Origin of the sequence: Bacillus cereus (assembly GCF_015071065.1) — a bacterium.
GTDB classification, from domain to species: Bacteria; Bacillota; Bacilli; order Bacillales; family Bacillaceae_G; genus Bacillus_A; species Bacillus_A cereus_BA.
The window spans coordinates 57,672-155,325 of the sequence record NZ_VOVA01000009.1 but is presented as its reverse complement, the minus strand read 5'-3'; the positions used below and the strand labels follow the sequence as shown (position 1 = coordinate 155,325).

The window sequence follows — 97,654 nt, the reverse complement described above, 5'->3', positions numbered from 1 at the left end:
CATCGCGTTTCAGCGACTCATATAATATATCATAGTATATTATTTTCGTCAACAAGTTTTTTTCGATAACTTGTATCTCTCATTTGCTGACTCTGCCTATTATATACACTTCCCTATTGCTATGCAAGTATTATTATAAAAAAATAAGAGGGGGAGAAATCCCCACTCTTATTCTTCAGAAGAAACCTCTTCGCTAATTTCTTCTTCTTCATCCTTTTGTGCTTTTGCTACTGTCGCTACCTCTTGCTCATCCCCTAATCGAATTAGACGAACACCTTGTGTATTACGCCCCATTTGAGAGATTTGATCAACTGGCATACGAATAATAACACCCGCTACTGTAATTAACATAATGTCTTCTTCACCTGTTACAGACTTAACCGCTACTAATTTACCGTTCTTGTCTGTAATGTTACAAGTCTTCAGACCTTTACCACCACGACTCTGTAGTCGATACTCTTCAACCGGCGTACGCTTACCATACCCGTTCTTCGTTACGATTAAGACATTCGTATCCTCTTCAACAATTTCCATACCTACTACTTGGTCCTCTTCGCCTAGTGTAATAGCTTTTACACCAGCTGCATTACGACCCATAGAACGTACATCCTGTTCATTGAAGCGAATTAACATACCATTGCTTGTCCCTACGATAATATCTTTATCACCAGATGTTAAACGTACAGAAATTAATTCATCTTCTTCACGAAGCGAAATTGCAATTAAACCGTTCGTACGTATATTTGCAAATGATGAGAGCGGCGTTCTCTTAGAGATACCTTGTTTCGTTGTAAAGAATAAGAACTGGTCGTCACCAAATTCACGAATTGGAATAATGGCGTTGATCCACTCACCCTTGTCTACCCCTAATAGATTAATAATTGGTATGCCTTTTGCTGTACGACTATACTCTGGAATTTCATATCCTTTTGTACGGTATACTTTACCCTTGTTTGTGAAGAATAAAATATGATCATGAGTAGACGTTGTTAATAAATGTTCAACAAAGTCATCATCATTCGTACCCATTCCTTGTACGCCACGTCCCCCACGGTTCTGTGTTTTGTACGTAGAAGCCGGTAACCTCTTAATATAACCATTATGAGTAAGTGTAATTGCGATATTTTGTTCTGGGATTAAATCTTCATCCTCTATAGCTTCCATACCGCCAATTGTAATTTCTGTTCTTCTCTTATCATTAAAACGTTCTTTTACTTCAGCTAATTCCTCGCGAATAATTTCAAGAACTTTTTCTTCGTCTGCCAAAATTGCTTTTAACTCTGCAATTAGCTTCATTAAGTCTTGATATTCTTGTTCAATTTTTTCACGTTCTAATCCGGTTAAGCGTTGCAAACGCATATCTAAAATCGCTTGCGCTTGTTTCTCACTTAAGCCGAAACGTTCCATTAAACCTTGTTTTGCAATATCAGCCGTTTTGGAACTACGGATTAAAGTAATAACTTCATCAAGATGATCTAAAGCAATTCGTAATCCCTCTAAAATATGAGCACGCGCTTCTGCTTTCTCTAATTCATAAGCAGTACGTCTACGAATTACTACCTTTTGATGCTCTAAATAATAATATAGATTTTGTTTTAAATTTAGGACTTGTGGCTCTCCATTTACTAGAGACAACATATTAATACCGAAACTTGTTTGAAGTGCTGTATGTTTATATAGATTATTTAATAGTACATTGGCATTGGCATCACGACGTACTTCCATAACAATACGCATACCATTTCGATCCGATTCATCGCGTAAATCTGTAATGCCTTCAATTTTCTTATCACGAACTAATTCTGCAATCTTTTCAATTAATCGCGCCTTATTAACTTGATAAGGTAGTTCTGTTACGATAATAGATTGTTTACCATTTGCTCTCTCTTCAATTTCAACTTTAGCACGAAGTATAATAGAACCGCGACCTGTTTCGTAAGCTCTTCGAATTCCACTTCGCCCTAAGATTAAACCTGATGTTGGGAAGTCCGGCCCAGGAATGTATTCCATTAATTCCGCGATAGTGATATCTGGGTTATGACTTAATGCCAACACACCATCAATTACTTCCCCAAGTTGATGCGGTGGAATGTTTGTTGCCATACCAACCGCAATACCCGTTGTACCATTTACTAATAAGTTAGGGAAACGCGCTGGTAATACAACTGGTTCTCTTTCAGAACCATCGTAGTTATCTTGATAATCAATTGTATTCTTTGTAATATCACGTATTAATTCCATAGAAATCTTAGACATTCTTGCTTCTGTATAACGCATTGCTGCAGCTGAATCTCCATCAACAGAACCGAAATTACCATGTCCATCAACAAGCATGTAACGTTGACTAAAATCTTGCGCCATACGTACCATTGTTTCATAAACAGCTGAATCACCGTGCGGGTGATACTTACCAATTACTTCGCCGACAATACGTGCCGACTTCTTATATGCTTTATCAGCTGTAATTCCTAAATCATTCATCGCATATAAAACCCTACGATGAACTGGTTTTAATCCATCACGAACATCTGGTAATGCACGAGATACGATAACACTCATTGCGTAATCTAAAAATGAGGTACGCATTTCATGACTAATATTAATTTCTCGAATTCGTGCTTGTTGTTGATTGTCTGACATCAACGAACACCTCCTCTTACATTTCCGTTACACATACATTGATTTATATGTAGAAGACAGGAATACTTAGATTCCTGTCATTACTCACTTAAATATCAAGGTTTTTCACGTATTTTGCATTTTCTTGGATAAAGTTACGACGCGGCTCTACTTTATCACCCATTAAAATTTCAAATGTTTCATCCGCTTCAATTGCATCTTGAAGGGAAACTTGAAGTAACGAACGTACTTCGGGGTCCATTGTCGTCTCCCACAGCTGGGTTGGATTCATTTCCCCTAAACCTTTATAACGCTGAATCCCAGGCTTAGGTTGAGTTGGTAATTCAGCTAGTATTTTTTCAAGTTCTTTATTATTGTAAGCATATTGAATTTTTTTACCTTGTTGTACTTTAAACAATGGTGGTTGCGCAATATATATATAACCACACTCAATTATTTGACGCATATAACGATAGAAGAACGTTAATAATAGGGTACGAATATGTGCACCATCTACGTCCGCATCTGTCATAATAATAATTTTATGATAACGGGCCTTCTCAATATCGAAATCCCCGCCAATATTTGTACCGATCGCTGTAATAATTGTACGCACTTCTTCATTAGATAAAATTTTATCTAATCGCGCCTTTTCAACGTTAATAATTTTACCTTTAAGTGGTAAAATCGCTTGAAAATGACGGTCACGCCCTTGTTTCGCAGATCCGCCGGCAGAGTCACCCTCTACGATGTAAATTTCACTGATCGCTGGATCTTTCGAAGAACAATCCGCTAATTTACCTGGTAAACTCGAAACTTCTAACGCACTCTTTCTACGTGTCAATTCACGAGCCTTTTTAGCGGCTACGCGCGCGCGCGCTGCCATAGTCCCTTTATCTATAATTTTACGTGCAACATTGGGGTTTTCCAGTAAGAACTTTTCAAAGGCCTCTGAGAATACAGACTCTGTAATCGTTCTCGCTTCACTATTTCCAAGTTTCGTCTTCGTTTGCCCTTCAAATTGTGGATTTGGATGTTTAATTGATACGATTGCTATTAAGCCTTCACGAACATCTTCACCAGTTAAATTACTATCGGCATCTTTTAAAATGTTATTTTTACGACCATAATCGTTGATTACACGTGTTAGGGCAGTTTTAAATCCTACCTCATGTGTACCACCTTCATACGTATGAATATTATTTGTAAATGAGTAAATATGATTTGTATATCCTTCGTTATATTGAAGCGCAACTTCAACCTGAATTCCATCTTTTGAACCTTCAACATATACAGGCTCTTCATGGATTGGTTGTTTTGAACGATTTAAATGTTCCACATAAGATTTAATTCCACCTTCGTAATGGAATTCTTTCTTTTGCTTATGTTCACGCTTATCTTCAATTGTTAATTTAATATTACGATTTAAAAACGCCAACTCACGCATACGAGTAGCTAATGTATCAAATTCATATTCTGTCGTCTCTGTAAAAATTTCTGTATCTGGCTTAAAGCGTGTGATTGTTCCTGTATGATCAGTTTCACCTATTACTTTTAAATCCGCAGCCGGGATCCCACGTTCATATTTTTGATAGTGTATTTTTCCATCTCGATGTACAAATACCTCTAATTCTGTTGATAAAGCATTTACAACAGATGCACCAACACCATGTAAACCACCAGAAACTTTATAACCACCACCGCCAAATTTACCACCAGCATGGAGTACCGTCATAATAACTTCTACAGCAGGACGTCCCATTTTTTCTTGTATACCTACAGGAATACCACGGCCGTCATCTGTTACAACAATACTATTATCTTCTTCAATACTGACATTAATTTCATCACAATATCCTGCTAAAGCTTCGTCAATACTGTTATCAACAATTTCCCATACAAGATGATGAAGACCTTTTCCACTTGTAGAACCAATATACATACCTGGACGCTTTCGAACTGCCTCCAGTCCTTCTAACACCTGAATCTGACTTTCATCATATGCGTTTTCCTGCATTTGTTTTTGTTCCATTGACACAAAGATCACCTACTTTTCCATTTAAACAGAAATTATTTCCTGTCTATTTCACAATCTACCGTGCCGTTCGTTACATGAATTGTTTTCGCTTCTTTCAATGTTTCGTGTTCAATTCCGTCGACACTCGTCGTGGTCACAAATGTTTGTACTTTTCCTTGAATCGTATTTAAAAGATGTGATTGACGATAATCATCTAGTTCTGATAACACATCATCTAATAAAAGGATTGGATATTCCTTAACCTCTGAATAAATTAATTCAATTTCAGCTAATTTTAGGGACAGTGCGGTTGTTCGTTGTTGCCCTTGTGAACCAAAGACCTGAACATTTTTACCATTAACGAAGAATTGTAAATCATCACGATGAGGACCAATTAAAGTTGTACCACGGAAAATTTCACGTTGTTTCACAGATTGAAAATTTTCATAGTATACTTCTTTTATTTTCGACAAATCCATTGATTCTGATACATCTACACTTGGTTTATAGATGATTTCTAACTCCTCTAATCCCCTGCTAATTCCTCGGTGAATTGGAGCAGCCCATTCTTGTAGTAAATGCAAAAACTCAAAACGTTTTCGCACAATTTTCGCACCATGCTCAATAAGTTGAAGTGTAAATACATCCAACATCGTTTCCTCATTTTTACTATTCCCTTGCATCTTCTTAAGTAAATGATTTCGTTGCGTGAGTACCTTTTGATATTGACTTAATTCATACAAATAGACAGGAGCTATTTGTCCAAGTTCCATATCTAAAAAGCGTCTTCGTACTTGAGGGCTTCCTTTTACAAGGTTTAAATCTTCTGGAGCAAACATAACAACATTCATTTCACCAATATACTGGCTCAATTTTTGCTGTTCTAACTGATTTAACTTTGCCTTTTTACCTTTTTTTGAAATATTTAATTCTAAGGATAAAGAACTATTTCGCCTTTGTAATCTACCTTTTATATTACCATAATCCTCATCCCAACGAATGAGTTCACGATCGTTCGAAGTTCTATGGGATTTCGCCATCGCCAATACGTAAATAGCTTCCATTAGATTCGTTTTCCCTTGCGCATTTTCACCAATAATTACATTGACTTTATCCTCAAAGGAAAGCTCTAAATGCTCATAATTGCGATAGTTTTTTAATTGTATTTCTGTAATAAACAAAGGGATCCCCCTTTATGCCTGAACTTGGAAAGTTCCGCTTCCCGGAATTTCAACAATATCATTTGCATATAACTTTCGGCCTCTTCTATTTTCAAGTTCTTGATTCACGTATACTTCATATTCTTGTAAGAACCATTTCACAGCGCCACCTGTATCAATTACATCAGCTAACTTTAAAAATTGTCCTAGTGTAATGTATTCTGTTGAAATCTTAATAAGTTTCATAAAATCGCTCACTTTCTGAAAGTGTTCATTCTTTCATTGTACTAAATAAACTAGCATTAGGAAAGTAATACCCTACAAATCAAATAAGGGTCACTAGTACCTTTACACTAGCAACCCTCAACCCTTACTTAGTAAGTACGTACCGGTAAAATTAATTGAATGATGGAATCATCATTCACTGTGCGAATTAAAAACGGTCTCATCGCTCCAGTAAAACTAACTTTAATTTCTGTACTATCTAAAGCTTTTAATGCGTCCATCATATATTTTGCACTAAAAGATATTTTTAATTCTTCTCCATCTACATTTTCACATTGAACCTCTTCTACTACTTTTCCGATTTCCGGTGCATTCGAAGAAATCTCTAACATCTGTTGTTCTAATGTTGATAATTTAACAACGTTGTTACGACCGTCTCTTGCTAATAGCGACGCACGATCAATTGCTTGTAAAAATTCTTTTGTATTTACAAAGATATCAGTCTTACTCTCGGCTGGAATTAAACGCGTTGTATCTGGATAATTCCCTTCTAACAATCTTGAGAAGAATAATAAATGTTTTGTACGGAATAATACTTGATACTCCGTAATAACGATATCTACCATTTCTTCAGATTCATCTAGAATTTTACTTAATTCACTTAAGCTCTTACCAGGAATAACGACATTCGCTTGAAATTCATCGGCAATATTATACCCTTCGATTTTTGCTTTACGAAGTGCTAACCTGTGACTATCTGTTGCAATGCAAGTTAGTTCACTGTTATATACCTTCCAGTTTACACCTGTCAAGATCGGTCTTGTTTCAGAACTTGAAACTGCAAATACAGTTTGACGAATCATGTGCTTTAGTAAATCTGTTGGAATTTTAAATACATGATGTTCTTCGATTTGTGGTAATAACGGATATTCAGCAGAATCTAAACCATTTAAGTTGAACTCTGATTTTCCAGATTTTATTTTTGTCATAAAATGATTTTCCAGAGAAATTTCGACAGTGTCTTTAGGTAATTTTTTTACGATCTCACTAAAATACTTTGCTTGTAAAATAATACTTCCTGATTGTTCAATTTCCACAATTTCTTTTCCAGCATCTTCAACTGGAATAAATGATTCGATAGAGATGTCTGCATCACTACCTGTTAAAGTGACTCCTTCTTCAGTTGCTACAATTTTAATTCCAGTAAGAATTGGAATTGTTGTACGAGAAGAAACTGCCTTCATTACATCTTGTACGCTTCTTACAAGATAATCTTTTTGTATTGTAAAACGCATAACGAAAACCCTCCGGTAAGTATCAGATTTTATTTATTTAATAAAGATAAAAAGTAGTAGTAATAGTAGTAGGGCTTGTGGATATGTGGATAACCCTGTTTAAAGATGTAAAAACAGTCTATCTACATGTGGATAGACTGTGCGTAAAATAAGCTAAGTTATTCACACTATTCAGCTACTACTATTTTAAAATATCCTTAATCTCTTCAACGTGCTTTTGCAATTGAGTATCCGTTTTTAGTAGCTTCGAAATTTTATCGTGAGCATGGATTACTGTCGTATGATCGCGACCACCAAATTCTTCACCTATTTTAGGTAAAGATGAGTCTGTAAGTTCACGTGATAAATACATCGCAATTTGGCGAGGGAATGCAACGGATTTTGTGCGTTTTTTTGCTTTAAAATCTTCTAATTTTACTTGATAGACGCCCCCGACAGCCTTTTGAATATCAGAAATAGAAATAATTCTAGGTATAGAATTTGGAATAATATTTTTAAGTGCTTCGGCCGCTAAATCAGCATTCATATCTTTGTTAATTAAAGATGAGTAAGCTACGACTCGAATAAGTGCACCCTCTAATTCACGAATGTTTGAATCAATTTGATTTGCAATATAAAGCATAACTTCATTTGGTATATCAAGACCTTCTGCTTTTGCTTTTTTACGTAAAATTGCGATTCTAGTTTCTAAATCCGGTGGCGTAATATCTGTAATTAAGCCCCATTCAAAGCGAGAACGAAGGCGATCTTCTAAAGTTGGGATTTCTTTTGGTGGTCTATCACTTGAAATCACAATTTGTTTACTTTCTTCGTGTAACGCATTAAATGTATGGAAAAACTCTTCCTGTGTTTGTTCTTTTCCAGCAAGAAATTGAATATCATCTATCAATAAGACATCTACATTACGATATTTATTACGAAAATCGATAGCTTTATTATCACGAATTGAGTTAATGAATTCATTTGTAAATTTTTCAGTTGATAAATATACAACTTTTGCATTCGGGTTGTGTTCAATTACATAATGCCCAATTGCGTGCATTAAATGTGTTTTTCCAAGTCCAACGCCCCCGTAAATAAAGAGCGGATTATAGGCTTTAGCTGGTGCCTCCGCTACAGCTAAAGAAGCAGCATGTGCAAAACGATTACCAGAGCCAATAACAAATGTATCAAATGTATATTTTGGGTTTAACATACTCTGTGGTAAGTGATTAGACTCATCATGTGCGTGTTTTTGCTTAACAGAAGGGAGATCTATATCCTCTTCTGCCTGACTTTGGGGAATGATAAAACGAATAGCTAGTTTTGCACCCGTTAAATCATAAAGTGTTTCGGAGATTAGTTCCGAATAATGAGATTCTAGCCAGTCACGAGCAAATTCATTTGGAGCTGTAATAGTTAATACATCTTTTTTCAAGTTATGAGCAGTTGTTGATTTTAACCATGTTTCATAACTTGGCTTGCTTACCTTTTTTTCTAATTCTTTTAAGGCACTATTCCATAAATCAGAGATATTTTCCAAAGGTGTCCCTCCTTTACAAAGATGGTAAAAGAATAAGGTTGCGCAACAATTGTACAACCTGTAAATATTTTCAATGCATATTTATACGAAACGTATTTTAAAATATAAAAACGTCGTTAGTATCCGAGATAGAGTTTTCGACAAAAAAACAAATGTGGACAACTATTTACCCACATGTGATTTAAACTATCCACATGTTATACACAAATTGTGGATAAAATAAAGGTGTGGAAAACTTATTCAAAGTGAAAACACAACTATAATATCAAAAAAAGGCAGCTATAGCAATGAATTTAAGAAAGTTATCCACAAAATCAATACCTTGTGGAATAAACTTGTCCACAATACGATATACTGTGTAAAAGTAAAAAAAGAGTTTGTGGATACAAAAAAGAGAAAATATATTTATCCACAAGGAAATATAGGGACTGTGAAAAAGTATGTGAATAGGTTAAAAATGAATATTTGATGAAAATTTCGAGAACCATTGACATTTTCCTATTTGATTTACTATAATTTATTAGACTGTCTTTAACAGATATTCCTCAGGGAGGTGTCATATAATGAAAAGAACTTACCAACCAAATAAACGTAAGCGCAGCAAAGTACATGGTTTCCGCAGCCGTATGAGCACAGCAAACGGACGTAAAGTGCTAGCAGCTCGTCGTCGTAAAGGAAGAAAAGTATTATCTGCGTAGACCACTGATCGTTCAGTGGTCTTTTTTTCTAATAATAATGAGTTTCCGCTGATGAAATACAGGAGTGTCAATTGATATGAAAAAAAAAAATCGTATAAAAAAGAATGATGAATTCCAGGCCGTTTTCCAAAAAGGACAATCGAATGCCAATCGCCAGTTTGTTGTATACAAATTAGATAAAGAAAAACAGCCGCATTTTCGCATTGGTCTTTCTGTTAGTAAGAAAATAGGAAATGCAGTAGTTCGTAATCGAATTAAGCGTATGATTCGCCAATCGATTATAGAATTAAAAGATGAGATAGATTCTGGAAAAGATTTTGTTATAATAGCAAGGAAGCCTTGTGCAGAGATGACATATGAAGAGTTAAAGAAAAGCTTAATTCATGTCTTTAAACGCTCTGGTATGAAAAGAATAAAAAAGTAGCGTAAGGAAATGAATTACACTATATACATACCGAAACAAGGAGGAGCAGGCTTTGAAAAAGAAAATAGGTTTATTAGCCATGGTTATTATGTTAATGGCAATTGCTACCGGCTGTAGTGAAACAAATCAGCCAATTACACCGAAAAGCACTGGGATTTGGAATGAATATTTCGTATACCCGCTTTCTCAGTTAATCACGTATTTTGCAAATTTATTTGGTAGTAATTACGGTTTAGCAATCGTTGTTACAACTCTTATCATTCGTTTTGCATTATTACCATTAATGATTAAACAAACGAAGAGTACGAAAGCAATGCAGGCGTTACAACCAGAAATGGTGAAATTAAAAGAAAAGTACAGCTCAAAAGATCAAGCAACACAACAAAAATTACAACAAGAAATGATGCAGTTGTATCAAAAAAATGGTGTAAATCCATTAGCAGGATGTTTACCAATATTTGTTCAGATGCCTATCTTATTCGCTTTTTATCATGCGATTATGAGAACGGCAGAAATTAGTAAACATACATTTTTATGGTTTGATTTAGGACAGGCAGATCCTTACTATATCCTTCCAGTTGTTGCGGCTATTACGACTTTTATTCAGCAAAAGCTTGCAATGGCAGGAACGGCTGGACAAAATCCTCAAATGGCAATGATGATTTGGCTTATGCCAATTATGATTTTAGTCTTTGCAATTAACTTCCCAGCAGCACTATCATTGTACTGGGTAGTTGGTAATATCTTTGGTATCGCTCAAATGTATATGATCAAAGGGCCTGAAATTAAGGCTAGTAAGGCAGGAGGATCAAGCAAGTGAGTATGATTACTGCTAAAGGACAAACAGTCGAGCTGGCAGTACAAGATGCTTTAAGACAATTAAATGCTTCGAAAGATCGAGTAGATATAAATATTATCGATGAGGGTAAGAGGGGGTTCCTGGGTTTATTTGGGAATCGCCCCGCTGTTGTAGAAGTTGTATTGAAAAAAGATCCAATCCAAGAATGTGAAGAATATTTAAAAAATGTTATTCAAAATATGGGTGTGGAAGTTGAGATTAGAAAAATTGTAAAAGGACGCGAAGTTGAATTTACAATTTCTGGTGAAAATATTGGTGTTTTAATTGGAAAAAGAGGTAATACGTTGAATTCTTTACAGTATTTAACAAAGCTTGTTGCGAATCGTAATACAAAGCAATATATTGGTATTACACTGGATGCTGAAAACTATCGTAGTAAAAGAAAAAATACGTTAGAATCTCTTTCCTATCGATTAGCAAAACAAGTAGTGAGTACGAAAAAAAGAGTTGTTCTAGAACCAATGCCTTCTTTCGAACGAAAAATTATTCATCAAGCATTATCTAATCATCAAAATATCATTACAACTTCTGAAGGAAAAGAACCACATCGGTATGTTGTAATATCTTCCAAGTGACCGGTTACTCAATTGAGTGCCGGTTTTTTTGAGGAGAAAATAAATGTGGATAACTAAAAAACACTAAACTTATCCACTGTGAATAAGTTTAGTGTTTTTTACATAAGGACATAATAAAATGAGTTATTATTCTTTTGTAGATAGGTTCGTTATGGTATCCTAATAATTTAGTGACGGAAAAAATTCATGTTGAAATAGAGATAAATAAGCAAGTGAGGTGAAAGGACATGGAATTTGATACAATTGCCGCAATTTCCACAGCACTTGGGGAAGGTGCAATTGCCATTGTTCGAGTAAGTGGGGATGATGCGATTGAGAAAGTCGATCGTATTTTTAAAGGGAAGGATTTAACACAGGTTTCTTCTCATACAATTCATTATGGTCATATTGTCGATTTAGATACAAATCAAGTTATTGAAGAAGTTATGGTGTCCATTATGCGTGCACCAAGGACTTTTACGCGTGAAAATATAGTAGAAATTAACTGTCATGGTGGACTTGTTTCGGTAAATAAAGTATTACAGCTTATTTTAGCGCAAGGAGTACGACTGGCAGAGCCTGGTGAATTTACAAAACGTGCTTTTTTAAATGGACGTATTGATTTGTCACAAGCAGAAGCTGTTATGGACTTAATCCGTGCGAAAACAGATCGTGCTATGAATGTAGCGATTAACCAAATGGAAGGACGATTATCTAAATTAATCGGCCATTTGCGTCAAGAAATATTAGAAACATTAGCTCATATTGAGGTGAATATAGATTACCCAGAATATGATGATGTAGAAGAGATGACGCATAATATTTTAATTGAGAAAGCTACACATGTCCGTGCTGAAATTGCAAAGATATTAGAAACATCGAAGCAAGGAAAGATTTTACGTGAAGGCATTTCTACCGCGATTATCGGTAGACCTAACGTTGGGAAATCATCGCTATTAAATAGTCTTGTTCAGGAGAAAAAGGCAATTGTAACTGATATTGCAGGAACAACTCGTGATGTTATTGAAGAGTACGTTAATGTGCGTGGTGTACCACTTAAACTTATAGATACAGCCGGAATTCGTGAAACGGAAGATATTGTTGAACGAATTGGTGTAGAGCGTTCGAAGGAAATGATGAGCCAAGCAGACTTAGTGTTAATTGTAGTGAATTATAGCGAGGCTTTAACAAATGAAGATGAGGATCTATTCCGTGCCGTACAAGGAAAAGATTTCATTGTTATTGTAAATAAGACAGATTTACCGCGAGAAATTGATATGGAACGTGTTACAGATTTAGCGGTAGGCAATCGTATTATTACAACATCTTTAATTGAGGAGCAAGGAATAGATGAGCTTGAAAAGGCAATAGCTGATTTATTCTTTGAAGGAACAATTGATTCTGCGGATATGACATACGTGTCTAATGCGAGACATATCGGATTATTAACACAAGCAGGAAGAACAATTAACGATGCAATTGAAGCGATAGAAAATGGTGTTCCGATTGATATGGTTCAAATTGATTTAACAAGAGCGTGGGAAATACTTGGTGAAATTACTGGTGATACTGTCCATGAAAGCTTAATTGACCAATTGTTCTCTCAATTTTGTTTAGGAAAATAAAGTAAAACTTTAATCAGAGATGATTTAGTAAGATAGAGGTTATTAGGAGGAATAAACAATGGGATACAATGCCGGTTTATATGATGTCATAGTAATCGGTGCAGGTCATGCAGGATGTGAAGCTGGTCTTGCGGCAGCACGAATGGGCTCAAAAACATTAATGTTAACAATTAACTTAGATATGGTAGCGTTCATGCCATGTAACCCTTCTGTTGGTGGACCAGCAAAAGGGATTGTTGTTCGTGAAATTGATGCATTAGGCGGAGAAATGGGACGCAATATTGATAAAACACATATTCAAATGCGTATGTTAAATACGGGTAAAGGACCAGCTGTACGCGCGCTTCGTGCACAAGCTGATAAATTCTCTTACCAGCATGAATTAAAGAAAACAATTGAAGAAACACCAAACTTAACGTTGTTTCAAGGTCTGGTAGAGCGTTTAATTGTTGAAGATGGTGTATGTAAAGGGGTAATTACACAAGCAGGTGCTGAATACACAGCGAAAACAGTTGTAATTACAACGGGAACATTTTTACGTGGTGAGATTATTATGGGAGATTTAAAATATTCAAGTGGTCCAAATAATCAGCAACCATCTATTACGTTATCTGAACACCTAGAGGAACTTGGTTTTGATCTTGTTAGATTTAAAACAGGTACACCTCCGCGTGTAAACAGTAATACGATTGATTATAGTAAAACAGAAATTCAACCAGGTGATGATAAGCCACGTGCTTTCTCTTTTGAAACGACAAAATTTATTATGGATCAAATTCCATGTTGGTTAACGTATACAAGTACAGAAACACATCGTTTAATAGATGAAAACTTACATCGCTCAGCTATGTATTCTGGTATGATTAAAGGAACTGGGCCTAGATATTGCCCTTCAATTGAAGACAAGGTAGTAAGATTTAATGATAAACCACGTCATCAAATTTTCTTAGAGCCAGAAGGACGCAATACGCAAGAAGTATATGTACAAGGCTTATCGACGAGCTTACCAGAAGATGTACAGCGTGCAATGCTTAGAACAATTCCTGGCCTGGAAAATGTTGAAATGATGCGTACGGGTTATGCAATTGAATATGATGCAATTGTACCAACTCAACTATGGCCAACACTTGAAACGAAAAAAATTAAAAATTTATATACAGCAGGACAAATTAATGGAACTTCTGGTTACGAAGAAGCGGCAGGACAAGGGCTTATGGCTGGAATTAATGCAGCATGTCGTTCTTTAGGTAAAAAAGAAGTTATTTTAGGTCGCGCTGATGCATATATTGGTGTTTTAATTGATGACCTTGTAACGAAAGGTACAAATGAACCATACCGTTTATTAACGTCTCGTGCAGAATATCGTTTATTATTACGCCATGATAATGCAGATCTTCGTCTAACTGAGGTTGGGCGTGAAATTGGTTTAATTAAAGAAGATCGTTATGAGAGATTTACAAATAAAAAACTACAAATTGAACAGGAAAAGGAACGATTAGAGAGTATTTTTATTAAACCGCGTCCTGAAGTTCAAGAATTAATTCGTAGTATTGGCGGAAGTGAATTGAAAGATGGAATACGTGCAAGTGACTTATTACGTCGTCCAGAGGTGACATATGAGCATATTCATCTTTTAGTACCGAGTGAATTAGAATTAAATGATGAAATTACAGAACAAGTTGAAATTCAGATTAAGTACGAAGGATATATCGAGAAATCTTTACAGCAAGTAGAGCGTATGAAGAAAATGGAAAACAAAAAAATCCCTGTGGATATTGATTATGATGCGATTTCTAGCCTTGCCTCAGAAGCGAGACAGAAATTGAAAGATGTTCGTCCACTTTCGATGGGGCAAGCTTCACGTATTTCTGGCGTAAATCCAGCTGATGTTTCCATTTTGCTTATTTACATTGAACAAGGAAAAATTGCACGAGTATCGAACCAATAACATAGTAAGGAGATATTGCTAGATGAACATAGAACAATTTCAATCTATGCTAGAAGAGAAGGGTATTTCCCTCTCTTCTAGACAGTTAGAGCAGTTCGAAATCTACTTTGAAACGTTAGTAGAGTGGAATGAAAAAATGAACTTAACGGCTATTACGGAGAAAGAAGAAGTATACTTAAAACACTTTTTTGATTCTGTTACAGCGGCTTTTTATTATGACTTTTCGAAACCATTTTCTATTTGTGATGTTGGAGCAGGGGCAGGATTCCCAAGTATCCCTTTAAAAATCTGCTTCCCGCACTTAAAAGTAACAATTGTAGATTCATTGCAAAAACGTATTAATTTCTTAAATCACTTAGCACAAGAGCTAGAATTAAGTGATGTTGCATTTTGCCATGATCGCGCTGAAACATTTGGGAAAAAAGAAGATGTACGTGAGTCATACGATATTGTAATGGCACGTGCAGTTGCGCGTCTTTCTGTACTGAGTGAGCTATGTTTACCACTTGTAAAAGTAGGAGGAACATTCATTGCAATGAAAGGTGCAGCAGCGAACGAAGAAATTGAAAATGGCAAGTATGCTTTAGAGGTACTTGGCGGAGAATTAAAAGAAATGTCTACGTTCCAATTGCCGTTTGAAGAAAGTGAGCGTAATATTTTATTAATCGAGAAAAAGCGCAAGACACCAAAGAAATATCCACGCAAACCGGGAACACCCAATAAATTACCTATTGAAAAATAAATCTTATTAGACGTAAGATTAAATTATATAAATGAAAACGTAAATGTTTCATAGGAAACATTTTATGTAGAACAGTCAATAGGCCTAAAAGGTGGTGGAATATGTATGAAAAATACGTTTTCTCGTTTATTTGGCTTTGGAGATAAAGAGAGCGAATTCGAATTACAAGACGAAAGCCATGAAGAAATAGATAAAAAGGTAGTTGAAGAAATACAAGAAATACCGATAGTAAATATTACCCCTAACCGTTATCAACCGCGAACAGTTTTTGATGATGCACGCATTGATGAGCTAGCGTTAACGATCCGTACACATGGGCTTATCCAGCCGATTGTTGTGAGACAGTATGAGGATGATAAGTACGAGATTATTGCCGGGGAAAGGCGTTTCCGCGCAGCAACAAAGTTAGGGTGGGAAAAAGTTCCTGCAATAATAAAGAATTTAAATGATACTGAGACAGCTTCTGTAGCGTTAATTGAAAATTTGCAGCGTGAGGAATTGACAGCAATTGAGGAAGCTGTGGCATATCAAAAGCTGATTGAGTTACATAATTTAACACAAGAAGCATTGGCACAACGACTTGGAAAAGGACAATCGACAGTCGCAAATAAATTGCGATTATTAAAGTTGCCTGAAGAAATCAAAAGTAAATTATTAGAAAAAAGTATTACAGAACGGCATGCTCGCGCCCTTATTCCTTTGAAAAATGAGGAATTACAACTGAAGGTTTTGCAAGAGATTGTGGAGAAGCAATTGAATGTAAAGCAAACAGAAGAACGAATTGCAAAGTTACTAGAAGAAGTAAAACCAAAGCGCAAAGCGAAGCAAAAAGCAGTAAGTCGAGATGCGAGAATTGCTATGAACACAATTAGACAATCATTACAAATGGTTGCTAACAGTGGTTTGAATGTTAATTCTGCGGAAGAAGAGTTTGATGAATACTATCAAATTACGATTAAAATTCCGAAGAAAAAATAATTACGTGCTAGAGACCTTATCCTATTGGAGAGGTCTTTTTTACTATATTTTCTTGTTAAAGCAAGAAGGAGTTTAGAAATAAATTTTGAAGTTTAATAAGGACGTAAAAGAAAAACTTTTATTTCATGTTACAATAAACGTAATTGTTTCTAGAATAAGAAAGGTTGAAAGTAGGTGACATCATGGGAAAAATCATTGCTATTGCTAATCAAAAAGGCGGTGTTGGAAAAACAACAACATCCGTTAATTTAGGGGCTGGATTGGCACAAGTAGGAAAAAAAGTCCTTCTCGTAGATATTGATGCTCAAGGAAATGCAACGACTGGTGTAGGAATTGAAAAGTCTGAATTAGATCAATGTATTTATAATGTTCTTGTAGAAGATGCAGATGTTCAAGGTGTTATACGGAAAACCGCAACTGAAAACTTAGATGTTCTACCCGCTACAATTCAATTGGCTGGTGCTGAAATTGAATTGGTACCAACCATTTCCCGGGAAGTACGCTTGCAAAGAGCATTACAGCCAATTCGTGATGAATATGAGTATATTATTATTGACTGTCCCCCATCCTTAGGATTATTAACGATTAATGCATTAACAGCAGCAGATTCTGTTATTATTCCTGTACAGTGTGAATATTACGCGCTGGAAGGGTTAAGTCAGCTATTAAATACAGTTCGACTTGTGCAAAAGCATTTAAATAAAAATTTAGCAATTCAAGGTGTATTGTTAACGATGTTGGATGCTCGTACAAATTTAGGAATTCAAGTTATAGATGAAGTGAAAAAATACTTTAGGGATAAAGTATATCGTTCGATTATTCCTCGTAATGTTCGCTTAAGTGAGGCACCAAGTCATGGAAAACCAATTATGCAGTATGACGCTAAATCAAGAGGAGCAGAAGTATATTTAGATTTAGCAGAGGAAGTGATTGCAGGTGGCTAAGGGATTAGGAAGAGGAATCAATGTGTTTTTTCCAGATTTAGACGTGAAAGAAGAAGAAACGATTCAGGAGATTATAGTAACTGAATTAAGGCCGAATCCATATCAACCACGTAAATATTTCAATAAAGAAGCGATTCAGGAATTAGCGGCTTCTATTAAAGAGCACGGTATATTGCAACCGTTAATTGCTCGAAAGAGTATTAAAGGATATGAAATAGTTGCAGGTGAAAGAAGATATCGTGCTGCTAAAGAGGCCGGACTTGAGAAAGTGCCTGCTGTCGTAAGGCAATTAAATGAGCAGCAAATGATGGAATTTGCTTTGCTTGAAAACTTACAACGAGAAGATTTAAATCCTATGGAAGAGGCAATGGCATATCAGATGTTAATGAACGAGCTAAATGTAACACAAGAACAATTAGCAAAACGTCTTGGTAAAAGCAGACCTTATATCGCAAATTATACTCGATTGTTAAGCCTCCCTTCATTCGTTCAAGATATGATTGCAACCGGTCAGCTTTCAATGGCTCATGGAAGAACTTTACTTACAATAAAAGATGAAGAACAGTTGAAATCTTTATTGAAGCGAATTGAAAAAGAAGGACTGAATGTTCGCCAATTGGAACAAATTGTCCAGGAAATTAATCAACGTGTTTCACGTGAAACACAACAAGTGAAAAAAGAAAGAAATATATTTTTTGTAGAGCGTGAAACGTTTTTAAGAGAAAAGTTTGGTACGGATGTAAAGATCAAAGAAACGAAAAAAGAAAAAGGTAAAATCGAAATCGAATTTTTTAATAAAGAAGATTTAAATCGAATTTTAGAATTATTATCAAAGGGAAATTAAAAAGCAAACCATCTTATTGTTTATAGATGGTTTGCTTTTTTTAATGCAGATAATTTTTGGTCTGTTTCTTTTATACTTTGTGCAATTACATCAGCCATCTTCATGACTAAACTCAGTCTTGTATTTTGAAGTACGAAAAACTCCATGAAACCATTTAAATTTACGATGCCATGAATATGCAAATCACCAATTTCAGGTAATTTCTTATTCATCGCAGCTCCAGGTTTACTGGGGCCCCTTCCGGTAGTTATAGAACCGATACTTTGAGATTTTCCTAAACATGCATCAACAGCAATAATAAATGAAGTAGGGTTTTCTTTCTGTATATTCTGAATTTTCTCTTCTAAATTTAGTGCATGTATGGGTTCGTCTAGTGTGCCGAATACTTGAAGGTTTTTGATTTCAATTTGTTCTAGTTTAGTGCCAACTAATGGACCAAGTGCATCACCGGTAGAACGGTCTGTTCCGATACAAACGAGAATGAGTGGCATATTAGTCTTAATAGGAATATGAGAAAGTAAGAAATTACTGATCGTCTCAGAGGCTTCTAAGTCATGATGCATAACATTTTGAGTTTCTTTTTCAAAAAAAGGTAAGCGAAAACTTCTAATATTCATGAAGCACCCATCCTTTTAATAAATTTTCACAATAGGTTATATGGTGTGTGAAATGGAAAATTATAAGTGCATACTTTTTGCAAACTGTGAATGAAAACGGAAATAATAGTACTAGTATATATATATTCGTTTCATTTTATACCTGAATGGAAGTTAACAAATGGAATTAAAGTCATAAATTTTTTTCAGAAATCAGAGAGAGTTCTGATACAATAATAAGGATAACTAAAAAGAAATTTTAGCTGGAGAGGTAGAGGGACATGGATTTAGCGTTGAAATGGTTTGAGTCCGTTGATTGGACGAATATAGGTGTGAAATCACTAAAAATAGTCATTATTTTAATACTTGGTGCAATCGTTGTGCGAGTTGCAAGGGCAATTGTACGAAATGCGTTTCGTATGGGAAGTCGTTCGCCGATTCAAATTTCAGAACGTCGTACAGTTACGGTAGCGAAGTTACTTGAAAATATTGTGGCATACGTTGTTATGTTCATTATGTTAATTGCGATTTTAGGTGTGTTTGATATTAATGCGTCAGGTCTATTAGCCGGTGCTGGGGTAATTGGTTTAGCAGTCGGTTTTGGTGCACAAAGTTTAGTTAAAGATGTTATTACAGGATTATTTATTTTGTTAGAGGATCAATTTTCAGTAGGTGATTATGTAAGAATAGGTCAATTTGAAGGAACCGTTTTGGAAATAGGACTACGTACAACGAAGATGAAAAGCTGGACAGGTGAAATTCATATAATACCAAATGGTAGTATTGTACAAGTAACGAACTTTTCCGTTAGTAATAGTGTAGCATTTGTTGATGTATCTATTTCTTATGAAAGTGATATAGTACGAGCGGAGCAAGTTATTGAAGATTTATTAGTGGAATTACCAGAAAAATATGAGAAAATGGTAACAACACCTCAATTGCTAGGTGTTCAAACATTGGCAGCGTCTGAAGTTGTATTACGTGTTATTGCTGAAGTTGAGCCGATGCAGCATGCAGTTATTGCGAGAGCTCTTCGCAAAGAGATTAAAAATCGTCTTGATTTACATGGGATTGAAATTCCATACCCACGTATGGTTTTATATAGTCGCGAAGAATTAGTTAGTGAAAAAGCAATTTAATAGTGGGAGGGATTTGGAGAATGGAGCAAAAGCAATATAACTTGTACGATGTTGTGGAAATGAAAAAAGCCCATCCATGTGGTGAAAATCGCTGGAAGATTATTCGTATGGGAATGGATATCCGCGTTAAGTGCGAGGGATGTGACCATTCGGTAATGATTCCTCGAAGAGAGTTCGACCGTAAGGTAAAAAAAATACTTGTGAAGCATGAAGAATAGTGAAAAAGTAACAGCTGCAGTAGACAGCTGTTGCTTTTTTTCATTTGGTGGAAACTTGTCATTTTTTTCGTTACTATCTATAATGATGAAAGATTGAGACATAGGAGTGAAAAATATGGGATTAACGGCTGGGATTGTTGGATTACCTAACGTAGGGAAGTCCACTTTATTTAATGCAATTACACAAGCAGGAGCAGAATCTGCGAACTATCCATTCTGTACAATCGATCCAAACGTAGGGATTGTAGAGGTACCAGATGAGCGTTTAAATAAATTAACGGAATTAGTAGAACCGAAAAAAACTGTTCCGACTGTATTCGAATTTACTGATATCGCAGGTATCGTAAAAGGTGCGAGTAAAGGTGAAGGGTTAGGAAATAAATTCTTATCTCACATTCGTCAAGTAGATGCAATTTGCCAAGTTGTTCGTTGTTTTGAAGATGAAAACATTACACACGTTTCAGGGAAAGTAGATCCAATTGATGATATTGAAACAATCAACTTAGAACTAATCTTAGCGGATTTAGAATCAGTTGATAAACGTATCGAGCGTGTTGCGAAATTAGCAAGACAAAAAGATAAAGAAGCTGTATATGAGCATGAAATTTTAGTTCGTTTAAAAGAAGCTTTTGAAGAGGGAAAACCAGCTCGTACTGTTGAATTTACAGAAGAGCAAATGAAGATTGTTAAAGGCCTTCATTTACTTACAACGAAAGAAATGCTATATGTAGCAAACGTAAGTGAAGATGATATTATGGATTCTTCTGAAAATAAATATGTACAAATGGTAAAAGAATTTGCTGCAAATGAAAATTCTCAAGTTATCGTTGTATGTGCAAAAATCGAATCAGAAATCGCTGAGTTAGACGAAGAAGAGAAAAAAGTATTCCTGGAAGAATTAGGTATTGAAGAATCTGGTTTAGATCAGTTAATTCGTGCTGCATATGATTTATTAGGACTTGCTACTTACTTCACAGCTGGTGTGCAAGAAGTGCGTGCATGGACGTTTAAACAAGGTATGAAAGCACCACAATGTGCTGGCGTAATTCATACAGACTTTGAGCGTGGATTTATTCGCGCAGAAACAGTTTCTTATGATGATTTAATGACAAACGGTTCTATGACAGCTGCAAAAGAAGCTGGAAAAGTACGTTTAGAAGGAAAAGAGTATATCGTAAAAGACGGAGATGTTATGCACTTCCGCTTTAACGTTTAATTTAATATTTCCTAGGAAAATAAAGATATGAACTTGGCAAATATATTATGTGTTTGCCAAGTTTTTTACGTATTGGTGAGTTGATTCATATAACTTACTATGATATAATCTAAACTCGTGAGTAATTACTATAAATTAATTGCTCCTTGCCCATTATGGGCCGTTTAGACCAAAAGGAGGTGAAAGTGTAATGAGAAAGTACGAAATTATGTACATCATTCGTCCTGGCGTTGAAGAAGAAGCTCAAAAAGCTTTAGTTGAACGTTTTGCAGGTGTTTTAACAAACAATGGTGCAGAAATCATTAACACGAAAGAGTGGGGTAAGCGTCGTTTAGCTTACGAAATCAACGACTTACGTGAAGGTTTCTACATGATCTTAAACGTGAACTCTAACTCAGAGGCGATTAACGAATTCGACCGTTTAGCTAAGATCAACGAAGATATCCTTCGTCATATCGTTGTTAAAGAAGAAGAAAAATAATTGATATATAAGGGAGAGTGGTTCGATTGATGAATCGTGTTATCCTCGTTGGTCGTTTAACTAAGGACCCTGACTTACGTTACACGCCCAATGGTGTTGCAGTAGCTACTTTTACGTTAGCTGTGAATCGCGCATTTGCGAATCAACAAGGTGAGCGTGAAGCTGACTTTATTAATTGTGTAATATGGCGTAAACAAGCAGAAAACGTGGCAAATTATTTGAAAAAAGGTAGCTTAGCAGGCGTAGACGGACGTCTTCAAACTCGTAATTACGATGGACAAGATGGTAAACGTGTATATGTAACAGAAGTTCTTGCGGAGAGCGTACAATTTTTAGAGCCGCGTAATGGCGGTGGGGAGCAACGTGGTTCATTCAATCAGCAACCATCAGGAGCTGGTTTCGGTAACCAAAGCTCTAACCCATTTGGTCAATCTAGTAATCCAGGTAACTCAGGTAACACTGGTAACTCTGGATTTACGAAGAATGACGATCCATTTTCGAATGTTGGTCAACCGATTGACATTTCGGACGACGATTTACCATTTTAATGGCATGAATCGGCTATTTTTAACAAAGAATGGAGGGAATAGACATGGCAGGACGCAAAGGTGGACGTGCGAAACGTCGTAAGGTGTGTTTCTTCACATCTAACGGCATCACTCGCATTGACTATAAAGATGTTGATTTATTAAAACGTTTCGTTTCTGAGCGTGGTAAAATTTTACCTCGTCGTGTAACAGGGACAAGCGCAAAATACCAACGCAAACTTACAGTTGCAATTAAACGTGCTCGTCAAATGGCACTTTTACCATATGTTGGTGAATAATAGCGTATGAAATGCACAGTAGAGTCCGACTCTACTGTGCATTTTGCTATGCTTTTCTTTTTGAAAGAGAGGTTAGATGATGAAAAGTACGAAATTTATTACTGAGGGTGCAGCATTATTGGCGATATATGCAATTTTATTGCTGATATCTATGTATGTTCCGATTTTAGGTACAGTTGCAATATTTGCGTTGCCGTTACCATTTATATTATTAACAGTAAGACATAAACTATCTAATGTATTCATGATTTTTGTAGCGGCGCTTTTTGTTACAGTTATCGTGAGTCAACCAATTAGTCTCATAAAGACAGTGATGTTTGGATTAATAGGTGTTGTATTAGGATATATGTATAAAAAAGGGAAAAAACCAGTGGAGATATTGATAGCTGGAACACTTGCATATTTAATTGGTATGATGCTCATTTATGTGGGGAGTATAAAGTTTTTTAACATAGATTTAATGAAGCAAATGCAAAATATGTTTAGTGAAAGTATGGCGCAAAGTGAAAAGATAGCAAATGCTGCTGGTATGCCAGTTAGTAAGGAACAAAAAGAGTTATTTGCACAAATGAATGATATATTACAAACGTTATTTCCAAGTATACTTGTGCTAGTTTCTGTATGTTTTTCTTGGATCACAGTGCTAATATCAGTTAGTGTTTTGAGAAAATTAAAGTACGACGTGACACCTTGGCCTAAATTTAAAGATATACAATTGCCAAAGAGTATTGTCTGGTATTACGTCATATTTATTTTGCTATCAACTTTCATAAAAGTTGAACCAACATCATATTTACATATGGTATTTTCTAATCTATATGTAATCTTTGCGTTGCTACTTGTATTGCAAGGATTAACGTTTATCACCTTTTTAGCACACAAAAAAGGTTTTACGAAAGGCATTCCTATTATTAGTTTTATCGTATGTATGTTTATTCCAATGCTGTTTCCTCTTGTGACAATCTTAGGTATAATTGATTTAGGGATTTCATTGCGTTCTAAAATGCAATGAAAAACAAAGGGATAAAACAGCATTTTTATGCTGTTTTAAGGTGTTTAATCTGTTTAACTAACTAGAAATTGAGTTGGTTTTACGTTATAGGAGTTGTATACATGCCTGAATTTTATAAGAAACAGTGGTTTTTATATCCTGTTTACGTATTGGCATTTTTTGTGTTGGTGCTAATCTCGATTCTTTGTTATTTTCACTTAATTATGGGGATAGCCGCCTTTTTTATTTTTAGCATCGTTTTCTTTTTAGTTATACGATTTGAACTTAACTTTCAAAGGAATTTTGAAAAGTATACGACAGATATGATTACTAGGGTAAAAAAAGTGAGTAACGAAGCATTCAACCAGATGCCAATCGGTATATTGTTATACAATAAGGAGTATGGGATTGATTGGGCAAATCCTTACTTGTCTTCATGTTTGGGGCAACACGCATTAGCTGGGTGGCATCTGTACGATGTATCAGAAACATTACTCCTTTTTATTAAAGGAGAGACTTCTGACGATATAGTATCTTTAAATAGTCGAAAGTTCCGTGTGTTTGTAAGGAAAGAAGAAAAACTAATTTATTTTTTTGATGTAACTGAGCAAACAGAGATTGAAAAAATGTATGAGGATCAGCGCACCGTTTTAGCTGTTATTTATTTAGATAATTACGATGAAGTTACACAAGGGTTAGATGATCAATTACGCACGAATATAACAAGTCTTGTGACGTCACGTCTAAATGAATGGGCCGTTAAGTATGGTGCATATTTGAAACGTGCATCTTCAGAAAGATTCTTCGTTGTACTAAATGAAAGTATTTTAGCGCAAATGGAGAAAGGGAAATTTAGTATTTTGGATCAAGTGCGTGAAGAAACATCAAAAAGGAATATACCACTTACGTTAAGTGTTGGTGTTGGCTCGGGTGATTTACCTTTATCGGAGCTTGGAGCGATGGCTCAATCTGGTTTAGACCTTGCATTAGGACGAGGAGGAGACCAAGTAGCTATAAAACAAGCGACGGGTAAAGTTAAGTTTTACGGTGGCAAGACGAATCCGGTCGAAAAGCGTACTCGTGTACGTGCTAGAGTTATTTCACATGCATTAAAGGATTTAGTATTAGAAAGCAGTAATGTCATTATAATGGGGCATAGAGCCCCTGATATGGATGCGATTGGTGCAGCGATTGGTATTTTAAAGGTAGCTCAATTAAATGAGCGCAAAGGATATATTGTATTAGATGAAAATGATTCTGATAAAGGAATCAAACGTTTGATGGATAAAGTGAAACAAAATGAAGAGTTATGGTCACATTTTATTTCACCAGGGCAAGCGATGGAATTTGCAAATGATGATTCATTACTTGTTGTTGTTGACACGCATAAACCGTCAATGGTGATGGAGGAAAAACTGTTACATAAGATTGAAAATGTAGTGGTTATTGACCATCATCGCCGCGGGGAAGATTTCATTGAAGATCCATTGCTTGTTTATATGGAGCCATACGCTTCTTCAACGGCAGAGCTTGTTACAGAATTACTTGAGTATCAACCGAAAAATTTAAAGATGACAATGTTAGAAGCAACGGCATTGTTAGCAGGTATTATTGTTGATACGAAAAGTTTTACATTCCGTACAGGCGCTCGCACATTTGATGCCGCTTCTTATTTACGCTCGCATGGCGCAGACACTGTACTTGTACAAGAACTTTTAAAAGAAGATATGGGTCAGTATTTACGAGTTGCAAAAGCCATTAAAAATGCGTACATTTATAAAAATGGAATTGCGATTGCTAAAGTTGATGGTGATGAATATTATGACCAAGTACTTATTGCACAATCAGCAGACACATTATTGACAATGACAGGTATCATTGCATCGTTTGTTATTGCAAAACGTGGAGAAAATTTCATTGGAATTAGTGGTAGATCTTTAGGTGAATTGAATGTACAGCTAATTATGGAGAATTTAGGAGGTGGCGGGCACTTAACAAATGCAGCCACACAAATGAAAAATGTTACAGTAGATGAAGCGGAGGAGAAGCTTCGATTTGTTATTGATGACTATTTACAGGGAGGCACACAATCATGAAAGTAATTTTTCTAAAAGACGTAAAAGGTAAAGGTAAAAAAGGAGAAATAAAAAACGTACCAGACGGTTATGCAAATAATTTCTTATTAAAACAGGGGTTAGCTGCCGAAGCGACAAACAGCAGTATGAAAATTTTAGATGCTCAAAAGCGCAAAGAAGAAAAAGACGCAGCGGCAGAAGTTGAGAATGCAAAAGAACTGAAAGAAACATTAGAGAAATTAACTGTAGAAGTAAAGGCGAAATCTGGAGAAGGTGGCCGCTTATTTGGTTCTATCACGAGTAAACAAATTGTAGATGTAATGCAAAAGTCACACAAGATTAAACTTGATAAACGTAAATTTGAAATGGATGATGCAATCCGTGCATTAGGTTATACAAACATCACTGTGAAATTGCATCCGCAAGTAACAGCAACAGTAAAAGTTCATGTTAGTGAACAATAAAAATAAATTAAGCAAGGAGGATTGCGCATGAGTGATGTAATGGCTGATCGTACCCCTCCGCATAATATAGAAGCTGAGCAGGCAGTCTTAGGTGCCATATTAATTGATCAGGATGCGTTAACGTCAGCATCGGAACTATTGGTACCTGACTCATTTTATCGAACGAAACATCAAAAGATTTTTGAAGTCATGCTTGGGTTGTCTGATAAGGGAGAACCAATTGACCTAGTAATAATGACATCAGCGATGGCTGATCAAGGATTACTAGAAGAAGTTGGTGGGGTTTCTTATCTAGCAGAATTAGCAGAAGTTGTTCCAACAGCTGCAAACGTAGAATATTATGCACGCATCATCGCTGAAAAGGCACTTTTACGTCGCTTAATTCGAACGGCGACTCATATTGTATCGGATGGATACGAGCGAGAAGATGATGTGGATGGTCTTTTAAATGAGGCTGAGAAAAAAATATTAGAAGTATCACATCAAACAAATGCAAAAGCATTCCAAAACATTAAAGATGTTCTTGTAGATGCTTATGATAAAATTGAACTTTTGCATAATCAAAAAGGTGAAGTTACCGGGATACCAACTGGATTTACTGAATTAGATAAGATGACAGCGGGTTTTCAGCGAAATGATTTAATCATCGTAGCAGCGCGTCCGTCGGTGGGGAAAACTGCATTTTCATTAAATATCGCACAAAACGTAGCGACGAAAACTGATGAAAATGTAGCGATTTTTAGTTTGGAGATGGGCTCTGATCAGCTTGTTATGCGTATGCTTTGTGCAGAAGGAAATATTGATGCGCAAAGACTTCGTACCGGTTCATTAACTTCTGATGATTGGGCGAAATTAACAATGGCGATGGGTAGCCTTTCTAATGCTGGTATATATATTGATGATACACCAGGGATTAAAGTAAATGAGATTCGAGCAAAATGTCGTAGATTAAAGCAAGAACAAGGTCTTGGGATGGTTTTGATTGACTATTTACAGCTTATTCAAGGAAGTGGGAAATCAGGAGAAAACCGTCAGCAGGAAGTATCTGAGATTTCTCGTACATTAAAAGGGATTGCACGTGAATTGCAAGTACCTGTTATCGCCTTGTCGCAGTTATCTCGTGGTGTAGAATCTCGTCAAGATAAACGTCCGATGATGTCTGATATTCGTGAATCAGGAAGTATCGAGCAGGACGCTGATATTGTAGCCTTCCTATATCGTGAAGATTACTATGATCGTGAAACAGAAAATAAAAATACAATTGAAATTATCATTGCAAAACAACGTAATGGTCCGGTAGGTTCAGTAGAGCTCGCGTTTGTTAAGGAATTTAATAAATTCGTCAACTTAGAACGCCGCTTTGAAGATGGACGTGCACCGCACGCATAAAGGCAGTATAAAAAAGAAACACATTTCTTATAATAAGATGTGTTTCTTTTTTTTTTTATGAAAGATAGGGCTTTCATAAGGTGAATATGTAATTCTTACGAACGAAAACGTTTTTCGGTAAAAAAATGTTCGCTTTTTGGTTGACTTCTCTTTCTGTTTTGGTACAATTATATTGTTTGAATAGATCGTTTGAAAATCGCGGAGGTGCTTTAATAATGTCTTCAGTAGTAGTTGTAGGAACACAATGGGGCGACGAAGGAAAAGGTAAAATCACTGATTTTCTTTCTGAGCATGCGGAAGTAGTTGCAAGATATCAAGGTGGAAATAACGCGGGACATACAATTGTTTTCGGCGGAGTTAAATATAAATTACACTTAATTCCATCTGGTATTTTCTATAAAGAGAAAATTTGTGTAATCGGAAACGGCTTAGTAGTAGATCCGAAAGCATTACTTGAAGAGTTAAAATACTTACACGATCGTGGTGTAAGTACTGATAATTTACGTGTAAGTAACCGTGCGCACGTTATCTTACCTTATCACTTAAAACAAGATGAGTTAGAAGAAGCGAGTAAAGGTGATAACAAAATCGGTACAACGAAAAAAGGTATCGGTCCTGCATATATGGATAAAGCTGCTCGTATTGGTATCCGTATGGCTGATCTTTTAGACCGTGAAGCATTTAAAGAGAAGCTTGAGCGCAATTTAGTGGAAAAAAATCGTTTATTTGAAAAAATGTACGATACAGAAGGTTTCAGCGTAGAAGAAATCTTTGAAGAGTACTTCGAATACGGACAACAAATCGCACAGTATGTATGCGATACATCTGTCGTATTAAATGATGCACTAGATAACAATCATCGTGTATTATTTGAAGGTGCACAAGGTGTTATGCTTGATATCGACCACGGTACGTATCCATTCGTTACATCTTCTAACCCAATTGCTGGTGGTGTAACAGTTGGAACTGGAGTTGGTCCTGCGAAAGTTACTCGCGTTGTAGGTGTATGTAAAGCATATACAAGCCGTGTAGGTGATGGTCCATTCCCTACGGAACTTAATGATGAAATCGGTCATCAAATTCGTGAAGTTGGTCGTGAATACGGAACAACAACTGGTCGTCCGCGTCGCGTAGGTTGGTTCGATAGCGTTGTTGTAAGACATGCACGTCGTGTTAGTGGTTTAACAGACTTATCATTAAACTCTATCGATGTATTAACAGGTATCCCAACTCTTAAAATTTGTGTTGCTTACAAATACAATGGCGAAGTTATCGATGAAGTTCCAGCTAACTTAAACATTTTAGCGAAATGTGAGCCTGTATATGAAGAGCTTCCAGGTTGGACAGAAGATGTTACTTCTATGAAATCATTGGATGAACTTCCTGAAAATGCAAGAAAATACGTAGAGCGTGTTTCTGAATTAACAGGAATCCAATTATCTATGTTCTCAGTTGGACCAGATCGTAATCAAACAAATATCGTTCGTAATGTATACGAAGCTTAATTGATTTTTTTAAGAAAAAACTCATGTTTTCATGAGTTTTTTCTTATCTTTTATAAAAAAATAAAAAAGGTATTGCAAAAACAAAAGATAATATGTTATGATATGTCTTGTCGTCACGAAAATATGACGTTGGTGAGTATGAGCCATTAGCTCAGTTGGTAGAGCATCTGACTTTTAATCAGAGGGTCGAAGGTTCGAATCCTTCATGGCTCACCATTTTATTTTTCGTGGCCCGTTGGTCAAGTGGTTAAGACACCGCCCTTTCACGGCGGTAACACGGGTTCGAATCCCGTACGGGTCATGTTTTTTTTATTTTCATTTTTGGTCCCGTGGTGTAGTGGTTAACATGCCTGCCTGTCACGCAGGAGATCGCCGGTTCGACCCCGGTCGGGACCGCCACTTTTGTTTATACCACCATTAGTGGTTTTATATATAGTTTTGGCTCGGTAGCTCAGTCGGTAGAGCAGAGGACTGAAAATCCTCGTGTCGGCGGTTCGATTCCGTCCCGAGCCACTCTCAGGATATTAAGTGGGCCCACTTAATATCCTTTTTATTTTGTCCAGTTTTACAAAAGTGGGTAGTTATTTTACAATAGAATGAGGAGCCTCTAGCAGTTGAAGCTAGAGGTTTTTCTATAGATCGTATAGGATTCCGTGTAAAAGTGGATGATACATGAGTCTATGAGAATAGAGGAGAAATACTTAGACTAAGATTGTTGTCATATAGGAACATACTATAGAAACACCAATATGTTTGAGGATTATTGATCATATTTTTATAAGGAGGAAATAGACGATGATGGGAAAGAAAATTTTAGTAGTTGATGATGAAAAGCCGATTGCGGATATTTTGAAGTTCAACCTAGAAAAAGAAGGTTTTGAAATTGTAATGGCGCATGATGGTGATGAGGCGATTGAAAAAGCAAATGAAGAACAGCCAGATATGGTTTTATTAGATATTATGTTACCGGGAAAAGACGGTTTAGAGGTATGTCGTGAAATACGTAAAAGCTCAGAAATGCCAATTATTATGCTTACAGCAAAAGACTCTGAAATTGATAAAGTATTAGGGCTTGAGCTTGGGGCGGATGATTATGTAACGAAGCCATTTAGTACGAGGGAGTTACTTGCTCGTGTGAAAGCGAATTTACGTCGCCATCAGCAGGGTGGTGCTGCAGAGAAAGAAGAAAATACTGAAATGGTTATTGGACCAATCGTTATCAATTCGAACGCTTATAGTGTAACGAAGCGTGAAGAAAGCATTGAGCTTACACATCGTGAATTTGAATTACTACATTATTTAGCGAAGCATTTAGGTCAAGTTATGACTCGTGAACATTTATTACAAACAGTTTGGGGTTATGATTATTTTGGAGATGTGCGTACAGTAGACGTAACAGTACGTCGTTTACGCGAAAAAGTTGAAGATAATCCAAGTCATCCTACTTTAATTGTAACTAGACGTGGGGTAGGGTATTACTTGCGTGACCCAGAACAGGAATAGTATATGAAGAAAGTTGGCTTTTTTCAATCTATTCATTTGAAATTTGTGCTCATATATATGCTGTTAATATTAATAGCAATGCAAGTAATTGGTGTATATTTCGTCAGGGAATTAGAAAAAAGCCTTGTAAAAGGCTTTCAAGATTCCTTAACGCAGCAAACAAATCTACTTTCTTATAACCTGAAGCAAGAGTTTGTAAAAGAACGTCCTAAAGGAGAATCAGTAGATAAAGCTATTAATGATTCAATTCAAAAATTCGCATCAGATCGTAAGAAAGATATTCAAGAAGTAAGTGTAATTGATTCTACTAAAAAATTAATGGCAATTTCAGACGCGTCTAAGCAAAATAAGGTAGGAAGAACGTCAGCAGATACAGCTGTACAACGGGTAATGGTACAAAAGAAACCAGAGTCAAAGATTGAGAAAGATGGAAATACAGGTCATCGAGTTCAAGTTATGATTACCCCTATTCTAAAAGAGCCAGGCGGAGAGGTACTTGGTGTCATTCATATCGTTGCATCTATGGAAGATGTGTATAAACAAATGAAGGACATCAACCAAATTTTCGCAACGGGGACAGTAATTGCTTTATTAGTAACAGCTGTACTTGGAATTTTATTGGCTCAAACAATTACGAGACCAATTTCAGATATGCGAAGACAAGCAATTGAAATGGCGAAAGGAAATTATTCGCGAAAAGTAAAGGTGCATAGTCACGATGAGATTGGACAATTAGCATTATCTTTTAACAATTTATCTAAAAAATTACAACAAGCTCGTTCCTCCACAGAAAGTGAAAGACGAAAATTATCATCCGTTTTATCACATATGACAGATGGAGTAATTGCTACTGATCGAAAAGGGGATATCATTTTATTAAATGATCCTGCGGAAAAGATGTTAAATGTTTCGCGTGAAACGGCGCTAGATCAATCTGTGTTAGAAGTGCTAGGAATACAAGAAGAATTTACACTGGATCATTTATATGAAGAGCCTGATTCAGTTTTATTAGATTTTAGTACGAGAAATGAACCATATATTTTACGTGCTAGTTTCTCTGTTATTCAAAAAGAAACAGGGAAGGCAAATGGTTTAATTGCTGTATTATATGATGTAACAGAGCAGGAGCGGATAGAACAAGAGCGCCGTGAGTTTGTTGCGAACGTATCTCATGAGTTAAGAACGCCGTTAACAACGATGCGCAGTTACTTAGAAGCACTTACTGATGGAGCATGGCAAGATCCCAATATTGCACCGCAATTTTTAACGGTTACACAAGAGGAAACGGAAAGAATGATCAGGCTTGTAAATGCATTGTTACAACTATCTAAACTAGATAGTACAGAACATCGCTTAATGAAGGAATGGGTCGACTTTACTGATTTCTTTAATAACGTTATCGATCGTTTTGAAATGTCTAAAGAGCAAAATGTAAGCTTCAAACGATCTTTCTCTAAAAAATCTCGATTTATTGATATGGATACAGACAAAATTACACAAGTTTTATATAACATTATTTCCAATGCACTAAAATATTCGCCAGAAGGTGGTACAGTAACATATCGCCTACGTGACCGCGGAGAGTTATTAGAGATTAGTGTGAGTGATCAAGGAATGGGAATTCCGAAAGAAAATGTAGATAAAATATTTGAACGTTTTTATCGTGTAGATAAAGCGCGTTCGAGACAAATGGGTGGTACAGGTCTTGGGTTAGCTATTGCGAAAGAAATGATTGAGGCACATGGCGGCTCGGTTTGGGCGAAAAGTGAGGAAGGAAAAGGGACAACTATTTATTTCACATTGCCAATGGCGACAGATGAAGAGGACGATTGGGAATGAGTATGGAAAACTTTAAAACGATAGTTCTAATTAATTTGGTTGTCATTAGTCTATTTCTTACTTTTAACTTGTGGACATATGTTCCTGATTCTACTTCTATGCAAAATACAAAGTTCGTTCAAGGTAACGAAGAGATAAATCCGATAAAGATTTCGGAGGTTGTTCGCCCATCCTCTGTCGTTATTCATAAAGAGAAAAATCATTATGTAAGCGAAAAGAAGGAAAATGTGGATTCGATCTATAAAATTCTTGAAAACGGAGAATTACATAATTTCGAGGAAATAACGGGGACAGTCCCTAAAGGTGATTTTCTGTCTTATGTACACGGAGAAGAAAAAATTGAATTTGTTTTTCCTACAAATATCCCGTTAGATACGATTAAAAATATGTTTAATATTAAAGATAAAAACATAGAAAGTAACAGAAGTTTTAATCGTATTATAATTGATCCTTCTAGAAGTAAGGACCAAGAAATTAAAGTTAGCTTTGTTTCCTATGATACTCCTCATAAAATATATCAAGCAACATTGAGTGGTGCTTATATAAAGGATATTATAAATGCTCAAAATCAACTTATAACAGTAGCAAGACCATATTTTGAGTATCAAATAAATGATACAAAAAAACTTTTTTTACCAGAGGGGATTACGGAATTAAGTAAGGCAGAGTATATTACAGCTAAACTAGAAGTGGATCCATTTAAAAATGCTTTATTTAGTGATCCGCGTTATTTAAGTCCTATTTCTGAGAAAACAAAGGAAACATTTACGGATGGCATCCGTTCTATGGAAATTGATAAGTCGGATGCAATGTTGAAATATAAAAATTCCGCTGTACATGGTGATAAAACCACGGATAATGCGGTAGTTTTACAAAAAAGTTTTGACTTTGTAAGCGGGCATAGTGGATCCTTGAAGTCCTATCGTTTTGATTATATTAATGAGAGGAAAACTTCATTCCGTTTATATGAGGATGGTTTGCCTGTATTTAATGCAAATGGAATAGCGGAATTAAAACAAGTATGGGGTTCAGGTGAAATTATGCAGTATGAAAGACCCTTTTTTGAGTTCAGTATTACTTTGCCTAGTAAACAACAAACAACTTCTCTTGCATCAGGACGTACAGTGATGGCATCACTAGAGGATAATCCGGAAATTGATAAAAAGTCAATTCAGGATGTTGGTATTGGTTATAAAATGTCATTGGAACCTTCCATCAGTGAGGTGAGAATCGCTGTCTTACAGCCGATATGGTATGTAAAATGTGAAGAAGATGGTAAGCAACAAATATATGAGTGGAGTGAGGGGGGACTAAATGGATTGGGATCGAATTAAAACCATATTTATTGTGACCTTTTTTGTTTTAGACCTCTTTCTTATCTTTCAGTTCATTCAAAAGCAAGATAGTAATCAATTAGAACTTGTGACGGAAACGAAAATCGATCAACAATTAAAAGCTGAAAAAATTACTATGGGCAATTTTCCAAAAGAACCGAAAAAAGAGTCATTTATAATGGCGAAAAATAAGGGTTTCAAAGAAGAAGATGTGCAATCTTTAAAAAATCAGACGGCGCATGTGCAAGACGAATATCAAATAGAGAGTAAATTAAAAGAGCCTTTTTTAAATACAAAATCATCGTCAAAAGATAAGTATAATGATTTTTTGAAAAATTATGTGCTGGATGGACAAAAATATGAGTTTGGAGCAATAAAGGACTCAAAAATTTACTTCTTTCAAAAGTATAAAGATAAACCAATCTTCTACAATAATCGTGCGATGATTGTTGTAGATTTAAATGAAAAAAATGAGCTCATTTCCTATACACAAACAATGTTAACGGATTTGAAGGAAATGGGCGAAAGCGAAAAGACGAAAGAACAAGAAATTATTACTGCTCAAACAGCTTTAGAAAATATATATTTGAAAAATAAAATTGCAGAAAATACGCACGTGAAAGAGGCGCAGATTGGATATGCGACTCTTGCGGAGTCTTCTTCTAATATACAAGTGCTTGCTCCAACATGGAACTTAAAGACAGAACAGAAAAAGGATTTTTTTGTGAATGCAATTGAAGGACAAGTTATGGAATTAGGGGAAACTCAAGTGCCGGAAGAACATAATGGAGTGAGAAAGAATGAGTATGCACTTTAGTGTACTTGCAAGCGGAAGTACAGGGAATATGCTATATGTAGGAACAGATGAAAAAAAACTGCTCGTCGATGCAGGTTTAAGTGGTAAAGCGACAGAGGCTTTATTTAAACAAGCTGAACTGAATATAAATGACATATCAGGTATTCTTGTAACACATGAGCATAGTGACCACATTAAAGGATTAGGTGTATTGGCACGTAAATATGATTTACCTGTTTATGCGAACGAGAAAACATGGAATGCAATGGAACATTTAATAGGTAATATCCCAACTGATCAAAAATTCATTTTCTCAGTAGGAGACGTGAAAACATTTGGGGATATTGAAGTTGAATCATTTGGTGTTTCTCATGATGCGGCGGAACCGATGTTTTATGCTTTTCATAACAATGATAGGAAGTTAGCTCTTATTACAGATACGGGATACGTAAGTGACCGTATGAAAGGCGTTATTAAAGGGGCAAATGCTTTCGTGTTTGAAAGTAATCATGATGTGGAAATGCTTCGTATGGGACGTTACCCATGGAGCATTAAGCGACGTATTTTAAGCGACGTTGGCCACGTTTGTAATGAGGATGCTGCATTAGCGATGGCTGATGTTATTACAGACGAGACAAAACACATTTATTTAGCGCATTTAAGCTTAGATAATAACATGAAAGAATTAGCGCGTATGTCTGTATCACAAGTATTAGAGGAAAAAGGTTTTGGGGTTGGAGAATCTTTTGAAATACATGATACAGATCCAAAAATGCCTACGAAAATTCAATACGTATAATTCTTCATTTTAGTAAACAATAAAGGTGAATATAGTTGTTTTCAGGAAGATAGGTGAACAAATATGTCCTTTATTGATGAAGAAAAATATCGTATTAAACGTGCAGGGAAAAAGAAACATAAAGGTATTGTCATTTCTAGCATAGCGGGGACAATTGTAGGGGCTTCATTATTTGCATTTGGGGCTCCTTTATTTTCAAATTATGAAGGTAAGCTTCCGCAAGCTGAAGCAAGTGAAAAAAATATGGCTGAAGCTCAAAGTGGAAATGTTCCTGTTAAACAGATTAGCTTTGTAGACGCTGTTGATCGTGCTTCAGAGGCTGTTGTTGGTGTTATTAACATTCAACGAGATGATTTTTCAGAGGCTGATTCGGAAGCTGGTACAGGCTCTGGTGTGATTTATAAGAAAACAGATGGACATGCGTATATTGTAACGAATAACCACGTTGTTGCTGGGGCGAATCGTATTGAAGTGAGCTTAAGTGACGGTAAGAAAATTCCAGGTAAAGTATTAGGAACCGATGTAGTCACGGACTTAGCGGTACTAGAAATAGATGCGAAGCATGTGAAGAAAGTGATTGAAATTGGCGACTCTAATACCGTTCGTAGAGGAGAACCAGTTATTGCGATTGGAAATCCACTTGGGTTACAATTTTCCGGAACTGTCACACAAGGTATTATTTCGGCTAATGAGCGTATTGTTCCTGTAGATTTAAATCAAGATGGACATTACGATTGGCAAGTAGAAGTATTGCAAACAGATGCGGCAATTAATCCAGGCAATAGTGGTGGAGCGCTTGTAAATGTAGCGGGACAATTAATAGGTATTAACTCAATGAAAATTGCAGCAAAAGAAGTAGAAGGAATTGGACTAGCTATTCCAGTTACGAGAGCTGTTCCTATTATGAATGAACTAGAAAAGTACGGTAAAGTAAAAAGACCTTATGTTGGGATTGAACTAAGATCATTAAATGAGATTCCAAGTTACTATTGGTCAAAAACGTTACACTTACCAGATAACGTAACAGAAGGAGTCTGCATTTTAGATGTGAAAAGTCCTTCGCCAGGTACGGATGCGGGTCTTAGAGAACATGATGTTATTGTGGCGGTAGATGGAAAAGCGGTGCACGATATTATTGGGTTCCGCACGGCCTTATATAATAAAAAAATTAATGATAAAATGACTCTTACGTTTTATCGTGGTACAAAACGAGCGACAACAACGGTGAAATTAGGCATTCAAAAGTATTAAAAACAGGAGGGCATACCTCCTGTTTTCTATTGTAGAAAAGTGAGGTGAAGAATATGAATTTACCTTGTTGTTTAGAACATGTTGAATTAGCATTAGATATCATTGTGGATGAGTGTGAAGTCGCACCGGTTATTAACAATGTGGATAACTCTGAAGAAGAGAAAAAAACATGTGAATTTTGTCAAAATGAGGCGACATATGTTGTATCGAACACAGATTCTCACACAATATGTGGGTAACGTTTGTGGATATGTGGATAAGTCCTGTGGATAACGTGTTTGTAAGGTGGGGAATAGATGTGAATATCTCGATTATTTCAATCGGAAAATTAAAAGAAAAATACTTAAAACAAGGTATAGCAGAATACTTAAAACGATTATCTTCTTACGCAAAAGTAGAAGTAATTGAATTACCAGATGAAAAGGCACCAGAAAATTTAAGTGCAGCAGAAATGTTAATTGTAAAAGAAAAAGAAGGCATACGTATACTGGATAAAATTTCTGATGATACGCACGTCATTGCGTTAGCAATAGAAGGAAAACAAAAATCATCAGAAGAATTTGCAGCAAGTATAGATCGCCTTGCTACATATGGAAAGAGCAAAATCACATTTGTAATTGGTGGATCACTGGGGCTTAGTTCTGAAGTAATGAAGCGTTCAAACGAATCTCTTTCTTTCTCAAAGATGACATTACCACATCAATTAATGCGTCTAGTATTGCTTGAGCAAGTGTATAGAGCGTTTCGTATTAATCGCGGTGAACCATATCATAAATAAATTTTTCATTTGTAAGAGTAAAAAAGACCATTGGACAAAAATCACCGATGGTCTTTTAAACATTAATAGATGGTGTGTAGATGTCCTAAAATAAGTATGTTTCTATTTCTAAAAAAATATGCTGTAATATGAAGAGGAAAAAGTATAAGTAGTCAGAGAAGTGAGGAATTAAAGGTGAAGAAGTTTAAGAAGTTTTACTTGGAGATTACGAGTGTATGTAATCTTGCGTGCAGCTTTTGTCCGCCGACGGAAAGGCAGAAGCAATTCATTTCTGTGGAGGATTTTGCTAAAAGATTAGACCAAATTAAACCTCACACAGACTACATTTATTTGCACGTGAAGGGTGAGCCGTTGCTCCATCCGAAAATAGATCAACTATTAGATTTAAGCCATGAAAAAGGGTTTAAAGTTAATATTACAACGAACGGAACGTTAATTAATAAGAGAAGGCATAGACTATTAAATAAGCCTGCGCTAAGACAAATGAATTTTTCACTGCACAGTTTTGATGGACACCCAGGCTCGCAAGATAAAGAGGGCTATGTAAGGAGTATACTTTCCTTCATTAGAGAGGCGACAAGTCAATCGGATTTAATCGTTTCGCTAAGGTTATGGAATTTAACTCAGGATAATAAAACAAATGCTGAAATTCAGAAAAATAGAGATTTATTATCTATAATTGAAAATGAATTTGACTTGTCTTATCAAATTGAAGAGAAGCTTACACCAGGAAAAGGCATAAAAATTGCGGAACGTGTCTTTATTAATCAAGATTATGAATTCCAGTGGCCGGCATTACATGAAGAAGAGGATGATGGAAAAGGTTTCTGTCATGGACTTCGTAATCAGGCAGGTATTTTAGCGAACGGAACTGTTATTCCTTGTTGTTTAGATGGTGAAGGGATTATCAACCTTGGAAATATTAATAATGATTCATTCTCTAATATTATTGAAGGCGAAAGAGCGAACAATATTGTAGATGGATTTTCAAAAAGGGTTGCAGTAGAAGAACTATGTAGAAAGTGCGGATATCGCAAAAGATTTGGAAAGTAAATATAGAGTAAGCCCTCATAAAGCGAGGGCTTATTTTTATTCTTGATAAGAACGCTCTAATTCATCAATTAAGGAACCGACGTAAGAAACAGCTTTACGGATTGCATCTGGTTTGGACATATCTACTCCAGCGTGTTTCATTAATTCGAGTGGTTTCATCGTACCGCCTGCGCGGAGTACGTTAAGCCAGCGATCAACAGCAGGCTGTCCCTCTTCCTTAATCATTTGGGCTACAGCGGTAGATGCAGTTAGGCCTGCTGAATATGTGTAAGAATATAAGCCCATATAATAGTGAGGTTGACGCATCCATGTTAAACCGGCGCCTTCATCAATTTCTACGGAATCTCCCCAGAATGTCGAAAGGACCTTTGTTTTTATTTCAGTTAAAGTTGTAGCTGTGAGTGCTTGCCCTTCTTCTGCTAGGGTATATACTCTTCTTTGATATTCTCCCTCAAGTAGATGGGTAACGAAGTTGTGGTAATATGTGCCGAGTAGTTGCAGAATAACCCATCTGCGCATTCTCTTATCTTCAGTAGTCGCTAGTAAATGCTGGGCTAATAGTAATTCATTCATCGTTGATGGTGCTTCAACAAAGTACATAGATGGACGTACGTTCATAATACGCTGGTTTTTATTTGCTAAATAAAAATGACCAGCATGTCCAAATTCGTGAGCTAATGTGAAACATCCACGCATCGTATTTTGCCATGTAATTAAAATGTAAGGATGGGAACCATATGGGCTAGAGCAGAAAGCACCTGTTGATTTTCCGATATTATCTGCAAGGTCTACCCATCTTTCCTTAAAGCCTGTTTCGATAATCGTATTATATTCAGGTCCTAATACTTTTAAAGATTCTTGAATTAATTTACCAGCTTCCTCGTATGTGATGGTTGGATTAAATTCAGGATCTAAAGGTGCGTGTAAGTCACAGAAAAGCATTTGATCAAGCTCTAATACTTTCTTTTTTAAATCTGCAAAACGGCGCATATGAGGTGCTAATTCGTTATAAATAATATCTAGTTGATTGTTATACATTTCAAGTGGAACTTTTTGAGGTTCTAAAAGCATATGGGTAACGGACTCGTACTTGCGTAAACGAGAAATCGTCACTTGTTTTTTTACTTCAGTAGCATATGTAGTTGCAACTGTATTTTTATATCGTTTCAATGTGGAAACGAATGATGAATATGCTTTTCTACGTATGTATGCGCTTGGAGAAAATTCATATTTACTTTCAAATAATGCAAATGACACAGGCAAATCATTTCCCTGTTCATCTTGTATAGGAGGGAAATCCATATCGGCTAATTTAGTCATGCCGTAAATTTTGTAGGGGGAACTATGAACTTCGCCGAGTGCAGCAAGAGCTTCTTCTGTTTCAGGTGAGAGAGTGTGCTGCCTCTTTTTAAGTACTTCTAGTAACGATTTACGGAACGGCTCAAGTTTTGTTTCCTCAGTTAAATATTTTTCAATCGTTCCTTTTTCAAATGAGAGAATTTCGTTATGAATAAAGGATAGTGCAGTATGTAATTTCGTTCCTAGAGCAGAAATTTTGGAGGAGTTCGCTTGAATAACTGGATCTGTACGATCAGCGGATTCCTTTAAATTTGCATAGGAGCTCAGTTTTGTTAACCTCATTAAAAGTCCTTCTTCTAAAAGTAGGCAATTTAATAAAGTAGTGGGATTAGTATGTAAGTATCCTTTAAATGCATCGAGTTTTTGTATATCATTTTCCAATACGTTTAATGCAGTGTGCCATTCGGCATCTGACTTGTACAAATCAGAAAGGTCCCACGTTAGCTCCGTAGGAATTTCTGTGCGAGTAAGGCGTTTCTCAATTACATTTTCCATTGATTATATCCCCCTTATTTTAAGTATCTAAAAATATGATACTAGAAAATTCAGTAAAATGAAAATATTTTACATTTTTATACATGAAAAAGAAGGCCAAGCATAAAAAATGCTTGGCCTTCGAGTTAAATTTAAGAATTAATATACTTTATCGCCGTTGAAAATAGAGTTTTTCACGACTACATAATCTACAGTACGAATTGAGTCTAATTTTGTTCCACCAGCGTAAGAGATAGAAGATTGAAGATCTTGTTCCATTTCGATTAAAGTGTCTTCTAAAGAACCTTTATGCTCAACGAACATTTTCTTACCCTCAACGTTTTTCTTCTCACCTTTTTGGAATTCAGAAGCTGAGCCGAAGTACTCTTTATAAAGTTTGCCATCTTTTTCGATTGTTTCTCCTGGCGACTCTTCATGACCAGCGAATAGAGAACCGACCATAACCATAGTTGCTCCAAATCGAATTGATTTAGCTACGTCGCCATGTGTACGAATACCACCATCAGCGATAATTGGCTTACTTGCAGCTTTTGCACACCAGCGAAGTGCAGCTAACTGCCAACCACCAGTTCCAAAGCCTGTTTTGATTTTAGTAATACAAACTTTACCAGGTCCAATACCAACTTTTGTTGCGTCAGCACCAGCGTGTTCTAATTCTCTTACCGCTTCTGGAGTTCCAACGTTTCCAGCGATAACGAAGCTTTCTGGTAAATGCTTTTTAATATGTTGAATCATGTTGATCACAGCATTAGAGTGACCGTGTGCGATATCGATTGTAATGTATTCAGGTGAAAGTTGCTCAGCAGCTAATTGTTGTACGAATTCGTACTCGTCTTCTTTAACACCAACGCTGATTGAAGCAATTAATCCACGTGATTGCATATCTCTAATGAATGAAATTCGTTTCTCTGGTTGGAAACGATGCATGATGTAGAAGTAATTATTTTCAGCTAAATAAGTTGCGATTCTTTCATCAATAATCGTTTGCATATTTGCAGGTACGACAGGTAATTTAAATTTATGTTTTCCTAAAGTGACAGTTGTATCACACTCAGATCGGCTATTTACAATACATTTTGCAGGAATTAATTGAATATCTTCATAGTCAAATACATTTTCCATCATTTACACCCCTAAAATACGAATATTTTACGTAGTTTACTTAAAAACGTTCGTCCAAATGATAATTTACAGTATTTTTAGTAATAAGTCAAAGGTTTTAATGTTTAATTTTAAAAAATAAAGTTTATTTAACGTTTTTGGATTTATATGGATATAATATATTTTAATGTGTAATTGATTAATGTAGAATTATGTAGGGAGAATAATAGATAAATATATTAATTTAGGAGAGATTGTATGGGACGATTAGTGTATATGGATTGGCTACGTGTATTAGCGACAATTGCGGTCGTTACAATTCACGTTGCTGCTGGTTATGTTTCTACGTTAGATTCAAATAACGTGTCGCGTTGGCTGGCTGGTAATTTTTACGACTCACTTTCGCGTGCTAGTGTACCAATTTTTGTAATGATTAGTGGAGCCCTATTATTAAAGGGAACAAAGGATACTTCTATTGGGGAATTTTTAAAGAAACGTGCAAGTAAAGTGATTATACCTTTTATAGGTTGGAGTGCTATATTTTACATCTATGGGGCTTGCGTAGGATATTTTCCGGCGTCTTTAAAGCAAGGGATAAAGTACTTTTTAACAAATAGTATCGGGTTACATCTATGGTTCTTATATATGATTGTAGGAATATATTTAATCGCACCTTTACTGAAAGTATTTGTGAAAAATGCTAAGAAGAGAGAGATAGAATATTTTTTAATTTTATGGCTATATGCATCTGTAATAGTTAAACTAGTAAACTATTATTATCCTATCAACTTTAATATTGAATTATTTTATGTTACAAATTATGTAGGATATTTTCTACTTGGTTATTACTTATCAAATTATGATATTGCGAAAAAATGGCGTAATATTTCCTATATTGGGGGAGTTGTAGGATGTATTGGTACATTCTTTATTACATACCATTATACATTGAAAGCAAATGGACAGCTGGATCAATATTGGTATGAATATTTTGCGCCAGGTGTTGTACTTATGGCAATTGGGTTATTTGTCTTTTTCAGATATGCTTTCCAAAATTCAGAAAGACAATTGCCATTTTTATTACGTGGTATAAATCAAGCGAGCCTTGGAATTTATATTATTCACTTTTTCTTATTAAATAACTTTTTGTACAAAGTTTTCCCTAAGGTGAATGCACATGTACATGCAATATTAGCAATACCTATTAATGTAATTATTACAATCGTTCTTAGCATGGTAATAACTTTAGTACTGCAAAGAATACCAGTTGTAAAAAGGTTAGTTCCGTAAAGATATTTTGTTATACTTTATAGGTGAGGCAGACTTAATAAATAAGTCTGCTTTTTATTGTTTTATTTCAAAAAAAAGAATATAAAGGGTTATACTTAGGGTAAGATGGTACTTTAGCGAACTACAAATATTGGTTTAATATGTTATCTCAGTATAATTGAACGCAGGGTATAACAAATATAATTATTAAATACAGAATAAAATGAGGTTATTACATGAGTAAAAGAAGTTTTACCGATTATGCATTAAGTAAGGAAATTGTAAGAGCACTTACTGGTTTAGGATATGAACATCCAACGGAAGTGCAAGGAGAGGTTATTCCAGTTGCCTTGCAAAAGAAAGACCTTGTCGTGAAATCACAGACTGGAAGTGGAAAAACCGCTTCATTTGGCATACCACTTTGTGAAATGGTGGAGTGGGAAGAGAATAAGCCACAAGCTTTAGTTTTAACACCGACGAGAGAGCTTGCGGTGCAAGTAAAAGAAGATATTACGAATATAGGCCGCTTCAAAAGAATTAAGGCCGCTGCAGTTTATGGTAAATCTCCATTTGCACGTCAAAAATTAGAGTTAAAGCAAAAGACACATATTGTAGTTGGGACTCCTGGCCGTGTGTTAGATCATATTGAAAAAGGTACTCTTTCTTTAGAGTGTTTGAAGTATTTAGTTATTGATGAAGCAGATGAAATGCTGAATATGGGCTTTATTGATCAAGTAGAGGCAATTATTGACGAATTACCTACAAAACGAATGACAATGCTATTTTCGGCAACACTTCCAAAAGATGTCGAAAAGTTATCTCGTACGTATATGGATTCGCCAACACATATTGAAATTAAGGCTGCCGGGATTACAACAGATAAAATTGAACATACACTTTTTGAGACGAGAGAAGAGGAGAAGCTTTCACTTCTTAAAGATGTAACAACGATTGAGAATCCAGATAGTTGTATTATTTTTTGCCGTACACAAGAAAATGTAGATCACGTATTTAAACAGTTAAACCGCGTTAACTACCCTTGTGACAAAATACATGGTGGTATGGTACAAGAAGATCGTTTTGAAGTTATGGACGATTTTAGAAAAGGAAAGTTCCGTTATTTAGTAGCGACAGACGTAGCTGCTAGAGGAATTGATATTGATAATATTACACATGTTATTAATTATGATATTCCACTAGAAAAAGAAAGTTATGTACATCGTACGGGAAGAACGGGGCGAGCTGGTAATAACGGAAAAGCTATTACATTCATAACGCCGTATGAAAATAGATTTTTAGAAGAGATTGAGGAGTACATCGGCTTTGAAATTCCAAAGGAACTTGCACCTTCAAAAGAAGAAGTTATGAAAGGGAAAGCAGTATTTGAGGAAAAGATACATGCTAAACCAATTATAAAGAAAGATAAAAGTGCAGACTTAAACAAAGGAATTATGAAATTGTACTTTAATGGCGGGAAGAAAAAGAAAATTAGGGCGGTAGATTTCGTCGGTACAATTGCTAAAATTAAAGGTGTTACAGCGGAAGATATAGGTATTATTACAATACAAGACAATGTTTCTTACGTTGAAATATTAAATGGAAAAGGGCCGCTTGTTTTAAAAATCATGAAAAATACAACGATTAAAGGGAAACAATTAAAGGTTCATGAAGCAATTAAGTAAACAAAAAAACTATCCACTCTAACAGGTGGATAGTTTTTTGTTTAAGATTCTTTGAGGTCATCAACTAGTTTCTCTGCTAAACGTCTATACATATTACTCATAGTCACGAAAGATGTTAGTAATAAAAACTTTTCTAGCTTTGGATCTTCTAAGGAAGAAACCTCGTTTACTTCCTTAACACGGTTATTTACGTCTTGTTTAAAACTTTCCACATTGGTTTCAGTAAGAAAAAGATAATCTTTATATAGAGTATTTAATTCGAATGTATCATCGTTTATTAATGGTGCATTTATATTTTCTAAGGAGCTTTTTATATCATTAATGGAAAGGGCTCCTTTTAATTGATAAATTAAGCTGATTAAAATCATATGCTCTTTTGAATACTTTTTATTTTTGATAGGGATGAATAATTTCCCTTTTGCGTAATTGTTAATCATTGTTTTTGTTAATACTTTTTCGTTATCAGTTCTCGTTGTATCCGCATAAGTATTCTCAAATAGTTGAACAACTTGGTCTACATATAAGTCGACATTTGGGATATCCTCAAGTTTAATACTTTTTTCTAAATGTAATGATTCAAGTAATTTATTTATATTTTCCACGTAGAACCCCTCACTTTTATAACTTAGTGGAACTTAATGTTTAGTATATCTTTAAATATGGTATTACGAAACAAATGAATTGTAAATGTTGACCCGTACGAATAATATGTATATAATTACATGTAGTTATCAAAACTACATGTAATTATATGAGGGGTGTTTATATGAATGCTTATGTAAGAGAACCGGTTAATGCATTTACTCACTTAGGAGGAGCTGTATTATCATTTATTGCATTATTAGCTATGCTTGTGAAAGTTTCTGTTAAGATACCATCTTTTGCTGCAATTACAGCTGTTATTTTATTTGGTATCGGGATGATGGTCCTTTATATGGCGTCAGCTGTGTATCATAGTGTTGTAGCCAGTGAACGTGTTATTTATTTCTTTAGGAAGCTAGATCATTCTATGATTTTTATATTAATTGCAGGTACATATGCACCCTTTTGCTTAATTACATTAAATTCGGCAAATGGTTTACTATTATTTTGTTTAGTTTATGCAACTGCGATTTGTGGTATTGTTTTTAAAATGTTTTGGTTTAATTGTCCAAGATGGTTATCGACAGCAATTTATCTTCTGATGGGTTGGTTAATTGTTCTATTCTTTGCACCGCTAGCTGAGAATTTAAGTACAGGAGGTATCATTTTCTTAGTACTTGGAGGTATTTTTTATACAATTGGTGGGTTTATTTACGGTGCGAAGCCAAAATGGTTGGAGTTTAAATATATGGGACACCATGAAATTTTTCATGTTTTTGTATTGTTAGGTAGTCTTGCGCATTTTCTAAGTGTATATTGTTACGTAATTTGATCAAAAAACGCCACGCGATGTCTGTTATGTGGCGTTTTTTTATTACCTGATTGGAATCGTGTATTATACAAAATAAGTGTGGGATAAAATGTAAGTTTCTGTGTTCGCATAATAAACATATGATAAGAAATATGTGATATACTTTGAGAAGTTTATAATGAATGAAATATGGAGGACTATAATTATGGCAATACTTGTAACAGGTGGAGCAGGATATATTGGTAGTCATACATGCGTAGAATTACTAAAAAACGGTTACGAAATTATAGTAGTAGATAATCTTTCGAATAGCTCAGTAGAGTCTATAAATCGAGTAAAAGAGATAACAGGAAAACAGTTTAAGTTTTATAAAGAAGATATTTTAAATCGCGAAGCACTTGATACGATTTTTGAAGAAAATACAATTGAAGCTGTTATTCACTTTGCAGGCTTTAAGGCTGTAGGGGAATCAGTAGTAATTCCGTTAACGTACTATCATAACAACATTACAAGCACACTAGTGCTATGTGAAGTGATGCAGAAGCATAATGTGAAGAAGATGATCTTCAGTTCATCTGCAACAGTGTATGGTATCCCAGAAACATCACCAATTACGGAGGAGTTTCCATTAAGTGCAACAAATCCATATGGTCAAACAAAATTAATGATTGAACAAATTATGCGTGATGTAGCATTTGCGGATGCAGAATGGAGTATCGTATTACTTCGTTATTTCAACCCATTTGGTGCGCATGAAAGTGGACGTATTGGAGAAGATCCAAACGGAATTCCAAATAACTTAATGCCATATGTAACACAAGTAGCAGTAGGTAAGCTAAAGGAATTAAGTGTATTTGGAAATGACTATCCAACAAAAGATGGCACAGGTGTCCGTGATTATATTCATGTTGTAGACTTAGCAAATGGTCATGTAAAGGCGCTTGAAAAAGTACTTGGCACTACTGGGATAGATGCATATAATCTCGGTACAGGTACTGGTTATAGTGTATTTGAAATGGTTGAAGCATTTGAAAAGGTTTCAGATAAGGAAGTTCCTTATAAAATTACAGAGCGTCGCCCTGGTGATGTTGCAGTATGTTTTGCAGATGCATCGAAAGCGAAGCGTGAATTAGGATGGGAAGCAAAACGCGGATTAGAAGAGATGTGTGCAGACTCTTGGAGATGGCAATCAAATAACAAAAATGGCTATCTAGAAGTTTAATAAATAGATAAAAAATGACCTTTGCATAAGCAAGAGGTCATTTTTTTATCTGTTTATTTTCCATTAAGTTTATTGGCCACGTTAGTAAAGAAAGTTCGCTGTTTCATAGAAATGTTTGACTGACAAAATGTATAGTAGTCAATATCTTTAATATAAGTAAAGAGTCTAGAAATCGCATATAAGAATGTAATAGAAGATCCGAGTGCAAAACTAATACCGTAACCATTGAACCCAAATGGAAGTAGAAGAAGACTTAATAACAGGTTTGCAAAAAAGAACAGGGCTGATGTTCGAAATGCGCCTTTACGATCTTCAAAATATAAGAGTAGTAACGTGATAACAAGAACCATCCCGTTTGCATAAGCACCAACTATAGTCAGCTGCAAAATAGAGTATTCAAGTGTTACGTTCCCAGATTGTGAACTAAACATCCATATTATAAAAATAATAAGTAAAGAAAAAATACCTTGATTACGAAGTATTCGTTCCATTTCTTGTTTTAGGACAAAGTTCATCGAATCTTTCAATTGTAAAATTGTATTTAATGTCGCCCCATTGTTAACTGAACCGAAGAACTTCTTATACCTTTCATAAAACCTTGTTTCAATGGATACTACGAAGAAAATATAGGTTGGAATAATGCTTAAATAAGCCCAGAAAACAGAAGTATCATATATTTGATGATAAATAAATGTGTTTTCAATATTTCCTCGTCCTTCTCCGAACCAAATAACAAAGTTACATACCCAAATACCAATATTATAAAGTAAGCTTGACCAAAATAGTTCTGGATATTTATCTAAATAAGAAAGAAAGGTAAATTGTTCAGTAGCATCACTATTTGGAAACATTCGTACAATAACTATACTTAACCACACTAATGTAATGAAAGTCCCGATTGTAAAAGCAATTAAAAGTAATAGGGAAAATCCATGTTCTAGTCCAAGTGTTGGATGCCAGTAAGCGATAAGCGCAATTCCAGATAAGGAGAAAATTGAACCAATTAAAAATGCAAGAGCGATGGACTGATAATCTTTAGCTGCTGTTAAATAAATGGATTGAATCCAAATGATGTTTAAAGCTAAAAATAAAAATAGCATCACGATTTTATAATACAAGGCTAATGGTGTAAAAATTGCAAACAAAAGCCATAAGATAATAGCTAAAAAAAGTGTGATTTTCGTCATTCCTAAAAAGGAAGAAAATACTTTATCAGCTTTTTGCTCGTATAAAAGGTCAGCCACATATCTAGTTACGATGAGCTGCAAGGCACCATATATGATTTGAGAAAAAATAAAGCAGTATGAAATTGAAATTGTGAAAAGGCGCTGTTCCTCAATTGAAATAGAATGGAACAAACTTAAAATATATCGAATAGCTGTTACTGCTAAAATAACGACTAACCAAGGACCAGCTGTAACAAATAATGAAAATCCGTACGCTTTTATTCTTGAAGAATAGTAGTCTTCTTGGAATAATTTTTGTAAACGAAATCCTATTCCTGCCATGTTTTTTTACCTCTTTCTAAGTAAAGCTTACGATAACTATCGACGACACCTGATAATTGATAGTGCGCTTCAATACGATTGCGCCCATTATCCCCAAATTGTTGAATGGATTCAGGGTGACGATAATACCACTCTAAATGAATGGCAACTTGTTCGGGAGATACAGGTGGTACAACAAATCCACATTGTCCGTAAGGATCTTCATCTTGTCCGTAAATTAATTCCTTACAAGAGCCGACATCTGTAACAACCCATGGTAATCCTGCTGCCATTCCTTCTAACATAGCTAATGGTTGTCCTTCAGATATACTTGTTAATACGAGAATATCTGTTTGTTTTAAGTAATCTTTAATATTTACTTTGCCGGTCATTATTACATGCTCTTCTAATCCTAATTGTTGAATTAAATCACGACATTCCTGAGCATATTCTGCTTCTTCCGTATCAGGACCTAGTAAGTAAAATATAAATGGAATATCTTTCTCTAATAATAATTTAGCTGCATAAATCATTGTTTTTACATCTTTAATTGGCACAACTCGTATAATAGCGGAAATGATGAGTTTATTCGAATTGTATTTTGGTTTACGTAACCCTTTATAGTCAGATAAAGTAACGCCATTTGGAACGATTTTTAGTTTATGGGCCGGGGCACCTAATTCTTTTTGATATGCACTATTTCGGCCAAACAACGTAATTACATCAGCGGCTTGTTCATATGCTTGATGGGACAAATGATGAAAGAAAGAAACCCATCTTTTTTTATATTCAATTGGTATCCAAGTGGATTGTAGTATTTCTTCTTCACGCTCTCGAGAATAAATACCGTGCTCAGTTAGAATAAATGGTATATCGGACTTGGCACTAATTGCAGCACCAAGTAATCCACCATATCCTGTCGATACAGAATGAATAAGATCTAATTCAGGAAAATCAATTTGTAAAATTTGAATGATTGGTGTGAACATAGATCTCCACATCCAAAAGTAATTTAAGAAGGATCCACTACTTTCTTCATATAAATAACTTTCTTTAACAATTGCATAAAACTCACGGCTTTCGAAGAAGGAATGGAGTGTTCCTAGCTTTTGTTTATTCCCTAATATTTGTAATGCTGTTGTATCATTGGCTTGAAATGTAAACCATTTTTGAAGTGTCTGTACTTCTTGTTCAGTTAAATTAGTTTTTATATGTTTTGCTTCATTTTCTGATTGCAAAGGAATCATAATGATATCTTTTACGTTGCTTGGAATTTCATATTGATATTCATCTTCTGTTTTTACTTGAGGGACTATCGCAAAAATCGTAAATTCATGTTCTTTAAACTGTTGGATAATCATTTGAACCCAGCTTGCTACCCCTCCACTTACAAAGGGGTAGCTGCCTTCAACGACCAAACCTATTCTCATCTGTTATTCTCCTTTAATTGGAATTGTAGCGCTGGCTTTCGTTAACGTAACGCTATAAATTTGGGAATCAAGCTTTTTAACTGTACCGTAAGAGAATGAGCCAGGTTGTATCTTCTTACCTTCTTCTACACGTATAATTGTTGAAGCATGGTTTGGTAGCCCTTTATATGCAATGTGAACAGCATCATCTTCATAAGAAACATCTAGGTCACCAGTTTGATAAATTTTCATAGAAGCAGTTGCTTCACTTTGGGTCATACTTTTTATATAAGGATATCTTTCTTGTATTTCTTTAATTGTCGTTTTATAAGCTTTAAATAGTTCTTCCCATGTTAAGTTACCTGAGCGTTTTTCATCAAGGATATCATCTGGATGGACGAAATGTGAGATGACGCCTAGATTTGCGGTAACATCAGTCAAGATAAATTGATCTTCATCTGTGATAGCATAGCCACTCGTAATGCGCGGGAAATGATAAATGTTTTTATTCTGTACATCTGGTCCGAATTCTTGAATTAAACTGCCGTTACTTGTGCCTCCCACATATAGAGAAGCAACTGTTTCTATAGTTGGAACTGCGTCATTTAATGCACTTAATCCAGTTGTATTTATAATATTGGATGGTGGTACATAGGTTTTTAATTTTTCATTTGGAAAAAATTTATACACAAGTTTTTGTAGAGCATCTAAGGAACTCTCCATATCCTCTTTTGAATTCCATGGAACATATTCAAGTGCTTTATCTACTGGGTCTGGTGGTAATAATAAAGGTTGATGGTTATAGCCATGAATGCCGATTTCTCCACCATGACTTAATAATTCTCTCCCAAATAATAAATAGGTATTTCTATTTTTACCTGTGAAATCTTCAAAAGGTGGAGTTACTTTATTTTGGTACGTCCCAATTGCAACACCCGTATATTTAATATCAAGCTCTTCAGAGATATCCTTCATATTTTTCCACCAATGTTTTTTATAAAATTCTTCAACAGAAATTTTTTCTGTTGTTAAGTTTTTTAGTTCTCCACTTGGAATCGGAGATGGGAAGTCATCGATATACATAATCTCCGCTCCAAGTTGTGCTGAAGCGAAAGCAGGGAAAATAGTACCCAGTGACTGAACGAACATACCTCTACCTAATTTATCGTTCAATGCTGTTGTATTCCAATATAAGACTTTTCCTTCACCGTAGTCATTGGTCCAGAGGATAGGAGTATCTTCCGCTGTAATCCAAGGCGTAGTTGTATTTTCATCTAGCGTAATGTTCATTGCGCTATGAGTAAACAAACTTGAAGAGCTTGGGAGATCTGGATAACCAGGGAATAAAACCTTTTCAAAAGTTAATCCTTTCGCGTCTTTGAAGCCTTCTTTTTGGGTAATACCAAATAGAGAGTTCCAAGAAGGATCCGAATCAAGTCGGTTTGCGATAATAATCCTTCCGCCCATTTGTACAAAATTTTGAATATCAGCTTGTGGAAGTTGCTCCATTATTTCACCTGTAATAATAATCCCTGTATAAGGAGAAGGAGTAAGTCCCTTAATTTCATTAGCTGTAATGTCTTTATAGTGTAGATGTGCGTAATCCATTGCCTTTTTTGTATTAAATGCAACTTGTTCTCCTAGTTTATTATCCGTTTTTAAAACGTATAATTGCATTTCATGTCCATTTTGAGTTACATCTTTTGCGTTGAGTGTTTTAACGGTATCTGTTTCTTTAGTTTTAGGAACAGAAAATTTTTGATAAAAATTTTCTGTTCGATATATAAGGATGGATAAAATTAAGAGAAATAAAATGATACTAATAATCCCGATATATATATTAATCCCCTTTTTCAATGTGTGCGCCTCCAAACTGCCTTACAAATAATTGATATTTACGCGGTAGTATATGAATTATTTTTGCATCCGTTAGATTATTGATTAAGTTATAGAGCTTGTCCCATAACTTTTGGTCATAATATATTTCAAGTAATCCAACATAACCGTAATAGGATTCAGGATAGAAATGAATAAGATTTAAAAATTGTTCTTCAGACTTTGCATATTTTTTTTTGTGTAGACACAGATTTCCAAGTTGGAAAGGGTAAAGAGATTCGTTAGGGAATAGTTCTACACTTTGTGTAATAAAATTCATAAATTCATCGATTATTTTTTCTTTTTGTTGATTAGAAAGAAGACCACTGTCTATATATCTTAAATAGTTAGAGACCAATTCTTTTGCAATTTCATTTTGTGGATTTTGTAGGAATTGCCTATTTAAGTATTCAATCTGTTTTTCGTACCGTTCATTTAGTAAATTGATAGTAGTTGCTGCGTAATGTACAGTTTCAGGATCTTTATGGTAAATTGCTTCTTTCAATAAGCCTCCTTCATTAGAAATGGAGGATGAGCTTAACTGTACAATGAGTTGTTTATGTAACTCAGGCTTATCGAGTTCTAATCCAGAAGAAAATGAAATTAGGTCCATATCTTGTTTAGCTGATTCCACAATATCTTCATAATTATCAACGTGAAAGGAAAGATAATCAGAATATTGCTGTAACCACTCGGTTTTGGATCGTTTTATATTAAGTAATAACATGATTACTGATACAATAAGTCCGATAAGCGGGAAAAGAAGAGAGATAATTAAGCAAAATTCAATAATTCCTTTTTTATTTTCTGTAATTAAACTTTTCGTAAATCGAAATAAGAGAAAAACTAAAATAGCATATATAACATAAAGAAGGAGTAAAATCATTAGAATATCACTCCTTCAGGAGAGAGCGCATTTTGTATACGAGTTTGAACTTGTAGTAAAAACTTTTCTTCAGTGCCAGGTAATAAAATCATAATTTTTTGCTCGGTCGCGCTATAACCGAATATATCAATATCACGCAAATGATTTTTTAAAATAGAATTGATCATTTGTAAAGAGTCTTGTGGTGCCTGGAACTCAAAATAGGAATATGGGTAAGATAACGTTTCGTAACGTTTCTTTTCAATTTTTAATAAATGTTCAAATTCATCTTCATAGTAAATGCTCGTTTTAGGGAATGTACGATCTTCTTGACTTGATAGCCAAAGGTTAGAAGCATTTTGTAAACGATCGCCCATCCAGCGTAAATACCACGTGAAAAGTTCAAATTGCTCAGAAGTTACTTTTGAAAATTCAATTTCGTCTAATATAATGACGTATTGCACACCATCTTGGAATAGGACGGGACCAACTAAAAGTGGAGCATCTTGAAAATCCGCATCTGTACGGAAAAAAGGTCGATTATGCTCTAGCGCATTTTTGATGACTGATGAAGAGTTTTTAACAAAAATGGACTGAGGTAATGTACTTTCACCAGCTTCTGACCTTAATTTAATACGAAGTGATTGTTTATTATTATCAACGTGATAGATGCCAATTTTTTTCGCGCCGAAATATGTTTTTAATACATTCATTCCTTCATCGAGTACAATTTCAGGATGTGTATGATTTAAAGCTTTAAACATATGATACATTTTAGATAAATGATTGTTTGATTCCAGCACACGGGAACGCAGTGTAATACGTGTTTCGTCTAATTGCTTAATAACATATTTTAATTCTTTATTTTCAGCTTTCAGTTCCTTATTTATCATATGTATATCTTCATAACGTTCTTTTTGTGAAGTACTCATTAATCCGCAATATAAACTAATAACAAGTAAAAAGATCCAACTTATCCAATAATCCTGTGAGAAGAAATAAAGTAAAACATCGTTTTCTTTATATATACCGATTATAAAAACGTAAACCATTGCTTCCAGGAAGACGAAAAGTGCAATAGATATACCGTATCGGCTAGAAATAATTAAAGTAATGAATAAGAGTATGAAGTATTCATACGTAGGCGTTAAAAAATCAGTTAGTATTGAGAGAAAGAATAATGCAATAAAGAGAATTGTAGGTTCAATCATTTTTTGAAATAAATTGGATTGCTTATAGTACATAAAAATAAATCCCTTCTTCCGTTTGCAAATTTAGTGTTGAGGAATAATACATTGAAGCGAAATGCATAATTTAAAAGAATCATTTTAGGATATATAATAGTTAGAGCTCCAATTATTCTATCAATAGGAATATAGTAAATTCAAGGGAAATAAATTCTAATTTTTGTCAATGCATTATGTTTTTGGGGTTTTTATAAAATGATTCAGTTCGCAAAACTGTAAAATATCATGTGTTTACTATATGTCTATTGAGATTTTAAGGTGTTAAAATAGATGGGGAATTACAGTTGTATAGGGGGTAATATTATTATGGCGTGGAAACGTTCCATATGCTTTTTAGCTATATTTTCTTTTATTTTTTCTTCAAGTACATCCGCACAAGCAAATGTTGTGGAACCAGTTTTAAAAAATGTACGAAGTTATAAAATTTATTATGGTGAAGCAAATGAGCAAGTGATTGAGAGACTTTCAAAGTACGACATGGTTATTATTGAGCCGTATGCATTTACGAAAGAACAAATTCAACAATTAAAAAAATCAGGAACAGTGGTTCTTGGGTATGTAAGTGTTTTAGAGTTAGAAGCATGGCATAAACCACAAGTAGTGGAATCTGATTATTATTATAGAGACGGCAAGAAAATGAAAATAGAGCAGTGGGATACATATATTATGAACTTAGCTGATGAACATTACCGGGGGATTGTTGTTAATAAAGTAAAACAGCAAATTATTGGAAAAGGTATAGATGGGGTGTTTTTAGATACAGTTGGTGATATTGATGATTATTTTTATAATCAGCCAGCTATACAAGGGGAATTTAGAGAAGCATATGTAAATTTATTAAAAGAAATTAAAAGTGCTGATTCCAACCTACTTCTTATACAGAATTGGGGATTTGATACAATCAAAAATACATCTTTGAATTTTATACATGGTGTATTGTGGGAAGACTTCAATAAACAAGTTATTGCAAAAGATGAATGGAGTCAAAATTGGATGCGTTATTTTAAACAACAAAGCAATAAAATTGTAACGTTTACTGTTACTCCAAATAACGTATCTAAAAAATATAGTTCTATAAATGGATTTATTCCTACAATTAATCCGAATGATATTTATGATAAATAGCAATTGTTTGGAATAAGAGACTATCAAGATTGACTATGACAATCTAGGTCAGTAATACATTTATCTTATAAAGATAAATGTATTACTGACCGGCCCTTTTTATATAATAGGGGGACTTAATGAATTCGAACGAGCTGTTTATGGTATACTGTGTTACCTTCTTGGCTTGAATATGGTGGTAAGCTTCGCCCAAAGCAATTTGCAATAATGTTGGAATGATCGTTATATGAAATTCGAATTTCATATAAATCTACAGTGTCATCTAAATCGGCGTAAAAAACGGCAAGATTATTACTGTCGAGAGAATAGGGGAAGCTCGCTTCTACATTTTCTCCAATCAGTACGGGAAGTTTTACAGGAGTGGAATAAGTAGACCAATCCCATACTTCAATAGTTACGTGATGTGGATAGTATTCATCCAGGTTCACAATGTTAACTACAGCAGAAACAGTATTAGTTTCTTTCGTTAAAACGCCAGTTGAATGAACTACATATCGGGGAATTTCATGATGAAGCATATACATCTTACCTTTCTAAAAAGATTAATATGAATCTAAAATATTTTATGTGAAGGATCAATAGAATGAACTAGTATAAATGAATCATTCTATTGATTTTCATAGAAATCAAAGAGAATAATTTGAAAATCATCCCAGGTCTTGTCTTGTTGTTAGAGTACGTTTATAATCAAATAATCCTAGTAGCTTTTTGATAGGATTATTCTTTATTGAAAGCGCTTTTAATTCAGGGTGTTGTTAGAGTAATACTTTTACTTTCGAATACGGAAAAGCTGAATGGTAGTAAATAAGAAATAATATTGCTATATAGCAGTTATTAAAGAGATTTTCACTTTATTTTTTAAGGTAGGAAGTCTGACTTATTCAGATTAAAAATTATGTATGTAGTTTTAAATAGGAAGAAAAATAATAAAGTATCACTTTATATTGTGGGGAGGTTAAAAGTGTGAAAGGGAAAGATTTTCACACGAATATATGGGTTACGTAGGATTATTACTTTCAGGTGCAGCTTTATTTTTAAATAGCCTTGTCATATTAGGCAAAGTAGAGATGAAAAGTGCAGGTGTCTTTAATTTATTTGTGGGGGCATTACAAATTATCATTCCGTTCTATTTGATTATGATTTCTGATCAAAGTAATTGGACGGTATATTCATATGCAGCTACTTTTTTATTTGGTTTAACTTATTTATATGTAGGCGTTACTTTTATTAAAGGAATGGATAGTAGTGGACTAGGCTGGTTCTGTATTTGGGTAGCAATTATTGCTTTATTCTATATGGTTGTTTCATTTGTTCAATTCCACGATGTTGTTAATGCGTTAACATGGTTTATGTGGGCATTACTTTGGTATTTATTCTTTGTATTAAATGCACAAAAAAAGAATATCAATCAATATCTTGGCAGAATTGCCTTTGTACAATCATGGGTAACATTGACGTTGCCTGCACTCTTTTATTTTATGGGAGTATGGGGAGAAGGATTCGTATATGAACTATGGGTTTATGTATCAGTAATTTCTATTTTATATTGCTGCTATTGTATTTTTAAATATCGAGTACGTTAAAGTATCGTATGTAAGAAAGCATGGAATCTTGATGATGATTCCATGCTTTTTATTTATAATTAAGGTAGTATTTTGCAAAATAGGGGATGATGAAAGTGAAAAAAGTGTTGGTTCTAGGGGGAACAAGGTTTTTTGGTAAACATTTAGTAGAAGCACTTTTGCAAGCTGGACACGATGTAACGATCGCGACGAGAGGAATTACGGAGGATTCTTTTGGAAGTGCAGTAAAAAGACTTATTGTAGATAGAGAAGACGAAAAACAACTAGCAGAGCGTCTAGAAGATAAAAGTTATGATATCGTATACGATAATTTATGCTATAGCTCGAATGCAGCGAAGATAATATGTGAAGTGTTACAAGGAAAAACGAAGAAATATATTATGACATCTTCAATGGCTGTTTACGAGCCAGCGATAGGCTTGTTAGAAGAGAACTTTAATCCGTACGAGTATGCTATTACGTATGGAGGTAGAAATGACTTCAATTATAGTGAAGGGAAGCGATTAGCGGAAGCAGTGTTGTTTCAACAGGCAACATTCCCAGTCGTTGCGGTAAGATTTCCCGTCGTTATTGGAGAAAATGATTATACGAAGAGATTACAGTTTTACGTTGAACATGTTGTGAAACAAAATCCAATTGTTTTAAATTCGTTAGATGGAAAGTTGTCATTTATACATGAAAAAGAAGCAGGAGAGTTTTTAGCATGGTGCGGAATGGAAAATATAGAGGGTCCAATTAATGCTTGTAATAACGGAGCGATTTCCATGGGAGAAGTTATTCGCTTCATAGAAGAAAACAGTGGGACAAAAGTTCTTATTCAAGAAGCGGGAGAGAATATGGCACCTTATAATGAAATAACTAATTGTACGTTACATAATAGAAAGGCTCGCGAATTAGGGTTTCCGTTCCGAGAATTAAATACAGAAATAAAAAATGTTTTACAGCATTACATAAATATACTGAAATAATCATGAATCCCCCGGTGGCAATCCGGGGGATTCTGGAGGATTTCGACAATACTAGTTTTACATTACCAAATTTACCTTACACGCATGATGAATGCTAATGTAGCACACCAATGTAGGGATCTAGTTCATCATAGTCATATGAAAGATTGGGTAATTGAAATAAAGACGTGAAATTACCTCCTTTCCACCCTATAAAGTTGGTCTAGGTAAAAAAAATTTACTTAAGTCAAAAATACGCTTGTTTTTTTCGGAAGTCAACAAAAAATCTGAAAATTTTCTGAAAAATATTACAATAAAAGTAACACTTCCACTTTCATTTGTGACTCTTATTCTTTTTGCTTATACTGTAAAGTAGTAGTGTCTTGTTGAGATAGAAGGAGATTGTTTATGAGCAAAACGAAACAATTAATAGAGGAAGCAAGTAATTTTATTACCGTTTGCTATAAGGAACTTAATAAAGAGCAATTAATAAAAGAGCGTATGAAAGAAATTTTAATAGAGATAGAAAAGACTGGAACGTATGAGCATACATTTGAAGAGCTTGTTCATGGATCACGAATGGCATGGCGTAATAGTAATAGATGCATTGGAAGATTGTTTTGGAGTAAGATGCACATATTAGATGCGCGTGAAGTAAAGGATGAGGAAGGCGTATATAATGCATTAATTCATCATATTAAATATGCGACGAATGATGGGAAAGTTAAACCGACAATTACGATTTTTAAGCAATATCAAGGTGAAGAGAATCATATACGAATCTATAATCATCAATTAATTCGATATGCAGGATACAAAACGGAAATGGGAGTGGTTGGTGACTCAAACTCCGCCGCATTTACTGATTTATGTCAAGGTCTTGGGTGGCAAGGAGAAGGTACACATTTTGACGTGTTACCGCTTGTATTTTCTGTTGATGGAAAAGATCCTGTATATAAAGAAATTCCTAAAAAAGAAGTGAAAGAGGTACCAATTGAACATCCAGAGTACCCAATTTCATCACTAGAAGTAAAATGGTATGGGGTACCGATGATTTCAGATATGCGTTTAGAGATTGGCGGTATTTCTTATACAGCAGCCCCGTTTAATGGATGGTATATGGGGACTGAAATTGGTGCTCGTAATTTAGCGGATCATGACCGTTATAATTTGCTTCCAGCAGTTGCAGAGATGATGAATTTAGATACTTCCAGAAATAGTACGTTATGGAAAGATAAAGCGTTAATTGAGTTAAATATAGCTGTTTTACATTCTTTCAAAAAACAAGGGGTTAGCATTGTAGATCACCATACTGCCGCCCAGCAATTTCAGCAGTTTGAGAAGCAAGAAGTTGCTTGTGGACGGGTTGTAACTGGCAACTGGGTATGGTTAATTCCTCCGTTATCACCTGCTACAACTCATATTTATCATAAACCGTATCCGAATCATATTATTTCGCCTAATTTCTTCCATAAGTAGTTTGTAATATAAAGGTATCAATCGTGAAATTTAAATTTTTTTAATTCCTATTAAATAGCAGTTGGAAGCCTTTACTTCTAGCTCTTTTAGCACGGCCTTTTTTGAAACGGTTAGTTCCTTGTGTTATAATCAAATTTCTGTTTCGAAGACCTTATAGAAATATAAGGTCTTTTGTTTTGCGTTTTTATGTAAGAGGAATAGAATATTCTTTTAAAATAAAAAGGATTTAGCATATTTTCAGGGACAACATAAGTGTGTGTGAAATCACTAAAGCATTATACTTATATAATTATTGTGTGTGGAATATAAACAATAAAACATAATGAAGTTGTTTTTTTAGATTGCTGAGGAAGGAGGAAGGTAAATGAGGATGAAGAATCAAAAAACTGATTGGCCTGTATTTCTTATTAGTGGTGGCTCACTTTTATTATTTGTAATCGCGGTTTTCTTAAATAAAGGTTACGTAGAGAGAGTCATTAATAACAGTTTTGCATTTTCAGCTAAATATTTTGGTGCTTTTTGGCAGGTTTTATTAATTGGTACATTTGTCGTTGCGATGGGTATGGCCTTTTCAAAATATGGGAGGGTTAAACTCGGGGGGCTAGATAAGCCTGAGATTAGTACGGCGAAATGGTTAGCAATTATTATGGCTACGCTACTTGCTGGCGGTGGTGTTTTCTGGGCAGCAGCAGAGCCAATGTATCATTTTATGACGGTTCCACCAATACATGAAGGTATATCTGCTGGAACGCAAGAAGCAGTCATGCCTGCTTTAGCACAAAGTTATATGCACTGGGGTTTCTTAGCATGGACGATTTTAGGGACAATTAGTGCAGTAGTTATGATGTATGGGCATTATCATAAAGGTATGCCGTTAAAACCTCGAACGCTTTTATATCCTATTTTTGGGGAGAAATTGCGAAAGAGTTTTCTTGGAACGATGATTGATGCATTTGCAATTATTGCGGTAGCTGCAGGAACAATTGGTCCAATCGGATTTTTAGGACTACAAGCAAGTTATGGCTTACAAGCATTGTTTGGAATTCCTGATGTGTTTACTACTCAATTAGCAATTATTATTTGTGTAGTAGCCGTTTCTACTATATCTGCGGTAACGGGAATTGATAAAGGGATTCAAATTATAAGTAATTTAAATGTTAGACTAGCAATTTTGTTAATGGCATTCGTATTATTATTTGGACCGGGTGGATTTATTATTGATTCATTTGTTTCTTCGTTTGGATTTTATATACATGAATTTATTCCAATAAGCACATATCGCGGTGATACAGGTTGGTTAGGATCATGGACAATCTTCTTCTGGGGATGGTTTATTGGATACGGACCGATGATGGCAATTTTAGTGAGCCGAATTTCAAGAGGAAGAACGATTCGAGAAATAATCGTTGCAATTGGAATTATCGCGCCTATTATTACAACGTTTTGGTTTACTATACTGGGCGGATCTGGTGTGTTTTATGAGTTAATGAAGCCAGGCTCTATCTCGGTGGCATTAAGTGAATCTGGTATGCCAGCGGCTATGATTGCAATTACGCAGCAGTTGCCACTTTCTAATATTGTTGGACCGGCATTTCTTTTATTAACAATTTTATTTGTAGTGACAACAGGAGATTCAATGGCCTATTCCATTTCAATGGCAGTGACCGGAGATGGAAATCCTAGAATTAGCTTGCGAATTTTTTGGTCGCTTATTATGGGCGCAGTTGCAGCAATTCTTTTATATATGGGTGAGGGAAGTATTAATGCACTACAATCCTTTATTGTAGTGACGGCTGTTCCTGTATCAATTTTATTATTCCCGATGCTATGGTTAGCTCCTAAAGTTGCAGGGGAATTAGCATTAAAGCAAGGAATTGTAGAAGAAAAAGATAAAACAGCTTTCTTATTCCAGAGGGCTAGTAAATCAAAATAAATGATAAACAAACATTGAAAAGAGGAAGCATCTTAAATGAGATGCTTCCTCTTTCACATTTAATCTAACACTTTTCCCTTTGTTTCTGGTACACATAATAGCATCGTAATCAATCCGATTGGATAGATGATAAAAATTAAGGACAATGCTCCAAGTAGATTGCCACCCGTAGCGAGTAATCCAATAATAACAGGTCCAAATCCAGCTAACCCACGTCCTGTACCGAAAATAAAGTTTTCTGCTGTCGAGCGAGCTTCAGCAGGGTAGTTTTCAGCTAAAATTGCCCCGAATCCTCCCATCATGCCATTGGCAAAGAATCCAAGCAATGCGCTTCCCCATAACAATAATGTTGAGTCTGTGAATAAGAAGAAGTAAATGAGACAGTATATAGTACCACCGACATAATAGATTGTAAAAGTTTTACGGCGACCAATTTTATCGGCTAGAATACCAAAGGTTGCAATTCCAATTAGCATACCAATAGTAGAAATGAACATCCAACCGCTTGCTTTTGCTAATGTATAGTTATATTTATTTGCTAAAATAGTTGGCATCCATGTGAAAATTCCATAATATCCGAAGTTCTGGATGAATGACATGATAATAAGACCAATTGTTGTTATTGTTACTTTTTTACTTGCAAATAACTTTCGAAGTGGGAACTTCTTCATATGTTTTAGTTGTTCCGCTTCAATAGTTGTCAAATTACCTTCAGCTTCCTTCTGGAGCAATTCCTTTTTGTAACGTTGCTTTAGCTCCCATATTTTCGGTTCGCTTAAACTTTTACGGACATAAACAGCTAATAAAGCGGGAATTAATCCAAATAAGAAAACAGCTCTCCATCCAAAATGCGGGACGATAAATGCTGGAAGAAGTGAAGCAACCAGGACGCCAAATTGCCAGCCAAGTGCAACAACTGATGTCGCTTTAGCACGCATTTCTTTAGACCATGTTTCTGTTACGATGGCCATTCCAATCCCGAATTCACCACCAACGCCCATTCCAACTAAAAAGCGAAGAATTAATAATTGCCAATAATCTGTTGCGAAATAAATAAGTGCAGTTGCTAGTGAAAATAGTAAGATTGTAAAGGCCATTGTGCGGATACGACCGAATAAATCAGCAATAAATCCAAATAAATAGGAACCAATTAACATCCCAATTGTTGTGGCTAATGTTAAGTTCCCTCCCTCGACAGGGCTAAGATGAAATTCTTTTAGAATGTAGACAAGTACGAAAGATAAGAGCAACATATCTAATCCTTCTGCTGCATATCCTAGCGCAGAACCAAATAATGTTTTATATCTTTTCTCTTTCGTCTCCTCTGTTGTTGGCTGTACATCAGTAGTAATGTTCATTATTACTCCTCCTTATTTTCTTCTACAGTCGCTATGGAAGAATAACAAAAGGCCTTCTCACCTGATATGATGAGAAGGCCCAAAAAAGCATACGTATCCCTTAAAAAAGAACATACGTATATTATATTCCGACTTCCTTCTCAACCTCACGGGGTTGGGTTAAAGGACTGTATTATATTACTTTATTTTTAGCACTCTTCTATTAGATTGTCAAATAAAGAGGAGATTGTTATGTGTAAAATATTTCAAAAAATATTTCATTCTTCTTGACGCCCACTTCACTATTTTCCCATAATAAAACTAACTAATATAAAAAGGAATGAATCACAGATGCTAAATTTAGTACTTATGATGATTGAACGCGTCGGACTTATTGTTATTTTAGGATTTTTACTTTCTCATATTAAAACGTTCCGGCGTCTTCTTCATAAGCAAGACGGATATGTAGATAAGTTTAAGCTTATTTGTATTTTTTCAGTGTTTACAATTGTAAGCAATTACACAGGGATTGAAATAGCAGGAAATACTATTATGAATGAAAATTGGTTACAAGGTGTTTCATCATCCAGCACAATTGCGAATACACGAATCATGGGTGTTGGAATTAGTGGGTTGCTAGGTGGGCCTATCGTCGGAATTGGAGTAGGTTCTATTGCGGGTATTCACCGTTATATGCTTGGCGGGACCACGGCAGTAAGTTGTGCAATCTCATCAATTTTGGCTGGGATTATAACAGGTTATATTGGATACATCTTCAAAAAATATAACCGTACTATTACACCTAAATTTTCTGCGGTTTTAAGTGTTTTTATCGTTTCTTTAGAAATGCTTATGATTCTATTAATTATAGAAGATGGACTTAGTGTTGTGAAAACAATTGCGTTACCGATGATTCTTGTAAATAGTTTTGGTAGTTTTATTTTACTTTCGATGATACTAGCCATTTTACGACAAGAAGAAAACGCAAAAGCTTTGCAAACGCATAAAGTATTACGAATTGCTGATAAGACGTTACCATATTTCCGCCAAGGGTTAACAGAAGAGTCTTGTAAACATGTGGCACAAATTATTCACCGCTTTACGGGAACGGATGCGGTATCCTTAACAGATACAGAGAAAATCTTAGCTCACGTTGGATTAGCATCAGATCATCATATTCCTTCACACAGTTTAATAACAGGTTTATCAAAAGAAGTATTAAAAACAGGGAAAATAATGAAGGCGAAATCACGTGAGATTATTAATTGTCAACATGAAGGGTGTCCATTACAAGCGGCGGTTGTTATTCCATTAACTTCACATGGAAATACGATAGGAACATTAAAACTGTATTTTGAAAACTCTAATCAATTAAGTCGTGTTGAAGAAGAGTTAGCGGAAGGGCTGGCGAAAATATTCTCCACACAGCTTGAGTTAGGTGAAGCTGAGTTACAAAGTAAGTTATTGCAAGATGCCGAAATAAAGGCGCTACAAGCACAAATCAATCCGCATTTTTTATTTAATGCAATTAATACAGTATCAGCTTTATGCCGAACAGATGTAGAGAAAGCGAGAAAATTATTGCTACAGCTTAGCGTTTATTTTCGTTGTAATTTGCAAGGGGCACGACAATTACTTATTCCATTAGAACAAGAGTTAAATCATGTACATGCATATTTATCGTTAGAGCAAGCGAGATTTCCGAATAAGTATGAAGTGAAGATGTACATTGAAGAGGCACTAAAGGTGACTTTAGTGCCACCATTTGTGCTTCAGCTATTAGTTGAAAATGCATTGCGCCATGCTTTTCCGAAAAAGCAGCCAGTGTGCCAAGTCGAGGTACATGTGTTTGAAAAAGAAGGGATGGTTCACTTTGAAGTGAAGGATAATGGACAAGGGATTGAGAGTGAACGTCTAGAGCAATTAGGAAAAAGGGTAGTTCCATCAAAGAAAGGGACGGGAACAGCTTTATATAATATTAATGAACGACTTATCGGGTTATTTGGGAAAGAGACAATGCTTCAAATTGAAAGTGAATTAGAGCAAGGGACCAAGATCCTCTTTGTAATTCCGAAAAAAGTAGAGGAGGAAAAACGGAGTGTTAAAAGTATTAGTAGTTGATGATGAAATGTTAGCACGGGATGAATTGAAATATTTATTAGAGCAAACAAAAGAAGTAGAGATAATTGGTGAGGCAGATTGTGTAGAGGATGCATTAGAAGAATTAATGAAAAACAAACCAGATATTGTTTTTCTAGATATTCAGTTATCCGATGATAACGGATTTGAAATCGCAAATATATTAAAGAAAATGAAAAATCCACCTTCAATTGTGTTTGCTACTGCATATGATCAATATGCGCTGCAAGCATTTGAAGTAGATGCGTTAGATTACATTTTAAAGCCATTTGATGAAGAACGTATCGTACAGACATTAAAGAAATATAAAAAACAAAAGCAAATAAAATTAGAAACAAAGCAAGATGTAAAGAGTGTAGATGTAACGACCGAGATGCACAAATTAGCATTACCAATTGAGGAATCAATTGTACTTGTTAACATTGAAGATATTATTTATGTGGGGCTTGTAGATGGGAAGGTAACTGTAAAAACAATGAAAGAAACATATGTAACACATGATACGCTTGTCATTTTGGAAAAGAAATTACCACAAACAATTTTTATGCGTGTTCATCGTAGTTTCGTTGCTAATATTAATCATATTTCTGAGATACAGCCGTGGTTTAATTCGACTTATAACTTAATTATGAAAGAGGGATCCAAAGTCCCGGTTAGCCGTACATATGCAAAAGAACTTAAAAAGCTGCTTCGTATTTAAGAAGCAGCTTTTGTATTTCACCGTATGATTTTTGTAATTGGCTGTTTATATTTGACATCCCGTTATGTAAACGCTTACTCAGAGGTTTATATCCTATAAAATAAGGGTACCAAATCAAAAGAGGTGGCCAAAATGAGCACAAAAAAAGTATATGGTTTTCTATCACAAATATTCGTTTTTTCAGCTATTATGTTAGTTTCTAATATTATCTCAACCCATTTACCAATTCCGATGCCTTCATCAGTAATCGGATTAGTCGTTTTATTTAGTCTATTATGTTTAAAGGTTATTAAATTGGAGCAAGTTGAATCACTCGGAACAGCTTTAACAGGTATTATCGGATTCCTTTTCGTCCCATCAGGTATTTCAGTTATTAACTCTCTTGGTGTAATGAGCCAATATTTCGTACAAATTCTAACTGTAATCGTTGTCGCAACAATTATTTTACTTGCTGTAACAGGTTTATTTGCACAATTGATTTTAGGTAAAGATGACAAAGAAACAAAAGATACAAAAGAGTTGAAAGTTGTAAACAAAGGAAGCAAACACGGGAAAGTCGCGTAACTATTTTAGACCATACATGGTTAGGAGGTAATGAACATGACAAGCACAATGACTCCATATTTCGGAATCGTCGTTTCATTAATTGCATACGGAATCGGAACGTTTTTATTCAAACACTCAAAAGGATTCTTCTTATTTACACCATTATTCGTAGCAATGGTATTAGGGATTGTATTTTTAAAGGTAGGTAACTTTACCTTTGAGGAATATAATACTGGTGGGAAGATGATTAGTTTCTTCTTAGAGCCAGCAACAATCGCCTTTGCAATTCCATTATATAAACAAGTTGATAAGTTGAAAAAATATTGGTGGCAAATTTTATCGGCTATCGTGGTTGGATCTATTTGTTCAGTGGTTGTTGTGTTCATTGTCGCAAAAGCAATTGGTTTAGATACTGCTGTAATGAACTCAATGTTACCGCAGGCAGCAACAACAGCAATTGCATTACCAATATCTGAAAGTATCGGTGGTATTCCAGCAATTACATCATTTGCAGTTATCTTTAATGCAGTTATCGTATACGCATTAGGAGCTTTATTCTTAAAAACATTTAGAGTTAAACATCCGATTGCTAAAGGTTTAGCTCTCGGAACAGCAGGACATGCGTTAGGGGTTGCGGTAGGAATTGAAATGGGTGAAGTAGAAGCAGCTATGGCAAGTATCGCTGTGACAGTAGTTGGTGTCGTAACAGTGGTGGTTATTCCGATGTTCATGCCGTTTATTGGATGATAAAACTTACTTAAAAAAATATAAAAGCAAGCTATTTGTAGGACGGATTTCTACTGATAGCTTGCTTTTTATGTTACAGTAGTGGTAAGACCTATTGAAGAATAAAAGTTTCCTTAAATCTTCATTAATACTACGTATAATGCGTTCTGAAATAGGTCATTGTATTGTAAAATAAGAAGTAACATAATATATTAGCACAATTAACGGGCAGTTAGGATTGAAGATAAATTGCTCGCAATGGCTTTAATATTAAAGGATAATTATAAGTAGAGAATAGAGAGAGATCTACTTGTTAAAGTTTTACTTTATAGGACAGGAGAGAGTACTCGTCGATTATGCAAATAAAAAACCTGTTTCAAAGCAAAGGATTTCAGAGGTTAATCGTATTAGTATTACTTGCTCTCATATTGTATGGGATGCAAAGTATGTTAAATTTAATTTTAATTACGTTTATGTTAACGTATTTAATGGATCGATTCCAAAAGTTTATTTCTCGTAAATTAGATCATTTCATGCCAATTAATCGGAAAATTATTATAGCGCTTTTATATGTAATGTTAGTGGCGGGAATTGCCATTACGCTATTTAAATATTTACCGGTATTAACAATACAAATTTCACAATTGATTTATCAATTCAATGTATTTTTAAGAAATCCACCTGATAGTGAATTAATTAAGTATGCAGTTAATGCTGTTAATCATATGGAGCTTTCTAAATATGTAGGGCAAGGCGTAGACATTTTGTATAAATCTATTACGAATGTTGGTAAATTTGGCCTTCAAGTTTTACTTTCTGTAATTTTAAGCTTATTTTTCTTACTTGAAAAAGCACGTATCGTTGCTTTTACTTCGAAATTTAAAGAAAGCCGACTTGCAATTTTCTATAACGAAATAGAGTATTTCGGAAAGAAATTTGCACGTTCATTCGGAAAAGTAATCGAAGCACAATTTTTAATCGCAATTGTTAACTGTGTTTTATCTGTTATCGCATTATGGATATTAGGATTCCCACAATTACTAGGTTTAGCGTTAATGATTTTCTTGCTTGGTTTAATTCCAGTGGCAGGTGTGATCATTTCGTTATTTCCACTTTGTATGATTGCTTATAATATCGGCGGTATTATGTATGTCGTTTATATTGTAGTTATCGTAACAGTAATTCATTCGCTTGAGAGTTATGTATTAAATCCAAAATTCATGTCACAAAAAACAAATTTACCAATCTTCTATACATTTATGGTATTAATTTTCTCTGAACACTTTTTAGGTGTGTGGGGACTAATTATCGGTATTCCGATTTTCATATTCTTATTAGATGTTTTAGATGTGACAAGTGATGAAAATGAAAAGGATTTTTCTGGAAAATAAAGTTTAGAAAAAGCATCGATATTCGATGCTTTTTCTTTTATAAAGTATGGTATTCTATGCCATACTGTAAGAAGAATATACAATTGGGGTGAAATAATGGCTATAAATGAAAAGACGGAATTAGCTACATTTGCTGGTGGGTGTTTCTGGTGCATGGTTTCGCCGTTTGAAGAGATGGAAGGGATTATACAGGTTGTTTCAGGCTATACAGGTGGCCATAAAGAGAATCCAACCTATAAAGAAGTGTGCTCGGAAACAACTGGGCATTATGAAGCAGTACAAATTACATTTGATGCAAATAAAATGCCGTATGAAGAGTTGTTAAATATATATTGGAGACAAATTGATCCGACTGATATGGGGGGGCAATTCCACGACCGTGGACAGTCTTATGAAACAGTGATTTTTTATCATAATGAAGAACAACATAAAAAGGCAGAGATTTCAAAAGAAGAGCTTGAGAAGAGGGGCCGTTTTTCGAAGCCGGTCGCTACAAAAATATTGCCAGCTACTACGTTTTATCTGGCTGAAGAATATCATCAAGGCTATCATAAAAAAAACACATTCCGCTATGAGTTATACCGTAAAGGATCAGGGCGAGATGCTTTTATTAAACAACATTGGCCAAAGAATAATGCTCATTTGAAAGAAAGATTAAATGAGATGCAGTTTTACGTGACTCAAGAAAATGGGACAGAACCACCATTTCAAAATGAGTATTGGAATCATAAAGAAGAAGGTTTGTATGTAGATATCGTTTCCGGTGAACCTTTGTTCACTTCTTTCGATAAATTTGATAGCGGATGCGGATGGCCTAGTTTTACGAAACCGGTTATGTCAGCTAGTATGAAAGAAAAAATGGATGTTAGCCATAATATGACGCGTACGGAAGTGAGAAGTAAGGAAGGAGATTCACATCTCGGACATGTATTTCCAGACGGTCCAGGACCAAATGGCCTTCGTTATTGTATTAATTCAGCGGCGCTTCGTTTTATTCCAAAAGACGATTTAGAAAAAGAAGGATATGGTGATTTCCTAATCCTGTTCGGAAATAAAAAATAACCTCGCAACTGCGAGGTTATTTTTTTACTTTGCTTTTTTCTTTTTAAATTTGCTTAATGCTTCATAAACGATTGGTACGATAAGAAGTGTTAACAATGTTGAACTTGTTAATCCGCCAATTACGGTTACGCCAAGTCCTTTAGAAATTAAGCCGCTACCTTCAAATCCTAATGCAAGTGGGATAAGAGCCCCAATTGTTGCAATTGCAGTCATTAAGATAGGACGTAAGCGTGTTGCACCAGCTTCTAATAATGCTTCACGTGTTGATAGGCCGTCATTTTCTTTATGAATAACGCGGTCAATAAGCACGATTGCGTTCGTTACAACGATACCAATTAGCATAAGAGCCCCAATCATCGCAGATACACTTAACGTTTCGCCAGAGATTAATAAGGCAACGAGTGCACCAATGATTGTGAATGGTAGCGAGAATAAAATTGCGAATGGTGCAAGGGCACCGCCAAATGTAACAACAAGAACGAAGTATACAATGGCAATCGCAGCTAACATCGCTAAGCCAAGTTGTTTGAATGATTCTTGAATATCTTGTGTAACACCGCCCATAGAAACATCTATGCCAGAAGGAAGATCCATTTTATCTACTTCTTTTTGAACAGCGGCAGATGCTTTTGAAACGTCATCAGATGTTAATTTCGCACTAACCGCCGCATAAACACGGCCATCACGATGTGTTACTGTGTTAGAAGTTTCACCTTCTTTTACAGTCATAACATCTTTAACAGCAACTTCATTACCAAGTGGTGTTGTAATTTTACGATTTGTTAAGTCATCGATCGTTTCATAGTTTTGTTTTTCAGTTTCTACATATACATTTATATCTTTACTGTCTTTTTTAATTGTTGTTAGAACAGGGCGATCATGTTGATTCGAAAGTCCCATTCCAATTTGAGCAGCAGTTAGCCCCATTTTACTTAACTTTTCTTGATCAGCGACTAAAGTATATTCTGCATATGTTTTTGCAATACTAGAGTCTACGTCTTTTAAATCTTTATTTTTTTTCATGATATTTTGAATGTCTTTCACGACAGGCTTAATTTCTTCAGAGCTATCTCCATAAACGTATAGCTTAATTTCGTTACTACCGCCACTTGCTCCGAAATCTTGGTTTTTCCATTCGCCTTTTCCAGACATATTTTGTAAATCTTTAACGACTTGTTCTTTCTCTTTTTCAAAGTTTTTCGTATCGTTATCATATTGAACGAAGAACATTGCTTGATTTGTTTGACCAGGGCTCATTGGGTTTTCGCCGCCTAATGAGAATTGAATCGTTTTGACGTCTTTTTTATCTTGGAAATGCTTTTCAGCTTTCGTTGCAATTTTTTCAACGTCGTCTAACGTTTGACCTGGCTCAGGTTTGTACGTTGCAATAATCATTTTTTCTTCTTCAGATGGTAAGAAGCTGACACCGATAATTGGCACAAGTGCAAGGCTGCCTACTAATAGAAGGACTGCGATACTTGATGTAATAATTTTATGGTTTAACGCCCATTCAAGTATACGTTTATATCCGTTTGCTAATTTGCTTGGTTTTTCCTCATGATGTACTTCTTTTTCTCTCATGCTCTCTTTCTTGAATAAGGAGTGAGCTAGCATTGGTACGATTGTAACAGCTACTAGTAAGGATGCTAATAAAGCAAAGACAATAGTTAAAGCGAATGGTAAGAACATTTCACCAATCATACCCTTTACAAGCCCAAGAGGTAAGAATACAGCGATTGTTACAATTGTAGAAGACATAATTGGGATAAACATTTCTTTCGTAGCTTCACGAATTAAATCTTTTCCACGTAATTTTTCTTCTGATAACGACATACGTCGATAAATATTTTCAATAACAACAATGGAGTCATCGACGACACGTCCGATAGCGACTGTCATTGCTCCAAGTGTCATAATGTTAAGCGTAATATCCATTTGTTTTATTACTAAAACTGCAATTAATAAAGAAAGTGGTATAGAAACGACAGAGATTAGCGTTGTTCGAATGTTTCGCAGGAACAACATAATAATAACAATCGCAAAGATAGCACCGAAAATAGCTTTGCTAAGCATTGTTTCGACTGATTTTTCAATAGGCGCACCTTGATCGAATGTTGAAATAATCTCTAAGTCTTTATATTTTTTCTCAAGGTCTTTTACTTTATCTTTAACTGCATTTACAACATCAACTGTATTCGCATCAGCAGCCTTCACAATTTGAATTCCGATTGCTTCTTTTCCATTTGTTCGAGAAATAGACTCTGCTTTTCCGACTTCTTTAATATCAGCAATGTCTTCTAATGTAACCGTTGGTATGCCGTTCATAGTGGCTGGATTCATCTGTGGTGCTTGTGTTCCAGCACCAGCATTTTGATTACCTTGACCATTCGGTGATGAAGGGATAGCTGGAATTTTTAATTCTTTTAATGCTTTAATTGTTGTAATGTTACCATCTACAACAACTGATTTTTCCGTATCTTTAAATGTATATAAGCCAAGTGGTAGCGATACGTCCGAACCTTTAATAATATTTTTTACAGTATCTTCACTTAAACCTAATTCTTTCATCTTATCTTTTTTGAAGACAAGCTGTACTTCGTCTACTTGTTGACCTGCGATTTGAACAGATGCGACACCATCAAGTCCTTTTAATCCAGGAACAACATTTTTTTCTACATTTTCTGTTAAGGTAGCTAAAGATTCATTTTTACTCGCTACGCTTAATGAAATAACAGGAAAGGCATTAAAGTTTACTCGTGAAACTTTCGGGTCTTTCACACCTTCTGGCAGTTTCAGATTTGCGAGCGATTCTTTAATTTCTGTTTCGGCTTTTTCCATATTTTTATCAAAATCATATTCTACCTGAATAGAAGATGCGTTTTGATAAGATGATGAACTAACAACGTTTACACCGCTTAAATTTTGGAGTTGCTCTTCCATTGGTTTTGAAATTTTATCAGCTACTTCTTCTGGTGTAGCACCAGGATAAACCGTAGTTACTGTTACAATAGGCGTTGTAATATCAGGAATTGTTTCTAACTTCATATTCATCCCAGAATAAATGCCTGCAATGGTAACAATAATGGTTAGTAGCCAAACCGCGAACTTATTTTTTAACGAAAAATTGATGAGTTTGTTCATATTTGCGCTCCCTTTTTATTGTATTGACCAATTGGTCAGTCTAATACATAATATAACTGACTGGTCGGTCAGTCGTCAATGAAAAGAGATGGTATAATAAAGTGAAACTATAACCAGAGGGCTTTTACGGTCACCTAAAATTCTTTGTTTCCACAGAATTTTGAAGTGGTTGTCTTACCGTCCGTAAATAGCGGGATAAAATTAAATTTATAATATGATGCGAGATTAAATTTAGGAGAGAAGATATGAAAGAAAAAGAGCGTTTAATTATAGAATCGGCTATTAAGTTATTTGCGACTAAGGGTGTGAATGCAACGTCAGTACAGGAAATTGTCACAGCCTGTGGTATATCAAAGGGGGCTTTTTATTTATATTTTAAATCGAAAGATGAGTTGTTATTAGCGATACTTCGATATTATTATGACAAAATCCAAAAGAAAATGCTGGATATTGATAGAGAATCTTTATTGCCACGTGAAAAATTTGAAAAACAATTGTGTTACCAGTTTACTGATGTACAGAAGCATAAGGAATTTATTATTATGCACGCGAGAGAAAATGCTATTCCATTTAATAAAGAAGTAGAAGAATTTATGATGCGGATGAAATTAGAGTCTCATGCATTTTATCGAAATAGCTTACTGTCCATTTATGGTGAAAAGGTTATTCCATACTTGTTAGATTTAGTAATTATGGTGGAAGGGATATGCCGTGGGTATTTAGAATTAATTATTTTAAATGCGCCAGAAATTGATTTGTCATATGTCTCAGCTTTTATTTTAAAAAGGATAGACAATTTAGTAGGGGGGCTTCTAAAATCTTCGGAGGAACCTGTTCTACATGAAGAGAGACTTGGAGAATTTCTTTGCAGTTCCAAGCTTATTAAGGAACAGGTGAAGGAACATTTTTTAAGTGAAATTATTGTATTTAAACGAACATTAGCCGATCAATTAGAAAATGATGAATTGCTTGTTACGCTAGATGTTTTAGAGGCGGAAATGAGATTGCCAAATCCAAGGATTCCAGTTATTAGAGGTATGCTTGCTAATTTAGCGGTATATCCTGGTTTAAATGAGTTTCGATTAAGGCTTATGGCATACTATAAGATAAAAATAACATAATGATAATAATAAAAAACCCTTGCATATAGAACAGGACGCAAGGATTTTTATTATAATTAAGAATTATTTTGTGACCATTCTTCAACATTCCAAACTTTTGTTATCCAGCCTTCATAAAAGTCTGGTTCGTGACATACAAGAAGGATTGTCCCTTTATATGCTTTCAGAGCTTTTTGTAGTTCTTCTTTTGCTGTAACATCAAGATGGTTTGTTGGCTCATCGAATAGTAGCCAGTTACTTTCTTCACCCATTAGCTTACATAAACGAACTTTTGCTTGTTCGCCACCACTTAATTGATTTAATGGGCGAGAGATATGTTCATTTTTCAATCCACATTTCGCTAACATTGCACGAATTTGATGTTGGTCCATGCTAGGGAATGTGTTCCAGACGTCATCAATTGGTGTTATATTATCAGCTTTAACTTCTTGCTCGAAGTATGCAGGCTCTAAGAAGTCACCAAGACTCGTTTTACCGCTTAAAGGTTTATTTTTTCCTAAAATCGTTTTTAGTAATGTTGATTTACCAACACCATTACATCCAACGATGGCAATTTTTTCACCGCGTTCAATTGTCATTGTTAGTTTTGGTAGTAATGGGTGTGTATATCCGATTTCTACATCTTCACCTTCAAAGACGAAACGGCTACTTGCACGACATTCTTTAAATGAGAATTCTGGCTTAATTGCCGTTTCAGGACGATCAATAAGCTCCATGCGATCAAGCTGTTTTTGACGACTCTTTGCACGACCTGTAGTTGAATAACGAGCTTTATTCTTTGCAATGAAGTCCTCTTGCTTTTTAATAAACTCGCGCTGCTTTTCATAAGCGTTTATATGTTGATTTTTATTGATTTCTGCTAGTTCTAGGAATTTTTCGTATGTCGCTGTATAGCGCGTCATTTTCGTGAATTCTAGATGGAAAATAACATCAACACATTTATTCATAAATTCCGTATCATGGGAAATTAATAAGAATGCATGCGGGTATTCTTTTAAATAATTCGATAACCAATTAATGTGTTCAACGTCTAGATAGTTGGTAGGCTCATCGAGTAATAACACTTCTGGTTGTTCAAGTAATAGTTTAGCAAGTAATACTTTTGTACGTTGTCCACCACTTAGTGCTGAAACATCACGATCTAAACCGATTGCATCAATTCCAAGACCTCGTGCTGCTTCTTCGATTTTCATATCTAGTAAATAGAAACCGCCTGCTTCAAGAGCATCTTGTATTTCTGCCATCTGCTCAAGAAGATCCTCTAATTCTTCTGGTGTAGCTGTTCCCATTTTTTCTGCAACTTCATTTAAAGCTTTTTCTTTTTCAAATAAAGGTAAAAACGCGTCAGCTAATACATCACGAATTGTGCGACCAGGTGTTAAAATTGTATGCTGGTCTAAGTAACCGTAATTTGTACCAGGTGTCCATTCTACGCGGCCCTCATCATGGATAAGTTGACCAGTAATAATATTCATAAATGTTGATTTACCTACACCGTTTGCACCGACTAATCCAACGTGTTCACCTGCTAGTAAACGCATGGATACATCTTTAAATAATGTGCGATCGCCAAATGTATGGCCTAATTTTTCGACTGTTAATAAACTCATAGTATCCTCCGTCCATTTCAAAATAGTGTCTTGAATCATGATACTAAATTATTGAGTATAATGCTATCCTTTCAAAATGTATCTTTTTGTAAGATAATCATTGTATTTTTTTGGGAAAAGGTTATAATATAAATTGAACAGTGGTCAATTAAATTGTGAGGTATGAAAAATGACGCCAAGAAGGGCAGTTAAACAAGAATTAACGAGAGAAATGATTATGAATGTAGCAAGGGGCCTATTTATAGCACAAGGGTATCAGCATACTTCAATGCGTAAAATCGCAACAGAATTAGGGTATAGTCACGGTGCTATCTATTATCATTTTAAAAATAAGGCAGAGCTTTTTTATGCAATGGTAGAACAAGATTTTCAGTTGCTAAATCAAAAATTAGATGAGATTAATGATCAAAATTTGCCACAAGAGGAACAATTGAAAGCTGTTTTATTTGGTTTTATTGAATTTGGTTTGCAAAATCAAAGTCATTATGAAATCATGTTTTTAATTAGAGATGATGAGTTAAAAGAATGTTTAGCAGATGGCCCAAATGTTAGTTACGAAAAATTTGCTACTGTTGTATCTTCTTTATGTAATGAGAAGGTAAATGTAATGACAATATGGTCTGTTTTTCTATCATTACATGGGTTTGTGGCACACTATTGTGGGAGTGGTCAAACATTTGAAGAAGTAAAAGGATTAGCTAAAGTACACGTGGAGTTTATTTCAAAATCGCTTCTTATGTAAGTGATTTTCTTTTTAATATTAATTGAACGGTGGTTAATTAATTTAGGGGGGATTTATAATGAAAAAAGCTTTAGTGCTAGGAGCATCTGGATCAATGGGGTATGCAATTGTAAAAGAATTATGTAACAGAGGAATTCATGTGGTGGCCTTTGCGAGGAATAAAGAGAAATTAGAGATATTATTTTCTGGAGAAGAAAATGTGAAAGTTGTAGCGGGAGATGTATTTATACAGGAGGATATAATGGAAGCTGCGAAAGACGTTGATATTATATTTCATGCTGTAAACATTCCATATTCAGATTGGGAGAAGAAGCAACCAAAATTATTAAAAAATATATTAGAAGTAGCAAGGTATTACGACAGTAAGTTAGGGATAGTTGATAATATTTATGCGTATGGGAGGCAAGGGGAAGAACCTGTAGCGGAAGAAGTTAAAAAGGCACCACATACGAAGAAGGGGAAAATTCGGTTACAACTAGAAATGATGGCAAAACAGGCTCGTGTACAAATGTTTATTGCACATTTTCCTGATTTTTATGGTCCAAATGCAGAAAGTACACTTGTTCATCATACTTTAAATGGGGTACTTGCAAATAAGTTATCAAGCTTTGTTGGAGATAAAAAGATTGCTCGTGAATATATTTTCACACCAGATGGTGCAAAAGCAATGATTGAATTAGCTTTACGTGATGAGGCCTATGGACAAAATTGGAACATACCAGGTTATGGTGTCATTACAGGTGAAGAGATGATTCAACATATACAAGAATTAACGGGATATACAAAACCAGTAATGACAGTAAAAAAAGGTATGATAAATTTAATTGGACTATTTGATAAGCAGATGAAAGAATTTGTGGAAATGCTATATTTGACAGAAAATCCTGTTGTATTAAGCGGAGAGAAATATGAGAGGTATATTGGTGAGATACCTAAAACTTCTTATTATAGCGGGCTAAAAGAAACGATTATATCTATGCAAAAAAAAGGTATGTAAATGTTAGTATATAAAAAAAGTTACTTCTGTAGATAGAAATAACTTTTTTTATATTATGCTTTTTGTTTGACTTCACTAACTTTCTTTTCAGCTACAATAAAATGTGGTCTACGTTTCGTTTCATAATAAATGCGACCGATGTATTCACCCATAACACCTAGGAAAATGAGTTGAATACCACCAATAAATAATATAGCAGAAATTAAAGTGAAGTATCCTGGGACTTCAACACCACCAACAATAATTTGAATAAATGTAGTAATTACGTATAAAATCCCAAAAATAGTTGTTAATAATCCAAGATATATAGATAGTCTTAATGGTTTGTTATTGAATGAGATAACACCATCTATTCCGTAATTTAACAATTTAGAAAAAGTCCACTTACTTTCTCCATCAGAACGTAATACATTTTCATATCCGATAATTAGTTCATTAAATCCAATCCAGGAGAATAAACCTTTTGAGAAGCGATTGTATTCACTTAAAGATAATAGAGAATCAACAGCTCTTCTACTTAAAAGTCTAAAATCTCCAATGCCGTCTACTAGTTCAATATCTACAAACTTATTCATCACTTTATAGTATAGACGAGAAGCGAAAGAGCGAACGGGTGAATCACCTGTTCTTGTTCTTTTTGCAATAACTTGGTCGTAACCTTCGTTATATCCTTCTAACATTTCTTTTATTAGTGTAGGAGGATGTTGCAAATCGGCGTCCATAATAACAACTGCGTCACCTGTAGCGTATTTTAAACCAGCTAACATAGCGGCTTCTTTGCCGAAATTTCGACTAAATGATATATAATGAACAGCTGAATCTGAATTTGCCAAATCACGTAGAATATTTAATGTACTATCTTTACTACCATCATTTACAAAAACAAATTCATAATCGGTAGTTAATTTATGAATTTCTAGAGAAGTCTCTGAATAAAAGGCTCGAAGCATCTTTTCTTCATTGTAGCATGGTACGACTATTGAAAGAGTCATTTTTGACCCTCCTTGTTTATAATGGTTAAAACGTTATTTAATATTTTTTATGAAGCTATCCGCTTTGGATAGCTTCATGATTTATTGAGTGCTCATTGCTGCTTTTTAAAAGGTAATTTTCGGCGTCCTTTTTGATTTGTAAAAACTAGTAAGGCTACACAAATAAGTAGTGAAATTATTGATATAATCATACCTAATTTAAAGTAAGGTGTAACATAAGTCATTTCGATTACATGTGCTCCTTTTGTAATCGGGACGCCAATAAAGGCAGAATTTGCTTTCGTGAATTCTGTTTCTTTTCCATCAACTTTTATAGTCCAACCTTTACTATATGGAACAGATAAATATAGTAATCCATCTTTTTTCGAGTTGATTTCACCTTTTAAATAGTTGTTTTTATAATAAATATTTTGAAGTCTATTTTCAGTTAGTTTTTCTGTTTCTTTTTGTACCCCTTCGTAATTTACGATATTTGCTTGTAAGTCTTCAAGTTCGTATTCACCTGGTGCATCAATAGAAATAGTTAGTTGGTCTGGACGATCGTCTTTACCTAAATTATAAACAAATCTTTCTAAAGGATATGAGTATGCACCAGTGTCTTCACCTTTCCCCATATCTTTCCCGTTAACTACTGCATGGAATGAACCTTTATTTTTTATCTTTAATTCTACAATTAAATCTCCAGGAGCATTAGGATAATTTATAGGTACAATCATATTTCCATTGCCATGGACAATGAGTTTATTATTCGCTTTTTCCATATTTTCTAGTTGTACTTTTTCCATTTTGATAGATACCGCTTTTGAATTAAGGTTCTTTTTATCAAAATGAGCTAATGAAAAGTCTTTTACATTATTAACGACTACAGCATGTAATAATAATTGGTCACGCTGAGCGAAGTTTAATTTAGAAAATTCTTCTTCACTTATACCAGAATCATATACATACCCTAATGGTAAAGCATAGTCATTTTTGTAAATATTATATGGTCCTACTTGTTTTAATAGTTTATATCCATATGGGATATTTTTTTGATCTGTATCAGCGCTTAGTACGCGATATTTTACACCTAACATATTTTCAAGTAGTAGTCGACTATCAACTTGGAAGAACATCGAAGGAGTGTCGAACCCTTGGAATACGTTGTATTTATTTTTCATAAAGTCATGAACATAATAATTAATCAAGCTTTGGTACGTACTTGTACCATGATAACCTTGTAGCATTGGTGTATTATGGGCGCTACCTGGGTTAAGAATACGATAAAAGTCTTTATCATATTCTTGTATATAACGAATGGCAGCAATCTCATCTTTGTTATCATAGCCAGATACATGTAAAGCTTCTTTTGTAGCATTACTTTGTCCGAAAGCTGTACTAAGTATATTATTAGCATACATGTAATTCATGGAAATTGTACTAAGGAGTACGTTCACTACAACTAAAAATTGTATGAAAGGCTTAGAAAGATAACGCCATAAACATACTGTAATGACAGAAAGAACGATAGTTCCGATTAAAATATTGTCAACTGCCTGTAAAGGTTTATCACTTACATTTATATTTACTTTTCTATAAAATGCATAAATGAATAATCCAATTGATACTAATGAACTCATTATATAAAGTAATTTATGCTCTTTCTTATGAACAATCATCCAATCTAAGATGTATGCTATAGTTTGAGCAATTACAAATACAAATAAATAAAGCCATCTATACTGCATTGCTGAGAAACCATTGAATACAGAGTATGTATACGGAAGCATAAACAGAATGAACATGAAAAATGTAAAGAGTACCTTATTTTTAACAAGTTTATCACGTATAAACATTCCAAATATGATTAGGAATAAAATTAAAGCTGGTAAAGCTAATTGATGATTTTCAGCATCATATACGAAGAAGATAGTTTCCATTAAATCTTTATAAAATTTATCGTCAAAGAATAAAGGTATATCAAATTTCTTCGTTAACCGATCCGCACTAAATACCGCATTGACTGATGGAATAAAGCAAACTGCAGCCAAGCCAAGTGATAGACCGTATAATAATCCAATTTTAATATAATAAGCTAGAAAAGAGACGATTGTTTTATTTTGCTGTGTGGCAAAGTATTGGAAAAATGCATAAATGAAAATGAAAATACTTGTGATAAAAGCAAAATAAAAGTTCGATGCTAACATTAAAGTAGCAGCTACTAGGAAAAGTCCACGTTTCTTTTCTATAATATATTTATCAAGTCCCCATATTACTAATGGTAAAAATACGATGGCATCAGCCATGAAATCCCAAAGTAATGAATGGCGCATAAAAGTAATACATCCACCATACATAATAGCAGCAATAAAAGATGAGAAGACTGTTTTATTATGATAACGTAAAGAACCATACATGAATAACATAGCTAAAAAGTTTTTTAAAATACTCACGTATAATTTCATATCATAGATTTGTTCAATGTTTAATTTAGGAAGTAACAGCGTAATCCAGAAGAACGGCGCTGTACTGTAATAATAACTAAACTCTCCAAATAAATCTCCACCTAATCCATAATCAAAAGACCAAAAAAGATTACCATCTTTAAAGGCATGTTGCAGGAGAAATGTAAAGAAACCAAATTGGCTTAATGCATCACCTGTACCAGAAAAAATTTGATTAGATGTTAAAAAGAAATAATGAAAAGCAAAAGCACACAATAATAATATCGGAATAATCATTATAGTTTTCTTTGAGAAAATCTTATTGTTCGGCTTTATGCTCATAAAAATTTATAATCCTCCTTTGAAAGTTGTTACATATAAAAACACACCGATTATAAAGGTGTGTTTTTTAGTTTTAGCATAAAAAAATATATATTTCTGTTGTATCATATATATTTTACAAGCATTGAATTTCATAGTTTACTTGTAATTTAGTATAAAGCATTTTCAGAAAGTAAGTCAATTTGACATGGAATATATAGTATTCTTTAACCACTGAAAAGTCGAGAATAATGAAGTGCAGTCTTCAGAGTTTATGTTCTGTAAATGATGATATATAAAAAGCCAAAAGCTTTTCCATTTTTAATAGGAAAAGCTTTTGGCTTTTAAGCATTTTTACGAACTAATTTTTTATTTACAAATCCTAAAATTAACCCGCGTATTTGTGGATCAATTGCAAGGCCAATAATACCGTACAATATACCAGTAAGTGTTAGAGCTACCAGTGGTGGTAAGTTAATTAATACTGTGCGGTATATTGCGTAACTGATTATAAATGCTAGTGCATTGAATATTATTCCTTTGAATAGTAATGAAAAGCCTTTACGAACGAATAAAGTAAATCCGATTAATAATGTAATCTCGGTAATGATAGCAGCCACAGCAGCTCCCATCATTCCAAATTGGCCACCTAATACGATGTAACTTATGATGGCAACAGCCAATCCAATTCCCATCGTTGTCGCACGCTTCCACTGTTGACCAATTGTTGTTAAATTATCAGCAAGTGGATAGTTGATGGATTGTAAAATGACCATAAAGGCTAAAATTGCAAGAGCATCACCAGCTGGTGCATATTTTTCACCTAATAAAGTAACAATCCAAAAGCTTGGATCAGCGATAAATGGGATAGAAATTCCCATTCCTAAGAAAGACATAAGTTTTAATTCGAACTGAGATAGTTTTCTATGTTCATCAATATTCTTTTCATTTCCAAAAGCAAACAATTTTGGATAAAAAGCTGCTGCAATTACACCGGGTATTTGGTAAAGTACAGCAGGTATTTTATAGGCGGCTCCAAAGAATCCAACTTGCTCATTCGCTGAAACTTTTTCTAATATAATGGGACCTAACTGCGGCAAAAGCATAATGATAACGCCATTGATTGTGAAAATAAGTAATTGATCTAAAATGCCTTTATCCCAGCCCTTATGAATTGTTGTATAGCGGATTGTCATTATAAAGGCAATGACTCCTGTTACAAGGCTAGATATTCCGTACATGGCAGCGACCATCATAAGTGACCATTTAAATGACATCCCTAGAAGAAGAGCGGCTGCGGCTGTTACACCTTGTATTACAGAAATAATCGCTGTAAATTGCATACGTTCTGTTACTTGGAAATAAGCCATCCCAACACCTTGTAAAGTTGCTCCAAACATTGTTGGTAGTACAACCCAATATACCATCGCACGTAAGTAAGCATCAGTATAGAAGAACTGAGCGAAAATAGCGAAGAGCACAGAAATTACGATAGCTAATACTAAACGAATACGTAAATAACTACTTATTAATACGCTAATGTTAGCATCGCCTCTCGTTCCTTCACGCATAAACGTATGTGTCAAACCTGCATCTGTAAAATAACAAATGACAGCGGAAACTGCTAATGCAACTGTAAACATCCCATACTCATCTGGTGAAACATATCTTGCAAAGAGAATGGTCGCAATAGCAAGTACAAAACGAACAGTAATATTTCCTACAAATAGGTAGGAGGCGTTTTTAAGGATTTTATTTGTTTTCATGGAACAAGACCTTTCTATTTTTCAGGACGCACTTCGTCCTATTTGTAAATTTGCTTTGTTTACGGAAAGTATGTTTAAAAGCGTATTCTTTATTTAAGAAAACATAAACTTTATTCGTACAAACCAAAGCATCGCGTATAGCTTTTTGCTGCGTTTTCCATTTTTCGAATAAATTTTGCGACAATATTTATTTATATCGCTCTTGATTAGTTGAACTTGTGATTTATCTAATTTAGAGTTTCCCTTAATGTATATACAAGCGTTGTTAATGACTGTATATGGGAATAAATAAGTTTCAAGGATTTCAATAAGTTCTGTAGAATCATTCACGATTAAGTCTTTTGACTTATTATGAACCCAATCTTTCATTCGATTAAATATTTCTAATTCTTTTGTTGTTTTTAATTCATAATCTTTATACTTTGAAGAAAGATTTCCTTCTGATAAGATTCGATAATATGTTAAATATTCATCTACATAGCATACATTTGTTACACTCATTAATTTAAATAGAAATTCTAAGTCTTCTCCCCAGCTACATCCTGGTGTGAAACGAATGTTATGATCCATCACGGTAGATCTTTTGAAAATCCAAGTGCTCGTCTGAGCAACAACTTGATGTGTTAAGAAAGCTTTTGTCATATCACCTTTAATAAAGTTTGTCGTATGCTCAACTTTTTCCCCAGTCTCTTCGTAAAAGTTCATATAGCCGCAATAACAAGCGTTCATGTTGTTTTTATGCATACTTTCAATTTGTTTTTCTATTTTTGTTGGATGCCATAAATCATCACTATCAAGAAAAGCAACATATTCTCCGCTAGCATTTTCAATTCCTGTATTACGAGCAACTGAAACGCCTTGATTTTCTTGTGGGACATATTTTAATTGTCCCGGATATTTCTGTTCAAGATTTTTTACAATAGAAGATGATTGATCTTTACTCCCATCATCTACAATTACAATTTCAATATTTTTATATGTTTGATTTAGTATTGATTCCATCGTCTCTTCGATGTATTTTTCCGCATTATACAGCGGGATAACAACTGAAACGATTTGTTTTTGTTCCATCATATAATTATTATCTCCTCAAATTTTTTATGTTTTACACTTATATAAGCCTTTTAAAAGGAAGATGATTACAAGAACATCTGTATAAGTTTACCGCATATAAACTTTGTAAATCAACTTTCTATTGTGGTACCTCGTATAATTAGAAAGAAATAATTTGAAATGATAAAAGCCCCTTAATTTTTCAGGCGAAATTAAGGAGCTTTAACATATTAGTATTTAGTTAGGAAGTTATTCTTTATCTGTTATCTTTAACTTTTGTTTTAATAATGCATAATCTTGCGTTAAGGTTACAAGTTGATGGTGTAATTTGGAGATTTTTCTCGTCAGGTCAAAAATTAAGATAAAACAGAATAATAGTCCGAATAAGAATAAAATGGACGGAGGATATTCTACTTTTAATAGTTTTCCAATCCAATTTATAATTTTATCCGTAGAACTTAAAATAGCCATTGCGATACAAACGAAAATCCATAAAATAGCATATTTTGTTTCTAAAGTCCCACGACGAATGGAATTAATAATTAAGAAGAATAGTAATAAAATAAAGATAAATGAAAAGGTAATTATATGCATTTATTATCAACCTTTCACGATTTTTTGCATCAATATAGCAAGACTTACCTTAACCATGTAATATGCAGATTTAAGGGGAGTGATGGAAGATTGTCCACCTTGTCGCTCTTGCATATTTACAGATATTTCATTAATGCGAAGTTTTTTCTTTTTCAAATGAATAAGGACTTCTGGTTCTGGATAATCTTTTGGATAATTGTGTGCAAAAATCTTAATTACTTCTCGATTGATAGCACGATACCCAGAAGTTGGATCCATAAATGTTTGTTTTGTTAGTACTTTCAATAGAGCGGTAAAATAAAAAATACCGATTCTTCGGGAAATACTACCTTTATATGCTGTTTTTTCTGTAAAACGTGAACCCAGCACCATATCGCATTGATCATCGGCAATAGGCTGTATGATCTTGTATAAATCATCCGGATTATGTTGTCCATCAGCATCGAACTGAATCGCAATATCATATCCGTTCTCATAAGCGTATTTATATCCAGTTTGTACAGCTGAACCGATACCTAGATTATATGGTAAATTAACAAGATGAACAGGGAAATCTTTTACGATTTGAGCTGTTTTATCTTTTGATCCATCATTAATAACGCAAATGCTTAATGATGTAAAATGCTGTTTTAGTTCTAATAATCTTGTTAATGTATCTGCAATTGCTTCTTCCTCGTTATACGCTGGAATAATAATTAACGTTTTTGGTATTGAAATTGGTACCTCAATAGACATTACCGCACCATCCCTTATATACTTAATCATATTATGGTTATTTTTAAACGAACTTTATTTAATATACCATTAATAGTATAACAAAATAAAGGAAAAGCTGATGGGTGATTTCAGGAAACAGGCATCGAATAAAAATGCTCAGGCGTAACACTTTATTATAATAAAAAATACATGCAAGGAAGAAAAACCCTGTGCATGTATAAGATAAAATCCTAATGTTACATATTCCAAGGCTTACTTAAAGTTAACACTTCAGCCATTTCTTTACTTTTCAAACGTCCTTTTTTTCTATTTTCTGCGCGCTCTGAACCAGTTGTATGTAGCCAATGTTCTTCCTCTGTTTCAGGAATTACTTGTGGTACAGATGAAGGCTTTCCGTCTTTTAATGCGACAAATGTAATGAAACACGTTGCGGCCATTCTACGCTCGCCTGCTAGTAGATCCTCTGCAATTACTTTTACGAAAACTTCCATTGAAGATTTTCCTGCATAACATACGAATGCTTCATAACAAACAGAATCTGCTTGGTGAATTGGAGTTAAAAAATCAACGGAATCGATAGATGCTGTTACGCAATGTTTGCGGCTATGTCTCGCAGCTGCAATTGAAGCTATACTATCAATTTCTGCTAATAATTTCCCCCCGAAAAGTGTTTGGTGATTATTTAAATCGTTAGGAAAAACACGTGTTGTTTTAATTGCTTTTGATTCTCGCATGAATTTCTTTTCCATATATTCATCCCCTATTTTTTGTTTTCAATCAGAGTGACATGTGTAAGTGGAGTACTCATATTAGATATTTAATGAAGTAAAGTGTTCCAAAAGAGGATTATCCCGCCATTTGCGGGCTAATAGTCAGTGGAGGATGAACAAAACCCCCGTGGATTAAAGTTTCACTTTATTGAAATTTCTGTATTTGTATTCATGTAACTGAAAGAAAATTTATCGTATATAAAATGTAGTGTAAAAGAGGATTCGCTTACATTGCAAGTGAAAAAGTAATGACTATGTATTTGTCATAGAAATTCCCTATTAACCTTGTGCCTATTCATGATAGAATCGTTTTGTTATAAATGGAAATAGAGGTGCAATGGACATATGAATCATATACAAACAAATTTTTCGTCTTTCTTCAGTAAAATAATGATTGGTGCGATGCTCGCATTTTTTGTCTATAGTTGTTGGGCGGCTTTTGAAACAAGTAAGCAATTTTTTGGGGGAAGTACAACAAGTATAACAATTGTATTAGTGATTTTTGTTATTCTTATTTTGCTAGTAGCATCAATTTTGCAATATCGTTTTACAGATAAACAATTTCTTATTTTTCTTATAAGCATATCTATAGTTGTAAGACTTATCACAGTTCTATTTGTAGATGGTCCAATGGTAGGTGATATGAAAGCTATGTATGAGTCTGCAAAGCAGATTGCAATTGGCAATAATATAGAGCATGTAGCACAGTTACCTTTTATTATTTATGAATCGATCATCATTCGTATATTTGGTGATACGGTATTCGCTTTACAACTATTTAATATTTTATTTTGTACAGGAACTGCATTTTTCATTTATCGCATTGCGTCAATGGTCTTTGGAGAAGAGTGTGGTCGTATTGCATCAATATTTTACGCTTTATACATTCCAAATATATTTATGAGTTCTGTATTAACGGCGGAATCACTCGCAATATTTTTATTTTATTGTGCTTGTTACATATTTTTATATAAGGGATTAGATCATCCTTATATGTGGGTAATTTCAGCCATTTTATTTGCGCTTAGCAATATGATTTTCCCGATGGGGTTATTTTTACCTATTTTTATAGTTGTATATGTGCTGTTAATTGAATTATTTCAATCAGCAACGAAGCGAAAATTACTATTAAAAATGATAGGAATACTTATTCTGTTTTATAGTACTCATTTTGGTGTGAGCTATGGTATCAAGATGATGGGAATGTCACAGTATACGATTTCTAATCAGACTTATGTTCAATCTGTTTTAATTGGAAAAAGTAAAAATGAAGAAAAAACATCCAAAAATCAAAGTGTAAAAGAGCACATTGATCAAGAGTTAAAAGAAATGGAAGTAGAAAGATTTAAACTGTTAAAACCAGTTATTAACCAGTTTTCAGATGAGGGAATAAATTCTATTATTTTTAAATGTGAAAAGCTTATATATATAGTAGTGACATTATTTATGGCCATAGCGTTATTACATTTTCTAATTAAGAAACAGCCAAACGAAGGATATATGTTGTTTGTATTATTAATTACCGGATATGTATCGTTAAGGCTCTTTCAAGTAGATATGGCATATTATAATATTATTATGCCAGCTTTGTTTATTTTACAAAGCTTTGGTGTTTATATGAGTTATTTTTATTGCCAAAAGATATTTTTCAGAAAATAAAAGAATCCATTTTAGATTCTTTTTTTGTAGATGGATGATAGAGATGAATACAAAGTGGAGAGGAAGAATCTCCACCTTGTATCGATTCGCCTTATCGGTTTAGTTCTAGTTGTAAATTATCCGCTGTTAAGGCCATTTTCGAGGAATCGTCTTGAATACTCTTCATTACTTGTGAGATAGTTTCTAATGCATTTTCAATTTTTTTATTTTGTTCTTTAGAGTTAGACATATCTTTTACGATTTCTTGGAAATATTGATCTGTCGCATGCATACTATCTGTCCCTTCAGATACGAGAGAGCTTATTTGTTCCACGGAAGAAGAGACGTGTATAATTTGTTCATTAGTTTTTTCAACAAGTTTTGTAACGTTGGAAATTGATTCTTTCGTTTGCTCTGATAACTTTCGGATTTCTCCCGCTACGACTGAAAAACCTTTACCAAATTCGCCAGCACGTGCAGATTCAATAGCAGCATTTAATGCTAGTAAATTTGTTTGCTCGGCGATTGATTTTACAATATCAATGATTTCGTTAATTTTGTTAGAAATATCAAGAAGTTCACGAGTATCAGTAATGATAGTTTCCATATTCGTTTGGATGCTTTCCATTCGTTTGTTTTGCAGATTTAATTGTTCTTTTCCTTTATTGGCCTTTTCTTCTGATGTCGTAGCTAATGATGTACCTGTTTTTGCAATTCCTACGATACTTTCTGATTTAGACGTTAACTGTTGAATAGAAGAGCTTGTTTTTTCAGATACTGCCGCTAGTTCTGTTGCAATATGTGTAATCGTCATAGCTGTCAGTTCTTTTTCTTTTTCATGTTCTTTTTGGATTCTTTCATATTCGGATTCATAAGCTGCAATAACAAGTTCTTGTTCTAAAGTTAATAATTTGTTTATTACGTTTATAGAATAAGAAAAATCGTCTATCGTTGAAATTTTCGTTTGCAAAATCTTCATTACGGAGCGGAATAATTCTTGATAAGCAGCAGTATACCATTTTCTATGTAAACCAATTTGTACGTGCCTTTTTGCAATTCTAACACGTTGTTCAATAAAATCTTCATTCATATTCCCGCTGAACAATTCTTTAATATGTGTCTTTAAAGTTTGTTTTAATTTGGGAATAGAGCTGTAGCGTTCAATAACAGCAATTAAATTAGGTTGTTTTGTGATGTTGGTGTAGAATTTTTCTGTTATCCAATCTATTTCCTCATAAATAAATGGCTGTAATACTTTAACAATTTGTAAATCTTCCTTTGAAATATGTAGCATATCCATTTGAGTTTTTAGTTCAGAATTAGCAGGCACGTTAAATATGATTTGTTGGCCTTTGCTTAATTCAATTATACTGGTGTTTGTTTTATTTTTTTTAAAAACCCCAAGCATCATTCTTCCCCCTGTTTATAAAACGTTTTCATTTTTATTCTAATGTAATTATATATTTTTATATACAATTACTCTATAGTATATGGAATTGTATATAAATTAAGAGAATTCTATGTAGAATTCTCTTAATGGCCTTTATTAATTTTTGCATGTGTTTTAAAGAAAACTGGGAAATGTACATTATATATTACGGTGACTACACGAATAACGAATGTTATTAATAAACAAACATAGAAAGCTAATACGTGTGCCCCCATTGCATGTGTAATTAAGAAACTAACTGCTCCTAAAATAGAAGCAATTGCATATATCTCTTTTCGGAATACATACGGGATATCTTGAGCGCAAATGTCACGTAAAATACCGCCCCCAATACCTGTAATAACTCCCATTGAAACGACTAAAAACGAGGCGTCAACGTGATGTGACATTGCTGCATTTGCACCAATAGCTGTAAATACACCTAAACCAACAGCATCAGAAAGCATAATAACAACTTGAAGTTTATTGATGCGCTCAAAAAACATACATGTGAATAATGCTGATAGTACACTTACGAAAAAGTAAATGGGTTTTACAAATGCGACAGGAGGCAGGTTACCAATCATAATATCACGAATAATACCGCCGCCGAGCGCAGTAGCTACAGCTAAACAAAGGACACCAAATAAATCTAGATCTTTTTTCAAACCAACTAATGTACCAGAAACGGCAGCGGCGATAATGCCAAGAAACGTAAATATATCGATTAATAACATGGCTTTAATTCCTTCCTCTTAAAGATGTTCCAGAGAAAAAATATACACTAAAGTTTTGGAAATAACAATTACTTTTCGCTACATGTAGAAAAACGGATGAAATACATAAAGAAAGCGTTTGAAAATGTTTAGAAAGTAGCAATTGATTAAATTGAAAAAAGTACGGAAAGATTAATTTTGTAGTTTTTGCTGTGGCTTAATTGGAAGGGTGTTACAATAGGATAAATAAAGTTATACATTATTATAAAATGATGAAGAAATATTTTATTGTTGTCGAAAATAAGTCAATGGGTGTTAGATAGTTTTTATTGGGACAGGGAAGGATAGCTAAAGGCCAATAGTTTCTATTACTAATAACGCTTGATTTGACTAGTTTCGGCATGAAAAATAGTTCTCAATTTAAATATGAGTTATGTTATAATTGCTAGGTGTGTTTAAACGATAGAAAACTATGATTAAAAGATAATGTAAAGATTTTGTATGGAGGTCTTGGAATGTTAGCAGATCGAGCTAGGATTAGATTTGAGCATTTTTTGCTCTTTTTTATTATTTTACAGCCTGTTTTAGATTTATTAACGTCTCTTAGCATCGTTTTATTAAAGTCAAATGCCACTGTTGGAATTTTGGTAAGATTTCTTATTATGGCTGTCGGTGGTATTTACATTTTAATTCAGGCGAAAGAGAAGGAAAATAGGAAGTTTTTAATTTACCTTATATTATTAGCGGCAGTTTTAGGAATAGGGTTTATTAACAATAAACTAGTTAAGAATCCTATTGTACTTAGTGAAGAAGTTAAATATGTTGCGAAAGTATTATATATATATATTATGCTTGCATCATACATTTTAGCTTTAAAATCATTGAAAAAAACAGTGAATATTAGTGATAAGGTTAGAAATAGTATTGTATATTCTACATTAATCATTAATGCAATTATGGTTATTTCTATTTCGACATCTACAGACTTTGGTAGTTATCAATGGATGAAAGTTGGTTCCCGAGGGTGGTTCTATGCAGGTAATGAACTAGGTTCAATCTTAGCTATTATTTTCCCTATTGTGGTACTATATTCTATTCAAAAAACAAAGAGCGTGAAACACGTTTTATATTGGATTCCATCACTTTTAATGATTTACTCGTTAATTCAAGTTGGTACGAAAGTAGGAATGGGCTCAATTGGTGCTACGTTAGCTGCAGCAATAGGGATTATCGTACTACAATTATTATTTGATAGAAAAAATCCAAACAAAAAGTCTCTTGTACTTAATGGGTTAATTGCTGTCATCCTATTAGCTAGTGTTATCGGAACGTTTAAAATGACGCCATTAGCACAAAATATGGGTATTCATAATAACTATTTATCAGAACAAAACGTAGCACAGCAAGGTCAAAAAGAAAAAGAAATTAAAGAGAAAATTAAAAAAGAAGAAAAACAACATAAAGTTGAAAAGCCAGAAGAAAAGGCAAAGGTAGAAGCGGAAGTTAAGAAAGAGCTTGAGAAAGAGCAACAGAAAGAAAATCAAGAAAATCTTATTTTTAGTGGACGTCAAGTATATGAAGAGAGACATAAGCAGTTCTTTAAAGAAGCACCAATGTCACAAAAGTTATTAGGAATGGGTTATGCAGGTAACTATAAATATAATGAACAAAAGCAGCCGGATCCGAAGCTAATCGAAATGGACTTCCATGATTTGTTTTATGATTTCGGAATTATTGGCTTTGCATTACTAATGATTCCATTTATTTATTACGGCTTAAGAATTCTGCTAGCATTTATTACAAGATTTAAAGAGATATTTAATATAAAATATGGAATGATTACAGCAAGCTTAGTATTAGCACTAGGTATTGCATATATTGCAGGACATATTTTGACAGCACCAGGAGTTGGGATTTACTTTGTAGTGTTGTTAGCTTATCTAATTGTAGACTTAGAAATTGAATGATAAAAATAAAAGCTAACTTTTGTTAGCTTTTATTTTTTAGTACAGTAAAATAAAGATAGATGGAAATGTAGCGAGGATTTAAAGGAGGAAAAAATATGAGGATATTGCATATGAATGCAGGAGCAGAAGATGGGGGAGGGAAAACACATATTATTTCACTTCTCGATCAGTTCCCAACTGGTGAAGTAGAATTAGCAGTATTTGAAGATGGAATTGTTGCGAAAGAAGCAAGAGAGCTAGGGATAAAAGTTCATGTGTTTTCACAAAAATCTCGCTATGATTTATCCATTTTAAAGAACATAAGTGAATTCATTAATAAAGAAAAATTTGATGTAGTTCATACACACGGTCCTAGGGCGAATTTCTTTGTTTCTCTAATGAAGAAGAAATTCGCAGCAAAATGGGTAACGACAATTCATAGTGATCCATTTCAAGACTTTACTAAACAAGGCTTAAAAGGTTGGATTTTTACTAAGTTAAATTTGAAAGCTTTAAAAAATATAGATTTATTTTTTGTTGTAACGAATAGGTTGAAAAAAAGCTTAGCGGCATTAGGTATTTCAAATGAAAAGATGCATGTTATTTATAACGGAATTGAATATGATCAGGAGAAAGCAGATGGCTATAATAAAAAGGAAATGTTTAATATTGACGAAGATGTGTTTACGGCAATCCAAGTAGCGCGTCTGCATCCTGTTAAAGGACATGAAGTTTTATTCGATGCGTTACAACAAACAAAATTGGAGAAAATTAAAGTGTTATTAGTTGGTGATGGGCCGTTAGAAGGAGAACTAAAGGCATTAGCTACTGCAAAAGGGATTAATGATAAAGTTGAATTTTTAGGGCATCGTCAAGATGTGAAACAATTATTTGCTTCATCACATGTCAATTTGTTAACTTCCCATAGCGAAGGCTTCCCACTAGTTTTACTAGAGGCGGCAAATCAACGTGTACCATCAATTGTGACTAGGGCAGGAGAAATCGAACCGTTAATTGCAGATGAAACTTACGGATGGATTGTACCAACTGGTGATGGCAAGGCATTGGCATCGGCATTAGAAGAGGCGTATGATAAGTGGAAAACTGGAGAGTTATCAGTAATGGGCAAGCATATTTATGAGCATGCCACTATGAACTTCTCACTTCAAAAATTATATGAAGATACGAAAGAAACATATAAGCAATTAATAGCGAAAAACCTTTAATGATAGAGAGGATAGTTAAATATGGCAGTACAAACGGTTGATATTCTAGGTGTTCCTTTCTCTACAATGACAATGGATGAAACGGTCCAATATTTAAAGGAACAACTAGAATTGGAGCAAACTCATACTTTTCAGGTAGTAACAGCAAATCCTGAAATTGTTATGTGTGCAAAAAAGGATGAAGAGTTCCATAAAACATTACTAAATACCGATTTAATTACACCTGATGGTATTGGGGTTGTAAAAGCAAGTGGTATGCTTGGTACACCTGTAAAAGAACGTGTAGCAGGTTTTGATTTAATGAGCAATTTATTTGCAAAGTTATCAGAAGAGAATAAATCAGTATCTGTTTTCTTATTAGGTGCAAAACCACATGTTGTACAAGCTGCGGCTAATCATTTAACGAAGACATATTCAGCTGCATCTATCGTGGGGATACAAGATGGATATTTTAAACAAGAAGAAGAAGAGAATATTGTTTCACGTATTCAAGAGGCAAAACCAGACCTATTACTTGTTGCACTTGGCTTTCCAAGACAAGAAAACTTTATCCAAAACAATAAGCATCGTTTAGAAACAAAAATGGCTGTTGGAGTAGGCGGTAGTTTAGATGTGTGGGCTGGAGAGGTAAAGCGTGCGCCAAAATGGATACAAGCTATTCATTTAGAGTGGTTTTACAGATTATGTAGTAATCCAACACGCTGGCGTCGTCAGTTAGTATTAGCCGAGTTTTTAAAAGAAGTAATGCGTTCAAAAAAGTAGCGGAACATCGCTACTTTTTTTATTTGTTCATTTTTGACAAAGTGAAACTTTAATCAGTGGGGGGGGGTTCATCCCCCGCTGATTATTAGCCTGCACCAATCGGGATAAACATTTTACTTTTTGGGAATGATGAAGGAAAATTTTTTATACGAAAGTATTTTACTTATGCAATACACACATGTAAAATGATGTGTAAAGACACCTGTGTAAGGAGGACTTCTTGTGAGCAAGGTAAAAGAAATTTCGAAGCGAAAGCTACTTGGTATAGCAGGGCTTGGCTGGCTATTTGACGCAATGGATGTTGGAATGCTTTCATTTGTAATAGTGGCGTTGCAAAAAGAGTGGGGATTAAGTACTCAAGAGATGGGTTGGATAGGTAGTATTAACTCAATTGGTATGGCTGTAGGGGCGCTCATTTTTGGGATACTATCAGATAAAATAGGACGGAAATCGGTCTTTATTATTACATTATTACTATTTTCTATTGGTAGTGGCTTAACAGCTTTAACGACGACACTCGCGATGTTCCTCGTTTTACGCTTTTTAATTGGTATGGGACTTGGCGGGGAACTTCCAGTTGCATCTACCCTTGTATCGGAGAGTGTTGAAGCGCACGAACGTGGGAAAATAGTTGTACTATTAGAAAGCTTTTGGGCTGGTGGCTGGTTAATCGCAGCTCTTATCTCATATTTTGTTATTCCTAAATACGGTTGGGAAGTTGCTATGGTATTAAGTGCAGTTCCAGCGTTATATGCTTTATATTTAAGATGGAATTTACCCGATTCTCCAAGGTTCCAAAAGGTTGCAAAAAGGCCATCTGTTATTGAAAATATAAAATCGGTTTGGTCTGGAGAATATCGTAAAGCAACAATTATGTTATGGATTCTATGGTTTTGTGTTGTCTTTTCCTATTATGGAATGTTCCTTTGGTTGCCTAGTGTAATGGTACTGAAAGGCTTTAGTTTAATAAAAAGTTTTCAGTACGTACTCATTATGACTTTAGCTCAACTTCCAGGATATTTCACAGCTGCATGGTTTATTGAACGTCTTGGTCGTAAATTTGTATTGGTTACGTATTTAATTGGTACAGCATGTAGTGCTTATGTGTTCGGAATTGCGGATTCATTAACAGCATTAATAGTGGCGGGTATGTTACTGTCCTTCTTTAATTTAGGTGCTTGGGGTGCATTATACGCTTATACACCTGAACAATATCCAACAACTATTCGTGGTACAGGTGCAGGAATGGCAGCGGCATTTGGACGTATTGGTGGCATTCTTGGACCACTATTAGTAGGGTATTTAGTTGCTTCACAAGCTTCACTATCACTAATATTTACGATTTTCTGTGGATCAATTTTAATTGGGGCACTTGCTGTAGTTATACTTGGTCAAGAAACGAAACAGAGGGAATTAGTATAAAGTGAAACTTTAATCAGTGGGTGTTTTCATCAACCACTGATTATTAGCCCGCACCAATCGGGATAACAGAAAAGGGGAACCAAAGTGGTTTCCTTTTTTCTGTTTTTTTAGATAAATAATGGTATAGTAAGAAAAAGGGATTGTTTCTTACTAAAGCGAATGTATACCACAAGACATATGGACAAAGGAATTAGGTGGCTGGATAAATGAAAATCTTACTTATCATGGGAGAAACAGAAGAGCGAAGAAAATTAGTTGAGAACTTTACTGAAAACATTCGAAATGTAGAATGTTTTGAAGCGGAAACTGGAACAGAATCTTTGCTAATAATGAAAAAACATACACCTGATTTTGTTTTTTTAAATTCGCAATTAATGGATGGTACTGGTTTTGAATATTCGAGTTTGTTACGAGAAGTGAATTGTTATACGAAATTTATTTTTATTGGTGAGGATATAGAAGAGGCAATTACAGCTTTTCGTTTCCAAGCGTTTTATTATTTATTACGACCATTTCGTGAAGAAGATTTACAATTCATTTTATATAAAATGGGAAAAGAACAAGGTGAGAAAGCAAAGAGTCATCTGCGTAAACTGCCGATAGAAGGCCATGAGGGGATTAGATATATTTTCCCGGAGGATATTGTATATGTAAGTAAAAATAAGGAAAACAAAACCGTTTCAATTTATACAACGAATAATCATTATATTTCAACATACACACTCCAGGAATTAGAAAATAAACTAAATGCATATGATTTTTTACGTGTACATAAAAGCTATTTAATTAATATGTCATATGTACAAGAACTTAAACCTTATTATAATGGCACGTATAATTTGCATTTAGACAGGTACGATGAGCAACCGATTCCAGTAAGCCGCAATTATGTAAAACGACTTCGAAATAAAATTGAACTGTGACAAGTAATGAGAGAATTTTAACATGATAATCTAAAAATCCTTCATGATAAGGAGGATTTAAGTAAAGTATTCAGAAAATTTAGTACAATCTCCACTAAGAAGTAATAATGGGGGGATTGTATGTGAAAACATTGAAGTCAATTTTACTTTGGGGAGTTATTGCAGCGCTAGGAGCATCTGCTTTTGGTGTAATAGCGTTATCGCAAGGTGAGACAATTAATGCTGTATGGCTATTAGTTGCAGCTGTATCAGTGTATGCGATTACTTATCGCTTTTATAGTAGATTTATAGCGAGGAAAGTTTTTGGCCTAGATAATAATAGACAAACACCTGCTCATACGTTAAATGATGGCAAGGATTATGTTCCGACAAATAAATGGGTTTTATTCGGACATCACTTTGCTGCGATTGCAGGGGCAGGTCCTTTAGTAGGACCGATTTTGGCGGCGCAGATGGGGTATTTACCTGGGACAATTTGGATTATTGTTGGGGTAGTTATTGCTGGAGCTGTACAGGATTTTGTAATTTTATTTGCTTCAATGAGACGTAATGGTAAATCATTAGGAGAAATGATTAAAGATGAGATTGGTCCTGTTACAGGATTAATTGCAATGATTGGTATTTTAGGTATTATGATCATTTTATTAGCGGTATTAGCTTTAGTAGTTGTGAAGGCGCTTGTTGGAAGCCCATGGGGAATGTTTACAATCGCAGCAACGATTCCAATTGCTATTTTAATGGGAGTTTACATGCGTTACATTAGGCCAGGGCGAGTAGGAGAAGGATCAGTAATCGGTATTGTTCTACTAATCTTATCTCTTATTGGAGGACAATATGTGGCGGAAAATCCGACACTTGCAAGTATGTTTACTTTTAGTGGTGAGACAATTGCTATTATGCTTATCGTTTACGGATTCATTGCATCAGCATTACCAGTTTGGATGCTTCTTGCACCACGTGATTATTTAAGTACATTTTTAAAAATAGGGACGATACTTGGGTTAGCAATTGGTATTTTAATTGTAGCTCCAGATTTGCAGATGCCGGCAGTATCTAAGTTTGTTGATGGAACAGGGCCTGTTTTCTCTGGGAGTTTATTTCCGTTCTTATTTATTACAATAGCTTGTGGTGCTGTATCGGGATTCCACGCTCTCGTTTCATCAGGTACGACGCCGAAAATGATTGAGCAAGAAGGCCACGCAAGGCCGATCGGTTATGGAGCGATGTTAATGGAGTCGTTTGTAGCGGCAATGGCGATGATTGCAGCTTGTGTATTAACACCGGGGACTTATTTTGCAATTAATAGCCCAGCAGCGCTAATTGGAACGGATGTATCACAAGCAGCTCAAGTTATTTCTTCATGGGGGTTTTCTATTACACCGAATGAATTAAAAGAACTTGCTGTTAATGTTGGAGAACAGACCATTTTATCACGTACAGGTGGTGCACCAACATTAGCAATTGGTATGGCCTATATATTTTCGCAAGTAATGGGCGGCACGGCGATGATGGCATTTTGGTACCATTTTGCTATTCTTTTTGAAGCACTATTTATTTTAACAACGATTGATGCTGGAACACGCGTGGGGCGATTTATGATTCAAGACATTTTAGGTCATGTATATAAGCCGTTTGCGAAAACAGATTCAACATTAGCAAATGTGGTAGCTACAACACTATGTGTACTAGGGTGGGGGTACTTTTTATATCAAGGGGTGGTAGATCCTCTTGGTGGAATTAATACGTTATGGCCACTTTTCGGTATTGCAAATCAAATGTTAGCGGGGATTGCATTATTACTTGGAACGACAATCTTATTCAAAATGGGGAAAAAGGCATACGTATGGGTAACGCTTATTCCGACTGTAGGATTACTTATTGTAACGATGACAGCTGGTTATCAAAAGTTATTTCATGAAAATCCAAAAATAGGATTTCTATCACATGCGAAAGTATTCCAGGGAGCATTAGATGACGGGAAGGTATTAGCCCCAGCTAAAAACGTTGCGCAAATGAAGCAAATTATTTTTAATGACTATATTGATGCGGCACTTTGTGGAATTTTTATGATAGTTGTAATTGCTGTATTAATTTCTGCACTTCGAATTTGGATTCAGGTATTAAGAAATAAGCCGATGCCGTTAAAAGAGGCACCATATATTCCAAGAGATGAAAGTGAGTCGAGGAACTATGCTTAAAAGTTTACGGAACGTATGGGGAAAGAGAAAGCAATTTATTAGTTTACTTGTCGGGGTTCCAAGTTATG

84 protein-coding genes, 4 tRNA genes and 2 pseudogenes (1 of these 90 running past the window's edge) are annotated in these 97,654 nt (G+C 34.7%); 61 read left to right on the top strand and 29 right to left on the bottom strand.

Features of this window, described 5'->3' with window-relative positions:
- Nucleotides 1-168: 168 nt before the first annotated feature.
- The 6 genes from gyrA to dnaA all read right to left on the bottom strand — a co-directional run bounded on the left by gyrA (nt 169) and on the right by dnaA (nt 8,838).
- Nucleotides 169-2,640 carry a DNA gyrase subunit A gene (gene gyrA / locus FT637_RS20645; protein ID WP_105587928.1) on the bottom strand — a complete coding sequence of 824 codons (2,472 nt, stop codon included), beginning with the start codon at nt 2,638-2,640 and terminating at the stop codon, nt 169-171.
- Nucleotides 2,641-2,728: 88 nt separating this feature from the next.
- Complete coding sequence (gyrB, locus tag FT637_RS20640) at nt 2,729-4,651, bottom strand: DNA topoisomerase (ATP-hydrolyzing) subunit B (protein ID WP_193647884.1); 1,923 nt, start codon at nt 4,649-4,651, stop codon at nt 2,729-2,731.
- A gap of 38 nt (nt 4,652-4,689) precedes the next feature.
- Complete coding sequence (gene recF, locus FT637_RS20635) at nt 4,690-5,817, bottom strand: DNA replication/repair protein RecF (RefSeq protein WP_193647883.1); 1,128 nt, start codon at nt 5,815-5,817, stop codon at nt 4,690-4,692.
- A 12-nt stretch (nt 5,818-5,829) separates the two neighbouring features.
- Nucleotides 5,830-6,042, bottom strand: coding sequence for a S4 domain-containing protein YaaA (gene yaaA, locus FT637_RS20630; protein ID WP_002016484.1), 213 nt, complete (start codon nt 6,040-6,042; stop codon nt 5,830-5,832).
- Nucleotides 6,043-6,170: 128 nt separating this feature from the next.
- Nucleotides 6,171-7,316, bottom strand: coding sequence for a DNA polymerase III subunit beta (dnaN, locus tag FT637_RS20625; RefSeq protein WP_193647882.1), 1,146 nt, complete (start codon nt 7,314-7,316; stop codon nt 6,171-6,173).
- 181 nt (nt 7,317-7,497) lie between these two features.
- Complete coding sequence (gene dnaA, locus FT637_RS20620; protein WP_193647881.1) at nt 7,498-8,838, bottom strand: chromosomal replication initiator protein DnaA; 1,341 nt, start codon at nt 8,836-8,838, stop codon at nt 7,498-7,500.
- Between the two features lie 563 nt (nt 8,839-9,401).
- Between dnaA and rpmH the strand changes: the two genes are divergently transcribed.
- The 10 genes from rpmH to spo0J all read left to right on the top strand — a co-directional run bounded on the left by rpmH (nt 9,402) and on the right by spo0J (nt 18,454).
- Nucleotides 9,402-9,536 (top strand): 50S ribosomal protein L34, encoded by a 135-nt coding sequence (gene rpmH / locus FT637_RS20615; RefSeq protein WP_000831901.1) that lies wholly within the window; start codon nt 9,402-9,404, stop codon nt 9,534-9,536.
- 76 nt (nt 9,537-9,612) lie between these two features.
- Nucleotides 9,613-9,960 carry a ribonuclease P protein component gene (rnpA, locus tag FT637_RS20610; RefSeq protein ID WP_002089963.1) on the top strand — a complete coding sequence of 116 codons (348 nt, stop codon included), beginning with the start codon at nt 9,613-9,615 and terminating at the stop codon, nt 9,958-9,960.
- Between the two features lie 52 nt (nt 9,961-10,012).
- On the top strand, nt 10,013-10,780 hold the full coding sequence (spoIIIJ, locus tag FT637_RS20605; protein ID WP_193647880.1) for a YidC family membrane integrase SpoIIIJ: 768 nt from the start codon (nt 10,013-10,015) through the stop codon (nt 10,778-10,780).
- Nucleotides 10,777-11,394: an RNA-binding cell elongation regulator Jag/EloR gene (gene jag, locus FT637_RS20600; protein WP_002166368.1), complete on the top strand. Its 618-nt coding sequence runs from the start codon at nt 10,777-10,779 to the stop codon at nt 11,392-11,394. The genes spoIIIJ and jag overlap by 4 nt, the downstream gene beginning before the upstream one ends.
- Before the next feature lie 227 nt (nt 11,395-11,621).
- Entirely contained in the window at nt 11,622-12,998 is a 1,377-nt protein-coding gene (gene mnmE / locus FT637_RS20595; protein WP_193647879.1) for a tRNA uridine-5-carboxymethylaminomethyl(34) synthesis GTPase MnmE, read from the top strand.
- A gap of 58 nt (nt 12,999-13,056) precedes the next feature.
- Nucleotides 13,057-14,946, top strand: a complete 1,890-nt coding sequence (mnmG, locus tag FT637_RS20590; RefSeq protein ID WP_193647878.1) for a tRNA uridine-5-carboxymethylaminomethyl(34) synthesis enzyme MnmG — start codon at nt 13,057-13,059, stop codon at nt 14,944-14,946.
- A gap of 22 nt (nt 14,947-14,968) precedes the next feature.
- Nucleotides 14,969-15,688 (top strand): 16S rRNA (guanine(527)-N(7))-methyltransferase RsmG, encoded by a 720-nt coding sequence (gene rsmG / locus FT637_RS20585; RefSeq protein WP_193647877.1) that lies wholly within the window; start codon nt 14,969-14,971, stop codon nt 15,686-15,688.
- A gap of 105 nt (nt 15,689-15,793) precedes the next feature.
- Complete coding sequence (gene noc / locus FT637_RS20580) at nt 15,794-16,666, top strand: nucleoid occlusion protein (protein ID WP_193647876.1); 873 nt, start codon at nt 15,794-15,796, stop codon at nt 16,664-16,666.
- A 182-nt stretch (nt 16,667-16,848) separates the two neighbouring features.
- Nucleotides 16,849-17,610 (top strand): sporulation initiation inhibitor protein Soj, encoded by a 762-nt coding sequence (gene soj, locus FT637_RS20575; RefSeq protein ID WP_002113231.1) that lies wholly within the window; start codon nt 16,849-16,851, stop codon nt 17,608-17,610.
- A complete protein-coding gene (gene spo0J / locus FT637_RS20570; RefSeq protein ID WP_193647875.1) occupies nt 17,603-18,454 on the top strand; it encodes a stage 0 sporulation protein Spo0J in 852 nt (283 codons plus the stop codon). Before soj ends, spo0J begins: the two co-directional genes overlap by 8 nt.
- A 20-nt stretch (nt 18,455-18,474) precedes the next feature.
- Here spo0J and yyaC read toward each other — a convergent pair whose 3' ends face one another.
- The gene (gene yyaC / locus FT637_RS20565; RefSeq protein ID WP_193647874.1) at nt 18,475-19,071 is read right to left on the bottom strand and encodes a spore protease YyaC; all 597 of its coding nucleotides are present in this window, start codon (nt 19,069-19,071) and stop codon (nt 18,475-18,477) included.
- Between the two features lie 260 nt (nt 19,072-19,331).
- Between yyaC and FT637_RS20560 the strand changes: the two genes are divergently transcribed.
- From FT637_RS20560 to FT637_RS20445, 24 genes are all read left to right on the top strand, one after another.
- Nucleotides 19,332-20,189, top strand: coding sequence for a mechanosensitive ion channel family protein (locus tag FT637_RS20560; RefSeq protein WP_193647873.1), 858 nt, complete (start codon nt 19,332-19,334; stop codon nt 20,187-20,189).
- A gap of 20 nt (nt 20,190-20,209) precedes the next feature.
- A complete protein-coding gene (locus FT637_RS20555) occupies nt 20,210-20,407 on the top strand; it encodes a DUF951 domain-containing protein (RefSeq protein ID WP_000436054.1) in 198 nt (65 codons plus the stop codon).
- A gap of 115 nt (nt 20,408-20,522) precedes the next feature.
- The gene (ychF, locus tag FT637_RS20550) at nt 20,523-21,623 is read left to right on the top strand and encodes a redox-regulated ATPase YchF (RefSeq protein ID WP_193647872.1); all 1,101 of its coding nucleotides are present in this window, start codon (nt 20,523-20,525) and stop codon (nt 21,621-21,623) included.
- 190 nt (nt 21,624-21,813) lie between these two features.
- Nucleotides 21,814-22,104 (top strand): 30S ribosomal protein S6, encoded by a 291-nt coding sequence (rpsF, locus tag FT637_RS20545; RefSeq protein WP_001233782.1) that lies wholly within the window; start codon nt 21,814-21,816, stop codon nt 22,102-22,104.
- A 26-nt stretch (nt 22,105-22,130) separates the two neighbouring features.
- The gene (gene ssb, locus FT637_RS20540) at nt 22,131-22,652 is read left to right on the top strand and encodes a single-stranded DNA-binding protein (protein ID WP_002113227.1); all 522 of its coding nucleotides are present in this window, start codon (nt 22,131-22,133) and stop codon (nt 22,650-22,652) included.
- Between the two features lie 44 nt (nt 22,653-22,696).
- A complete protein-coding gene (rpsR, locus tag FT637_RS20535) occupies nt 22,697-22,930 on the top strand; it encodes a 30S ribosomal protein S18 (RefSeq protein ID WP_000918874.1) in 234 nt (77 codons plus the stop codon).
- 79 nt (nt 22,931-23,009) lie between these two features.
- Nucleotides 23,010-23,942: a YybS family protein gene (locus FT637_RS20530; protein WP_193647871.1), complete on the top strand. Its 933-nt coding sequence runs from the start codon at nt 23,010-23,012 to the stop codon at nt 23,940-23,942.
- Between the two features lie 101 nt (nt 23,943-24,043).
- Nucleotides 24,044-26,017 (top strand): DHH family phosphoesterase, encoded by a 1,974-nt coding sequence (locus tag FT637_RS20525; RefSeq protein ID WP_002068737.1) that lies wholly within the window; start codon nt 24,044-24,046, stop codon nt 26,015-26,017.
- Nucleotides 26,014-26,460 (top strand): 50S ribosomal protein L9, encoded by a 447-nt coding sequence (gene rplI / locus FT637_RS20520; RefSeq protein WP_193647870.1) that lies wholly within the window; start codon nt 26,014-26,016, stop codon nt 26,458-26,460. The genes FT637_RS20525 and rplI overlap by 4 nt, the downstream gene beginning before the upstream one ends.
- Nucleotides 26,461-26,487: 27 nt before the next feature.
- On the top strand, nt 26,488-27,849 hold the full coding sequence (gene dnaB / locus FT637_RS20515) for a replicative DNA helicase (RefSeq protein WP_193647869.1): 1,362 nt from the start codon (nt 26,488-26,490) through the stop codon (nt 27,847-27,849).
- Between the two features lie 215 nt (nt 27,850-28,064).
- Nucleotides 28,065-29,354: an adenylosuccinate synthase gene (locus FT637_RS20510; protein ID WP_193647868.1), complete on the top strand. Its 1,290-nt coding sequence runs from the start codon at nt 28,065-28,067 to the stop codon at nt 29,352-29,354.
- Nucleotides 29,355-29,494: 140 nt separating this feature from the next.
- Nucleotides 29,495-29,570, top strand: a tRNA-Lys gene (locus FT637_RS20505).
- A gap of 13 nt (nt 29,571-29,583) precedes the next feature.
- Nucleotides 29,584-29,655, top strand: a tRNA-Glu gene (locus FT637_RS20500).
- Between the two features lie 22 nt (nt 29,656-29,677).
- Nucleotides 29,678-29,753 (top strand) — tRNA-Asp (locus FT637_RS20495).
- Between the two features lie 41 nt (nt 29,754-29,794).
- A tRNA-Phe gene (locus FT637_RS20490) sits at nt 29,795-29,867 on the top strand.
- Nucleotides 29,868-30,149: 282 nt separating this feature from the next.
- On the top strand, nt 30,150-30,857 hold the full coding sequence (walR, locus tag FT637_RS20485; RefSeq protein WP_002089942.1) for a cell wall metabolism DNA-binding response regulator WalR: 708 nt from the start codon (nt 30,150-30,152) through the stop codon (nt 30,855-30,857).
- 3 nt (nt 30,858-30,860) lie between these two features.
- The gene (gene walK / locus FT637_RS20480) at nt 30,861-32,696 is read left to right on the top strand and encodes a cell wall metabolism sensor histidine kinase WalK (protein WP_193647867.1); all 1,836 of its coding nucleotides are present in this window, start codon (nt 30,861-30,863) and stop codon (nt 32,694-32,696) included.
- Nucleotides 32,693-34,030, top strand: a complete 1,338-nt coding sequence (locus tag FT637_RS20475) for a YycH family regulatory protein (RefSeq protein ID WP_193647866.1) — start codon at nt 32,693-32,695, stop codon at nt 34,028-34,030. The genes walK and FT637_RS20475 overlap by 4 nt, the downstream gene beginning before the upstream one ends.
- Nucleotides 34,011-34,847, top strand: a complete 837-nt coding sequence (locus tag FT637_RS20470) for a two-component system regulatory protein YycI (RefSeq protein WP_193647865.1) — start codon at nt 34,011-34,013, stop codon at nt 34,845-34,847. The genes FT637_RS20475 and FT637_RS20470 overlap by 20 nt, the downstream gene beginning before the upstream one ends.
- Nucleotides 34,831-35,625, top strand: a complete 795-nt coding sequence (locus tag FT637_RS20465) for an MBL fold metallo-hydrolase (RefSeq protein WP_193647864.1) — start codon at nt 34,831-34,833, stop codon at nt 35,623-35,625. Before FT637_RS20470 ends, FT637_RS20465 begins: the two co-directional genes overlap by 17 nt.
- 63 nt (nt 35,626-35,688) lie before the next feature.
- Nucleotides 35,689-36,876 carry a S1C family serine protease gene (locus tag FT637_RS20460; protein WP_193647863.1) on the top strand — a complete coding sequence of 396 codons (1,188 nt, stop codon included), beginning with the start codon at nt 35,689-35,691 and terminating at the stop codon, nt 36,874-36,876.
- A 53-nt stretch (nt 36,877-36,929) separates the two neighbouring features.
- Entirely contained in the window at nt 36,930-37,115 is a 186-nt protein-coding gene (locus tag FT637_RS20455; protein WP_001052825.1) for a CxxH/CxxC protein, read from the top strand.
- A 59-nt stretch (nt 37,116-37,174) separates the two neighbouring features.
- Nucleotides 37,175-37,654: a 23S rRNA (pseudouridine(1915)-N(3))-methyltransferase RlmH gene (rlmH, locus tag FT637_RS20450; protein WP_002123590.1), complete on the top strand. Its 480-nt coding sequence runs from the start codon at nt 37,175-37,177 to the stop codon at nt 37,652-37,654.
- 174 nt (nt 37,655-37,828) lie between these two features.
- A complete protein-coding gene (locus FT637_RS20445; RefSeq protein ID WP_002016446.1) occupies nt 37,829-38,707 on the top strand; it encodes a radical SAM/SPASM domain-containing protein in 879 nt (292 codons plus the stop codon).
- Nucleotides 38,708-38,743: 36 nt separating this feature from the next.
- Here FT637_RS20445 and pepF read toward each other — a convergent pair whose 3' ends face one another.
- Nucleotides 38,744-40,561: an oligoendopeptidase F gene (gene pepF / locus FT637_RS20440; RefSeq protein WP_193647862.1), complete on the bottom strand. Its 1,818-nt coding sequence runs from the start codon at nt 40,559-40,561 to the stop codon at nt 38,744-38,746.
- Between the two features lie 138 nt (nt 40,562-40,699).
- On the bottom strand, nt 40,700-41,683 hold the full coding sequence (guaC, locus tag FT637_RS20435; RefSeq protein WP_193647861.1) for a GMP reductase: 984 nt from the start codon (nt 41,681-41,683) through the stop codon (nt 40,700-40,702).
- A gap of 237 nt (nt 41,684-41,920) precedes the next feature.
- On the opposite strand from guaC, the gene FT637_RS20430 reads away from it, so the two are divergent.
- Complete coding sequence (locus FT637_RS20430; protein ID WP_193647860.1) at nt 41,921-42,952, top strand: acyltransferase; 1,032 nt, start codon at nt 41,921-41,923, stop codon at nt 42,950-42,952.
- Between the two features lie 215 nt (nt 42,953-43,167).
- Complete coding sequence (locus FT637_RS20425; protein ID WP_193647859.1) at nt 43,168-44,613, top strand: DEAD/DEAH box helicase; 1,446 nt, start codon at nt 43,168-43,170, stop codon at nt 44,611-44,613.
- A gap of 41 nt (nt 44,614-44,654) precedes the next feature.
- Here the strand turns inward: FT637_RS20425 and FT637_RS20420 are convergent, their stop codons facing one another.
- Complete coding sequence (locus tag FT637_RS20420; RefSeq protein ID WP_193647858.1) at nt 44,655-45,215, bottom strand: DUF1836 domain-containing protein; 561 nt, start codon at nt 45,213-45,215, stop codon at nt 44,655-44,657.
- Nucleotides 45,216-45,379: 164 nt separating this feature from the next.
- On the opposite strand from FT637_RS20420, the gene trhA reads away from it, so the two are divergent.
- Both trhA and galE read left to right on the top strand, forming a co-directional pair.
- Nucleotides 45,380-46,027 carry a PAQR family membrane homeostasis protein TrhA gene (gene trhA / locus FT637_RS20415; protein ID WP_193647857.1) on the top strand — a complete coding sequence of 216 codons (648 nt, stop codon included), beginning with the start codon at nt 45,380-45,382 and terminating at the stop codon, nt 46,025-46,027.
- Nucleotides 46,028-46,211: 184 nt separating this feature from the next.
- A complete protein-coding gene (galE, locus tag FT637_RS20410) occupies nt 46,212-47,228 on the top strand; it encodes a UDP-glucose 4-epimerase GalE (RefSeq protein ID WP_193647856.1) in 1,017 nt (338 codons plus the stop codon).
- 53 nt (nt 47,229-47,281) lie between these two features.
- Here the strand turns inward: galE and pelG are convergent, their stop codons facing one another.
- The 5 genes from pelG to FT637_RS20385 are packed head-to-tail and all read right to left on the bottom strand — an operon-like array spanning nt 47,282 to nt 54,108.
- Nucleotides 47,282-48,736, bottom strand: coding sequence for an exopolysaccharide Pel transporter PelG (gene pelG / locus FT637_RS20405; RefSeq protein WP_193647855.1), 1,455 nt, complete (start codon nt 48,734-48,736; stop codon nt 47,282-47,284).
- On the bottom strand, nt 48,724-50,145 hold the full coding sequence (gene pelF / locus FT637_RS20400; RefSeq protein WP_193647854.1) for a GT4 family glycosyltransferase PelF: 1,422 nt from the start codon (nt 50,143-50,145) through the stop codon (nt 48,724-48,726). Before pelF ends, pelG begins: the two co-directional genes overlap by 13 nt.
- A 3-nt stretch (nt 50,146-50,148) precedes the next feature.
- On the bottom strand, nt 50,149-51,981 hold the full coding sequence (locus tag FT637_RS20395; RefSeq protein ID WP_193647853.1) for a DUF2194 domain-containing protein: 1,833 nt from the start codon (nt 51,979-51,981) through the stop codon (nt 50,149-50,151).
- Complete coding sequence (locus FT637_RS20390) at nt 51,965-52,885, bottom strand: tetratricopeptide repeat protein (RefSeq protein WP_193647852.1); 921 nt, start codon at nt 52,883-52,885, stop codon at nt 51,965-51,967. The genes FT637_RS20395 and FT637_RS20390 overlap by 17 nt, the downstream gene beginning before the upstream one ends.
- On the bottom strand, nt 52,885-54,108 hold the full coding sequence (locus tag FT637_RS20385) for a GAF domain-containing protein (protein ID WP_193647851.1): 1,224 nt from the start codon (nt 54,106-54,108) through the stop codon (nt 52,885-52,887). Before FT637_RS20385 ends, FT637_RS20390 begins: the two co-directional genes overlap by 1 nt.
- Before the next feature lie 309 nt (nt 54,109-54,417).
- Between FT637_RS20385 and FT637_RS20380 the strand changes: the two genes are divergently transcribed.
- Nucleotides 54,418-55,236: an endo alpha-1,4 polygalactosaminidase gene (locus FT637_RS20380; protein ID WP_193647850.1), complete on the top strand. Its 819-nt coding sequence runs from the start codon at nt 54,418-54,420 to the stop codon at nt 55,234-55,236.
- Nucleotides 55,237-55,352: 116 nt separating this feature from the next.
- Here the strand turns inward: FT637_RS20380 and FT637_RS20375 are convergent, their stop codons facing one another.
- Nucleotides 55,353-55,754: a hypothetical protein gene (locus FT637_RS20375; RefSeq protein WP_193647849.1), complete on the bottom strand. Its 402-nt coding sequence runs from the start codon at nt 55,752-55,754 to the stop codon at nt 55,353-55,355.
- A gap of 474 nt (nt 55,755-56,228) precedes the next feature.
- Between FT637_RS20375 and FT637_RS20370 the strand changes: the two genes are divergently transcribed.
- The 4 genes from FT637_RS20370 to FT637_RS20355 all read left to right on the top strand — a co-directional run bounded on the left by FT637_RS20370 (nt 56,229) and on the right by FT637_RS20355 (nt 61,178).
- Entirely contained in the window at nt 56,229-56,819 is a 591-nt protein-coding gene (locus FT637_RS20370; RefSeq protein ID WP_193647848.1) for an AmiS/UreI family transporter, read from the top strand.
- Between the two features lie 86 nt (nt 56,820-56,905).
- The gene (locus FT637_RS20365; protein WP_319805956.1) at nt 56,906-57,787 is read left to right on the top strand and encodes an NAD-dependent epimerase/dehydratase family protein; all 882 of its coding nucleotides are present in this window, start codon (nt 56,906-56,908) and stop codon (nt 57,785-57,787) included.
- Nucleotides 57,788-58,174: 387 nt separating this feature from the next.
- Nucleotides 58,175-59,245 carry a nitric oxide synthase oxygenase gene (locus FT637_RS20360; RefSeq protein WP_193647847.1) on the top strand — a complete coding sequence of 357 codons (1,071 nt, stop codon included), beginning with the start codon at nt 58,175-58,177 and terminating at the stop codon, nt 59,243-59,245.
- Between the two features lie 364 nt (nt 59,246-59,609).
- Nucleotides 59,610-61,178 carry a BCCT family transporter gene (locus FT637_RS20355; protein ID WP_193647846.1) on the top strand — a complete coding sequence of 523 codons (1,569 nt, stop codon included), beginning with the start codon at nt 59,610-59,612 and terminating at the stop codon, nt 61,176-61,178.
- A gap of 59 nt (nt 61,179-61,237) precedes the next feature.
- On the opposite strand, the gene FT637_RS20350 is transcribed toward FT637_RS20355, so the two are convergent.
- Nucleotides 61,238-62,536, bottom strand: a complete 1,299-nt coding sequence (locus FT637_RS20350) for an MFS transporter (RefSeq protein ID WP_193647845.1) — start codon at nt 62,534-62,536, stop codon at nt 61,238-61,240.
- 330 nt (nt 62,537-62,866) lie between these two features.
- On the opposite strand from FT637_RS20350, the gene lytS reads away from it, so the two are divergent.
- The 7 genes and pseudogenes from lytS to msrB all read left to right on the top strand — a co-directional run bounded on the left by lytS (nt 62,867) and on the right by msrB (nt 69,079).
- A complete protein-coding gene (lytS, locus tag FT637_RS20345) occupies nt 62,867-64,636 on the top strand; it encodes a two-component system sensor histidine kinase LytS (RefSeq protein WP_193647844.1) in 1,770 nt (589 codons plus the stop codon).
- Nucleotides 64,614-65,354: a LytR/AlgR family response regulator transcription factor gene (locus FT637_RS20340; RefSeq protein WP_002113186.1), complete on the top strand. Its 741-nt coding sequence runs from the start codon at nt 64,614-64,616 to the stop codon at nt 65,352-65,354. Before lytS ends, FT637_RS20340 begins: the two co-directional genes overlap by 23 nt.
- 132 nt (nt 65,355-65,486) lie before the next feature.
- Entirely contained in the window at nt 65,487-65,918 is a 432-nt protein-coding gene (gene lrgA, locus FT637_RS20335; RefSeq protein ID WP_002113185.1) for an antiholin-like murein hydrolase modulator LrgA, read from the top strand.
- Between the two features lie 36 nt (nt 65,919-65,954).
- A complete protein-coding gene (gene lrgB, locus FT637_RS20330; RefSeq protein ID WP_002113184.1) occupies nt 65,955-66,647 on the top strand; it encodes an antiholin-like protein LrgB in 693 nt (230 codons plus the stop codon).
- A 335-nt stretch (nt 66,648-66,982) separates the two neighbouring features.
- Nucleotides 66,983-68,017 (top strand): AI-2E family transporter, encoded by a 1,035-nt coding sequence (locus tag FT637_RS20325; RefSeq protein WP_193647843.1) that lies wholly within the window; start codon nt 66,983-66,985, stop codon nt 68,015-68,017.
- 96 nt (nt 68,018-68,113) lie between these two features.
- Nucleotides 68,114-68,581 (top strand): annotated as a pseudogene (gene msrA, locus FT637_RS29980) (peptide-methionine (S)-S-oxide reductase MsrA); the annotation flags it as partial.
- A 45-nt stretch (nt 68,582-68,626) separates the two neighbouring features.
- Nucleotides 68,627-69,079: a peptide-methionine (R)-S-oxide reductase MsrB gene (msrB, locus tag FT637_RS29975; protein WP_319805957.1), complete on the top strand. Its 453-nt coding sequence runs from the start codon at nt 68,627-68,629 to the stop codon at nt 69,077-69,079.
- A 24-nt stretch (nt 69,080-69,103) separates the two neighbouring features.
- Here the strand turns inward: msrB and FT637_RS20315 are convergent, their stop codons facing one another.
- Entirely contained in the window at nt 69,104-72,220 is a 3,117-nt protein-coding gene (locus tag FT637_RS20315) for an efflux RND transporter permease subunit (RefSeq protein ID WP_193647841.1), read from the bottom strand.
- A gap of 245 nt (nt 72,221-72,465) precedes the next feature.
- Between FT637_RS20315 and FT637_RS20310 the strand changes: the two genes are divergently transcribed.
- A complete protein-coding gene (locus tag FT637_RS20310) occupies nt 72,466-73,341 on the top strand; it encodes a TetR/AcrR family transcriptional regulator (RefSeq protein ID WP_193647840.1) in 876 nt (291 codons plus the stop codon).
- Nucleotides 73,342-73,397: 56 nt separating this feature from the next.
- Here the strand turns inward: FT637_RS20310 and FT637_RS20305 are convergent, their stop codons facing one another.
- Nucleotides 73,398-74,951 carry an ABC-F family ATP-binding cassette domain-containing protein gene (locus FT637_RS20305; RefSeq protein WP_193647886.1) on the bottom strand — a complete coding sequence of 518 codons (1,554 nt, stop codon included), beginning with the start codon at nt 74,949-74,951 and terminating at the stop codon, nt 73,398-73,400.
- A 169-nt stretch (nt 74,952-75,120) separates the two neighbouring features.
- On the opposite strand from FT637_RS20305, the gene FT637_RS20300 reads away from it, so the two are divergent.
- Together FT637_RS20300 and FT637_RS20295 are read left to right on the top strand one after the other, a co-directional pair.
- Nucleotides 75,121-75,693 carry a TetR/AcrR family transcriptional regulator gene (locus FT637_RS20300; RefSeq protein WP_193647839.1) on the top strand — a complete coding sequence of 191 codons (573 nt, stop codon included), beginning with the start codon at nt 75,121-75,123 and terminating at the stop codon, nt 75,691-75,693.
- Between the two features lie 58 nt (nt 75,694-75,751).
- On the top strand, nt 75,752-76,690 hold the full coding sequence (locus tag FT637_RS20295) for an SDR family NAD(P)-dependent oxidoreductase (RefSeq protein WP_193647838.1): 939 nt from the start codon (nt 75,752-75,754) through the stop codon (nt 76,688-76,690).
- A 53-nt stretch (nt 76,691-76,743) separates the two neighbouring features.
- Here the strand turns inward: FT637_RS20295 and FT637_RS20290 are convergent, their stop codons facing one another.
- The 7 genes from FT637_RS20290 to FT637_RS20260 form a co-directional block, all read right to left on the bottom strand.
- Entirely contained in the window at nt 76,744-77,682 is a 939-nt protein-coding gene (locus tag FT637_RS20290; protein WP_193647837.1) for a glycosyltransferase family 2 protein, read from the bottom strand.
- A 92-nt stretch (nt 77,683-77,774) separates the two neighbouring features.
- Nucleotides 77,775-80,447 carry a YfhO family protein gene (locus FT637_RS20285; protein ID WP_193647836.1) on the bottom strand — a complete coding sequence of 891 codons (2,673 nt, stop codon included), beginning with the start codon at nt 80,445-80,447 and terminating at the stop codon, nt 77,775-77,777.
- A 323-nt stretch (nt 80,448-80,770) separates the two neighbouring features.
- Nucleotides 80,771-82,192: an oligosaccharide flippase family protein gene (locus tag FT637_RS20280; RefSeq protein ID WP_193647835.1), complete on the bottom strand. Its 1,422-nt coding sequence runs from the start codon at nt 82,190-82,192 to the stop codon at nt 80,771-80,773.
- A gap of 93 nt (nt 82,193-82,285) precedes the next feature.
- Nucleotides 82,286-83,266, bottom strand: a complete 981-nt coding sequence (locus tag FT637_RS20275) for a glycosyltransferase family 2 protein (RefSeq protein ID WP_159147350.1) — start codon at nt 83,264-83,266, stop codon at nt 82,286-82,288.
- Nucleotides 83,267-83,494: 228 nt separating this feature from the next.
- Entirely contained in the window at nt 83,495-83,839 is a 345-nt protein-coding gene (locus FT637_RS20270; RefSeq protein ID WP_002174456.1) for a DUF2304 domain-containing protein, read from the bottom strand.
- Nucleotides 83,840-83,845: 6 nt separating this feature from the next.
- Nucleotides 83,846-84,574, bottom strand: coding sequence for a glycosyltransferase family 2 protein (locus FT637_RS20265; protein ID WP_159147349.1), 729 nt, complete (start codon nt 84,572-84,574; stop codon nt 83,846-83,848).
- Between the two features lie 218 nt (nt 84,575-84,792).
- Nucleotides 84,793-85,305 (bottom strand): acyl-CoA thioesterase, encoded by a 513-nt coding sequence (locus FT637_RS20260; protein ID WP_193647834.1) that lies wholly within the window; start codon nt 85,303-85,305, stop codon nt 84,793-84,795.
- Nucleotides 85,306-85,671: 366 nt separating this feature from the next.
- Between FT637_RS20260 and FT637_RS20255 the strand changes: the two genes are divergently transcribed.
- On the top strand, nt 85,672-86,985 hold the full coding sequence (locus tag FT637_RS20255; RefSeq protein WP_193647833.1) for an ArnT family glycosyltransferase: 1,314 nt from the start codon (nt 85,672-85,674) through the stop codon (nt 86,983-86,985).
- 91 nt (nt 86,986-87,076) lie between these two features.
- On the opposite strand, the gene FT637_RS30655 is transcribed toward FT637_RS20255, so the two are convergent.
- From FT637_RS30655 to FT637_RS20245, 3 genes and pseudogenes are all read right to left on the bottom strand, one after another.
- Nucleotides 87,077-87,883 carry a methyl-accepting chemotaxis protein gene (locus FT637_RS30655; protein WP_413773239.1) on the bottom strand — a complete coding sequence of 269 codons (807 nt, stop codon included), beginning with the start codon at nt 87,881-87,883 and terminating at the stop codon, nt 87,077-87,079.
- Nucleotides 87,881-88,258 (bottom strand): annotated as a pseudogene (locus FT637_RS30650) (protoglobin family protein); the annotation flags it as partial. The gene FT637_RS30655 and the pseudogene FT637_RS30650, both read right to left, overlap by 3 nt.
- A 239-nt stretch (nt 88,259-88,497) precedes the next feature.
- Nucleotides 88,498-89,130 (bottom strand): trimeric intracellular cation channel family protein, encoded by a 633-nt coding sequence (locus FT637_RS20245; RefSeq protein ID WP_002068626.1) that lies wholly within the window; start codon nt 89,128-89,130, stop codon nt 88,498-88,500.
- A gap of 494 nt (nt 89,131-89,624) precedes the next feature.
- On the opposite strand from FT637_RS20245, the gene FT637_RS20240 reads away from it, so the two are divergent.
- The 7 genes from FT637_RS20240 to FT637_RS20210 all read left to right on the top strand — a co-directional run.
- The gene (locus tag FT637_RS20240; protein ID WP_193647831.1) at nt 89,625-91,076 is read left to right on the top strand and encodes an O-antigen ligase family protein; all 1,452 of its coding nucleotides are present in this window, start codon (nt 89,625-89,627) and stop codon (nt 91,074-91,076) included.
- A 95-nt stretch (nt 91,077-91,171) separates the two neighbouring features.
- Nucleotides 91,172-92,281 carry a glycosyltransferase family 4 protein gene (locus FT637_RS20235; RefSeq protein ID WP_193647830.1) on the top strand — a complete coding sequence of 370 codons (1,110 nt, stop codon included), beginning with the start codon at nt 91,172-91,174 and terminating at the stop codon, nt 92,279-92,281.
- A gap of 21 nt (nt 92,282-92,302) precedes the next feature.
- Nucleotides 92,303-93,043 carry a WecB/TagA/CpsF family glycosyltransferase gene (locus tag FT637_RS20230; protein ID WP_193647829.1) on the top strand — a complete coding sequence of 247 codons (741 nt, stop codon included), beginning with the start codon at nt 92,303-92,305 and terminating at the stop codon, nt 93,041-93,043.
- Nucleotides 93,044-93,265: 222 nt separating this feature from the next.
- Nucleotides 93,266-94,465 carry an MFS transporter gene (locus tag FT637_RS20225; protein WP_193647828.1) on the top strand — a complete coding sequence of 400 codons (1,200 nt, stop codon included), beginning with the start codon at nt 93,266-93,268 and terminating at the stop codon, nt 94,463-94,465.
- Between the two features lie 206 nt (nt 94,466-94,671).
- The gene (locus FT637_RS20220; RefSeq protein ID WP_193647827.1) at nt 94,672-95,388 is read left to right on the top strand and encodes a LytR/AlgR family response regulator transcription factor; all 717 of its coding nucleotides are present in this window, start codon (nt 94,672-94,674) and stop codon (nt 95,386-95,388) included.
- A gap of 122 nt (nt 95,389-95,510) precedes the next feature.
- Nucleotides 95,511-97,586, top strand: a complete 2,076-nt coding sequence (gene cstA, locus FT637_RS20215; protein ID WP_193647826.1) for a carbon starvation protein CstA — start codon at nt 95,511-95,513, stop codon at nt 97,584-97,586.
- A protein-coding gene (locus FT637_RS20210; protein ID WP_002113158.1) for a YbdD/YjiX family protein crosses the window boundary here: on the top strand, nt 97,579-97,654 show its 5' portion. The gene runs 128 nt beyond the window's last position; 76 of the gene's 204 nt are visible here — the first part of the coding sequence; the start codon lies at nt 97,579-97,581; the stop codon falls past the right edge of the window. The genes cstA and FT637_RS20210 overlap by 8 nt, the downstream gene beginning before the upstream one ends.

Excerpts from the sequence above, each read along its gene's own strand:
- FT637_RS20310 (WP_193647840.1), top strand. The coding sequence starts at position 72,466 with ATGAAAGAAAAAGAGCGTTTAATTATAGAATCGGCTATTAAGTTATTT.
- rnpA (WP_002089963.1), top strand. The coding sequence starts at position 9,613 with ATGAAAAAAAAAAATCGTATAAAAAAGAATGATGAATTCCAGGCCGTT.
- trhA (WP_193647857.1), top strand. The coding sequence starts at position 45,380 with ATGAATGCTTATGTAAGAGAACCGGTTAATGCATTTACTCACTTAGGA.
- FT637_RS20525 (WP_002068737.1), top strand. The coding sequence starts at position 24,044 with ATGCCTGAATTTTATAAGAAACAGTGGTTTTTATATCCTGTTTACGTA.
- rplI (WP_193647870.1), top strand. The coding sequence starts at position 26,014 with ATGAAAGTAATTTTTCTAAAAGACGTAAAAGGTAAAGGTAAAAAAGGA.
- FT637_RS20380 (WP_193647850.1), top strand. The coding sequence starts at position 54,418 with ATGGCGTGGAAACGTTCCATATGCTTTTTAGCTATATTTTCTTTTATT.
- FT637_RS20385 (WP_193647851.1), bottom strand. The coding sequence starts at position 54,108 with ATGTACTATAAGCAATCCAATTTATTTCAAAAAATGATTGAACCTACA.
- FT637_RS20300 (WP_193647839.1), top strand. The coding sequence starts at position 75,121 with ATGACGCCAAGAAGGGCAGTTAAACAAGAATTAACGAGAGAAATGATT.
- FT637_RS20325 (WP_193647843.1), top strand. The coding sequence starts at position 66,983 with ATGCAAATAAAAAACCTGTTTCAAAGCAAAGGATTTCAGAGGTTAATC.
- walK (WP_193647867.1), top strand. The coding sequence starts at position 30,861 with ATGAAGAAAGTTGGCTTTTTTCAATCTATTCATTTGAAATTTGTGCTC.
- dnaN (WP_193647882.1), bottom strand. The coding sequence starts at position 7,316 with ATGCGTTTTACAATACAAAAAGATTATCTTGTAAGAAGCGTACAAGAT.
- FT637_RS20475 (WP_193647866.1), top strand. The coding sequence starts at position 32,693 with ATGAGTATGGAAAACTTTAAAACGATAGTTCTAATTAATTTGGTTGTC.
- yyaC (WP_193647874.1), bottom strand. The coding sequence starts at position 19,071 with ATGAATATTAGAAGTTTTCGCTTACCTTTTTTTGAAAAAGAAACTCAA.
- guaC (WP_193647861.1), bottom strand. The coding sequence starts at position 41,683 with ATGGAAAATGTATTTGACTATGAAGATATTCAATTAATTCCTGCAAAA.
- noc (WP_193647876.1), top strand. The coding sequence starts at position 15,794 with ATGAAAAATACGTTTTCTCGTTTATTTGGCTTTGGAGATAAAGAGAGC.
- FT637_RS20275 (WP_159147350.1), bottom strand. The coding sequence starts at position 83,266 with ATGATGGAACAAAAACAAATCGTTTCAGTTGTTATCCCGCTGTATAAT.
- FT637_RS20220 (WP_193647827.1), top strand. The coding sequence starts at position 94,672 with ATGAAAATCTTACTTATCATGGGAGAAACAGAAGAGCGAAGAAAATTA.
- soj (WP_002113231.1), top strand. The coding sequence starts at position 16,849 with ATGGGAAAAATCATTGCTATTGCTAATCAAAAAGGCGGTGTTGGAAAA.
- yaaA (WP_002016484.1), bottom strand. The coding sequence starts at position 6,042 with ATGAAACTTATTAAGATTTCAACAGAATACATTACACTAGGACAATTT.
- FT637_RS20295 (WP_193647838.1), top strand. The coding sequence starts at position 75,752 with ATGAAAAAAGCTTTAGTGCTAGGAGCATCTGGATCAATGGGGTATGCA.
- dnaB (WP_193647869.1), top strand. The coding sequence starts at position 26,488 with ATGAGTGATGTAATGGCTGATCGTACCCCTCCGCATAATATAGAAGCT.
- FT637_RS20365 (WP_319805956.1), top strand. The coding sequence starts at position 56,906 with ATGATGAAAGTGAAAAAAGTGTTGGTTCTAGGGGGAACAAGGTTTTTT.
- FT637_RS20510 (WP_193647868.1), top strand. The coding sequence starts at position 28,065 with ATGTCTTCAGTAGTAGTTGTAGGAACACAATGGGGCGACGAAGGAAAA.
- rpsR (WP_000918874.1), top strand. The coding sequence starts at position 22,697 with ATGGCAGGACGCAAAGGTGGACGTGCGAAACGTCGTAAGGTGTGTTTC.
- gyrB (WP_193647884.1), bottom strand. The coding sequence starts at position 4,651 with ATGGAACAAAAACAAATGCAGGAAAACGCATATGATGAAAGTCAGATT.
- FT637_RS20315 (WP_193647841.1), bottom strand. The coding sequence starts at position 72,220 with ATGAACAAACTCATCAATTTTTCGTTAAAAAATAAGTTCGCGGTTTGG.
- FT637_RS20555 (WP_000436054.1), top strand. The coding sequence starts at position 20,210 with ATGGAGCAAAAGCAATATAACTTGTACGATGTTGTGGAAATGAAAAAA.
- pepF (WP_193647862.1), bottom strand. The coding sequence starts at position 40,561 with ATGGAAAATGTAATTGAGAAACGCCTTACTCGCACAGAAATTCCTACG.
- FT637_RS20370 (WP_193647848.1), top strand. The coding sequence starts at position 56,229 with ATGGGTTACGTAGGATTATTACTTTCAGGTGCAGCTTTATTTTTAAAT.
- FT637_RS20270 (WP_002174456.1), bottom strand. The coding sequence starts at position 83,839 with ATGCATATAATTACCTTTTCATTTATCTTTATTTTATTACTATTCTTC.
- FT637_RS20305 (WP_193647886.1), bottom strand. The coding sequence starts at position 74,951 with ATGAGTTTATTAACAGTCGAAAAATTAGGCCATACATTTGGCGATCGC.
- FT637_RS20290 (WP_193647837.1), bottom strand. The coding sequence starts at position 77,682 with ATGACTCTTTCAATAGTCGTACCATGCTACAATGAAGAAAAGATGCTT.
- FT637_RS20430 (WP_193647860.1), top strand. The coding sequence starts at position 41,921 with ATGGGACGATTAGTGTATATGGATTGGCTACGTGTATTAGCGACAATT.
- FT637_RS20470 (WP_193647865.1), top strand. The coding sequence starts at position 34,011 with ATGGATTGGGATCGAATTAAAACCATATTTATTGTGACCTTTTTTGTT.
- FT637_RS20355 (WP_193647846.1), top strand. The coding sequence starts at position 59,610 with ATGAGGATGAAGAATCAAAAAACTGATTGGCCTGTATTTCTTATTAGT.
- lytS (WP_193647844.1), top strand. The coding sequence starts at position 62,867 with ATGCTAAATTTAGTACTTATGATGATTGAACGCGTCGGACTTATTGTT.
- FT637_RS20265 (WP_159147349.1), bottom strand. The coding sequence starts at position 84,574 with ATGTCTATTGAGGTACCAATTTCAATACCAAAAACGTTAATTATTATT.
- pelG (WP_193647855.1), bottom strand. The coding sequence starts at position 48,736 with ATGGCAGGAATAGGATTTCGTTTACAAAAATTATTCCAAGAAGACTAC.
- FT637_RS20425 (WP_193647859.1), top strand. The coding sequence starts at position 43,168 with ATGAGTAAAAGAAGTTTTACCGATTATGCATTAAGTAAGGAAATTGTA.
- FT637_RS20560 (WP_193647873.1), top strand. The coding sequence starts at position 19,332 with ATGGATTTAGCGTTGAAATGGTTTGAGTCCGTTGATTGGACGAATATA.
- FT637_RS20460 (WP_193647863.1), top strand. The coding sequence starts at position 35,689 with ATGTCCTTTATTGATGAAGAAAAATATCGTATTAAACGTGCAGGGAAA.
- lrgA (WP_002113185.1), top strand. The coding sequence starts at position 65,487 with ATGAGCACAAAAAAAGTATATGGTTTTCTATCACAAATATTCGTTTTT.
- FT637_RS20235 (WP_193647830.1), top strand. The coding sequence starts at position 91,172 with ATGAGGATATTGCATATGAATGCAGGAGCAGAAGATGGGGGAGGGAAA.
- FT637_RS20240 (WP_193647831.1), top strand. The coding sequence starts at position 89,625 with ATGTTAGCAGATCGAGCTAGGATTAGATTTGAGCATTTTTTGCTCTTT.
- lrgB (WP_002113184.1), top strand. The coding sequence starts at position 65,955 with ATGACAAGCACAATGACTCCATATTTCGGAATCGTCGTTTCATTAATT.
- FT637_RS20260 (WP_193647834.1), bottom strand. The coding sequence starts at position 85,305 with ATGGAAAAGAAATTCATGCGAGAATCAAAAGCAATTAAAACAACACGT.
- FT637_RS20530 (WP_193647871.1), top strand. The coding sequence starts at position 23,010 with ATGAAAAGTACGAAATTTATTACTGAGGGTGCAGCATTATTGGCGATA.
- walR (WP_002089942.1), top strand. The coding sequence starts at position 30,150 with ATGATGGGAAAGAAAATTTTAGTAGTTGATGATGAAAAGCCGATTGCG.
- ychF (WP_193647872.1), top strand. The coding sequence starts at position 20,523 with ATGGGATTAACGGCTGGGATTGTTGGATTACCTAACGTAGGGAAGTCC.
- gyrA (WP_105587928.1), bottom strand. The coding sequence starts at position 2,640 with ATGTCAGACAATCAACAACAAGCACGAATTCGAGAAATTAATATTAGT.
- rsmG (WP_193647877.1), top strand. The coding sequence starts at position 14,969 with ATGAACATAGAACAATTTCAATCTATGCTAGAAGAGAAGGGTATTTCC.
- FT637_RS20230 (WP_193647829.1), top strand. The coding sequence starts at position 92,303 with ATGGCAGTACAAACGGTTGATATTCTAGGTGTTCCTTTCTCTACAATG.
- FT637_RS20255 (WP_193647833.1), top strand. The coding sequence starts at position 85,672 with ATGAATCATATACAAACAAATTTTTCGTCTTTCTTCAGTAAAATAATG.
- FT637_RS20285 (WP_193647836.1), bottom strand. The coding sequence starts at position 80,447 with ATGAGCATAAAGCCGAACAATAAGATTTTCTCAAAGAAAACTATAATG.
- rpsF (WP_001233782.1), top strand. The coding sequence starts at position 21,814 with ATGAGAAAGTACGAAATTATGTACATCATTCGTCCTGGCGTTGAAGAA.
- FT637_RS20245 (WP_002068626.1), bottom strand. The coding sequence starts at position 89,130 with ATGTTATTAATCGATATATTTACGTTTCTTGGCATTATCGCCGCTGCC.
- FT637_RS20390 (WP_193647852.1), bottom strand. The coding sequence starts at position 52,885 with ATGATTTTACTCCTTCTTTATGTTATATATGCTATTTTAGTTTTTCTC.
- FT637_RS20360 (WP_193647847.1), top strand. The coding sequence starts at position 58,175 with ATGAGCAAAACGAAACAATTAATAGAGGAAGCAAGTAATTTTATTACC.
- mnmG (WP_193647878.1), top strand. The coding sequence starts at position 13,057 with ATGGGATACAATGCCGGTTTATATGATGTCATAGTAATCGGTGCAGGT.
- FT637_RS20455 (WP_001052825.1), top strand. The coding sequence starts at position 36,930 with ATGAATTTACCTTGTTGTTTAGAACATGTTGAATTAGCATTAGATATC.
- FT637_RS20465 (WP_193647864.1), top strand. The coding sequence starts at position 34,831 with ATGAGTATGCACTTTAGTGTACTTGCAAGCGGAAGTACAGGGAATATG.
- galE (WP_193647856.1), top strand. The coding sequence starts at position 46,212 with ATGGCAATACTTGTAACAGGTGGAGCAGGATATATTGGTAGTCATACA.
- rpmH (WP_000831901.1), top strand. The coding sequence starts at position 9,402 with ATGAAAAGAACTTACCAACCAAATAAACGTAAGCGCAGCAAAGTACAT.
- pelF (WP_193647854.1), bottom strand. The coding sequence starts at position 50,145 with ATGAGAATAGGTTTGGTCGTTGAAGGCAGCTACCCCTTTGTAAGTGGA.
- FT637_RS20350 (WP_193647845.1), bottom strand. The coding sequence starts at position 62,536 with ATGAACATTACTACTGATGTACAGCCAACAACAGAGGAGACGAAAGAG.
- FT637_RS20280 (WP_193647835.1), bottom strand. The coding sequence starts at position 82,192 with ATGAAAACAAATAAAATCCTTAAAAACGCCTCCTACCTATTTGTAGGA.
- mnmE (WP_193647879.1), top strand. The coding sequence starts at position 11,622 with ATGGAATTTGATACAATTGCCGCAATTTCCACAGCACTTGGGGAAGGT.
- FT637_RS20375 (WP_193647849.1), bottom strand. The coding sequence starts at position 55,754 with ATGCTTCATCATGAAATTCCCCGATATGTAGTTCATTCAACTGGCGTT.